Source organism: Qipengyuania psychrotolerans (genome assembly GCF_019711355.1).
GTDB lineage: Bacteria > Pseudomonadota > Alphaproteobacteria > Sphingomonadales > Sphingomonadaceae > Qipengyuania > Qipengyuania psychrotolerans.
The window spans coordinates 2519295-2630870 of record NZ_CP081297.1 but is presented as its reverse complement, the minus strand read 5'-3'; the positions used below and the strand labels follow the sequence as shown (position 1 = coordinate 2630870).

The 111576-nt window shown below is 61.2% G+C and carries 120 protein-coding genes, 2 tRNA genes and 1 pseudogene (1 of these 123 cut by a window edge); 58 read left to right on the top strand and 65 right to left on the bottom strand.

The features are described from left to right. Positions 1-101 precede the first annotated feature (101 nt). Genes K3166_RS12845 through K3166_RS12835 form a run of 3 tightly spaced genes read left to right on the top strand, consistent with a single transcriptional unit; the run spans position 102 to position 2800 of the window. Complete coding sequence (locus tag K3166_RS12845; protein WP_221422583.1) at positions 102-797, top strand: dienelactone hydrolase family protein; 696 nt, start codon at positions 102-104, stop codon at positions 795-797. Between the two features lie 15 nt (positions 798-812). After that, positions 813-2399, top strand: coding sequence for an FMN-binding glutamate synthase family protein (locus K3166_RS12840; protein ID WP_221422582.1), 1587 nt, complete (start codon positions 813-815; stop codon positions 2397-2399). Then, positions 2399-2800: a nuclear transport factor 2 family protein gene (locus K3166_RS12835; protein WP_221422581.1), complete on the top strand. Its 402-nt coding sequence runs from the start codon at positions 2399-2401 to the stop codon at positions 2798-2800. The genes K3166_RS12840 and K3166_RS12835 overlap by 1 nt, the downstream gene beginning before the upstream one ends. An 11-nt stretch (positions 2801-2811) precedes the next feature. Here the strand turns inward: K3166_RS12835 and K3166_RS12830 are convergent, their stop codons facing one another. The 4 genes from K3166_RS12830 to hemE all read right to left on the bottom strand — a co-directional run bounded on the left by K3166_RS12830 (position 2812) and on the right by hemE (position 6174). Then, positions 2812-3198 (bottom strand): BLUF domain-containing protein, encoded by a 387-nt coding sequence (locus K3166_RS12830; protein ID WP_221422580.1) that lies wholly within the window; start codon positions 3196-3198, stop codon positions 2812-2814. Positions 3199-3243: 45 nt separating this feature from the next. Continuing rightward, positions 3244-4509, bottom strand: a complete 1266-nt coding sequence (gene rho, locus K3166_RS12825; protein ID WP_221422579.1) for a transcription termination factor Rho — start codon at positions 4507-4509, stop codon at positions 3244-3246. Between the two features lie 164 nt (positions 4510-4673). Then, positions 4674-5117, bottom strand: coding sequence for a CopD family protein (locus K3166_RS12820; RefSeq protein WP_221424124.1), 444 nt, complete (start codon positions 5115-5117; stop codon positions 4674-4676). A 31-nt stretch (positions 5118-5148) separates the two neighbouring features. Further along, entirely contained in the window at positions 5149-6174 is a 1026-nt protein-coding gene (gene hemE, locus K3166_RS12815) for a uroporphyrinogen decarboxylase (protein ID WP_221422578.1), read from the bottom strand. 277 nt (positions 6175-6451) lie between these two features. Here hemE and K3166_RS12810 point away from each other — a divergent pair, with 277 nt between their 5' ends. The 9 genes from K3166_RS12810 (at position 6452) to K3166_RS12770 (ending at position 12435) form a co-directional block, all read left to right on the top strand. After that, a complete protein-coding gene (locus tag K3166_RS12810) occupies positions 6452-7342 on the top strand; it encodes a pyruvate, water dikinase regulatory protein (RefSeq protein WP_425594567.1) in 891 nt (296 codons plus the stop codon). After that, entirely contained in the window at positions 7339-7935 is a 597-nt protein-coding gene (locus K3166_RS12805) for a Maf family protein (protein ID WP_221422577.1), read from the top strand. Before K3166_RS12810 ends, K3166_RS12805 begins: the two co-directional genes overlap by 4 nt. Next, complete coding sequence (locus K3166_RS12800) at positions 7932-8798, top strand: shikimate dehydrogenase family protein (RefSeq protein WP_247714657.1); 867 nt, start codon at positions 7932-7934, stop codon at positions 8796-8798. The genes K3166_RS12805 and K3166_RS12800 overlap by 4 nt, the downstream gene beginning before the upstream one ends. Further along, complete coding sequence (gene coaE / locus K3166_RS12795) at positions 8795-9397, top strand: dephospho-CoA kinase (protein WP_221422576.1); 603 nt, start codon at positions 8795-8797, stop codon at positions 9395-9397. Before K3166_RS12800 ends, coaE begins: the two co-directional genes overlap by 4 nt. 41 nt (positions 9398-9438) lie before the next feature. Beyond that, positions 9439-10125 (top strand): DNA polymerase III subunit epsilon, encoded by a 687-nt coding sequence (gene dnaQ, locus K3166_RS12790; RefSeq protein ID WP_221422575.1) that lies wholly within the window; start codon positions 9439-9441, stop codon positions 10123-10125. 69 nt (positions 10126-10194) lie between these two features. Beyond that, positions 10195-10764: a ribosome hibernation-promoting factor, HPF/YfiA family gene (hpf, locus tag K3166_RS12785; protein ID WP_221422574.1), complete on the top strand. Its 570-nt coding sequence runs from the start codon at positions 10195-10197 to the stop codon at positions 10762-10764. 12 nt (positions 10765-10776) lie between these two features. Further along, positions 10777-11235 (top strand): PaaI family thioesterase, encoded by a 459-nt coding sequence (locus tag K3166_RS12780; RefSeq protein ID WP_221422573.1) that lies wholly within the window; start codon positions 10777-10779, stop codon positions 11233-11235. Positions 11236-11243: 8 nt separating this feature from the next. Continuing rightward, the gene (locus K3166_RS12775; RefSeq protein WP_221422572.1) at positions 11244-11582 is read left to right on the top strand and encodes a DUF1491 family protein; all 339 of its coding nucleotides are present in this window, start codon (positions 11244-11246) and stop codon (positions 11580-11582) included. 199 nt (positions 11583-11781) lie between these two features. Then, positions 11782-12435: a cell wall hydrolase gene (locus tag K3166_RS12770; RefSeq protein WP_247714656.1), complete on the top strand. Its 654-nt coding sequence runs from the start codon at positions 11782-11784 to the stop codon at positions 12433-12435. Between the two features lie 70 nt (positions 12436-12505). Here K3166_RS12770 and xth read toward each other — a convergent pair whose 3' ends face one another. Genes xth through K3166_RS12755 form a run of 3 tightly spaced genes read right to left on the bottom strand, consistent with a single transcriptional unit; the run spans position 12506 to position 14122 of the window. Further along, entirely contained in the window at positions 12506-13291 is a 786-nt protein-coding gene (gene xth / locus K3166_RS12765) for an exodeoxyribonuclease III (protein ID WP_221422571.1), read from the bottom strand. Positions 13292-13329: 38 nt separating this feature from the next. Next, positions 13330-13659 carry a HesB/IscA family protein gene (locus tag K3166_RS12760; RefSeq protein WP_221422570.1) on the bottom strand — a complete coding sequence of 110 codons (330 nt, stop codon included), beginning with the start codon at positions 13657-13659 and terminating at the stop codon, positions 13330-13332. A 31-nt stretch (positions 13660-13690) separates the two neighbouring features. Further along, on the bottom strand, positions 13691-14122 hold the full coding sequence (locus K3166_RS12755; protein ID WP_221422569.1) for a CBS domain-containing protein: 432 nt from the start codon (positions 14120-14122) through the stop codon (positions 13691-13693). A gap of 111 nt (positions 14123-14233) precedes the next feature. On the opposite strand from K3166_RS12755, the gene K3166_RS12750 reads away from it, so the two are divergent. Further along, positions 14234-14539 (top strand): hypothetical protein, encoded by a 306-nt coding sequence (locus tag K3166_RS12750; RefSeq protein ID WP_221422568.1) that lies wholly within the window; start codon positions 14234-14236, stop codon positions 14537-14539. On the opposite strand, the gene K3166_RS12745 is transcribed toward K3166_RS12750, so the two are convergent. The 5 genes from K3166_RS12745 to K3166_RS12725 are packed head-to-tail and all read right to left on the bottom strand — an operon-like array spanning position 14536 to position 19715. Further along, the gene (locus K3166_RS12745) at positions 14536-14919 is read right to left on the bottom strand and encodes a (2Fe-2S) ferredoxin domain-containing protein (protein ID WP_221422567.1); all 384 of its coding nucleotides are present in this window, start codon (positions 14917-14919) and stop codon (positions 14536-14538) included. The two genes, K3166_RS12750 and K3166_RS12745, sit on opposite strands and share 4 nt — an antisense overlap. After that, positions 14912-17032: a dipeptidyl-peptidase 5 gene (locus K3166_RS12740; protein WP_221422566.1), complete on the bottom strand. Its 2121-nt coding sequence runs from the start codon at positions 17030-17032 to the stop codon at positions 14912-14914. The genes K3166_RS12745 and K3166_RS12740 overlap by 8 nt, the downstream gene beginning before the upstream one ends. 44 nt (positions 17033-17076) lie before the next feature. Beyond that, positions 17077-17586 carry a DUF2497 domain-containing protein gene (locus tag K3166_RS12735; RefSeq protein ID WP_221422565.1) on the bottom strand — a complete coding sequence of 170 codons (510 nt, stop codon included), beginning with the start codon at positions 17584-17586 and terminating at the stop codon, positions 17077-17079. 56 nt (positions 17587-17642) lie between these two features. Beyond that, positions 17643-19061: a TolC family outer membrane protein gene (locus K3166_RS12730; RefSeq protein ID WP_247714655.1), complete on the bottom strand. Its 1419-nt coding sequence runs from the start codon at positions 19059-19061 to the stop codon at positions 17643-17645. Positions 19062-19115: 54 nt separating this feature from the next. Beyond that, a complete protein-coding gene (locus K3166_RS12725; protein ID WP_247714654.1) occupies positions 19116-19715 on the bottom strand; it encodes a protein-L-isoaspartate O-methyltransferase family protein in 600 nt (199 codons plus the stop codon). A gap of 150 nt (positions 19716-19865) precedes the next feature. Here K3166_RS12725 and K3166_RS12720 point away from each other — a divergent pair, with 150 nt between their 5' ends. From K3166_RS12720 to K3166_RS12710, 3 genes are all read left to right on the top strand, one after another. Further along, complete coding sequence (locus K3166_RS12720; RefSeq protein WP_247714653.1) at positions 19866-21392, top strand: fumarate hydratase; 1527 nt, start codon at positions 19866-19868, stop codon at positions 21390-21392. Between the two features lie 81 nt (positions 21393-21473). After that, positions 21474-22709 (top strand): sensor histidine kinase, encoded by a 1236-nt coding sequence (locus tag K3166_RS12715; protein WP_345719134.1) that lies wholly within the window; start codon positions 21474-21476, stop codon positions 22707-22709. Continuing rightward, positions 22702-23439, top strand: a complete 738-nt coding sequence (locus K3166_RS12710; protein WP_221422563.1) for a LytR/AlgR family response regulator transcription factor — start codon at positions 22702-22704, stop codon at positions 23437-23439. Before K3166_RS12715 ends, K3166_RS12710 begins: the two co-directional genes overlap by 8 nt. Positions 23440-23551: 112 nt before the next feature. On the opposite strand, the gene K3166_RS12705 is transcribed toward K3166_RS12710, so the two are convergent. Next, positions 23552-23857 (bottom strand): UrcA family protein, encoded by a 306-nt coding sequence (locus K3166_RS12705; RefSeq protein ID WP_221422562.1) that lies wholly within the window; start codon positions 23855-23857, stop codon positions 23552-23554. A gap of 197 nt (positions 23858-24054) precedes the next feature. Here K3166_RS12705 and K3166_RS12700 point away from each other — a divergent pair, with 197 nt between their 5' ends. The 3 genes from K3166_RS12700 (at position 24055) to K3166_RS12690 (ending at position 25519) form a co-directional block, all read left to right on the top strand. Beyond that, complete coding sequence (locus K3166_RS12700; RefSeq protein WP_247714652.1) at positions 24055-24324, top strand: hypothetical protein; 270 nt, start codon at positions 24055-24057, stop codon at positions 24322-24324. A gap of 62 nt (positions 24325-24386) precedes the next feature. Next, positions 24387-25247 (top strand): metallophosphoesterase family protein, encoded by an 861-nt coding sequence (locus K3166_RS12695; RefSeq protein ID WP_221422561.1) that lies wholly within the window; start codon positions 24387-24389, stop codon positions 25245-25247. 74 nt (positions 25248-25321) lie between these two features. After that, positions 25322-25519 carry a hypothetical protein gene (locus K3166_RS12690; RefSeq protein WP_221422560.1) on the top strand — a complete coding sequence of 66 codons (198 nt, stop codon included), beginning with the start codon at positions 25322-25324 and terminating at the stop codon, positions 25517-25519. Between the two features lie 90 nt (positions 25520-25609). On the opposite strand, the gene rpsI is transcribed toward K3166_RS12690, so the two are convergent. The 6 genes from rpsI to K3166_RS12660 form a co-directional block, all read right to left on the bottom strand. Beyond that, a complete protein-coding gene (rpsI, locus tag K3166_RS12685) occupies positions 25610-26134 on the bottom strand; it encodes a 30S ribosomal protein S9 (RefSeq protein ID WP_221422559.1) in 525 nt (174 codons plus the stop codon). Next, a complete protein-coding gene (rplM, locus tag K3166_RS12680; RefSeq protein ID WP_221422558.1) occupies positions 26134-26613 on the bottom strand; it encodes a 50S ribosomal protein L13 in 480 nt (159 codons plus the stop codon). Before rplM ends, rpsI begins: the two co-directional genes overlap by 1 nt. Positions 26614-26772: 159 nt before the next feature. Continuing rightward, the gene (locus K3166_RS12675; protein ID WP_221422557.1) at positions 26773-27153 is read right to left on the bottom strand and encodes a hypothetical protein; all 381 of its coding nucleotides are present in this window, start codon (positions 27151-27153) and stop codon (positions 26773-26775) included. A 108-nt stretch (positions 27154-27261) separates the two neighbouring features. Then, complete coding sequence (locus tag K3166_RS12670; RefSeq protein WP_221422556.1) at positions 27262-27504, bottom strand: hypothetical protein; 243 nt, start codon at positions 27502-27504, stop codon at positions 27262-27264. After that, positions 27497-27820 (bottom strand): divalent-cation tolerance protein CutA, encoded by a 324-nt coding sequence (cutA, locus tag K3166_RS12665; protein ID WP_221422555.1) that lies wholly within the window; start codon positions 27818-27820, stop codon positions 27497-27499. Before cutA ends, K3166_RS12670 begins: the two co-directional genes overlap by 8 nt. Then, on the bottom strand, positions 27817-28842 hold the full coding sequence (locus K3166_RS12660) for a COX15/CtaA family protein (RefSeq protein WP_221422554.1): 1026 nt from the start codon (positions 28840-28842) through the stop codon (positions 27817-27819). Before K3166_RS12660 ends, cutA begins: the two co-directional genes overlap by 4 nt. 141 nt (positions 28843-28983) lie before the next feature. Between K3166_RS12660 and K3166_RS12655 the strand changes: the two genes are divergently transcribed. The 4 genes from K3166_RS12655 (at position 28984) to K3166_RS12640 (ending at position 31285) form a co-directional block, all read left to right on the top strand. Then, positions 28984-29388, top strand: a complete 405-nt coding sequence (locus K3166_RS12655; protein ID WP_221422553.1) for a MerC domain-containing protein — start codon at positions 28984-28986, stop codon at positions 29386-29388. Between the two features lie 10 nt (positions 29389-29398). Beyond that, the gene (gene thiS / locus K3166_RS12650; RefSeq protein WP_221422552.1) at positions 29399-30370 is read left to right on the top strand and encodes a sulfur carrier protein ThiS; all 972 of its coding nucleotides are present in this window, start codon (positions 29399-29401) and stop codon (positions 30368-30370) included. A gap of 18 nt (positions 30371-30388) precedes the next feature. Continuing rightward, positions 30389-30685: a GNAT family N-acetyltransferase gene (locus tag K3166_RS12645; protein WP_221422551.1), complete on the top strand. Its 297-nt coding sequence runs from the start codon at positions 30389-30391 to the stop codon at positions 30683-30685. A 72-nt stretch (positions 30686-30757) separates the two neighbouring features. Continuing rightward, complete coding sequence (locus K3166_RS12640) at positions 30758-31285, top strand: hypothetical protein (protein WP_221422550.1); 528 nt, start codon at positions 30758-30760, stop codon at positions 31283-31285. Here the strand turns inward: K3166_RS12640 and K3166_RS12635 are convergent. The 4 genes from K3166_RS12635 to K3166_RS12620 form a co-directional block, all read right to left on the bottom strand. Next, complete coding sequence (locus tag K3166_RS12635; protein WP_247714651.1) at positions 31282-31671, bottom strand: cupin domain-containing protein; 390 nt, start codon at positions 31669-31671, stop codon at positions 31282-31284. The two genes, K3166_RS12640 and K3166_RS12635, sit on opposite strands and share 4 nt — an antisense overlap. A gap of 2 nt (positions 31672-31673) precedes the next feature. After that, entirely contained in the window at positions 31674-33482 is a 1809-nt protein-coding gene (locus tag K3166_RS12630; RefSeq protein ID WP_221424115.1) for an AMP-dependent synthetase/ligase, read from the bottom strand. A gap of 90 nt (positions 33483-33572) precedes the next feature. Next, positions 33573-35297, bottom strand: coding sequence for a gamma-glutamyltransferase (ggt, locus tag K3166_RS12625; RefSeq protein ID WP_221422549.1), 1725 nt, complete (start codon positions 35295-35297; stop codon positions 33573-33575). Positions 35298-35308: 11 nt separating this feature from the next. After that, entirely contained in the window at positions 35309-36337 is a 1029-nt protein-coding gene (locus tag K3166_RS12620; protein ID WP_221422548.1) for a quinone-dependent dihydroorotate dehydrogenase, read from the bottom strand. A gap of 394 nt (positions 36338-36731) precedes the next feature. Between K3166_RS12620 and K3166_RS12615 the strand changes: the two genes are divergently transcribed. From K3166_RS12615 to K3166_RS12575, 9 genes are all read left to right on the top strand, one after another. Further along, complete coding sequence (locus K3166_RS12615) at positions 36732-37619, top strand: helix-turn-helix domain-containing protein (RefSeq protein WP_221422547.1); 888 nt, start codon at positions 36732-36734, stop codon at positions 37617-37619. A 103-nt stretch (positions 37620-37722) separates the two neighbouring features. Then, positions 37723-38133 carry an SUF system Fe-S cluster assembly regulator gene (locus K3166_RS12610; RefSeq protein ID WP_221422546.1) on the top strand — a complete coding sequence of 137 codons (411 nt, stop codon included), beginning with the start codon at positions 37723-37725 and terminating at the stop codon, positions 38131-38133. 32 nt (positions 38134-38165) lie between these two features. Then, positions 38166-39656: a Fe-S cluster assembly protein SufB gene (gene sufB / locus K3166_RS12605; RefSeq protein ID WP_221424114.1), complete on the top strand. Its 1491-nt coding sequence runs from the start codon at positions 38166-38168 to the stop codon at positions 39654-39656. A 216-nt stretch (positions 39657-39872) separates the two neighbouring features. Further along, a complete protein-coding gene (locus K3166_RS12600; protein ID WP_221422545.1) occupies positions 39873-40412 on the top strand; it encodes an endonuclease domain-containing protein in 540 nt (179 codons plus the stop codon). A 57-nt stretch (positions 40413-40469) separates the two neighbouring features. After that, on the top strand, positions 40470-41222 hold the full coding sequence (gene sufC / locus K3166_RS12595) for a Fe-S cluster assembly ATPase SufC (RefSeq protein WP_221422544.1): 753 nt from the start codon (positions 40470-40472) through the stop codon (positions 41220-41222). Further along, a complete protein-coding gene (locus K3166_RS12590) occupies positions 41219-41989 on the top strand; it encodes a SufD family Fe-S cluster assembly protein (protein WP_221422543.1) in 771 nt (256 codons plus the stop codon). The genes sufC and K3166_RS12590 overlap by 4 nt, the downstream gene beginning before the upstream one ends. Next, positions 41986-43215, top strand: coding sequence for an aminotransferase class V-fold PLP-dependent enzyme (locus K3166_RS12585; RefSeq protein WP_221422542.1), 1230 nt, complete (start codon positions 41986-41988; stop codon positions 43213-43215). Before K3166_RS12590 ends, K3166_RS12585 begins: the two co-directional genes overlap by 4 nt. Continuing rightward, on the top strand, positions 43212-43739 hold the full coding sequence (locus K3166_RS12580) for an SUF system Fe-S cluster assembly protein (RefSeq protein WP_221422541.1): 528 nt from the start codon (positions 43212-43214) through the stop codon (positions 43737-43739). Before K3166_RS12585 ends, K3166_RS12580 begins: the two co-directional genes overlap by 4 nt. Beyond that, positions 43739-44098, top strand: coding sequence for a HesB/IscA family protein (locus K3166_RS12575; protein WP_221422540.1), 360 nt, complete (start codon positions 43739-43741; stop codon positions 44096-44098). Before K3166_RS12580 ends, K3166_RS12575 begins: the two co-directional genes overlap by 1 nt. A 194-nt stretch (positions 44099-44292) precedes the next feature. Here K3166_RS12575 and K3166_RS12570 read toward each other — a convergent pair whose 3' ends face one another. The 3 genes from K3166_RS12570 to K3166_RS12560 form a co-directional block, all read right to left on the bottom strand. Beyond that, on the bottom strand, positions 44293-45222 hold the full coding sequence (locus K3166_RS12570) for a hypothetical protein (RefSeq protein ID WP_221422539.1): 930 nt from the start codon (positions 45220-45222) through the stop codon (positions 44293-44295). 75 nt (positions 45223-45297) lie between these two features. After that, positions 45298-45723, bottom strand: a complete 426-nt coding sequence (locus K3166_RS12565; RefSeq protein ID WP_221422538.1) for a hypothetical protein — start codon at positions 45721-45723, stop codon at positions 45298-45300. Further along, on the bottom strand, positions 45716-46414 hold the full coding sequence (locus tag K3166_RS12560; RefSeq protein ID WP_221422537.1) for an EI24 domain-containing protein: 699 nt from the start codon (positions 46412-46414) through the stop codon (positions 45716-45718). Before K3166_RS12560 ends, K3166_RS12565 begins: the two co-directional genes overlap by 8 nt. Positions 46415-46526: 112 nt before the next feature. Between K3166_RS12560 and K3166_RS12555 the strand changes: the two genes are divergently transcribed. After that, the gene (locus K3166_RS12555; protein ID WP_221422536.1) at positions 46527-47522 is read left to right on the top strand and encodes an adenosine kinase; all 996 of its coding nucleotides are present in this window, start codon (positions 46527-46529) and stop codon (positions 47520-47522) included. Positions 47523-47548: 26 nt separating this feature from the next. Here K3166_RS12555 and purD read toward each other — a convergent pair whose 3' ends face one another. Further along, positions 47549-48826: a phosphoribosylamine--glycine ligase gene (gene purD, locus K3166_RS12550; RefSeq protein WP_221422535.1), complete on the bottom strand. Its 1278-nt coding sequence runs from the start codon at positions 48824-48826 to the stop codon at positions 47549-47551. Here purD and xseA point away from each other — a divergent pair. From xseA to K3166_RS12530, 4 genes are all read left to right on the top strand, one after another. Beyond that, the gene (xseA, locus tag K3166_RS12545) at positions 48825-50291 is read left to right on the top strand and encodes an exodeoxyribonuclease VII large subunit (RefSeq protein WP_221422534.1); all 1467 of its coding nucleotides are present in this window, start codon (positions 48825-48827) and stop codon (positions 50289-50291) included. The genes purD and xseA overlap by 2 nt on opposite strands. A 24-nt stretch (positions 50292-50315) precedes the next feature. Further along, positions 50316-50525, top strand: coding sequence for a DUF2093 domain-containing protein (locus tag K3166_RS12540; RefSeq protein ID WP_221424113.1), 210 nt, complete (start codon positions 50316-50318; stop codon positions 50523-50525). Positions 50526-50608: 83 nt separating this feature from the next. Next, complete coding sequence (locus K3166_RS12535) at positions 50609-51454, top strand: M23 family metallopeptidase (protein ID WP_247714650.1); 846 nt, start codon at positions 50609-50611, stop codon at positions 51452-51454. 43 nt (positions 51455-51497) lie between these two features. Beyond that, positions 51498-52484, top strand: a complete 987-nt coding sequence (locus tag K3166_RS12530) for an esterase-like activity of phytase family protein (protein WP_221422533.1) — start codon at positions 51498-51500, stop codon at positions 52482-52484. A 56-nt stretch (positions 52485-52540) separates the two neighbouring features. Here K3166_RS12530 and rpmB read toward each other — a convergent pair whose 3' ends face one another. Further along, on the bottom strand, positions 52541-52837 hold the full coding sequence (rpmB, locus tag K3166_RS12525; RefSeq protein ID WP_221422532.1) for a 50S ribosomal protein L28: 297 nt from the start codon (positions 52835-52837) through the stop codon (positions 52541-52543). Between the two features lie 178 nt (positions 52838-53015). Between rpmB and K3166_RS12520 the strand changes: the two genes are divergently transcribed. Next, positions 53016-53471 carry a nucleoside deaminase gene (locus K3166_RS12520; protein WP_221422531.1) on the top strand — a complete coding sequence of 152 codons (456 nt, stop codon included), beginning with the start codon at positions 53016-53018 and terminating at the stop codon, positions 53469-53471. A gap of 56 nt (positions 53472-53527) precedes the next feature. Here K3166_RS12520 and K3166_RS12515 read toward each other — a convergent pair whose 3' ends face one another. The 6 genes from K3166_RS12515 to K3166_RS12490 all read right to left on the bottom strand — a co-directional run bounded on the left by K3166_RS12515 (position 53528) and on the right by K3166_RS12490 (position 58211). Further along, the gene (locus K3166_RS12515) at positions 53528-54010 is read right to left on the bottom strand and encodes a hypothetical protein (protein WP_221422530.1); all 483 of its coding nucleotides are present in this window, start codon (positions 54008-54010) and stop codon (positions 53528-53530) included. A gap of 168 nt (positions 54011-54178) precedes the next feature. Then, on the bottom strand, positions 54179-54895 hold the full coding sequence (locus K3166_RS12510) for a ribonuclease T2 family protein (RefSeq protein WP_247714649.1): 717 nt from the start codon (positions 54893-54895) through the stop codon (positions 54179-54181). After that, on the bottom strand, positions 54873-55298 hold the full coding sequence (locus K3166_RS12505) for a hypothetical protein (RefSeq protein WP_221422528.1): 426 nt from the start codon (positions 55296-55298) through the stop codon (positions 54873-54875). Before K3166_RS12505 ends, K3166_RS12510 begins: the two co-directional genes overlap by 23 nt. A gap of 41 nt (positions 55299-55339) precedes the next feature. Continuing rightward, positions 55340-56200 (bottom strand): carboxylating nicotinate-nucleotide diphosphorylase, encoded by an 861-nt coding sequence (gene nadC, locus K3166_RS12500; RefSeq protein WP_221422527.1) that lies wholly within the window; start codon positions 56198-56200, stop codon positions 55340-55342. After that, entirely contained in the window at positions 56200-56997 is a 798-nt protein-coding gene (locus K3166_RS12495) for a LytR/AlgR family response regulator transcription factor (protein WP_221422526.1), read from the bottom strand. Before K3166_RS12495 ends, nadC begins: the two co-directional genes overlap by 1 nt. Continuing rightward, entirely contained in the window at positions 56994-58211 is a 1218-nt protein-coding gene (locus K3166_RS12490; protein ID WP_221422525.1) for a sensor histidine kinase, read from the bottom strand. The genes K3166_RS12495 and K3166_RS12490 overlap by 4 nt, the downstream gene beginning before the upstream one ends. A gap of 82 nt (positions 58212-58293) precedes the next feature. On the opposite strand from K3166_RS12490, the gene K3166_RS12485 reads away from it, so the two are divergent. Continuing rightward, positions 58294-58902, top strand: a complete 609-nt coding sequence (locus tag K3166_RS12485) for an HD domain-containing protein (protein ID WP_221422524.1) — start codon at positions 58294-58296, stop codon at positions 58900-58902. Positions 58903-58905: 3 nt separating this feature from the next. Here K3166_RS12485 and K3166_RS12480 read toward each other — a convergent pair whose 3' ends face one another. The 9 genes and pseudogenes from K3166_RS12480 to K3166_RS12440 all read right to left on the bottom strand — a co-directional run bounded on the left by K3166_RS12480 (position 58906) and on the right by K3166_RS12440 (position 67395). Beyond that, positions 58906-59586: a DsbA family protein gene (locus K3166_RS12480; protein ID WP_221422523.1), complete on the bottom strand. Its 681-nt coding sequence runs from the start codon at positions 59584-59586 to the stop codon at positions 58906-58908. 16 nt (positions 59587-59602) lie between these two features. After that, positions 59603-60985, bottom strand: coding sequence for a M48 family metalloprotease (locus K3166_RS12475; RefSeq protein ID WP_221422522.1), 1383 nt, complete (start codon positions 60983-60985; stop codon positions 59603-59605). 11 nt (positions 60986-60996) lie between these two features. After that, positions 60997-61908 carry an alpha/beta hydrolase gene (locus tag K3166_RS12470; RefSeq protein WP_221422521.1) on the bottom strand — a complete coding sequence of 304 codons (912 nt, stop codon included), beginning with the start codon at positions 61906-61908 and terminating at the stop codon, positions 60997-60999. An 8-nt stretch (positions 61909-61916) separates the two neighbouring features. After that, entirely contained in the window at positions 61917-63020 is a 1104-nt protein-coding gene (locus K3166_RS12465) for a phosphatase domain-containing protein (protein ID WP_221422520.1), read from the bottom strand. 1508 nt (positions 63021-64528) lie between these two features. Beyond that, positions 64529-65116: pseudogene (locus K3166_RS12460) on the bottom strand (PAS domain-containing protein); the annotation flags it as partial. Positions 65117-65224: 108 nt separating this feature from the next. Then, positions 65225-65581, bottom strand: a complete 357-nt coding sequence (locus K3166_RS12455) for a DUF2141 domain-containing protein (RefSeq protein ID WP_247714648.1) — start codon at positions 65579-65581, stop codon at positions 65225-65227. A 95-nt stretch (positions 65582-65676) separates the two neighbouring features. Next, positions 65677-66393 (bottom strand): sterol desaturase family protein, encoded by a 717-nt coding sequence (locus tag K3166_RS12450; protein ID WP_221422518.1) that lies wholly within the window; start codon positions 66391-66393, stop codon positions 65677-65679. A gap of 51 nt (positions 66394-66444) precedes the next feature. Continuing rightward, complete coding sequence (locus K3166_RS12445) at positions 66445-66948, bottom strand: MmcB family DNA repair protein (RefSeq protein WP_221422517.1); 504 nt, start codon at positions 66946-66948, stop codon at positions 66445-66447. 48 nt (positions 66949-66996) lie between these two features. Further along, complete coding sequence (locus K3166_RS12440) at positions 66997-67395, bottom strand: hypothetical protein (protein ID WP_221422516.1); 399 nt, start codon at positions 67393-67395, stop codon at positions 66997-66999. 126 nt (positions 67396-67521) lie between these two features. On the opposite strand from K3166_RS12440, the gene K3166_RS12435 reads away from it, so the two are divergent. The 3 genes from K3166_RS12435 to K3166_RS12425 all read left to right on the top strand — a co-directional run bounded on the left by K3166_RS12435 (position 67522) and on the right by K3166_RS12425 (position 69612). After that, positions 67522-67598: transfer RNA gene (locus K3166_RS12435), tRNA-Arg, on the top strand. Positions 67599-67714: 116 nt separating this feature from the next. Next, the gene (locus K3166_RS12430; protein ID WP_221422515.1) at positions 67715-68707 is read left to right on the top strand and encodes a diacylglycerol/lipid kinase family protein; all 993 of its coding nucleotides are present in this window, start codon (positions 67715-67717) and stop codon (positions 68705-68707) included. Continuing rightward, positions 68704-69612: a hypothetical protein gene (locus K3166_RS12425; protein WP_221422514.1), complete on the top strand. Its 909-nt coding sequence runs from the start codon at positions 68704-68706 to the stop codon at positions 69610-69612. Before K3166_RS12430 ends, K3166_RS12425 begins: the two co-directional genes overlap by 4 nt. On the opposite strand, the gene K3166_RS12420 is transcribed toward K3166_RS12425, so the two are convergent. The 5 genes from K3166_RS12420 to K3166_RS12405 form a co-directional block, all read right to left on the bottom strand. Further along, the gene (locus K3166_RS12420; protein WP_221422513.1) at positions 69603-70103 is read right to left on the bottom strand and encodes a DUF2141 domain-containing protein; all 501 of its coding nucleotides are present in this window, start codon (positions 70101-70103) and stop codon (positions 69603-69605) included. The genes K3166_RS12425 and K3166_RS12420 overlap by 10 nt on opposite strands. A 121-nt stretch (positions 70104-70224) precedes the next feature. Then, on the bottom strand, positions 70225-71886 hold the full coding sequence (locus K3166_RS12415; protein ID WP_221422512.1) for an ABC transporter ATP-binding protein: 1662 nt from the start codon (positions 71884-71886) through the stop codon (positions 70225-70227). A 47-nt stretch (positions 71887-71933) separates the two neighbouring features. Next, positions 71934-73823, bottom strand: a complete 1890-nt coding sequence (locus K3166_RS12410; protein WP_221422511.1) for an asparagine synthase-related protein — start codon at positions 73821-73823, stop codon at positions 71934-71936. 22 nt (positions 73824-73845) lie between these two features. After that, positions 73846-73980, bottom strand: coding sequence for a hypothetical protein (locus tag K3166_RS13530; protein WP_282098800.1), 135 nt, complete (start codon positions 73978-73980; stop codon positions 73846-73848). 61 nt (positions 73981-74041) lie between these two features. After that, complete coding sequence (locus K3166_RS12405) at positions 74042-74311, bottom strand: PqqD family protein (protein WP_221422510.1); 270 nt, start codon at positions 74309-74311, stop codon at positions 74042-74044. A gap of 136 nt (positions 74312-74447) precedes the next feature. Between K3166_RS12405 and rpe the strand changes: the two genes are divergently transcribed. The 6 genes from rpe (at position 74448) to dxs (ending at position 81991) form a co-directional block, all read left to right on the top strand. Continuing rightward, positions 74448-75110, top strand: coding sequence for a ribulose-phosphate 3-epimerase (gene rpe, locus K3166_RS12400; RefSeq protein WP_221424111.1), 663 nt, complete (start codon positions 74448-74450; stop codon positions 75108-75110). Further along, the gene (locus K3166_RS12395) at positions 75107-76969 is read left to right on the top strand and encodes a heparinase II/III family protein (RefSeq protein WP_221422509.1); all 1863 of its coding nucleotides are present in this window, start codon (positions 75107-75109) and stop codon (positions 76967-76969) included. The genes rpe and K3166_RS12395 overlap by 4 nt, the downstream gene beginning before the upstream one ends. Before the next feature lie 7 nt (positions 76970-76976). Next, positions 76977-78563: a bifunctional phosphoribosylaminoimidazolecarboxamide formyltransferase/IMP cyclohydrolase gene (purH, locus tag K3166_RS12390; protein WP_221422508.1), complete on the top strand. Its 1587-nt coding sequence runs from the start codon at positions 76977-76979 to the stop codon at positions 78561-78563. Positions 78564-78805: 242 nt separating this feature from the next. Next, positions 78806-79486, top strand: a complete 681-nt coding sequence (msrA, locus tag K3166_RS12385; protein WP_221422507.1) for a peptide-methionine (S)-S-oxide reductase MsrA — start codon at positions 78806-78808, stop codon at positions 79484-79486. A gap of 36 nt (positions 79487-79522) precedes the next feature. After that, on the top strand, positions 79523-79990 hold the full coding sequence (locus tag K3166_RS12380; protein ID WP_221422506.1) for a Fur family transcriptional regulator: 468 nt from the start codon (positions 79523-79525) through the stop codon (positions 79988-79990). 78 nt (positions 79991-80068) lie between these two features. Beyond that, positions 80069-81991, top strand: coding sequence for a 1-deoxy-D-xylulose-5-phosphate synthase (gene dxs, locus K3166_RS12375; RefSeq protein ID WP_221422505.1), 1923 nt, complete (start codon positions 80069-80071; stop codon positions 81989-81991). Positions 81992-82056: 65 nt separating this feature from the next. Here dxs and K3166_RS12370 read toward each other — a convergent pair whose 3' ends face one another. Continuing rightward, positions 82057-82410 (bottom strand): UrcA family protein, encoded by a 354-nt coding sequence (locus tag K3166_RS12370; RefSeq protein ID WP_221422504.1) that lies wholly within the window; start codon positions 82408-82410, stop codon positions 82057-82059. Positions 82411-82608: 198 nt separating this feature from the next. Here K3166_RS12370 and K3166_RS12365 point away from each other — a divergent pair, with 198 nt between their 5' ends. Beyond that, positions 82609-83406 carry a crotonase/enoyl-CoA hydratase family protein gene (locus tag K3166_RS12365; protein ID WP_221422503.1) on the top strand — a complete coding sequence of 266 codons (798 nt, stop codon included), beginning with the start codon at positions 82609-82611 and terminating at the stop codon, positions 83404-83406. Position 83407: 1 nt separating this feature from the next. Here the strand turns inward: K3166_RS12365 and K3166_RS12360 are convergent, their stop codons facing one another. From K3166_RS12360 to K3166_RS12340, 5 genes are all read right to left on the bottom strand, one after another. Continuing rightward, positions 83408-84085, bottom strand: a complete 678-nt coding sequence (locus K3166_RS12360; RefSeq protein WP_221422502.1) for an NnrU family protein — start codon at positions 84083-84085, stop codon at positions 83408-83410. Between the two features lie 56 nt (positions 84086-84141). Further along, a complete protein-coding gene (locus tag K3166_RS12355; protein ID WP_221424110.1) occupies positions 84142-84645 on the bottom strand; it encodes an FKBP-type peptidyl-prolyl cis-trans isomerase in 504 nt (167 codons plus the stop codon). A 2-nt stretch (positions 84646-84647) separates the two neighbouring features. Then, positions 84648-86027 carry an amidohydrolase family protein gene (locus K3166_RS12350; protein ID WP_221422501.1) on the bottom strand — a complete coding sequence of 460 codons (1380 nt, stop codon included), beginning with the start codon at positions 86025-86027 and terminating at the stop codon, positions 84648-84650. Further along, complete coding sequence (locus K3166_RS12345; RefSeq protein WP_221422500.1) at positions 86024-87394, bottom strand: amidohydrolase; 1371 nt, start codon at positions 87392-87394, stop codon at positions 86024-86026. Before K3166_RS12345 ends, K3166_RS12350 begins: the two co-directional genes overlap by 4 nt. A gap of 103 nt (positions 87395-87497) precedes the next feature. Beyond that, a complete protein-coding gene (locus tag K3166_RS12340; RefSeq protein WP_221422499.1) occupies positions 87498-89135 on the bottom strand; it encodes a peptide MFS transporter in 1638 nt (545 codons plus the stop codon). A gap of 203 nt (positions 89136-89338) precedes the next feature. On the opposite strand from K3166_RS12340, the gene K3166_RS12335 reads away from it, so the two are divergent. From K3166_RS12335 to K3166_RS12300, 8 genes are all read left to right on the top strand, one after another. After that, the gene (locus K3166_RS12335) at positions 89339-89680 is read left to right on the top strand and encodes a GntR family transcriptional regulator (RefSeq protein WP_221422498.1); all 342 of its coding nucleotides are present in this window, start codon (positions 89339-89341) and stop codon (positions 89678-89680) included. A gap of 159 nt (positions 89681-89839) precedes the next feature. Next, positions 89840-90121 carry an integration host factor subunit beta gene (locus K3166_RS12330; RefSeq protein ID WP_221422497.1) on the top strand — a complete coding sequence of 94 codons (282 nt, stop codon included), beginning with the start codon at positions 89840-89842 and terminating at the stop codon, positions 90119-90121. 73 nt (positions 90122-90194) lie between these two features. Further along, positions 90195-90279 (top strand) — tRNA-Leu (locus tag K3166_RS12325). 166 nt (positions 90280-90445) lie between these two features. After that, a complete protein-coding gene (locus K3166_RS12320) occupies positions 90446-91075 on the top strand; it encodes a PilZ domain-containing protein (RefSeq protein ID WP_221422496.1) in 630 nt (209 codons plus the stop codon). A 94-nt stretch (positions 91076-91169) separates the two neighbouring features. Further along, entirely contained in the window at positions 91170-92732 is a 1563-nt protein-coding gene (locus tag K3166_RS12315; protein ID WP_221422495.1) for an NAD(P)/FAD-dependent oxidoreductase, read from the top strand. 16 nt (positions 92733-92748) lie between these two features. Beyond that, positions 92749-93147 carry a GtrA family protein gene (locus tag K3166_RS12310; RefSeq protein WP_221422494.1) on the top strand — a complete coding sequence of 133 codons (399 nt, stop codon included), beginning with the start codon at positions 92749-92751 and terminating at the stop codon, positions 93145-93147. Positions 93148-93272: 125 nt separating this feature from the next. Continuing rightward, positions 93273-93689: a GtrA family protein gene (locus tag K3166_RS12305; protein WP_221422493.1), complete on the top strand. Its 417-nt coding sequence runs from the start codon at positions 93273-93275 to the stop codon at positions 93687-93689. Continuing rightward, positions 93686-95521 (top strand): hypothetical protein, encoded by a 1836-nt coding sequence (locus K3166_RS12300; protein ID WP_221422492.1) that lies wholly within the window; start codon positions 93686-93688, stop codon positions 95519-95521. The genes K3166_RS12305 and K3166_RS12300 overlap by 4 nt, the downstream gene beginning before the upstream one ends. Here K3166_RS12300 and msrB read toward each other — a convergent pair. From msrB to K3166_RS12280, 4 genes are all read right to left on the bottom strand, one after another. Beyond that, entirely contained in the window at positions 95479-95973 is a 495-nt protein-coding gene (msrB, locus tag K3166_RS12295; RefSeq protein ID WP_221422491.1) for a peptide-methionine (R)-S-oxide reductase MsrB, read from the bottom strand. The genes K3166_RS12300 and msrB overlap by 43 nt on opposite strands. 87 nt (positions 95974-96060) lie before the next feature. Then, positions 96061-97398 carry a cytochrome P450 gene (locus K3166_RS12290; protein WP_221422490.1) on the bottom strand — a complete coding sequence of 446 codons (1338 nt, stop codon included), beginning with the start codon at positions 97396-97398 and terminating at the stop codon, positions 96061-96063. A 148-nt stretch (positions 97399-97546) separates the two neighbouring features. Beyond that, positions 97547-98764 (bottom strand): ABC transporter permease, encoded by a 1218-nt coding sequence (locus tag K3166_RS12285; protein WP_221422489.1) that lies wholly within the window; start codon positions 98762-98764, stop codon positions 97547-97549. Next, the gene (locus K3166_RS12280; protein ID WP_247714647.1) at positions 98764-99762 is read right to left on the bottom strand and encodes an ABC transporter ATP-binding protein; all 999 of its coding nucleotides are present in this window, start codon (positions 99760-99762) and stop codon (positions 98764-98766) included. The genes K3166_RS12285 and K3166_RS12280 overlap by 1 nt, the downstream gene beginning before the upstream one ends. Before the next feature lie 71 nt (positions 99763-99833). Between K3166_RS12280 and queG the strand changes: the two genes are divergently transcribed. Continuing rightward, positions 99834-100868: a tRNA epoxyqueuosine(34) reductase QueG gene (queG, locus tag K3166_RS12275; RefSeq protein WP_221424108.1), complete on the top strand. Its 1035-nt coding sequence runs from the start codon at positions 99834-99836 to the stop codon at positions 100866-100868. On the opposite strand, the gene K3166_RS12270 is transcribed toward queG, so the two are convergent. The 7 genes from K3166_RS12270 to K3166_RS12240 form a co-directional block, all read right to left on the bottom strand. Continuing rightward, positions 100852-102078, bottom strand: coding sequence for an NAD(P)/FAD-dependent oxidoreductase (locus tag K3166_RS12270; RefSeq protein ID WP_221422488.1), 1227 nt, complete (start codon positions 102076-102078; stop codon positions 100852-100854). The two genes, queG and K3166_RS12270, sit on opposite strands and share 17 nt — an antisense overlap. Before the next feature lie 65 nt (positions 102079-102143). Continuing rightward, positions 102144-106832: an NAD-glutamate dehydrogenase gene (locus tag K3166_RS12265; RefSeq protein ID WP_221424107.1), complete on the bottom strand. Its 4689-nt coding sequence runs from the start codon at positions 106830-106832 to the stop codon at positions 102144-102146. A gap of 172 nt (positions 106833-107004) precedes the next feature. After that, complete coding sequence (locus K3166_RS12260) at positions 107005-107979, bottom strand: LLM class flavin-dependent oxidoreductase (protein WP_221422487.1); 975 nt, start codon at positions 107977-107979, stop codon at positions 107005-107007. Next, positions 107976-108812 (bottom strand): tetratricopeptide repeat protein, encoded by an 837-nt coding sequence (locus tag K3166_RS12255; protein WP_221422486.1) that lies wholly within the window; start codon positions 108810-108812, stop codon positions 107976-107978. Before K3166_RS12255 ends, K3166_RS12260 begins: the two co-directional genes overlap by 4 nt. Then, the gene (locus K3166_RS12250; protein ID WP_221422485.1) at positions 108809-109558 is read right to left on the bottom strand and encodes an alpha/beta fold hydrolase; all 750 of its coding nucleotides are present in this window, start codon (positions 109556-109558) and stop codon (positions 108809-108811) included. Before K3166_RS12250 ends, K3166_RS12255 begins: the two co-directional genes overlap by 4 nt. Positions 109559-109597: 39 nt before the next feature. After that, entirely contained in the window at positions 109598-110698 is a 1101-nt protein-coding gene (locus K3166_RS12245) for a M48 family metallopeptidase (RefSeq protein ID WP_221422484.1), read from the bottom strand. Position 110699: 1 nt separating this feature from the next. Next, on the bottom strand, positions 110700-111576 hold the 3' portion of the coding sequence (locus tag K3166_RS12240) for a YjgN family protein (protein WP_221422483.1). 209 nt of this gene lie beyond the right edge of the window; the window shows 877 of its 1086 coding nt (coding positions 210-1086); the start codon falls outside the window, past its right edge — the gene reads right to left on this strand; the stop codon is at positions 110700-110702.

Below are 111576 nucleotides of genomic sequence, written 5' to 3'. Positions count from 1 at the left end.
CCGTTGAGTGCTCAGAACACATCTGAGATGGGCATTATCTGGGTTTGCCAGTCCTGCACTGCAAGCGCTAGGCCCGCATTCGATAAATGGAGAGTACACGCATGAGCGAGATGGTCACGATTTCCACCCTGGACGGGGATAACAGCTTCAACACCTATGTCGCGCGCCCGGCTGGCACACCCAAGGCAGCGATCGTTGTGATTCAGGAGATTTTCGGGATTAACGCCGGCATACGCCGCAAATGCGACAAGCTGGCCGAGGACGGATATCTCGCAGTGGCACCTGACTTGTTCTGGCAATTCGAAGACGGCATCGAACTGGACCCCGACATCGAGCCGGAGATGAACAAGGCTTTGGATCTGTTTGGAAAGTTCGATCAGGACCAGGGGATCCGCGACATTGAAGCGGCGATAAAATTTGCCCGGTCCCAAGGTTGCGCCAAAGTTGGAGCAGTGGGCTACTGCCTCGGCGGAAGGCTGGCTTACATGACCGCGGCACGCACGGATAGCGATGCGACGGTCGGTTATTATGCTGTCGGCATCGACAACCTGCTCCACGAAAAGCACGCCATCGCCAACCCGCTGATGCTTCACATTCCGACCGAAGATGGATTTGTGGACAAGGCCACCCAGAAAGCCATGCACGAAGGCCTGGATGACCATCCAAAGGTGGTTCTGCACGATTATGAAGGCCTCGATCACGGATTCGCGACCGAGTTCGGCAAGCGCAGGAGCGAAGAAGCAGCCAACCTTGCAGATTCCCGCACCAGCAAATTCTTCGCAGAACATTTGGGCTAGGGGCAGGCCCAGCAGATGGAAAAACTGCCTTTCCGGTATGTCGTACCGGTCATCCTGTATGTGCTGGTGGCCATTGCGGCTGTATGGGAACCGGCGAGGTGGATGCTGTGGCTACTCGTGCCCGCCTTGCTCATTGCGACATGGGATTTCTCGCAGGAAAAGCATACACTTAGGCGTAATTACCCGCTCGTTGGACGGATCCGCTGGATCATGGAAGATTTGCGCCCGTTTGCGCAATCCTACATCGTCGAGAATGATCTTGAGGGCAGGCCATTCAGCCATCAGGCACGCTCTCTGGTCTATGCACGTGCGAAAGGCGACCTGGATTCGCACCCCATGGGGACCGAGCTCGACGTTTATTCCGACGAATACGAATGGGTCGGCCACTCCATCGCTCCATCGAAGAACGCGCCCGATGAATGGCGGGTCACCGTCGGGCAGACTACATGCCAGAAGCCATATTCGTCGGCCCTGCTAAATATTTCGGCCATGAGCTTCGGTTCGCTGTCCGCCCGGGCGATCGAGGCGCTCAATGCTGGTGCGAAACAAGGGAATTTCGCCCACAACACGGGCGAAGGCTCGATCAGCAAATACCACCGTAAACCCGGCGGCGATCTGATCTGGGAGCTGGGCAGCGGATACTTTGGCGCGAGAAAGGAAAATGGCCGGTTCGATCCGGACCAATTTCGCGAAAACGCATCGAGCGATCAGGTGAAGATGATCGAACTGAAGCTAAGCCAAGGTGCCAAGCCTGGTCACGGCGGCGTGCTCCCCGGACGCAAGGTTACCGAAGAAATTGCCGAAGCTCGCGGTGTCCCGGTTGGAGAGACGGTCACTTCGCCAGCCAATCATCCGGAATTCGACACGCCCATCGAGCTACTAGAATTCGTGACAAAACTGCGTGAGCTTTCAGGCAGTAAACCGGTCGGGATAAAGCTGTGCGTGGGCTTGCCGCACGAGATATTCGCCCTCGGGAAGGCGATGCTGGAAACTGGCCTTCACCCCGATTTCATCACTGTCGACGGCGCAGAAGGCGGCACTGGTGCGGCTCCGCTGGAGCTCAGCAACTCTGTCGGCATGCCGCTGCGCGAAGGGCAGATATTCGTGCGGAACATGCTTGTCGGCACAAATATGCGTGAGAAGGTAAAGATCGCCACTTCAGGCAAAATCCACTCAGGCGCCCAGATGGCAAAGAGCTTCGCGCTTGGTGCCGACTGGTGCAATGCTGCACGACCTTTCATGTTCTCGCTCGGCTGTGTGCAGTCGATGAATTGCCACAAGGGTACCTGCCCCACCGGGGTGGCTACCCAAGAAGAATGGCGCCAGCAGGGCCTTATCGTCGAGGACAAGGCACCGCGGGTTGCTCGCTTCCAACGACAAACCCTCAATTCGTTGCGGGAGATCACAATCGCCATGGGGCTCGATAGCCCATGGGAGATGAAACCGCTGGATATGCGCGAGCGTATCAACGGGGCGCGATCCGACGCGTTCGACAAGATCTATTATTTTGCGGAACCAGGGGTTCTGCTCGACAAACCTTCATCAACCCCGCTTGCCCGGCATTGGGAAGCCGCGCGGGCAGATAGCTTCAGGAGGCATTGATGAACGCTGCAAAGGGTTTGGCCAATTGGCACCGGGTTATGGACGGGGGCTCGAAGCCCGGGGATCTGGCTGCGATCATCCGCAAAGACGCGGTGTTCCATTCGCCAGTAGTACATACGCCGCAAACAGGTTGCGACCTCGTCGTCGCCTATTTGTCAGCAGCCGGACAAACCCTGGGCAACGACAGCTTCAGCTATGTCCGCGAATTGGTCGACGGTGAAAATGCCATGCTGGAATTCCAGACCCAGATGGACGGCATCCAGGTAAATGGCATCGACCTGATCCGTTTTGACGAGGACGGTATGATTGCGGACTTCAAGGTCATGGTCAGACCGCTCAAGGCGGTCAACAAGGTCTGGGAAATGATGGCTGCGCAGCTTGAGGCAGATAAACAACCTTAACCTTTAATTACTTAGGACAGGAATTCCCTCACGATCTGGTAAATCGGATCGCCGCCCTCTTTTAAGTTCAGCACCGCTCTGATTTCGTCCAAGGCCGGCTCTCCCGTGAAGTTGATCAAGCGTTTCATCCCCCAGTCGGGGAACCACCGCTCGTCCGCATTTCCGCGATGCAATATTTCGATCGAATGATGTCTGTCATCATCGTCTAGCGTTTCGAGAAGGGCCTGCAATGACAGGACCGGGCCCTCGACCAGCTGGAGGAACCGATCGCTGTCGTAGATCAGAAAACCTGTGATCCGACGCTCGGGATTATTCCGCGCCGAAGTTTCGATGATCTTGAACACATCGGCTGATGTAGTGCCTTTTGCGGCCACACTGCTGTAGACAACACGTTGCATGAGATCCCTCCCGGCGAGCTGGGCCGCCCGCCGGGGCGCCTCCTGTTACTGGTTCATATTGGCGAAGAAGTCTTCGTTGGTCTTGGAATCCTTCATCTTGTCGAGCAGGAATTCCATCGCGTCGATCGTACCCATCTGCATGAGGATACGGCGCAGGACCCACATCTTGGACAGCTTGTCCTTTTCGACCAGCAACTCTTCCTTGCGGGTGCCGGACTTGCCAACATCCAGAGCCGGGAAGATGCGCTTGTCGGCGACCTTGCGATCAAGGACGATTTCGCTGTTACCCGTGCCCTTGAATTCTTCGAAGATGACTTCGTCCATGCGGCTGCCGGTATCGATCAGGGCTGTTGCAATGATCGAGAGCGATCCGCCCTCCTCGATGTTACGAGCCGCACCAAAGAAGCGTTTGGGACGCTGAAGTGCGTTGGCATCAACACCGCCGGTAAGCACCTTGCCCGAGCTTGGCACCACGGTGTTGTAGGCGCGGCCGAGGCGGGTGATGGAATCGAGCAGGATCACGACGTCGCGCTTGTGCTCGACAAGGCGCTTGGCCTTTTCGATCACCATTTCGGCAACCTGGACGTGGCGATTGGCAGGTTCGTCGAAAGTGGAGGAGATGACCTCGCCCTTCACGCTGCGCTGCATGTCGGTGACTTCCTCGGGACGCTCGTCGACGAGCAGAACCAGCAGGAACACCTCAGGATGATTGTCGGTGATCGCCTTGGCAATATTCTGCAGCAGTACGGTTTTACCGGTGCGCGGCGGCGCAACGATCAGTGCGCGCTGTCCCTTGCCCTGCGGCGAGATGATATCGATCACGCGGGCCGACTTGTCCTTGACCGTGGGATCAAGAGTATCGAGCGTGAGTTTCTCTTCCGGGTAAAGCGGCGTGAGATTGTCGAAATTGGTACGCTGGCGAACCTGGTCCGGATCTTCGAAATTCACGCTAGTCAGCTTGGTCAGCGCAAAATAACGCTCGCCTTCCCGTGGTGCGCGGATTTCGCCCTCGACCGTGTCGCCTGTGCGCAGGCCGGCTTTGCGGACCTGGTTCGGCGAGACGTAGATATCGTCCGGGCCGGCAAGGTAGTTAGCTTCGGGGCTGCGCAGGAAGCCGAAGCCATCCTGCAGCACTTCGATCGTGCCGATGCCCATGATCTTTTCGTCGTATTCTTCGTCTTCCGCCAGTTCGCGCAAGATGCAGAACATCAGGTCCTGCCGGCGCATGGTGGAAGCGCCTTCGACGCCCAGTTCCTCGGCCATTGCCACGAGGTCAGCGGGCGGTTTTTCTTTGAGATCTTTGAGATGCATAAGTTTTGTACTCGAATATTTGGAATGGCCGGCGGGTCGGTATGGGCTTGGGGAAAGCGGACCCGGCACCGCCTGTATTGCAGTGCCTGTTGCCGGAGATGGAGCTGGAGATAAGCCTAGCGCGGCGCGCCGTCAATCTGCAAACGCGCCATGCTGGCAGGCTGTCAGAACGGCTTTACGATTACCAGAACGACGATAATTGCCAGCAGGATGCCCGGCACCTCGCCAAACAGCCGCAATTGCTTTTCGCTCAGTGGCCGCTCGCCGGAACTCATCTTTTTCGACTTGGCCACCATGTAACCGTGGAAGCCTGTCAGCAGCAGCACGAAGAGCAGCTTGGCGTGGAACCAGCCCTGGTCGAAAGCCGCGATGCTTGATGCAAGCGCGAGCCCGAGAACCCAGACAACGATCAGGCTTGGAGTCAAAATGATCTTGCGCAGCAAACCCATGCGCCTGGCCCATGTCGCTTCTTCGCCCGAACCGGGCGCGGCAGTATGGCAATAGATCATCTGGCGCGGCAGCATGAACAGCCCCGCCAGCCAGAAGACCATGAAGATAATGTGCCCGGCCTTGAGCCAGAGATAGGTCATCGCAAGAATATCCTGCATGCAAGTGATGTAGTGAGTGCGGCGGGCTTCGTCACCCCCGCCATCCGCGAACAGCCGCAATCAGCCGCTCAACATTTTCGATTGGCGTGCGGCGGTCGATCCCGTGGCCCAGATTGAATACATGCGGCCGGTCTGAAAAAGCCTCGAGGATTGCGTTGATGCGGGGTTCGAGGGCTGGACTACCTGAAAGCAGCAGAAGCGGGTCCAGATTGCCCTGTACGGCCATACCGGCCGGTAATTCGCGAGCTACCCAGACCGGATCAAGCGTTTCATCCACTCCGACAGCCTTCACACCCGTTTCGCGGGCATAGGCCGGCAGTTTCTCACCGGCACCCTTCGGGAAGCCGATTACGGGAGTTTCGGGATGCCGCGAAGCCAGGGCTGCGACGATCTTCGCATTGGGGGCGATGACCCAGCGTTCGAACTGATCGGGCGCCAAGCTGCCTGACCAACTGTCGAACAGCTGCACTGCTTCGGCGCCTGCTTCGATCTGGCCGCAAAGATATTCGATCGTTTCATGCGTGATTGCATCGATGATCGCCTGCAATTTACGTGGATCGCGGTAAGCCAAAGCCCGCGCATCATGCTGGTCCCGGCTACCCTCGCCTGCCACCATGTAAGTCGCCACGGTCCACGGGCTTCCCGCAAAGCCGAGCATCGTCACACCTTCCGGAAGACGGCCGCGGCACAGGCGCACGGTTTCGTAAATCGGATCGTACCGCGTGGGGTCCTTGGTCAGACTTTCGAGTGCAGCATCCACCAGGGGCGGAGACAGCTTCGGCCCCTCGCCCGCCAGGAACTCGAGATGCTGGCCGAGTGCATGCGGGACGATCAGGATATCGGAAAACAGGATAGCCCCGTCGAAACCGAACCGGTCGATGGGCTGCAAGGTAATCTCACAGGCAGCCTCGCTATCATAGGCCATCGCGAGAAATCCGCCCTTTTGCGCCCTGAGTTCGCGGTATTCCGGAAGGTATCGACCCGCTTGCCGCATGAGCCAAAGCGGCACGCTGTCAGCGCGCTTTCCGTTCAGAGTATCGAGCAGGAGACCAGGCATCGAGAGAGTCTAATCCAATATATAAGTATTATTATAAGTGATGATGGAGTCTGTTGGCCCTGTGGAAATCGGGCACAAGTGTCCCCTGCAACATTTCTCCCGCGTAGAAAAGACCGCAGGCCGGATTGCGACTCGCCAAGCTGCTTGAGTCGAGTCAAACTTATCCCGCTTGTTATCAGCCTGCGCATAAAAAGAGTTTGCTGTGCGGGAATCGCCCCTGAACATGACTCGTAGTGGGGAGGGAATTCATCCCCGAACTTGTCGGCAGACTTGTGCCGTGGTTTATCCGGTGCTTCTCCACAGGCCGAAAGTGACCATCATCGCCGACCGTATCCACCTCCACCTCCTGTCCGATTCCACTGGTGAAACGCTGGAAATGCTCGCCAAGGCAGCGCTTGCCCAGTTCGACGATGCCGATGTCGTGCGCCATTTCTGGCCCATGGTGCGTTCGCGCCAGCATCTCGACCGGATCGTGCCAGAGCTCAAAGCCAATCCCGGCCTGGTCCTGTTTACCCTGGTCAATCCTGAAGCGCGCGCCCGTCTGGAAGAAGTCTGTTCACAAAACGGTCTACCGGCTGTGCCCATTCTCGACCGCGTGACCGCGGCCTTGGAACAGGCTCTGGGACAAGAGGCGCACGGACGTCCCGGCCGCCAGCATCAGATGGACAAGGCCTATTTCGAGCGCGTTGAGGCGATCCAGTTCACGATCGCCCATGATGACGGGATCGGCTGGGACAATTGGGAAGAAGCCGACATTGTCCTGGCAGGTGTTTCCCGCAGCTCGAAAACGCCAACCAGCATCTATCTTGCAAACCGCGGGTACAAGGTTGCGAACATCCCCCTCGTGGTCGAAAGTCCGCCGCCGCAGAAGCTGTTCGAATTGAAGAAACCGCTGATTGTGGGGCTGACGACTGCACCCGAGCGGCTTGTTCAAATCAGGCGCAATCGCTTGCTGACGCTCAACGAACAATCGAAGACCGATTATATCGATAATGAGCGCGTCAAATCCGAAGTGGCTTTTGCGCGGCGCATGTTTGCCGACAATGGCTGGCCGGTAATCGACGTGACACGCCGCTCGATTGAGGAAACCGCTGCGGCAATTATTCGCCTGTGCGGTGAACGCAGCATAGGGTCCGGTGGAGATTTCGAAGGGGTGAAAGCGATATGAGCGCGATTGGCGGAACCGGGATTATCCTCGCCTCCAATTCGGCGTCTCGCAAGGCAATGCTGGAGGCCGCCGGTGTAAACTTCACTGCGCGCGCCGGAGATGTCGACGAGCGCGCCCTGGAAGCAGAAATGCAAGACGCCGAACCTGCTGAAATTGCGCAAGCCTTGGCGGCGGCTAAGGCGACATCGTTGGATGCCGATGAGCTCGTGCTCGGCAGCGATTCGCTGGTGGAAGTAGGCGGACGCCGCTTCGACAAGCCGGCATCACGGGAGCAGGCGGCGGAACACCTGCGTTTCTTTTCGGGCAAGGTCATGACGCTGCACAGTGCCGCGGCCTTGGCGCGAAGGGGCAAGATCGTCTGGATGGGGTCTGACTTTGCGCGCCTGCGAGTGCGGGAGCTTTCGAGCGAATTCATCGAGGCCTATCTCGATGCCGAATGGCCCGAGGTTTCCTATTGTGTCGGTGTTTTCCGGATCGAAGGTCCCGGCGTGCAATTGTTTGACAGCATCATGGGTGATCAGTTCACCGTGCTTGGAATGCCGTTGTTGCAGGTGCTTGACGCGCTGCGCGACGAAGGCGCCCTGCCCTTGTGACATCTGACGTGACACCTTACGCAGAAGTCATCGGCGATCCCATCAGCCAATCAAAATCTCCGGCGATCCATGGCTTCTGGATCGAGAAACTGGGATTGGATGCAAGCTACCGGGCGAAGCATGTCGAGCCAGCAGGATTGGCCGATTACCTGGCGCAGCGCCGCAGTGATGAGGCTTGGCGAGGGTGCAATGTCACCATGCCGCACAAGCAGGCCATCATGGAACATCTCGACCGGTTGGAGCCGCTTGCGCGCAAGGTGGGAGCGGTCAACACCGTTGTTCGTGCCAAGGACGGCAAGCTGGTTGGCCGCAACACCGATGTCGCCGGCTTTCTGGAGCCGCTCGCAGGGCAGCTTTCGGGGTCGCATTATTTCCGGATGGCGAGGGTTTTGGGGACCGGCGGCGCAGCGCGTGCGATCGTGGCAGGCTTGGCGAAAGAGGGTTTCACAATCGTTCTGGCAGGCCGGGATCCGGAAAAGGCCGCTCAACTTCTGGCTGAACTTGATTCAGGAGGTCAACACCACGTGGCCCCGCTCGAACATTTCGCTGAGCGAACCGATTTCGGCTTCGATGACCGTGAAGGCTGCTGCGATCTCGTCATCAACGCATCGCCGCTCGGTATGCGCGGCCAACCTCCCCTTACCTTCGACTGGAGCCATGCCCCGCCCGGATCCATCGCTTATGACATCGTTACCGACCCGATCGATACCGATTTCCTGAAGAACGCCCGCGCAGCAGGTTTTGAAACGATTGATGGGCTTTCCATGTTGATTGGCCAAGCTGCCGCAGCATTCACCCATTTCTTCGGAAACGAACCGCCCCGCAAGTTCGACGCCGAACTGCGTGAACGGCTGGCTGCATGACCCGCCCGCTCCTCATTGGCCTCACCGGATCGATCGGCATGGGCAAGAGCACAGTCGCGGACATGTTCGAACGTGCCGGAGTGCCGGTATTCGACGCGGACAAGGAAGTGCGCGCCATGCAGGGACCGGGCGGAGAACTGGTGCCGGCCATCGAAGCTGAATTTCCGGGCAGTACCGGCGATGAAGGCGTCCTTCGCGATGCGTTGGGGCAGCAAGTGTTCGGCGACCCGGAAGCTCTCGGCCGGCTCGAGGCCATTGTTCACCCTGCAGTCGCCAAGCGGCGCGGTGCATTCCTGATCGAGCATGCAGGCCAGGACATGGTGGTGTTCGACATTCCGCTACTGTTCGAAAAGGGCGGCCACGAAGCGGTCGATGTGGTCGTCGTGGTGTCGGCACCAGCACAAACCCAGCGTGAGCGCGTGCTCGCCCGTCCGGGTATGACTCCAGACAAATTCGCCCACATCCTCACGCTGCAGGTTCCCGATGCGGAAAAGCGCGAACGGGCCGATTACGTAATCGATACCGGCACTCCCCTCGCCGAGACGGAAGCATCGGTTCGTACTCTGATTGACCACCTCCGTGATCAGGGCCGCAGCTAAATCGCTTGTAATCCGCCAGCACGAGTCCGATACTCCGCTCAATGCGTGAGATCGTTTTTGATACCGAAACAACCGGACTGGACCCCAAGAAGGGTGACCGGATGGTTGAAATAGGCTGCGTCGAAATGTTCAACCTCGTCCCTACAGGAGAGGTGTTCCACGCTTACTACAATCCGGAAAGAGACATGCCTGCCGGCGCAGAAGCGGTGCACGGCCTTTCAGCAGCGTTTCTTTCTGACAAGCCACTGTTCCGTAATACAGCGCACGAACTGCTGGATTTTATCGGCGATTCGCCCCTTGTCGCGCACAACGCAGGCTTCGACTTCGGCTTTCTCAATGCCGAGCTCGCCATTTGCGAACGTGAAGCGATTTGCACCAGCAGAATGGTCGATACCGTCGCCCTTGCCAAGAAAAGGCACCCCGGCGCGAAACTGTCGCTCGATGCACTTTGCTCGCGCTACGGGATCGACCGCAGCCACCGGGTAAAGCACGGTGCCCTGCTCGACGCCGAATTGCTCGCGCAGGTATATGTCGAACTCAAGGGCGGCCGCCAGATCGGTCTCGAACTTGCGGCAGAACGCGCGAAGGCGGCGCAGGAGGACGTGGTTGCGGTGCGCCAGGCACCGGACCGCCCCCGGCGGGAGCCGCGCCATCATGCGCCGAGCGAGGACGAACTTGCGCGGCACAGGAAATTCATGACCGGGATCGAAAACCCTCTTTGGGGATAGGTCAACGTCAAGTCCGGCGGACGGGGCCGGATCAGGGATCGTCTGGGTGCGATAAAGGAGAATAAGCATATGGATATCCGCGTCTCAGGCCATCAGATCGACACCGGGGCTGCGCTGCAGTCGCATGTCGAAGACCGCATGCAGGGCATCGTCGACAAACATTTCAGTCGCGCGATCTCCTCGCATATCACTTTCGGAAAGGCGGCGGGTGGGGCGTTCTCCTCGGATATCGTGACCCATGTCATGCAGGGACTCATCCTGAAGGGACACGCCGAGGCGCATGATGTGCACCAGGCGTTCGACCAGGCAGCTGGCAAGATCGAGAAGCAGTTGCGGCGCTACAAGCGGCGGATCAAGGACCGTCACGAACAAGCCCAGCACGCCATGCGCGAAGAGGAAGCGGCCTACACCATTTTCGCCGCGCCAGAGCCGGACACCGAAGAAGAAATCACCGAAGATAGCCCGCCGGTAATCGCGGAAACCAGCGCCATGATCCCGGAATGCTCGGTCGCAGATGCGGTCATGCTGCTGGATCTGCAGAACACCACCGCCCTGCTGTTCAAGAACGGTGCGACCGAAGTGCACAATATGGTCTATCGCCGCCCTGACGGTTCGATCGGCTGGGTCGAGCCGCGCTAGGCTGGGAAGAAAATGGCAGATTCGTCGGATAGCGGCCAGCGGCGGCATTGGCACGCGCTGGAGGGGTTATATGCGAGCGCTCCGATAAACGCAGTGTTTGCATCGAAGCTTGAGATAACCGGCGAGGGGCGTTCGCGGATCACTTTCGATGTGACCGAATCGGTGTACCATGCTGCGGGGGCGGCGCACGGAACGATTTATTTCAAGATGCTCGACGATGCGGCATTTTACGCGGCGAATACGCTTGTGACCGACCGCTTCCTGCTGACCACCTCATTCAACCTCCACTTCACCAAGCCCGTACGTGAGGGCAAGGTCGTCGCCGAGGGGCGCTGGGTCAGCGGCAAGCGGCGGGTGTTCGTCGCCGAATCCCGATTGATTGACGAGGAAGGCGACGAAATCGGCCGCGGAACGGGCACCTTCATGAAGTCGCACATCCCCCTTTCAGGCCTGGACGGATATTCAGGCTGAACAGCGATATGGAAGACGCGCGGCTCCCCACCCACCTCGAAGTTTCCGGCCTGATCCGCATTGTCCAGGCCGCAGGCGGGTTCGCAACCGTGTTGCACAAGGGGGAACGCGACGCTGGAACCTTGGCCGTATTAACCACGCAAAGTGGCAAAAATACAATGCTCTGGGAGCGAATGCCCCAGTTGGACGGCAGTCGCCGCTTCGTCTGCACCAGGATGCAAGACCCTGAAAAAAAACACGAATTCGATGATTATGTGCGCCGGAGAGGCGAACAGGACCCTGATCTTTGGATTTTGGAACTGGATGGCCCCGAAATGGAACGCTTCGTCGAAATGGTTCCCCGTTAACTTGACAAGGTTTCAAATGTGACTATCTGGCCCCTCAGCTTCGATGCGTAGGCGGCTTTGGATGACAATGGGGTCAGCAAGCTAGCACGCAGACGGGGAGCAAGCGGCAGGTACGCAAACGATCCATAGTTACGGTGCAGGTAATGCACCACGGATACCGACCTGCGACAGTGAGCTCACCGCTTAGTCACTCGGAAAAATGCGAAAGACTTATATTGCCACCGCGGCAGCTGCCGTGATGCTTGTTGCAAGCTTTGCCGGTTTAGAAGAAACCGGCGCCACTGCCTTCGCTGCCGAAGCGAACGCAGAATCCATCGTCTCCGAAACCGCCCTGACCGATGAGGTCGTGCCGGTTTTCGTCGAAGGCGAAGTGGTTCAGGAAGTTCCGGCCGAGCCGGAATCCGATCAAGAAATTCTCGTCGATGCTCCGCAGGCGGAAACCCTGCACCAGCTCGTCCAATCCGTCCCTTCGTCAGGTAAACTGTCAGAGGAAATGCGCTGCCTCGCCGGTGCCATCTATTTCGAAGCCCGCGGCGAGCCGCTCGAAGGCCAGCTCGCGGTTGCGCAAGTGGTCATCAATCGCAGCGAATCGCGCCAGTTCCCCTCGAGCTACTGCGGTGTTGTTTACCAGCGTGCCCAGTTCAGCTTCGTTCGCGGCGGCTCCATGCCGCAGATCAAGCAAGGCTCGGCTGCATGGAAACGCGCGAAGTCGATCGCCCGCATTGCCCACCAGGGCATGTGGGAAAGCGAAGCTGACGATTCGCTGTACTTCCACGCCAATTACGTTCGCCCCAGCTGGGCCAAACGCAAGACTGCCCGCGCAACGATCAAGACTCACATCTTTTATCGCTGAGCGCCGGCTTCCAGAGATTTAGGGAAGGGCTGCCGCGCATCACGCGTGGCGGCCCTTTTTCATTTCCGGGTTAATCGCGAACTTGGACCCAGACCGGCGAATGGTCGCTGGCTTTCTCCCGGCCGCGATATTCCTTGTCGACCCCGGCGGCTTCCATGCGATCGGCCAATTCGGGCGACAACAGGAGGTGATCGATCCTGAAGCCGTGATCACGCTGCCACGCGCCGGCCTGGTAATCCCAATATGTCCACACTCCGCCACGCGGATTGAGCGTATCGATGGCGTCGGTCCAGCCATCACCCAGCATCCGCTTGTACGCATCACGCGATTCGGGCTGCATGAGCGCGTCCGAAGCCATGGCTTTGGGCGACCAGACATCCTTGTCTTCCGGAATGACGTTGAAATCGCCAAGAACGACCGCGGGAACCTCTTCTTCCCACACTGTGCGCATCCGGTCGCGCAGCTTCGCCATCCACGCCAGCTTGTAATCAAACTTGGGCCCGGGGTGCGGATTGCCGTTCGGCAGGTAGAGATTGCAGATCCGCACGCCGTTCACGTCTGCTTCCAGATAGCGGGACTGTTCGCCCTCGCCTTCCTTGGGGCCATCGATACCGAGGCCGCGCTGAATTTCGACAGGTTTCACCCCGTCAGCCAGGATCGCGACGCCATTGAAGCTCTTCTGCCCGTGCCAGATCGAGTGGTAGCCGATTTCCTCCAGCTCTTCGGCGGGAAAGCCTTCGTCCATCGTCTTGATTTCCTGCAGGCAGGCGACGGTTGGACGGGTTTCCTCGAGCCACTCCTTGAGGCGGGGAAGGCGGGCTTTGATACCGTTGATGTTGAAGCTGGCGATACGCATGGGCTGACTGATGCCCGAAACAGGTGCGCGGGTCTAACCTAAATGCCGAAGCTTGAACCGCATCCGCATCCAGCGGCAGCTTGCGGATTTTCCACCTTGAACGCAGCACCGCCAAGCGATTCCACGAAATCAACCTTGCTACCGGCAACCAGATCGAGGCTGATCGGATCGACCACCAGGCTCACACCATCCGTTTCGCTGACGCTGTCGTCGGCCTCGGGCCCATCTGCCAGATCGAATTTGTACTGGAAGCCAGAGCACCCGCCCCCTTCGACGGAAAGCCGTAGAACTGCTGGCTTGGCCTGCTTTGCAGCAATCGCAGCCACGCGTGCGGCAGCGGACGGGGTGAGGGTGAGCATTTCGGCCATGAGCCTTATGTAGTGAGCCCGGCCCCGAGGCTCAAGCGTGCGTGATGTATTCGCGCAGCGCTTCTGCTTCGTGCTGCACTTCGTCGAGACACGATTTGACGAGGTCACCGATGGAAACGAAGCCGCACATGGCGTCGTTCTCGACGACTGGAAGATGGCGAATGCGCCGCCGCGTCATCAGTTCGAGGGCATCATCAACCAATGTCGAGCGCTCCACCGTGATAGCAGGTGAGGTCATCACTTCGCTGATCGTGTGGTTGAGGCAACTTTGCCCCTCCTCGGCCAAGCGGTGGATCACGTCGCGCTCGGAAAAGATCCCCACGACACGGCCATGCTGCATCACGGGCATGGCACCGATCCGCTTGTCCGCAAGCAGCCTTACTGCATCGCGTACGTTCAGATCCCCATCGACCGAGATGATGTCCGAACTGGCCCGGTTTTGGATGAGTGTGCCGATATTCACGCGCGTCTCCTCGAAAAACTGACGTCAGGATGCCATTTTTCGCGCAGAAATGCGAGTCGGTGGTGAAATGGTCCGTTGAATAGCCACCGCGCAATCGCCAATGAGGGCGTCATGACCAAAAAATCGCCACTCGACGATCCAGAACAAGCCGCCTTTGCGTGGGCTCGGTTCCGGCGAATAATGCGATTTCTGTTCCTGCTTACAGTGGGCATCGTCGCGATCGCGATGGCACTGCTTTACAAGCAGGGCATTGCCGCTTCGATCCATTATTATATCGCGACCGCGCTTGGCATAGGTTTCGTCATGCTGCTGGCCGGCGCATTGATGGGCCTGGTGTTCCTGTCATCGGGAACGGGTCATGACGAATCGGTCGAAGACCCGACCGGCGACAGCTGGCGCGACAAGGACGGAAGCTAGATCGCGTCCTCTGGCGCGCTCAGCCGGTATTCTTCGACCGGAACGCCGCCAATCAGATGCCGCTGAATGATGGCCTCCAGAACTTCCTCATTGCATGAGTGATACCAGACGTTTTCGGGCCACACGACTGCGATGGGGCCCTTCGCGCAGATTTGCAGGCAATCCGCCTTGCTGCGCTGGACCTTTGCCTCGCGCCCGACGAGGCCGAGTTCCTTCATCCTCTTCTTGAGGTAATTCCAGGCCGCCTTGCCTTCGTCGCGGGAGCAACATTTCTGTTTCTCGCTGACTGCGCAAAGGAAGATCTGGCGTTCAACCGAACCGGCGCCAATCTTGGCAAACGCCTTGCGCGCCTTTTCGAGTTCCTTCTCCGGCTTACTCACCCGGCGCTTCCGGCTTGAGCCAGCGGTCGAGCCACGCAAAAACCGTGTTATGCCACTGCAGCGAGTTTTTCGGGTTGAGCACCCAGTGGTTCTCTTCGGGGAAGACGAGCAGCTGGCTGGGGATCTGACGTTCCTGCAGCGCGGTGAAGCTGGCGAGGCCTTGCGTATAGGGGACGCGGAAGTCCTTTTCACCAGTGATCACCAGCATGGGTGCCTGCCACTTGTCGACATGATTCACCGGATTCCAGCGTTCGTAAGCGGCGCTGTTCTCGGCATAGCTGCCCCCGAATTCCCACTTGGGAAACCACAGCTCCTCGGTCGTGTAATAGAAGCTGCGCATGTCGAACAGGCCGTCATGCTGCACCAGGCAATCGAAGCGGTCAGGCCACTGCCCGGCGATCCAGTTCATCATGTAGCCGCCGTAGCTTGCACCCATTGCACAAGTCCGGGTGCCATCAATCTGGCTGTCGCGTGCAAGCGCGGCTTCCAGGCCGAGTTGCAGATCGACCAGCGGCTTGCCGCCCCAGTCGTTGCGGATACTGTCGGTGAACTCTTGCCCGTATCCCGTCGATCCATGAAAATCGACCGAGATCACGGCATAGCCCTGGCTGGCGACAACACGGGGGTTCCAGCGGCTGGACCAACCATCATTAAATGAACCTTGCGGGCCGCCGTGGACATAGAGAATGGCTGGCATGGGGCCGGTCTGACCATCCAGCTTGGTGATCTGCCCCCAGACGGTATCTCCGTCCGCTCCTTCGAAGCTGAACCTCTCCACTACAACGGGCGCGAGCTTGCCCATGTGCTGCGCGGCGACTTGCGTGAGCGGTTTTGCCTGGCCCCAATCGCGTGCGAGATACATTTCCGACGGTGCGCCGATGGAATTGCGCGTGAACACCAGGCCGCCATCATGCAGCGCCGTGACGCCCCCGATATTGGCTTCGTTGCCGGCCATGAGGTCCAACCGTTCGACATTCCCGTTGCGCGGATCAATGCGAAATAGCGGGGTGTCGAGCACGTCCTGCGCGCCCGCCACCAGCCAGCGCGAATCGGGCGTCCACTGGAGGCTGCTGAAGCTGCGATCGAACTCCGATGTCAGGGCAGTCGTCACGCCGGACGTCAGATCCCTCAGCATAACCACCTGGCGGTCTGCTTCGAAAGTCGGGCGGGCCATCGCGACATAAGCGAGATACTGGCCATCGGGCGACGGGGTCGGAAGTGCATCCAGCGCTTCATTGCCTGCCGTCAGGTTGACCGGCGCTTTGCCCGAAAGGTCCGAGAACCAGATGTCGAGGTTGGTCGAGTAAGGCTCGCTCGGTCCGGCTTCGCGCGCCGTGAAATAGACCCCGCTTCCGTCGGGTGCCCAAGCGACATCCTCGCCCCCGCCGAACGGCATGGTCGGCGTATCGCCATTCGGGCCGCCAGCACTCAGCGGGCCATCGACAGGTGTTCCATTGCCGGAGGCGATGCCGTTTTCGATGGGAAAGGTGAAAACGCGGCTCAGCGTGCCGGGCGTCTCCCAAGTGTCCCAGTGGCGGTAGAGGCCTGCGTCGCCTTCGTAGAGGCGTCCGTCGCCCGGTCCCGGCAGATAGGCTTTCGCGCTGTCGTCACAATCGATGCGAATGCAACTGCGCGCAATGTCGGTCCAGATTGCGATGCTGCCGCCGCCGCGCGCTACGCTGAAACCATGGACTGCGCGGGGAAGGGCGGTAACCTGCGATTTCCCGGATACCGAACCATCACCGCCAATGCGCGCGCGCCAGACCTGGCTTTGCGCATCTTCGCCTTCACCATCAGCGAGGAAGTAGAGCCAGCCGTCACCTCCGAAGCTGGCCGATGATCCCTCCAGATCAAGCGTGATTGGAGCGCTTTCGATATCGTCGAGCGATCGCAGGTACATCTTGCTGCTGCGCTCGTAACTTTCAGGGTCCGTGAAAGTTACCGAGTAGACCGCAGCAGTGCCTTCGGGATTGACCGCCGGGCTGCCGAGGCGCGGCATGGTGACGAGATCCTGCGCGCTCATTGGCGCGCGTTCTGTCTGCGCGGCAAGCGGCGTGGAGAGTAGCGCAAATGCGCTGGCGAGCGGGAGTGCGGCCCGGATAGGTGATGTCATGGCCGCGGTATGTAGCGCGGCATTCAGGCCAAGGGTAGAGGGCTTTAGCCCTTCTTCCCGGCGATGCGCGCAATCTCTGCCTTGACCAGTTCCTCGACCATTTCCGGCAGGTTCTGATCAAGCCATTCCGCCAGCATCGGGCGCAGCATTTCGCGCACGAGACCTTCGAGTGAAGTTTCGCCCTGGCGCACGATCTGCGGCTGCTTGCCCGGCTGCGAAAGCATGGCAAGAGCGGCGAAGTTGTCGCGCATGGCCTGGTGGGTGTGGCCCTTGGTCAGCGCATGCTCGTCTTCGTCATCAGAGACCTGCTCGTCGTGATTGGCAGGGCGGCTGGTATCATCGCTGCCGACGATCAGTTCTTCGCCCAGTTCATTGCCCAGCTCGAGAACTTCTTCCGCTTCTTCGGCATCGGCAGGTTCTGCAGTGCTTGCGACAAGGCCGCTGCGCTTGCGGCGGTCGGCGATCATTTCGCTACGCTCTTCGCTGTCGCGCGCGATGACTTTCTTGATCGAGTCGAGGATTTCTTCGACCGAAGGTTCGCCTTGCTGTCCCATGATAGTCCCTGCTGACTTACACATATCCCGAATCGGGACTTTGAGTATTACCCAGCCTAGCCGCCAGTGTCAGCAGTTTCCGGAATTTCTGCTGTTGCGGCAGGCACATCGACGGTCCGCGGCGACTTTGTTGCGGGATCGGGGTCACGGTCCCAGTCCCAGATATTGCCGCGCACACGGTCGTAATTGGCGACCGGATCGTACAGCACGCCTTCGTCCGCCAAACCAAGATCGCGCGCTTCGGCGCGGCCCATTGCTGCCAGCAGGCTGAAGCCGGCCACATAGGCATTGCGGCGAGCTGTCACGAGCTGGACCCGGCTTTGCAGGAGTTCCTGCTCGGCATTCAGGACGTCGAGGATGGTGCGATTACCGATCGAATTTTCTGCCCGTACGCCCTCGAGGCTGAGTTCGGCGGCGGCCACTGCAGCCTGCGAGCTTTCGATAATGGCGAGACTGGCTTGCCAGCTCGACCACGATGCCCGTACTTGCGAGATGACGTCACGCTCGGTCGCAATCACGGTCTCCAGCGCAGCGCTCTCGCGGGCTTGCGCCTGGCGCTGACGAGCTGCCGGAAGGCCGCCCTGAAAAATCGGAATGCTCAACTGGACGCCCGCATTTGCAGTCGTCTCCGACTGAGAAACGCCGCCAGCGCCGCCAGCAAGCGTGCCGAAATAGTCGGTGTAATCGCTGCCCGCAAAGAGCGAGAGTGTCGGCAAGCGGCCGGCACCGGCCACTTCGCTGTCGTATCCCGCCGCCTTCGCACGTTCGCGCGCGGCAATCAGATCGGGATTATACTCCAGCGCTTGCTCGACGGCTGTCAGCGAATCGTCGGGAAGGCCGGGCAGGGGGGGTGGGGGCTGCAAATTGGTCGGCGCGTCGCCCACGAGAGCGATATAGTTTTCGCGCGCCTGGATCAGCGTCGCCTGCGAAGTTTGCAGGTCGCTCTGGGCCACGGCGAGGCGCGATTGAGATTGTGCAACGTCGGTGCGGGTCAGATCGCCAATTTCGAACCTGTCACTGGTCGCCTGAAGATTGACCGTAAGGACATCGACCTGATTGGCCGATAGACCCACGAGCGCCTGACCGCGCAGCACGTCCATGTACGCGGCCACGACTCGGCTGAAGATCGCGCTTTCTGTTGCGCGCAAATCGGCTCTGCCGGCCTGCACTCTTTCTTTGGCAGCGCGAATCCCGTTCTTGACCGCGCCTCCCGAGTAAATCGGGACGTTCAGATCAGGACCAATCTGCAATCGGCGCTCTGGTGCCGTGAAACTGTTTGGCGAGGTCTTGAGGAACTCGATGTAATTGCCGGTCGCCGTTACCGACGGCAGGCCCTGCGCTCGCTGGATGGGCACGCCTTCGTCGGTCGCGCGCAAATTGGCCCGCGCAGCTTCAAGCGTAGGATTGGTGAGATAGGCGTCGGTCAACGCTTCCTGCAGCGTGTCGGCATGCGCCGCACCCTGGGGAAAAGCCATTGCGGCGATGCTCGCCGAAAGTGCCAGTCCTGCGCGAACCCCTCCCAATGCCATTCAGAAACTCCAGCTTGCCGGTTTATCAAATGCGCCGAGGCGCGGGATGCCCATTTCAGCGAGCGGCAGAAGTGCCAGCGCCTTGCCGGATTTGCGTCCGGTGGCGAGGCGGGTGACGCCGCGATCGACCAGGCCGGTCACGATGCGGCCATCTTCTGCAACCTGCTTGGCAAGGTTCGCGGGTACATGTTCGATAGCGCCGTCGACGAGGACGAGAGTATAATCGCCCTTCTTCTTGGCGTTTGCCGCCTCGACCGGGCTGATCACATCGAGCGAGCCGACCAGCGGTTCGACCAGTGCGGGCAAATACCCGCTACCTGCATCGATGATCAGTACGCGGTCACCGGTTACCGGGCGAGCTTCGCCCAGCATGGCGCCGTGAAACAGCGGCGCGGGAAGGAACCCGCCATCGCCGAGACGAATCGCACGGTCCATGTAAGCTGTGCCCCTGGCGCTTTCGGGAACGAACTCCTCACGCGGGACGACACCCATGCGTTCGATGACGAATGGCTCGTTCACGCCGCTGGGGCGCAATTGGCAATCGATCATCGCCTTGCGGGCGACAGAGAATTCGGGGCGAGATTGTGTGTTGGTTGTCATGGCTATCCGCGAGCTGTATTACAGTTATAACACGCTTATGCAAGCTCCCGTTGCCTTAGGCGCAAGACCTGTTGCGGCCAAGCGCTTTGACCGATGGCCTCAATCACGCCTATCGGGGAGCGCAAATCTGCAACATGGGAACGCGCGGCGATGAGCGACATGACGACCATCAAGGAAGAAGACCTGATCGAGAGCGTGGCCGATGCGCTCCAGTATATCTCCTACTATCACCCGATGGACTATATCCGCGCCCTCGGCGAAGCCTATGAAGCCGAGAAGGGTCCGGCGGCAAAGGATGCAATCGCGCAAATCCTGACCAACAGCCGGATGTGTGCCGAAGGCCATCGGCCGATTTGCCAGGATACGGGCATCGTCAACGTATTCGTGAAGTGGGGCATGAAATGCCGCCTCGACAGCAAGCGTTCGCTGCAGGAGGTCGTCGATGAGGGCGTCCGTCAGGCTTACAATCACGCCGACAACAAGCTGCGCGCATCAATTCTCGCCGACCCGGCGTTCACGCGCCGCAATACGCGGGACAATACTCCCAGCGTGCTGTCGGTCGAAATGGTTCTGGGCGACACAGTCGAAATCGATGTTGCGGCCAAAGGCGGTGGCAGCGAGAACAAATCCAAGTTCAAGATGATGAATCCGTCGGACAATATCGTCGACTGGGTTGTCGAGCAGCTCCCGTCGATGGGGGCCGGCTGGTGCCCTCCGGGAATGCTCGGCATCGGGATCGGCGGTACGGCCGAACATTGCATGAAGCTCGCCAAGCTATCGCTGATGGACCCGATCGACATGGGCCAGCTGAAACAGCGCGGCGCGCAGACCGATATCGAGCAGCTGAGGATCGACATCTTCGATGCCGTGAACGCTCAAGGCATCGGCGCGCAGGGCCTGGGCGGCCTCTCCACCGTGCTCGACGTAAAGATCATGGACGCCCCGTGTCATGCTGCGGGCAAGCCGGTGGGCATGATCCCCAACTGCGCCGCCACCCGCCATGCGCATTTCACGCTTGATGGCTCTGGCCCTGCCTATCTCGATCCGCCCAACCTGGACGAATATCCGCAGGTCACGTGGAAACCCGATTCGGCTGCGCGCAGGGTCAATCTCGATGCGCTCACCAAGGAAGAAGTTGCGAGCTGGAAGCACGGCGACCGCATCCTGCTGTCAGGCAAGATGCTCACCGGGCGCGATGCCGCGCACAAGCGCATTCAGGACATGCTGGACCGGGGTGAGGAACTTCCCGTCGAGTTCAGGAACCGTGCGATTTATTATGTCGGGCCAGTCGATCCGGTGCTGGGCGAGGTTGTGGGCCCGGCAGGCCCGACCACGGCGACCCGCATGGACCGCTTTACCGAAATGATGCTCGACCTTGGGCTTTTGGTGATGATCGGCAAGGCGGAGCGTGGTCACGACGCTGTCGAAGTCATCAGCCGCTTCAAGGTTGCCTATCTGATGGCGACCGGCGGAGCGGCCTACCTCGTCAGCCGCGCGATCAAAGGCGCCGAAGTGGTGGCGTTCGAGGATCTCGGCATGGAGGCGATCTACGAATTCGAAGTGCAGGACATGCCTGTGACCGTTGCCGTGGATAGCGAGGGCAATAACGTCCACACGCTCGCCCCGGCCGAATGGCGTCGCCGGATCGCGGAAAACGACCTGGAACCAGCCGAATAACTTCGATCTTCGACAAACGGCATGGCCCGTTCGACCGCTGGGCTTTCCAGAACGGGGCCGAACGGGCACATAAAGCGTGCTTTGAACACTGAACGCCAGATGAATTCGGAAACCTTCCACGTCCCTCTCAGGACCGTGATCGCGTCAATCGTGGGCCTGTGGTGCGCGTATTTTCTTCTGATCACCGCTCGTGGCTGGCTCATCGGTCTCGACTTCGAATTCGACCTGGTCTGGCGGCGTGTCGCAGTTACGGTTGCGGCGATGGCAGTGACATTCGTGCTCTGGCTGATCTTGCGCCTGTTCGACAAGCGGTCGCTTACTGCACAGATCTGCGGCGCGCTCGTTTTCGCGCTTCCAGCGGCATTGCTCATTGCTCAGTCCCAGCAATGGGTCTTTGCCTCGATCCAGGAACGTTACGAGGCCAAGATTGCCGAAGAACGGGGCATTTCGCTGCGGCGGGATGATAATGGCAATCTCATCATTGAAGGCCCCTCACCGGTAGAGCCGCAAATGACCGCGCCGCTGGGCACCCCGACGCCAGCAGCCAGCACCGCGCAGGTCGTGTTGCCGGACGACCGCGATACTGATCGGCTGCTGCAGCTCGTCGAGATGGGTCTCGACCGCTACTTCCTCCTGCTGGCCTGGGCAGCGCTCTATCTTGCACTATTGGCCGGCGTCAGGGCCAAGGCTGCCGAAAGGCGCGGCGAGCGCTTCCGTAGCGCCGCGAAGGCCGCGGAACTGCGCAGCCTGCGGTATCAGGTCAATCCGCACTTCCTGTTCAACACGCTCAATTCGCTCAGCGCTCTGGTGATGACGGGCAAGGACGACCGGGCCGAACAGATGATCCAGTCGCTCTCGCGCTTTTACCGGCACTCGCTGGCTGACGATTCGACCGGTGATGTCAGCCTCGAGGACGAGATCGATCTGCAGGAACACTATCTCGAAATCGAGTCGGTGCGTTTTCCGGACCGGCTCAAGGTGAGCGTCGATCTCCCGCGTGAACTTGCAAATCTCAAGGTTCCCGGAATGATCCTCCAGCCCCTGGTCGAAAACTCGGTGAAGTACGGTGTCTCTGCCAGCAACAAGCCCGTGACGATCAGTATCGTTGCGCGCGAGGAATATGGACGCCTGGTACTCCGCGTCAGCGATAATGGGCCGGGCGTACCTGCCGGGCACAAGGGCGGCTTTGGCATAGGCCTTGCCAATGTGCGCGACCGGATCGAGGCAAGGTTCGGCCGCGAGGCATCAATCAGCTCCGGGACATCGATCGATGGTTATGAAACCGAACTCAGGTTACCGATGGTGAAGCATGGCTGAGGAAAACGGCAACACACTGCGCACCCTGATCGTCGATGACGAACCGTTGGCGGTGGAACGGATGCAGGTGATCTGCTCCAAGATCGATGACCTTAACGTGGTGGGAACTGCCAGCGACGGCGCGCAGGCGCTGCGTCTGATCGAGGCGCTGGCACCTGATCTGATACTGCTCGACATGACCATGCCCGAAGTCGATGGCCTATCGGTCGCGCGTGAGCTGGCAAGTCACGATGAGCGCCCGGCGGTCGTGTTTGTCACGGCCCACGATAATTATGCCGTCGAAGCCTTTGACCTCGACGCGGTTGATTACGTCCTGAAGCCCGTCAAGCCTGAGCGCCTAGAACGTGCGATCCAGCGCGCCCTGTCGCGTCGCTCGGACAATGAACGCAGCCAGAGCAAATGGCTCGAAGAGCTATGGATTCCGCATCGCAGCGAACTGATCCGTATCGAAACCGATGAAGTCAGCCGTATCGATGCCGAACGCGATTATGTGCGCCTGCATGTCGGTGACCGTTCATACCTGCTCTTGCAGACTATCGCCGGTCTCGAACAGCGGCTCGATCCGGCAAAGTTCATCCGCATTCACCGCTCCACGATCCTCAAGAAGGAACACATCAAGGGCCTAAGGCACGACGGTCTTGGCGTATGGTCGGTGGAAATGGATGATGGCGAGGCACTGCGGATCGGCCGCACTTACCTGCCCAAGGTAAAGGCGATGGCTGGCCGGTAAACTCGGGCCGGATAAAGCGCCGCAAGTTAAAATTCAGGATGCTGGAAAAGGAGGACCCCGACCGGGGGACTGCATTCCGGCCGGGATCCAGGAGGTAAAGCGGACTGGGGTATCAGCCGCCTTTTGCGCTCTGTTCTATGACAGCAGCGAACTGGGCATTCATGTTCTTGGTGGTTTCGGAAACGCAGCGCTCGGCGTCACGATCGCGCATCCGCGAACCGGTGAGCTGGCGGTTGTATCCGCACACCTGGCGTGCAGCGATTTCGATGCGGTCTGCGAGCACGTCCTGACCTTCGGCGGTCGCGAGATTGAGGTCGCGGTAGTTTACCGTGACCGAGCTTGTTTCAGTTGTCTTGGCGATTGCGGCAGAAGGAATTGCGAGGCCGACCGCGGCGAGGATGAGTAGGGGGGTCTTCATGGCATTTCTCCAATTTGCGGCGGACCCGAGTGTCTAGGGGGACTGGAGTAGTGGGCCCGCCGCACGAACTGTATTGCCTATTTACAACTGTAGTCGCCACCGCTGATCGACCGGCGCGAAGTTCGTTTGGACGATGTGCGTGAAATGGCCGACGAAACGCGATTGGCAATCTGCGAACGGCAACCCTATCTTTTCCAATGATGTTGTTATTGATCCTCTTCGTGCTTGGTGTTGCGAATTTCGCGGTTCACAAGGCTGTTCTGGAAAGTGGCCACCCCATGCTTGATGCCCTGCCGTCTTTTTACCGCAGCGGCCGGGGGCGCATCTCGCTTGGCTTCGAGTTCGCCGTGCTGCTTGTCGCGATGCTGCTTGCCGGAAATGGCTGGCCGGGGGCGGTTACCGCTTATGCCATTTACAGTGTGCTGAATTTCGGCACCGGATGGTTGGTGCTTACCGGCAGGATATAATCGGGCACCGATGGTGATATTCGTGGTGGCTGCAAGCAAGGTCCATCTGCTAGCGACACGCAATGACCAATGACGCGCGGCGCATATTTCATCTTTCCGACATCCATTTCGGCCTCGAAAACAATCGGGCGCTGGACTGGGTGGATCAGGAAATTTCCAAGAAGAAACCCGATGCGGTAGCGATTACCGGCGATCTCACCATGCGGGCCCGGCACCGCGAATTTGCTGCGGCGACGGCATGGATCAATTCGCTCGATGCGCCGGTGACGGTTGAAGTCGGCAATCATGACATGCCGTATTTCAACCCGATCGAGCGCTTCTTTGCTCCGTATCGCCGGTTTCGCGGAATGCGGGAAAAGGTGGAGCGCGAATTGGATCTTGGTAGCCTGGCGGTCGTTCCCCTCAAAACTGCGGTTCGCGCCCAGCCCCGGCTCAATTGGTCGAAGGGCTGGGTCACCGGCGCTGCGCTGGAAAAATGTCTCCGCGCAATCGATGCTCTTCCGCAAGGCACGAAGGCTCTCGTGGCTGTGCACCACCCATTACGCGAAGTGGGCACCCAAGGCACCGCACTGACGAAAAACGGCGAACGGGCGCTGCGTGAACTCGCGAAACGCCCGGTTGCCGCTGTCCTGTCCGGCCACGTGCACGACGCTTTCGACATTCTCGAAAATACACCGGAAGGCCCGGTCCGGATGATCGGGGCGGGCACGCTTTCCAAGCGCACCCGGTCAACGCCGCCCAGTTTCAACGAGATCGAATGGGATGGAGAAAGGCTGGCAGTGACGGTACGCAATCTGGACGATGTCGAGACGTGCGACATGCAGATTGACGATGTGCCCGAAAATGCCAAGCCGCCCCGCCATCCTGGCGAACCTGTGGCGCCCGTGCGGCAAGTCCCACGGGTCGATCCGCCGGTTCATTGATCCTGAGAGATTCTGCGTAAGCGCTTTTTAACCTCAATCGGGCAGATTGGCGGCCGACAAAAGGGAAAGTCGCAATGGAATTTTTCAAGGCGGTGCCGCTTGGCAGCATTCTCACCTTCGTGGTCGCATTGATCGTAGGATCGCAGGGTTCGCGCGGCGGATTCCTGTCGATCTTCCGTGCTGAAATCTATCAGTATGAATTCTGGTGGAGCTGGCCGCTCTTCTTTGCCGGGACCGGGCTGGCATGGGGCATCATGATGCTGCAGCGCTGAGGCTGCGCAAAGAAAAAGGGCGGCTCCATGCGGAACCGCCCCTTCTCGGTGATCGTGAAGATCGAATGGAAGCGAATTAACGCCCCAAAATCAACGCTTACTGAACTGGAAGCTACGACGTGCCTTGGCGCGGCCGTACTTCTTACGCTCGACCACGCGGCTGTCGCGGGTGAGGAAGCCAGCCGCCTTGACCGTCGAACGCAGCGCCGGCTCGTACTTGGCGAGAGCCTGGCTGATGCCGTGCTTGACCGCACCGGCCTGACCCGAAAGACCGCCACCCTTTACGGTAGCAACGATGTCGTACTGGCCCTGACGCTCGGTGATGGCGAACGGCTGATCGAGCACGAGACGCAGCGTAGGACGTGCGAAATACACCTCCTGTTCGCGGCCGTTCACGATGATCTTGCCGGTGCCTGGCTTAAGCCAAACGCGTGCCTTGGCATCCTTGCGGCGACCGGTCGCATAAGCGCGGCCCTGGCTGTCGAGTTCCTGCTCACGCAGGGGAACGTCGGCCTTGGCAGCGATTTCGGCAGAATCACCCTCAGGTGCGTCACCGGCGATGTCCTTCAGATCTGCGAGATCCGAAACGGTTTCAGTCTTGGTTTCGTCAGCCATTACGCGACAGCCTTGTTCTTGCGGTTCATCGAGGCAACGTCGAGCGTCGAGGGCTTCTGGCCGTCATGCGGATGCTCGGTGCCGTTGTAGAGGTGGAGTGCACGCATCTGGTCACGGCCCAGGGGTCCGCGCGGGATCATGCGCTGCACAGCCTTTTCGAGCACGCGCTCGGGGAAGCGACCTTCCAGTACCTTGGCCGGCGTCGTTTCCTTGATGCCGCCCGGGTGACCGGTGTGCTTGTAATAGATCTTGTCGGTCATCTTCTTGCCGGTGAACTTCACCTTGTCGGCATTGATGACAATGACATGATCGCCGCAATCGACGTGCGGAGTGTAGGTCGGCTTGTGCTTGCCGCGCAGGATGTTGGCGATGATCGCAGCGAGGCGGCCTACAACGAGACCGTCGGCGTCGATGATGTGCCATTCCTTTTCGACCTCTGCCGGCTTGATCGACCGGGTGATCTTTGTGAGAGCCTTCATGGCTATGTGTCCGTTTTCTTGAGTTCAACGCGCCGCGGAGCGACACGAAATTACCGTAGCGAATCTGGATGGCCAAACCCGCTGAGCGCGCGCCAATTGACGTGCAATGCTCGTTTCGTCAAGCAATTCCGCGGCATTCAGCGGAGGTAAAATAGTAGGTCAACTGCCCCTTGCGCCGATTTCCCAGCGCTCCAGCGTTGTTCGCCTGCTTTCGCCAATGTGAGTGACCACGCGCCTTTCGGTGTGTTCGAGCAGGCCTGAAACCGGGCTCGCAGCGCTTTCGATTGCGACTTCGTAACTGGCCGGGACACCGCCGGGCAGTGTCATCGGACGGGTTTCCGCACGCTCGCCCGGCTCGGGGAAGAACAGGTCGCGGGGCACCTGACTGACCACCGAAGCGGCAGCAGCGCCTAGGCTGCTCAGGAATTCGCGTGCACTGCTCAACTCTTCAGCCGGCGGGACCGCAGCTTCAATCGCACCGATTGCGCGGTCGATCGCGCCCTTAATGCTGTCAGGCTGCCCGTCTGTCCAACCTACCATGATGCCATACCTGTCGAGCTCGACCGGGAACAGGCCGGTGACTTCGCGTTGCTCTTCTAGTCGCGCGAATGCGGCAAGTGCAGCGGGTGCCTCGACCTTGCTGGCAATCTAACGGGCATTCACTCTAGCGCCGGCACCGAAAGATCCGAATTCGCACTCCCAGCGGCGCACGACCCGAATGGTGGCACCATCGGCAAGATCGCGTTCGAGCACACGTGTCAGATCGACCAGCCCGGTTGGAAAACGGATGGGCCGCACTGCTGCTGAGGCCGCGGTCGAAAATGAAAGCAGCGGCATCGCGGCGAGTGCCCCGAATGCCTGAATCACGCTTCGCCGGCCGCTGTCAGCCATTCTGTGCGCCCTTTCCAAGCTCGCCCAGCCATCGGTTTGTCGCTGCTCCGCCAACACATGGCCAGCCAAGGATTGCGGGCGCTTCGTAGGGATGCAAATCTTCCAGGCGTGCAATCGCCTGCTCCAGCAGCGAGGCGTCTGTTTTCAGGAGGGCAGGGACTTCATCGCCCGATCCGGCCGCGCCATTCCAGCAAAACATCGAATGAATGGCACCGCCAATGTTGATGCAGCCAATCAATTTCTCTTCAAGCAGGGCCTGGCCGGCGGAGCCTGCGGCCTCGGCATCGGGGAACGGGCAATAGATCAAAGCTGTCACTGCCGGCGGCCCAGCACATGCGCACCCCAAGCAAACACGGCAACCAGAAGGGCGCCGACAATTTGGTGAGCAACGGCGACCCACAGCGCAACGCCGGTCATGACGGTTGCAATGCCGAGAAGTATCTGGGTGCCGAATGTGGCGTGGATGGCAACCGAGGCGCGCCGCTCGAGTGGTTTCAATTTCCGCGCCATTACAATGAGTGCAGCGACGGCGACCCAGGCCCACCAACGGTGCGACCAGTGCACCAGGAAGGGATCGTGGCTCACTGCGTAAAACAGTCCGCGAGAGCCGTCGAATTCAGGCACCAGCCGCCCCTGCATCAAGGGCCAGCTGTCGCTGGCGAGACCGGCATTGAGCCCCGCCACCCACGCACCGAGCAAGAGCTGGATGAAGAGGATGGCGCAGACCCAGCTGGCAGTCGCGGTCCACAGCGCTTTTCTTTCGTGGCCTGCCGCCAGGCGCCGCAGGTCCAGCGCGACCCAGACCAGCGCGCCGAGTGTCAGCATCGCCGTCAGGAAGTGCAGCGAGAGCATGAAGTGGCTCACGTCGGTCATGGTCTCGTTTAGGCCGCTGCGAACCATGAACCAGCCGAACACGCCCTGAAGCCCGCCAAGACACAGCAGGCCCACCAGCCGGGCCTTGTATCCGTGCGGAATGGCACCGCGTACCCAGTACCATGCCAGCGGCAAGGCGAAGGCGAGACCGATCAGGCGGCCCCAAAGGCGGTGGAACCACTCCCAGAAATAGATGAACTTGAACGCGGCAAGGTCCATTCCGGCCGGGCCGGTCACGTTAATATATTCGCCAGTTGCCTTGTAGAGATCGAACTCCGCCTGCCACGCAGCCTGCGACAAGGGCGGTATCGCGCCGGTAATCGGCTGCCACCTGGTGATCGACAGGCCGCTTTCGGTGAGGCGGGTAATACCCCCGACCGCGACCATGACGATAACCATCGCAGCGACGAAGAAAAGCCAGTTCGCAAGCGCGATCGGGCGGGCATTGGCGACCTTGGAAACCATGTCCGCCTGTTTGACGTCCGGAGCGCTCAAGGCAAGTGCGAATCGTGCAATCGGCGTATTAGCCACTGCAACTGGTAAAAGTGAGTGGCGCGTAGCAACTTGGCCTTGTAACACGTGATACTATCACATATCTCCCATGTAATGTTGCAACGCGCCATCTCTCCGATTCGCCGACGCCTAGACCGCGTCGGTATCGGCATTTCCGGTCTGTGCGCGATTCACTGCCTGCTTTCGATCGTACTCGTGTCGGGACTTGGCATTGGCGGCGAATTCTTCCTTGCTCCCGAAATCCACCGTTACGGGTTAGCTGTCGCCACATTGGTAGCAGCGGTTGCGATTGGCTGGGGCGCGTTGCGTCACCGGATGGCCGCACCCTTTGTGATCGCCATGACCGGCCTGACCTTCATGGGCGGCGCCCTGGCCGTGCCGCACGGGTACAAGGAAGCGGTTCTGACCATTATCGGCGTGGCGCTGGTTTCGCTCGGTCACATCCTGAATATGCGCCATTGCCACTCTGCGGCTTGCAAGGAACGCTGCGGGGACTAAGTCGGGGCGCATGATTGCGCTCACCGTGAATGGCGAAACCCGCCGTACCTCCGCCCCCACCATCGCTGAACTCGTGCGCGAGCTTGATCTCGACCCTGCGAAAGTGGCGGTCGAGCACAACGGCACGATTGCGCCGCGCAGCGAATTGGCCAGCCACGCGATTGCCGAAGGCGACGTGCTGGAAATTGTGCATTTTGTCGGCGGAGGGCAGGATGACGACAGCTGGACCGTTGCCGGACGGACATTCAAGAGCCGCCTGATTGTCGGGACCGGCAAATACAAGGATTTCGAGCAAAACGCCGCTGCGCTGGAGGCTTCAGGAGCAGAGATCGTCACCGTCGCCGTGCGCCGCGTAAATGTCAGCGACCCAAAAGCGCCGATGCTGACGGACTATATCGACCCGAAAAAAGTCACGTATCTCCCCAACACCGCAGGGTGCTTCACCGGCGAAGATGCGATCCGCACTTTGCGCCTCGCTCGCGAAGCTGGCGGCTGGGACTTGGTCAAGCTGGAGGTGCTGGGCGAAGCGCGCACGCTCTATCCCAACATGCGCGAAACGCTGACCGCCACGGAAACGCTGGCCAAGGAAGGCTTTCTCCCCATGGTTTACTGCGTCGATGATCCCATTGCGGCAAAGCAATTGGAAGATGCTGGCGCAGTGGCCGTCATGCCGCTCGGCGCGCCGATTGGCTCAGGCCTCGGCATCCAGAACCGCGTCACGATCCGGCTCATCAAAGAAGGCGCGAATGTGCCTGTGCTGGTGGATGCAGGCGTCGGAACGGCGAGCGATGCCGCCGTCGCGATGGAGCTGGGCTGCGACGGTGTCCTCATGAATACTGCGATCGCCGAGGCAAAGGATCCCATCCGCATGGCCCGGGCGATGAAGCTGGCCGTAGAGGCGGGCCGCGATGCATATCTTTCAGGTCGCATGGCTACGCGTAAATACGCCGATCCCAGCAGTCCGCTGGCAGGATTGATCTAGTAAACATCAGGAGGCTGCATGTCCGACCTAAGCATCCAGTTCGAGGAAACCGGCAGCAAGGGACGGTATTTCACGCCGCGCGGCGTGAATGGCGAGCAGGCAGAGATTACATTCTCACGCGTTAGCCCCCAGCGCATCATCGTCGACCACACCGGCGTTCCGGACAGTATGCGCGGCCAGGGTGTCGGGGTGAAGCTGGCGGAATATGTGGTCGCCGACGCGCGCAGCAAGGGCGAGAAGATCATTCCCCTGTGTCCTTTCTTCAAGGCGCAGGCGCAGCGCCACGAAGAATGGCTGGATGTCGTCGAACTCTGAAGGGCGGCGTCCGCTTACCGAACGTTAACCATATTCGCGGACACTCTCCCTTGAAACCGGGGAGTGCCGATCATGGCCATTACCAATAGTGCCGCGATGACCATCGCTGAAATGCGCGAATTTGCCAGCTTCACTGCCGCCGAGCAGCGCTATATCCGCCGCAGCCTCGATATCGGGCTGGGACGCTGCGATGCGTTTCGTATCTGGGGCCGCAACGCGGGCGAAAATGCCGCGATTCGCAGCCAGTACGTCACCTACCAGGAATTGAAGGCACTGCGCGGTTCGATCCCGGGCGATTCGGGCTTCGACCAGATCGAAGGTTTCATCGGCAAGCTCACCCGCGTCGCCGCTTTCGACCTCGCTCAAGAGCGGATCGACAGCTTCTCTGCATTCCGGTTCCTGTATGAGCGCCTGTTGGGCGCAGATGCCCGGCCCTGGTTGCCGAGCGCCTTCTGCGCCGCCGCCGCCCTGCCGCAAATCCGCCCGGACCGCCGCAAGATGCTGCTGCAAAGCCTGAGTGAAGCCGCCGCAACCGCACCCGGCTGGAGCGAGCGCGCGCCGAGCTTCTATCCGGAATTTATCGAGGAAGTAGCGGCCTAGAGTTCTTCCACGATGAGATAAGTGACGGTCGTTGCACCGACATTTACGACTTCGTGCCATTCGGTGCCGTCACTCGAATAATCCGAACCGGTTTCCAATGTGGCCGTTCGGGTCCCTTCAGCGCTTGTTAGCTGCACGGTCCCGCCGCTCAGCGCATACCCGTAATGCTTGGGATGGAAATGCCGTTCATGGCCCACGCCCGGTGGGAAGGTGCAGCGCAACACGCGGTGCGTTTTCGCAAGATGCTGAAGGCTGCAGACACGCTCGCCCTTCCAGCCGGCTTCGAGTGCTGACGGAAGCGACCGATCCGGTAGCGAAGGTGTCGCGCAACCCGCCAGTAGCGCCGCCGCAATCGCGGGCGCTGCAATCATCAGTAATTTTCGCATGATCAGCTCCGGTACAGCCCGTCCAGCTTGTCGCCGTAGCGTTCCTTGATCTTGTGGCGGCGGATTTTCATCGAGGGGGTCATTTCCTCGTTCTCGATGCTGAAGGCCTCATCTGCGAAGGTAAACTGGCGGACCTTCTCGATAACAGACAGGTCCTTGTTCACCCGGTCGACCGCCTTGCGGACCGCCGAGCGGAATTCCGGATCATCCTGCAACGACTTCAGGTCGAATTGCTTGCCATTGGCGCGTGACCATTCGACGGCCCACTCCGCGTCAGGGACCAGCAGACCGACGATGTAGGGGCGCTTGTCGCCAGCAACCATCGCCTGACCGATCTCCGGCTGGAGAGTCAGCATGCCTTCGATTTTCTGCGGAGCGACGTTGTCGCCCTTATCGTTCACGATCATGTCCTTCTTGCGATCAGTGATCACAATCCGGTCCTTGTCGTCCAGATGGCCGATGTCGCCCGTATGCAGCCAGCCATCCTTGATGGTGCGCGTCGTCTCTGCCTCGTTCTGCCAATAGCCGTGCATGACCAGTTCGCCGCGGCACAGGATTTCACCGTCTTCGGCTATCTTTACTTCGACGCCGCGCATGGCGGGGCCGACCGAGTGCATGGCGATGCCCGCCTTCGGCCTGTTGCAAGCAATGACGGGACCGGCCTCCGTCTGGCCGTAACCCTGCAGCATGGTGAGGCCCATGGAATCGAAGAATATGCCGACTTCCGGATTGAGCGGCGCGCCTCCGGACACCATTGCTTTCATCCTCCCGCCAAAGCGTTGGCGGATCTTGGGCTTGAGCAGGCGCGACACCATCGCGTCCTTCAGGCCATCGCCGAACTGGCGCTTGCCCTCCGCCCGGCGCGCGCCAACCTCGAGTGCGGTATTCATCAGCTTTTCGGCCAGGCCACCCTGCTTCTGCACCTGCTTCATGATCCGTGCACGCAGCACTTCGAAGAGGCGCGGGACCACGACCATGATGGTCGGCCGGGTTTCTTCGATATTGCTGGCCAGCTTTTCCAGCCCTTCGGAATAGAAGATCTGCGCGCCCACGCTGATGGGCAGGAATTGGCCGCCCGTATGTTCGTATGCGTGTGAAAGCGGCAGGAACGACAGGAACCGCTCTTCATTGCCCAGCCCGAAATCCTCGATCAGGATCTCTGCAGCACCGGCCGAATTGCACAGGATCGCACCGTGATGCTGCAACACGCCCCGCGGCGCTCCGCCAGTGCCGCTGGTGTAAATGATGCAGGCGGTATCGCCGCGCCCGATCTTGGCGATCCGCTGTTCAACTGCCTGGCGGGCGGCGACTGCATCGCCCTCGATCATCGAGTTCCAGTCGTGATAGGTAAAGCTGCCCGATTGCTGGCGGTGCAGGTCTTCGATGCCGATAACGTGTTCGGCCACACCCGACGCCTGCAAGGCCCCGTGCAGGGGCTTGAGCAGCTTTTCCGTCGACACGATGACCGCGCGCGATCCCGAATTGTCGAGGATATGGATATGATCGCGTTCGGTGTTGGTGACATAGGCTGGCACCGTCACGCAGCCCGCGGCCATGACCGCCAGATCGGCAATGCACCATTCGGGGCGATTTTCGGAGACGAGGCAGACGCGGTCGCCGTCATTCAGGCCCAAACCGCGCAAGGCTTCGGCGAGGAGGCAGACACGATTGGCTGCTTCGCCCCATGTCATCGTGTGCCAGCTACCGTCGGCTTTCCAGCCGAGGAACGGCTCGTCCGCCTTGGCATCTGCGCGTTTCAGAAAAAGTTCGACCAGATTGTTCGCGGAATCGATATCCGACAGCACAGGCAGGCTCCTCGCGTAATACTTCGATGTCTGATGCAACGATAGGGGCGGGCTTAGGCTTCTCCCGCGCTTGCGGCAAGACGGCCCGGACCGCAATCACGGCATATCGAGTTGGCCTTCCAGCCGCGGATCACGGGCACTCGTCCAGGTGCCTACCTGACGCAGAACTGCCCCGGCCTTAACCGGAGCGGGCCGGGTCAGCAGTTCAGAATGACCAAGCGCGCGGAATGCGTCGGCACTGGTCTCGAGCCAGGTTCCCTCTTCGATCAGGACGCGTTCGCCAAAGGCCATGATGAACGGCAAGCCCATGGCATCATGCGCCGAAAGCCCGAAATCGATCACGCCGATGACGCTGCGTGCGGTCTGAACCGGGATGGTGCTGCCGCCTGCCGCGCCAACCGCCATGAACGGGCGGCCCTGAGGGTCGTAGATCACGACCGGTGACATGGAGCTGCGCGGCCGCTTGCCGCCTTCGACCCGGTTCGCAACCAGCCTGCCGTCCACTTGGGGCGATCGGCTGAAATCGGTCAGTTCATTGTTGAGGTAGAAGCCGCCGGCCATCAATCCGGACCCGAAAGCGCCTTCGATCGTGGATGTATAGGAAATCATCGTGTCGTCGCCGTCGACCACGGCGAAGTGGGATGTGCCATGCTCTTCCGGCTCGTCCCCGTCGGCCTGGGCCAGCGGCGCACCGCTAGGACGTCCGGCTTCCACCGAGGCCAGACTACCCTGCGCAGAAATCAGCGCGCTGCGGCTGGCGAGGTAATTTTTGTCGATCAACCCTGCGACCGGGACCGAAACAAAATCCGCATCGGCAAGGTAAAGCTCGCGGTCGGCATAGGCGAGGCGCTGCGATTCCACGAACAGGTGCCAGGCGACCGGACTGGTAGCCCCCAAGGATGCAAGATCGAAGCGTTCGAGCTGGCCGATGATCTGAAGCACTGCGACGCCGCCGGACGTTGGCGGGCCCATCGCGCAGACGCGGTAGGCCCGGTAGGTCGAGCAGATCGCATCACGCTCCCTGGCTTGGTATCCCTCGATATCGCCAACAGTCATCGCGCCGTCACGCGGAGTTGCCGCGGCCACGATGGTGGCGATTTCCGCTGCGCGCGGGCCGGAATAAAACGCCTCGGGACCAGCTGCGGCAATGGATTCGAAAGTTCGCGCCAATTCCTCGTTCTTGATCAGCGTGCCTACCGGATGCGGATTGCCTTCGGCATCGAAGAACAGCTTGCGGCCCATATCGGTCAAAGCCGCACGATCCTTGGCGAGTTCGAGTGAAGTGTTCATCCGCGGGTTCACGTAAAAGCCGCCGCGGGCCAGTTCGATGGCCGGTGCGAACAATTCTTCCCACGCCAGCTTGCCGTGTTCGGCATGGGCCTTGGCGGCGAGGGCAATATTGCCCGGTACGCCGACGCTAAGCCCGCTGATCACGGATTCCATGAAGGGCGGCGCGCTGCCGTCTTCGTTGAGAAACCATTCCGGGGTCGCGCCTGCGGGGGCGGTTTCGCGGCCATCATAGCTGGTCGTGTTGCCGCTGGCATCGCCGCGCACCAGAAACCCGCCGCCGCCAATACCCGAGCTTTGCGGCTCGACCACGGTCAGCGCGAGCATGACCGCAATCGCCGCGTCCGCCGCGCTGCCGCCTCTGGCCAGAATGGCCTCTCCGGCTTCCTGCGCGCGCGGATCGGCGGCGCTAACCGCACCACCGCGTGTCAGATCGGCAGACGCCGCGCTCTGGATCGGCGCGGCCGAGTTGGGAGTGGAGGTGCAGCCGGTCAGGGCAAGAGCTGCAAGCGAAATGGAAATCAGTCGGTTCATGGCGCGCGACGCTATTCGCTTCCGACCGCCTCCGCAATCGATGAAAACCCGTCGCGCTTCATCAGTTTTTCCAGCCCGCGCAGGATCCGGCGCGGCAGGCCCGGGCCTTCATAGACCATGGCGCTGTAAAGCTGGACCAGGCTGGCGCCCGCGCGGATGCGCGCCCAGGCGTCTTCCGCGCTAGCAATTCCGCCGACCCCGACCAGTGGCATCTCGCCTCCGGTCGCCTTGCGGAAGTCGATGATCCGTTGCTGCGCGAGGCTGCGCAGGGGCGCTCCGGAAAGGCCGCCCGCCTCGCTGGCATGGCGCGATTTCAGCGGAGGGCGGCTGATTGTCGTATTGGAGACGATCAGCGCGCCGAGCCCGGCATCCACGGCGATCCGTGCAATGGCATCGATGTCGGCCGGTTCAAGATCAGGGGCAACCTTGAGAAACACCGGCGGGCCTTCATCTCCGCGCGCTTCCAGCACTGCATCGAGCAATCCGATCAATGCCTCCTCATCCTGCAATGCACGCAGGCCCGGTGTATTGGGGCTGGAAATATTCACCGCGAGGTAGCTGGCATAAGGCGCCATCATCTGCGTCATCGCGGCATAATCGGCGACGCGGTCCGCGCTGTCCTTGTTCGCCCCGATATTGATTCCCAGCACGCCGCCGCGATGCTTCCGCGCTTCGAATCTTGCGCGCGCTTTTTCGCCGCCACCATTGTTGAACCCCATGCGATTGATGACCGCGCGATCTTCAACCAGGCGGAACAGGCGGGGCTTGGGATTGCCTTCCTGAGGGAGCGGCGTGATCGAACCGACTTCGGCGAAGCCAAATCCGAGCCCAAGCAGTTGGTCGGGCACTTCAGCATCTTTGTCGAAACCGGCGGCCATGCCCAGGGGATTGGGGAATGCGATGCCGGCAACCTGTGTCGCAAGCCGGCCTGACGAGCGGGCCGGGCTTACCGGCTTGGCCTTCAAGGCGGCGACCGTAAGTCGGTGAGCGCGTTCCGGATCAAGCGTGAAGAGGGCTGGGCGAAGCAGGTCGAAGATCATGGCCGCGAGCTATGAAGCAGGCCGCACCACCTGTCGAGCAAGGCAACAAGAGCGTTGTAAAAAACCGCCAAAATGTGCGGGAGGCAGGGGGGGTGTCGCATGTATACAATCTAATTTTGCGCGAATCATTGTATCTAACTCCTGCGACCCGAAGGGCTCGGAGCAGCTTTGCAACGAGTTCTCAACTTTTAAGGGCGGCTCTTTATTGGGCCGCCCTTTTTTTGTCAGGCTGACGCGTTTGCAGGGTGTTCGGCTGTGATCACTCCCATGCGGACAGCTCGAGATGTAACTGCGATATTTGCTTGCTTGCCATCTCGCGGCTAAGATCCTGATCAGAGACCTGTTCAGGGCTTCAGGGGGACGCTGATTGGAAAACACGAACGGCGCGGCCAGCTTGCCTTATAGCTTTGAGTTCATCGAAGCGCCGGCAGACCTCAAACCTTACTTCAATTCGCTCTATATCTTTCGCGCCGACAAGAACGGTGTCGAAGACTGGCTGCCTGCCTATTCTGGCCAACTGGCGGTCGTGACCGAAGGCTATGCCACGATCGATCATGGCAAGAACGGTACGGGCCGCACCGGCGATGTGGTGCTGCAAGGCGCCCTGCTTGAGGCGCGGCAATTCCGTATCCACGGGCCAATGCTGATGCTGGGCGTTTCGCTCAACTTTCGCGGCTGGGCTGCCTTGACGGGGCTGCCGGTCAATGAAGCGCACGACTGCTTCGTCCCGCTCGAGAAGGTGTTTGCAGGCGAGCAGCTGGACAGGCTCAAGGCGCTTCCCGCTGCCATTCGCAGCGGCGATCTCGATGAACGCGAAGCGCTGGATGCGCTGGCCGATGTGGTCCGGCAAAGCCTTCGCGAACTGTCTGTCAGGCACGTGCAGGTCATCGACACCACGCTCCAATGGCTGTCATCGTCGTTAAAGCCGGACATCGATGAATTGCAGGATAAGCTTCCGTATTCCGAACGACAGGTTCAACGGCTCGTTACGCGGTTTTTCGGACAGCCGCCGGTTCGCTTGATCCGCCGCTACCGCGCTGTCCGGGCAGCCACGCTGCTGTCCTTTCCGGAACTGTCGCCAGAGCTGGAAGCCGAAATTCACGAAGCGTTTTATGATCAGGCGCACATGATCAAGGAAATCCGCGCTTTTACCGGGCGGACCCCGCGCCGCCTTGAAAAGAACACGGAGACGCCGGTAAAAGAGATGCTTGGTCCCGATGGCTATTCATCGGTCGATCTCTTCGGTGGCAGCCAGGACCGGCAACTGGACAAGAAACCCTGATCGCCACTTTCTGCTAACGACTCGCAACAAGTGGAAATCCGTTGAAACTGCGGGTTTGCAATCATAGGTGGCTAATCGGAGCGGATTCGTCCGATTTAAGATTATGCGCCTTTCGAACCTTGCAGATTACGCTGTCGTCACGATGAGCCAGGCAGCCCGCCATTGCGGCGGGGGCAGGGTCAGTGCGTCAGAACTTGCGGCCGAAACCGGCCTACCGGTCCCGACCGTGCAAAAGCTGGTCAGCAAGCTTGTTGGCGCTGGATTGCTGCGCTCCGTGCGCGGCTCTGGCGGCGGTTTGCAGCTTGCCCGCCCGGCTGCAGCGATCAGCCTTGCCGACATAGTGGAAGCGGTTGAGGGACCGATCGCGCTGACCGCCTGTGTCGAAGGGACAGGTTGTTCGGTCGACCATGATTGCCGGGTCAAACCTCATTGGCAGCTGGTGAACCAAGCGGTTCGCGGCGCCTTGGACGATATCAAACTGACGCAATTGGCGCAGGAAAAGGAACTCGCGTGAGCGAAGAAATCGACATTCAGGACCGTAAGGAAATGGACCTTCCCGAAACCGGTGGGCCCGTGACTGACCAGGATGCGCGCGATGCCGCCGACAAGGCAGCGGAGTACGAGCATGGCTGGTCATCCGACATTGAAACGGAATTCGCGGAAAAAGGCCTTACCGAGGACACCGTCCGCTTTATCTCGGGCAAGAAGGGCGAGCCAGAATGGATGCTCGACTGGCGTCTGAAGGCGTTCCGTCTGTGGCAAACCATGGAGGAGCCCGACTGGGCCAAGGTCGGCTATCCCAAGATCGACTATCAGGATGCCTTCTACTACGCCGCGCCGAAGAAGAAGATCGAACTCGACTCGCTCGATGATCTCGATCCCGAAATCAAGCGCGTCTACGACAAGCTCGGTATCCCCATCGGCGAGCAGGAAGTGCTCGCCGGGGTGAAGGGCGCGCGCAAGGTTGCCGTCGATGCCGTGTTCGACAGCGTCAGCGTCGCCACCACATTCCGCGAAGAACTGAAGAAGGCGGGCGTCATCTTTCTGTCGATCAGCGAAGCGATCAAGGAATACCCCGAGCTGGTGAAAAAGTGGCTCGGCAAGGTTGTGCCGCAGAAGGACAATTTCTTCGCCACATTGAATTGCGCGGTCTTTTCGGATGGCACCTTTGTCTATGTGCCCGAAGGCGTACGCTGCCCGATGGAGCTTTCCACCTATTTCCGCATCAATGCGGAAAACACTGGCCAGTTCGAACGCACGCTGATCGTTGCCGAAAAGGGCAGCTATGTCAGCTATCTGGAAGGTTGCACCGCGCCGATGCGCGATGAAAACCAGCTTCACGCCGCCGTGGTCGAATTGGTCGCGATGGAGGACGCCGAGATCAAGTATTCGACCGTCCAGAACTGGTATCCGGGCAATTCCGAAGGCGTCGGCGGGATCTACAATTTCGTCACCAAGCGCGGCCTGTGCCAGGGCGCCCGCTCCAAGATTAGCTGGACGCAGGTTGAAACCGGCAGCGCGGTGACGTGGAAATACCCGTCCTGCGTGCTGAATGGCGAAGACAGCGTGGGCGAGTTCTACTCGGTCGCGGTCACGAACAATTACCAGCAGGCCGATACCGGCACCAAGATGATCCATAACGGCAAGGGCAGCCGTTCGACGATCATCTCCAAGGGTATTTCGGCGGGCAAGTCGAACAACACCTATCGCGGCCGCGTGGCCGTGGCAGCCAATGCCGACAATGTGCGCAACTTTACCCAGTGCGACAGCTTGCTACTGGGCGATAAATGCGGCGCGCATACCGTACCCTATATCGAGGTGAAGAACCCCAGCGCCCAGATCGAGCACGAGGCCACCACCAGCAAGATTTCCGATGACCAGCTGTTCTACGCGATGCAACGCGGCCTGGACGAGGAAGAGGCCGTGGCGCTGATCGTCAACGGCTTCGCCAAGGACGTGCTGAAGGAACTGCCGATGGAGTTCGCCGTCGAAGCGCAGAAACTTCTGGCGATCTCGCTTGAGGGGAGTGTCGGGTGAGGTACGCTCTGTTCGGTTTGGCCCTCGTTGGCATTACAACTACGCTCTATGTTTGGGCGGTCACCGCAATTTGGGCCGGACACATTGTTCTGATACCGCCGTATTCGTCCGAGGCGCCAAGCGAATTTTGGACATGGCTCACTGCTATTTGGGCTCCTCCACTTTTTTCCGCATTAACGATTGGGCTTCTGCTGCGCAGCCGCAAGATGAGTACAAATGACTGACCGCAAGACACTTCAACTCCCCGACCCTTCGGAAACGGCGGACGACGCCCCTTCGATCAAGAAGAAGGGCCGCGGCTGGGAAATCTCGGACAAGCGCCTCGATGCCTTGCATGAGCAGGCGCGCGAAATGCGGCGCTTCTCGTCAGACGCGCACAAGGCGCTGGCAGAGCGTTTCGCCAAGGCCGACATGGGCCGCTACAGCTTCACCCGCCATGCGGTGGTCGGCAGCGCGATCGTCGATTTCAATTGCCACCCGCTCGGCATGGCGATCTCTATTGACGAGGAAGGCCAGAACGACGCGCTGGCCAAGCGCCGCGACAAGAGCCTGGAGACCGTCGGCATCCGGGTAATGCGCATCGCTGCCAAGGACATCCTGGAAAACATGGATGCCGTGCTTGAACGCATCACACTCGGCATGCGCGCGCGCATCGCCGACAAGGGTGAAGCGCGGCGGCGTCACAACGCCGAAAACCCGCGTCAATCCAAGCCAAGATATGACCGCGACGGGAACGGCCCCTCGCGCAGGAGCTGATGGAACCGATGACAATCACCATCGCCGTGTTCGCCGAAATGCTGAAGAAAGACCACAATGCTGAAAATTGAAAACCTGACCGCCGAAATCGACGGCAAGACCATTCTCAATGGCCTGAACCTCGAAGTGGCTGCGGGCGAAATTCACGCCATCATGGGGCCGAACGGTGCGGGCAAGTCGACGCTGTCCTATGTTCTGGGCGGCCGCCCGGGCTATGAAGTGACCGGGGGTTCGGTGACCTTCCGCGGGCAGGACTTGCTTGGCCTGGAACCGCACGAACGCGCGGCTGCCGGCCTGTTTCTCGGGTTCCAGTATCCGGTTGAAATTCCCGGTGTCTCCAACGTCCAGTTCCTGCGCGAAGCGCTCAACTCGCAGCGCAAGGCGCGCGGCGAAGAAGCGCTCAGCGGCGGCGAGTTCTTGAAGCTCGCCAAGGAAAAGGCCGCTCTGCTGAAGCTCGATATGGACATGCTCAAGCGCCATGTGAACGTCGGCTTCTCCGGCGGCGAGAAGAAGCGTGCAGAGATGGTCCAGATGGGCATTCTCGATCCTGCATTCGCTGTCCTGGATGAGACCGATAGCGGCCTCGACATCGACGCGCTGCGTGTGGTTGGCGACGGAATCAATGCCATCATGCGCGATGCGCACAAGGGCGTGTTGCTGATCACTCACTATCAGCGCCTGCTCGAGGTGGTGAAGCCGGACAAGGTTTCGATCCTCAGCAAGGGTCGCATCGTGAAGACTGGCGGCGCAGAACTGGCAATTCGCCTCGAGAACGAAGGCTATGACGCAGTGATGGCGGAGCCTGCATGACCCAGGACCTTGCCTTCCCGACCCGCAAGGACGAGGCGTGGCGCTATTCGGACACCGATGCGCTGGCCGGCATGGACCTCGGGACATTCGACAAGTGGCGCGACATCGAAGTCGCTGCTGGCGAGACCGTGCGCGAAACGCTGGTCATCGCCGATGACGCTTCGGATACCGGCGGCGTCGAACTCCGCCGCCTGCGCGTAAAGATCGGCAAGGGTGCTCGGTTCGAATTGTTCGGCGTCATCGCGAGCGCGAAGCTGGGCCGTATTGAAGTGGTCGTGATGCTGGCCGAAGGCGCGCATTTCGAGATGGGTGGAATCACGGTCGGCGGGCGCGATACTACGCGCGAATTCGTAACCCGCGTCGCCCATGAAGAACCAAACGCGACAAGCAACCAGATCGTGCGCAGCGTGCACTGGGGCAGGGGCACCGGCAACTTCCTTGGCCGGATCGACGTGGTGCGCGACGCGCAGAAGACCGATGCCGCGCAAAGCTTCAAGGGCCTGCTGCTGGAAAAGGGCGCGAGCGTGAATGCCGTGCCGCAGCTCGAAATCTACGCCGACGACGTGAAGTGCGAACACGGCGCCAGCGTCGGGCAAATGGACGAAAATGCGCGCTTCTACATGGCTGCGCGCGGTCTTTCGCCCGAAGCATCACGGCGCTTGCTGGTGCAGGCGTTCATTGGCGATGCGTTGGTGGAACTGGATGACGAAGAACAGCAGGAGCGCCTGCTCCGCACTGCGCTCGACAAGTTGGACAAGCATCTGTGAGCGAGGCGGTAATTCTTTCCCCCGACGCTGATAAGAAGGCGGATTTTCCGGGTCTTTTGACCCCGGAAGGCGCCCCTTGGCATTACCTCGACACTGCAGCGACTGCACAAAAGCCGCAGGCGGTTATCGATGCCATAAGCCGCGCACTTGGCAAGGATTACGCCACGGTTCACCGCGGCGTTTACGCTCGCTCGGCCCAGATGACCCAAGGTTATGAAGCGGCCCGGGACCGGGTCGCTCGGTTCATGGGCGCCAAATCGGCCGACGAGATCGTTTTCGTGCGCGGCGCGACCGAGGCGATTAACCTGGTTGCCGCTACGTGGGGCATGACACGCCTTTCCGCAGGCGACCGGATCGTGCTTTCGGTGCTTGAGCATCATTCGAACATCGTGCCCTGGCAGATGGTGGCCGAACGGACCGGCGCTCAAATCGACGTTTGCCCGCTGACGGACGATGGCCGCATCGATCTGGGTGCACTGGAGGCCTTGATCGGCCCCCGCACGCGCCTCGTATCGCTGGCACATGTATCGAACGTGCTTGGCAGCGTACTCGACGCGCGCAAGGCTGCCGATCTCGCCCATTCGGTGGGCGCCAAGATCATGCTCGACGGCTGTCAGGCCGCCCCTCGGATGATACTCGACATGGCGGCTCTCGATTGCGACTTCTATGCCTTTTCCGGCCACAAGATCTACGGACCAACCGGCATCGGCGTATTGTGGGCGCGCGAAGAACTGCTGGAATCCATGCCGCCGTGGCAAGGCGGCGGCGCGATGATCGACAAGGTCAGTTTCCAAGGCACGACCTATGCCCCGCCGCCGCAGCGGTTCGAGGCGGGTACGCCGATGATCACCGAAGCCATCGCGCTGCATGCCGCGATCGATTACGTCGACGCACTGGGCCCTGACCGCCTGTTTGCACATGAAGCGGAACTGGCACGCAAGCTGCGCGAAGAACTGCGCCGGACAAACGCAGTGACGCTGTTCGGCCCGGAAGAAAGCGCCGGAATCGTCTCCTTTGCACTTGAAGGGGTGCATCCGCACGACCTCGGCACCATATTGGACGAAGAAAACGTCGCAATCCGTGCCGGTCACCACTGCGCACAGCCCTTGATGGAACATCTCGGCGTCCCGGCAACGGCCCGGGCCAGCTTTGGCCTCTATAGCGACGAAAACGACATTGCCGCCCTGATGCGCGGTATCGAAAGGACCCGGAGGATCTTCGGATGAACGAACACAGCACTGATATCAGCGATGGCAAGGACTTCATCGCCGCACCCTCTCCCGCCGATACGGTCGTGGGCAAGCCGCCGCGCGCGCGTGTTTCGGATGCGGTCGATCCCGACGAAGGCGCAACCGAGAGCCCGCGCGAAACGATGGAACGCAAGCGCGACTATCTCGAAGGTTTCTTGCAGAAGAAGCCTGAAGCGGTCAGCGCAACAGGCGTTGGCGGCGAGCTGCAGCAGGATGTGATCGACGCGCTCAAGGAAATCTACGATCCGGAAATTCCGGTGAACATTTACGACCTTGGCCTGATTTACGGCGTCGAAGTTTCCGACGAAGCGGACGTTGTTGTCAGCATGACGCTGACTACGCCGAATTGTCCGGTTGCCGAAACCATGCCCGGCGAAGTCGAACTGCGTGCGGCCAGCGTTCCGGGCGTCCGCGATGCTGAAGTCATCCTTGTCTGGGACCCGCCGTGGGATCCGCAAAAGATGACCGACGAAGCGCGCCTCGAATTGGGGATGCTGTGATGGCTGACACCAAGACCCGTCCTGCGCCCAAGGCCGCAGTTATCCTGACCCAAGGCGCCGAGCAGCGCATTGCCGATTTGATGGCCAAGGCACCGCAAGATGCGATCGGCGTGAAATTGTCGACCCCGCGCCGCGGATGCTCGGGCCTCGCGTATTCAGTCGACTATGTCACCGAAGAAACCAAATTCGACGAAAAGATCGAGACGCCTGGCGGTGTGTTCTACATCGACGGGGCCAGCGTGCTCTATCTGATCGGAAGCACGATGGACTGGGTGGAAGATGATTTCTCAGCCGGATTCGTTTTCGAGAACCCCAACGCCAAGGGTGCTTGTGGCTGCGGCGAGAGTTTCATGGTATAAAACGTTCATGGAAGAGCGCGAAATAGCCAGGCTGCTTGCCGCATTGCATGGGCCGGAACGCCGGCTCATGCAGCGCATCGCGAGCAGATGGCGTCGTAGGCCCCCCGAAGCGGGTTTGCCCGTTCCAGCGATCTCAACCAGAGGTCCGCTGCCGAAACAGGGTGGTGCCGAGGCTCCACTGCTTTTCGACTAATTCAACCCTCGGCGAGGAAATCCAGCAGGGCCTGTTCGTATTCGTCGACCTGCCCATCGGCATGGATCTTGCCGTCAAGCCAGGCCTGTTCAGCCGAATCGACCCGCCGAGCATCAAGAGCCCGTGCTTCCATCGCGGGAGCAGCCTCGCGCTTGCCGAAAACCTGACCGAAGACATTGGGCGAGGCCTTTGCCATGCGCCCGACAAAGCGGCCTACGCTGCGCGAAGTGTCCGCCATGAAGATGTCCAGCTCGGCGGCGCGTTCTCGGCTGATCTGGGCGTTCGGCAGATGGTATCCCTGCAAATAATTCCCCACGCCCTGAACGAACAATTGCTTCCATTCCGGAGCGTTGTCGGCACCAAGCGTTGCATCCTTGAGCCTGAACAGCAGGTCGGCCTCGTTGCGGCCTACTGCGCCCGGACGGTCGCTCGCAGGCGCGAAAATCGCGCGGCGCAGGAGGTTCGCCTCGGCCGCGTTGACGTTGCCTTTTTCAAGCTGCCCGCCATCGCGAGTGGGGCCGGTTCCTTCGAGGACGGCGTGTTCCATCCGGTCGATGACCCAATCCTTCATGCTCTGCGGGACGTTGCGCGCACGCTCGAAGATTTTCATGACCAGCTCGCACTCGGCCATCGAGCCCAGCACCCCGTCATGGTCGATCCTGCCCTTGAGCCATTCCGCGTTTTCGTCGCTGACATACCCTTTGGGTTCGAGTTGCATGACCGTGAAAACGCTGAGCGCTTCGACAAAGAAATCGGTCCACTCCGGCCCGCGCTCGGCAAGCTTGTCGTTGAGCGAAAAGATCGCTTCAGCTTCGGATTTCGAGATGATTCCGTCTGGCCAGCATTCGCGGCGCAGCTGGAGAACTTCATCTGCGGCGACTTTACCGTCAGCCGCGGCGTGTTCGGCAATTTTGTCGAATTGCGTGCTCATAATTCCTGGTCCCCCTGAATGGACCGGTATTTCTTAGAATTTCGGCGTTAATTTCGTCTTACCAGCCGATTGAACCTACCTTCGCAGGGCGGCGACGCAAGCGGCCCGGTCAACATCAAGGGAATCGCTTGAACGCCGGGCAGCGACATAGGTCGCACTGGGCTCGGCTCCCGGTCTCAGGGGGTAAAGGTAGATATCGAGGACGCAGGCCGATCCCGTGAATTGCAGCTTCATCGCGTCACCTTCCTTCACTTCGAGCCGCGGGGGACCGAAAATGTTCGCGAGAGCGGTGGCGTTCTTGCCGATAACGCCTTCGAGCCCCGGCAAGTTCATTACTTTCGGCGCACGGAAGGCGCCGGTGGACGGTGCAGCGCGTACAGGATCCTGCGGGGGCGGTGCGGTGATGACCGGGCGCGGCGGCGCGGTGGAGGTCGGCGCAGGTGCACTGACGCATGCAGACAGGCTGGTCGCTGCCAGTGTCAGGGTTACCAGCCTACGCATTCGCCGTTCTCCCGCGGTGGACCATGTGGGTTGCGCTCGCCGCGCCCAGTATCGGTGCAAGCAGATTGGCGAAAGGCACAAGCAGTATTGCCGCAACCGCTCCGCCGAGCAGGAAGCGCCTGCCGGGCGCGATCGGCGCAATTTCGTTCGCGTCCTGCCGGTGGCGCAGCCAGACCATGTCCTGAAGTTCGCGCCCCAACAGCCATGCATTGACTGCCCAGAACAACACCGCAGTGCCAATGCCGGTCACCAGCAGCAGGATCGCGAACGGCAGTGCCGCCAGATTGACCAGCAGTGCACGTGTGGTCGAGCGGACGCTGTTGGCAAGCTCCTGCCGAAACGGCAGGCCCGCGATGCTGGCGGCATGGGGGTAATGCTTTGCCTCGACCGCACGAACGATTTCGTCAGCGAAGAATTGCAGCACGAACAGCGCCACGAAGCGAAACAGGAGCCAGCCGCCGATCACGGCGACTGCGACTGCGACGACGCCAGCTACTGTGCCGCTGTAGTTGGCGGGAAGGCTATCGCTGATCCACCGATCAATTCCCAGATCCAGTGCCCACCAGAGCACTGCGCCCAGCGCGACAAATATCGCCAGCGTGACAAGCACGCTCTTCACCAGCACCTTCATGATGGCCGGATCGTACAATTGGCCAAATGCCAGGGAGAATGCGCGGGGGAGCGAGATCATCAGGCGCGAGGGATTGCGCAGGAGATGGCGCGAAGTCAACGCTACCCTTGGCCAATGCCCGACGAAACGCTAACGGCGCCCGACACAACGTTTTTCACGCTCCGGAGTATACATGACCAAGCCCCGTTACGACGTCATCGCGATTGGTAATGCCATCGTCGATGTCATGGCCCCCTGTAAGGACGAACTGATCGAGGAGTTGGGCCTTGCGAAGGGCGGAATGACGCTGGTCGATACGCCGCGCGCCCGGGAACTCTACGATGCGATGGGCCGGGCGACCGAGATTTCCGGCGGTTCTGCGGCGAACACCTTGGCGGGCATGTCCTCGCTCGGCGCGCAGTGTGCTTTTGTCGGGCAGGTCGCGCAGGACCAGCTGGGCGAGATTTTCAGCCATGATATCCGTGCGGTCGGCATCGATTTCGATACCGCGCCGCGCGCCGGTGATCCGCCGACCGCCCGCTGCCTGATCTTCGTCACGCCCGACGGAGAGCGGACGATGAACACGTTTCTTGGTGCAAGTCAGTACCTGCCGTCTGCCGCGCTCGATGACGAACTGATCGCCAGCGCCAGCATCCTGTACCTCGAAGGGTATCTGTGGGACCCCGAAGAGCCGCGCAGCGCAATGCGCCGCGCTATGGAAGTGGCCCGCGCTGCTGGCCGCAAGGTTGCCTTCACGGCCAGCGAAAGCTTCGTGATCGACCGCCATGGCGACGATTTCCGCGCCATGATCCAGGATGGCCTGATCGACATCATGTTCGTCAATGAACATGAATTGGCGACGCTGACGGGCACTGACGATTTTGATGCCGGGATCGACATGATCAAGGACAACGTCCCCGTCCTCGTCGCCACCCGAAGCGCGAACGGCGCTGTGGGTATTGCGGGCGGCGAACGCGTCGAAATCGCAGCCGAGCCGGTCGAGCGTGTGGTCGATACGACTGGCGCAGGCGACTTGTTTGCAGCTGGTTTCCTGACCGGCCACGCACGCGGCGAAAGCCTCGAGATCTGTCTGCGCATGGGCGCGATCTGCGCTGCAGAGATTATCAGCCACATCGGCGCACGCAGCGAGAAAGACCTGAAGGCGCTGGTGGCCGAAAAGCTCGGCTGAAAAAGCGGCGCTGGCCGGCGCGGAATTTATCCGTGCCGTTCGCGCCGCACCTCGCGCTGGCCGATGTCGCGCCGGCAGAATCCTTCCGCGAAATCGATCTTGTCGACGGCGGCATAGGCATTGCGCTGGGCTTCACTGGCGCTGCTTCCGCGCGCGGTGACGTTCAGCACGCGGCCGCCGCTGGCGACCAGTCTGCCGTTTTCGAGTTTCGTCCCGGCGTGAAAGACCTTGGCGCCTTCTGCCTCGGCGTCGCGAAGGTCGATCAGGCCGCCCTTCTTGGGCGTTCCGGGATAGCCATCAGCCGCCATCACGACGGTGAGGGCAAATCCGTCCGCCATGCGCGGCGCTTCGATTTCACCGAGCCGCTCCTGAGCACAAGCAAGCATGATCTCGACGAGATCGCTTTCGAGCCGCATCATCAGCACCTGGCATTCAGGATCACCAAAGCGGACATTGTATTCGATCAGCTGCGGCCCCTCGGCTGTCAGCATCAGGCCGGCATAGAGCACGCCGGAATAGGGCATGCCTTCCTTGCGCATGGTGTTGACCGTCGGTTCGAGTATCTCACGCATCACCTGCTCGCGGAGCTGCGCAGTGAGCACTGGCGCCGGCGAATATGCGCCCATGCCGCCGGTATTGGGTCCGGTATCGCCTTCGCCCACGCGCTTGTGGTCCTGTGCACTGCCGAAGGGGACGATTGTCTTGCCATCGGTCAGGGCGAAGAAACTTGCCTCCTCACCGACGAGGAACTGTTCGATCACGACTTCGCTGCCGGCGCTGCCGAACTTGCCGTCGAACATTTCCGACAAGGCGTGCTGCGCCTCTTCCCGCGTTTCCGCGATCACGACACCCTTCCCGGCAGCAAGGCCATCAGCCTTGAGCACGAAGGGCGGGTCGAATTTCTTCAGCGCACCCCAGGCCGCCTCGAGCGAAGTGCAGCGAACGAACCGCGCCGTGGGAATATCGGCGCGCTCGCACAATTCCTTGGTGAAGCTCTTGCTGCCTTCAAGCTGCGCTGCCGCTTTCGAAGGGCCGAACACCGGGAAGCCCGCAGCGCGCAAATCGTCTGCCAGGCCATCGACCAGCGGCGCCTCGGGACCGATAACGACCAGCCCAATCGAATTGTCGCGGCAGAATTGCTCTACGCCGGCATGGTCCGACGCGTCGAGCGCGACACTTTCCGCGCATTCTGCCATGCCGGGATTGCCCGGGCTCGCCCACAGCTTGTCGCACATGGGCGATTGCGCCAGTTTCCAAGCCAGCGCATGTTCGCGCCCGCCGCCGCCCAGCAAAAGGATATTCATGCCCGCCGATTTCCCGTCAAACCCAGAAGAAGACAGCTTGGTAGCGAAGGGCCGCGCCGGGGACAACGCTGCCCCGCTTTCGATCAGCGAGATTTCTTCGCTCCTGAAGCGGGCCGTGGAAGACCAGTTCGGATTTGTGCGCCTGCGCGGCGAGTTGTCCGGCGTGAAACGTGCAGCCTCGGGTCACCTGTATTGCGCCCTCAAGGACGAGAAGGCTGTCATCGATGGCGTGATGTGGCGCGGCAATACGCAGCGCTTGCCATTCCAGCCGGAAGATGGCCTGGAGGTCGTCGCATCAGGCAAGCTGACGACCTATCCAGGGCGCTCCAAGTACCAGATCGTAATCGAGCGGATGGAGTTGGCAGGCGAAGGTGCGCTGCTGGCTCTGCTCGAAAAGACCAAGGCGCGGCTGACAGCAGAAGGGCTTTTCGACGAAGGGCGCAAGCGTGCCCTGCCATTCCTGCCGCGAACGATCGGGGTGGTGACGTCCCCCACAGGCGCGGTGATTCGCGACATCTTGCACCGGTTGGCGGACCGGTTTCCGAGCCGCGTAATCGTGTGGCCCGTGCTGGTGCAGGGCAAGGGTGCAGCAGATCAGGTGGCAGCCGCAGTGCGCGGGTTCTCGGGCCTGCCAGCAGGCCATCCCGACCGTCCTGACCTGGTGATCGTGGCACGTGGCGGCGGCTCGATCGAGGATCTGTGGAGCTTCAACGAAGAAGCTGTCGTCCGCGCCATCGCCGAATGCTCGATGCCGACGATCAGCGCTGTGGGTCACGAGACCGATACGACGCTGGCCGATTTTGCCGCCGACCGCCGCGCTCCGACGCCGACGGCGGCCGCAGAAATGGCCGTCCCGGTTCGCGCCGAACTCGCGGCGACACTGGCGGACTTCGGCGCGCGCAAGGAGCGCGCGATCCTGCGGCCCGTACAGCTTGGCCGCGAGCGGCTGGAGGCGCGGGTGCAGCGGCTTCCCGGCCCTGCGGCGCTGCTTCAGCCACCGGCGCAGGCTCTCGACGACCTGTCGGACCGTCTGCGGCGTGGTTTGACCGATCGGACAGCGCGGGGCCGCGAAAAGCTGGGCAAGTTGCGATTGCCCCCGGCGATACTCGAACGCGGCCTTCGCGAGGCCACTCGTTCGCTTGAAAGCATACGCCTGATGCCCTCGATGGTGGAACGCCGCTTGGCAGAGAAACGCGCGCGCCTCGGCGCACTTGAGCGGGTCATGCGCTCGCTCGATCCGGACGCCGTCTTGCAGCGCGGCTATGCACGGGTTCTGGGTCCTGATGGACATACGCTGACGTCCCAGACGGAGGCGTCGAAAGAGGCGGCTCTGACGCTGAAGTTCCGCGACGGCGATCTCGCGGTCACCACGGACAAGTCCAGGGCAGCGCCGCCAGCGCCTCGATCAAAGCCCAAGTCGAAACCGGCGGGAGCGCCGCCAACGCAAGATGATTTGTTTGGCTAGGTTCCAGATGCTATGGAAACTTCCATGCTGATGAACAAGAATTCCGACCGCGCTTCGGGCGAGGCCAAGCTGCACTATGGACCCAATGGCTTTCGCGTATTGCGCGCTGGTCAGCATGTGTTCTGCGCCTCATCGGGCGTTCCGATTGCCCTCGATGAACTACGCTACTGGTCGGTGGAGTTCCAGGAGCCCTATGCAACCCCGCAGCTTGCGACAGAGCGCCTCAAACCGTGAATCCAGGCCGGGTCGCACCGCTCATCCTATTCCTCACTGGCGCATGTGTCGCCTCGCCGGCCGCAGAAACTGACACGTCAGTCGTGGCAGCTGAAACCGTGCAGCCGATTCGCGCTGAACCCGAACCGCCCCCTTCTGCGATGGTTGCCATACCTGATCCGCAGCCCGCACGCCCCGCGCTCTTCACGTTCGATGGCGAACTGAAACAAGGCGGCTGGATAAGAGGGACGGTTCCCGGCGGCAGCGAGACGGCAAAACTGGGCGAGACCGAACTGGCGTTCGATGAGGAAGGTCGCTTCTTTGCCGCATTCGACCGCGACGAAGGGGCGCAAGCTGTCTTGTCGGCGCAGCTGCCTGATGGGCGCGTCATCGAAAGCCCGCTCGCGATTGCGCCGCGCGACTGGAATATCGAACGGGTCAATGTCGCCATGCGCGGGGGGCGGTCTTCGGAAAGCTTCATGCAGCGCCGACGCCCCGAGCTGGAGGCGATCTGGAACGCCCGCCAGCAAGCGACACAGAGCATGGGCTGGCGGCAGACATTCGTATGGCCCGTCACCGGCCGCATTTCCGGCCGGTTCGGGTCGCAGCGGATCTATCGCGGAGAGCCGGGAAGTTATCATTCCGGGCTCGATATCGCAGGCGGTGACGGCACAACTTATGTTGCACCGGCGGACGGGACCGTTGTGCTGGCGGAACCGGACTTCAGCCTCGAGGGGCAGCTGCTCATCATCGATCACGGCCAGGGCCTGAATAGCGCCTTCCTGCATTCATCCGAGCTATTCGTGCGCGAGGGTCAGAGAGTAAAACAAGGGCAACCCATCGGGCGTATCGGATCATCGGGCAGGGCCACTGGACCTCATTTGCACTGGAGCCTGAAATGGCGCAATTCGAGGCTCGACCCGCTCCTTTTCCTGCCGCCAATGCCTTGACCCTGGCAGTTTTTGCTTGGCTTGGCTTAGGACCTGCCTGCCCATGAGAAAGAAGCGCATCTTCCTGCTGGCGGCGGTGGCGCTGGGTCTTGCACCGGGCACGTTCGTCCGCAGCGAAGTCACGTTCGACTATAACTCACCGGTCACCATCCGGGCGCTCGGCTTCGAACCCGCCGACAGCGGCCCGCTGTCCCTTGCCGGCGTGTGGCAGATTGCCAGCCTCAATGACCATGTCGGCGGATATTCCGCGCTTGTCGCGCTGGACAACGACACATTCTTGGCCGCCAGCGATGCGGGGCGCCTCCTCGAGATTCCGCGGCCGGACCGCTCCGACGCGGCCCCTCGCCTCGAAAAGTTCAGCAGATTCCGCGATGCGAAGTGGATGAAGGTCGATGTCGAAGCGCTCGCGCGGGATCCTGGCACCGGGCAACTCTGGATCGCAATCGAATCGCTCAATCGCATCGTGCGATTTGGTAAGCAGCGCAGTCGCGGTGTTGTGCGGTCGCCGAAGCAAATGGCAGACTGGCCAGAAAATGCCGGGCCCGAATCGATGGTGCGCCTTGCTGACGGGCGGTTCATTATCATAGCGGAGGCAGGAGGAGAGAACGGGCGACATTCCGCCCTGCTTTATGCCCGCGATCCGGTGCTTGGCGGAAAGGCCATCAAATTTACCGTGGAGGGAGAGGGCGGCTATAACCCTTCCGACGCCACTCAAATGCCAGACGGACGCATTCTCGTGATCCTGCGCGCTGTCGAGTTGGGCTTCCCCATCCACTTCCCGGTCAAGTTGGCGGTATTCGATCCTGGCGAGATCGCCGAGAAAGAAGTTGTCAAACTTGACCAGCTGGCGCGGATCGATACGCCTTTCCCATCCGAAAATTATGAGGGCGTGCTGGTGACGCAGGAAGCCGGAGGCGACTGGTCGGTCTGGCTCATCGCGGATGACAATTTCAGCCGCTTCCAGCGCACGCTCCTGCTTAAGCTGGACTGGAAACGCGGCCCCGGGACACGGCAAAAGGCGCGCAGGTAAGCCCCGCGCGCCTTTGCAATTTCGTCAGGATAGCCAGCGCCTGGGCGCGGCCGGAATTATGCGGCTTCGGCTTCAGCCGCAGCTTTCTTCAGCTCGCGCTTAACCTTGAGCGCGTTGGCCGACAGCTTGTCGTCCTTGGTCTTGAGCAGCCAGTTGTCGAGACCGCCATTGTGCTCAACTGAACGCAGTCCGTGCGTCGAAACGCGGAACTTGAAGCTGCGATCAAGCTTTTCGCTGATCAGCGTAACGTTCTGGAGATTCGGCAGGAAAACCCGCTTGGTCTTGTTGTTGGCGTGGCTCACATTGTGGCCGGTCTGGCGGCCCTTGCCGGTGAGTTCGCAAATGCGCGACATGATGTGTCTCTCGTTCAAATGGGCGGGCGAGTTCCCTTGACCGCAATTACGGGTCGGGGGCTCATTATTCCCGGAAAGCGGCGCGCATAGCGGTGAGGGTACGAATCGTCAAGCACCCAAAGCCGCGCGCACAGCGGAGATTGCGCTGCAACAGGGGCGCGTATAGCGAGGATGCAGTATGACCGCCTGGACCCTCCCGCAACCCATGCAGCGCGCGCTCGAGCTTGCCGCGGCATCCGCCGATTCGGGTGAGGTGCCGGTTGGGGCCGTCATCACCCGGAACGGCGAGATCATTGCCGAGGCTCACAACGCGCCGCGCGAAACGTGCGACCCGACCGCGCATGCGGAAATCCTCGCGATTCGCAAGGCGGCAGAGGCGCTTGGCCAAGAGCGGCTGGGCGAATGCGAATTATGGGTGACGCTTGAACCCTGTGCCATGTGTGCGGGCGCCATCGTCCACGCCCGTCTGGCGAAGGTGTATTACGGCGCGGGCGATCCCAAGGGCGGCGCAGTGGAGCACGGCGCGCGTGTCTTCGAGCAGAAGCAATGCCTTCACCGGCCCGAAGTCTATGCGGGAATTGGCGAGGCAAGGGCGGCGGAGATGCTGCGCGAGTTTTTCAAGGCGCGGCGGTAAGCGGTCAGTCTGCTAACGACCTGATAGTGGCCATCAGTCTTTAATTCGGTAACTATTCACCTGTGTCCGGGCGACCAAAAGTCAAACCAGTCCTTGCGCGAAATTTGCGCTACAATTGCTGCTCTTAACAAGAGCACCAACCAGGCCCACGCCAACAAATACGCTATCCAGACGAAATCGAACCACCGCTGAGCATCGGCCGCTTGAATCATAGAGACCGCACTATAGCCCAAGGCTACAACGCCAAAGACCGTGCTAGCAGCGAAGCTTCTTATAGGTCGATCGCTCCTCCATGCCCATATCGTCGCTTCTTCATTGTACCGGCGCAGACAAAGGTAGGCCAATCCCAATATTGCCGGTGCGGTAACAAAAGCGACAACAATGCTCGTACCGATTGGGATACTCAGACTGTCGCCGTTCATGCGCTCTGTTGCTGTCCATGTTTCAACTTCAGCGGTAAAATAGATTAAGCTGCACAGCGGTAGTCCCAATATTACAGCTATCACCAACAGCCAAATTGGCCATGCATGCTTTGGCATTTCGTCACTCCCAACCATTGGTTTTATGTTGGTTGCGCCCGACGTCAAAGTCATGATTAAAATATGAGTATTTTCTGACTACAGTGTTTTCTACCTTGTACGCAGTAACGCCATTCTAGAATTAGACGACGTCCGGTTCCCACCCAATTCCGGACACTCACGCAAGTCTCACAGCCCCCGCCAGATCTTGGCGCGTGTGCCGTCTTTTGCCCCGTACCGGTAGGTATCGCACGCTTTCGGCATGAAGCGGTCATCATAGCAAAGGCGCAGTTCCTCCAGCCAGCCCTTGCGGTCGAGATGAACGCCAACTGCTTCTTCGAACCAGCCCTCGTTGGCGTCGGCAAAGCGAGTGCGAATTGTGCCTGCGGTCAGCCCGTCTTCACGGCTGATGCGGATGAAGTCGGGCCACTGCAATCCATTGTAGAGGATGCGGGTCACGCGGAAATAGGTTGCCGGGTGGCGGGCCATGCAGCTGCCATGCTTGAGCCATTGGCGGGCCAGCAGCGAAGCGTCGGGGCTCATGCACAAATTGGGCTTGATCGCCTCGGCGCGGGCGGCGCTTTGCGCGCACCATTGCGGCCAGGTTCGCCCGCTGTTGGGCCACAGGCCGTGCACGGTAAAGCCGTAGCGGCCCTGCCTGCCCGAACACTGCCGCGCATGGCGGCGCTGGTCTTCGCGGAAGCGGCAGAACTCGGGCGACCAGCTTAGTGCCAGCGTATAGCCGGTGACGGGAAGCACGCGGCGTTCGCCGTCGGCGCGCACGTCGGGCGCCTCGAGGCGCGCAGGAATGTTACATTGGTAGGCCTGTGCCTGCGCCGCGCTGGCGGTAAGCGTGAGCGCGGCCCCAAGCGCAGTGGTCAGCTTACTCGGAATTATCGCCACCACGTTTTGCCGCAAACCATTCCTTCGCATCGCTCTGGAACAGGAAATAGGTGGCAGCTGCCAGCAGCACAGCCATTGCGACCTCGATCCCGATCGATGCGAGCGGGACGCTGCCCATCGCGGCGATGACCGATATGAGCAAATAGGCCGAAACGAGCGCAAGCAGCCATTTGAGCATTTCTATGCGCAAGCGCGAGATCAGGAACCAGAAGACCAGCGCCAGAAGCGTTACCAGACCAAGGCCCATAAGGACGCCCGCCGCGCCAAGCGAAGGCTGTCCCGCGAGGGCGGCTTCCGTTTCCGACAAATCAGTAATCGCATCAAGGTTGAGAACCACCGACAGGACGAGCGCAATCAGTGCTGCAAGATACAGCATGTCGAATTTCTTGATTGATGCAGGTCTCATTTCGCACTCCCCGATTGGTAAGACCGGGGAATGCCCCGAAACTACAGCGGGGTAAAGTCCAGTCCGACATCGGCAGCCGGTGCGCTCTGGGTTAACCGTCCGACTGAAACATAATTCACGCCGGTCGCGGCCTTGGCCTTGATCGTGTCCAGATTGATGCCGCCGCTTGCCTCGGTCGGGACGCGCCCTGCCACAAGTGCGACCGCTTCGCGAAGGGTTGCCGGCTCCATGTTGTCGAGCAGGAGGCGGGTCGCGCCTGCCTCCAGTGCGGGTTCAATCTGGTCGATGCGATCAACCTCGCAGATAATCTCTTTCACGCCGGCTGCGACCGCGCGGCGTACCGCTTCGCTGACGCTACCGGCGACAAGTACGTGGTTGTCCTTGATCATGGCTGCGTCCCACAAGCCCATGCGGTGGTTGGCGGCGCCGCCCATGCGCACTGCGTATTTTTCCAGGTGGCGCAGTCCGGGAATGGTCTTGCGGGTATCGAGCAGCGTGCAATCCGGATTGTCCATCGCGCGCACATATTCCGCGACCATGGTGGCGATGCCGGACAGATGCTGGACCGTGTTGAGCGCAGCGCGTTCGGCGGTCAGCATCGCGCGAGCATTGCCTTCGAGGCGCATGAGGTCGGTCCCGGGCGGGACGCTCGCGCCTTCTTCGACCAGCACTTCGATCTTCATATCGGGGTCGAGGGCGCGGAAGAAAGCTTCTGCGATCGGCAGCCCGGCGACATTTATCGCATCGCGCGTATCCATGACGCCCGCAAAGCGCGCATCGGCGGGGATGACGCTTTCGCTGGTCACGTCATGCCCGCCGCCGGAAAGTCCCTCGCCGAGATCCTCGGCAAGCGTTTCGCGGACGAACTGGGCGAGATCGAACCCGTCGAGTGTAAATGCCATCAGTGGACGAAGCGCGCTACGACGTCGCGGTAGGACCGCGAAACCTTAACTTCCGCCCCGCTGTCCAGCACGAGGAAGCATTCGCCATTCGTGTGCGGTTTAACCTGGCGCACCTGGTCGAGGTTCACGATGGTCGAACGGTGCACACGCTGGAACTTGCGCGGATCGAGACGCCGCTCGAGATCCTTCATCGTTTCGCGCAGAATGAGCGAATTATCGCCAGTGTAGATGCACATGTAGTCGCCGGCTGCTTCGATGTGCTCGATCGTGCCGACTTCGACGCGGAAGATCTGGCCGCGATCCTTTACGTTGATCAGCTTCTCGTAGCGCGCAGCTGCTTCGCCATCGTCGCTATCCATCGTTTCGACCGCTTCGGGCGCAACTTCGGAAAGAACGCCGCGCAAACGGTCGGCCTCGTCGGTGGATTTCTTCTCGGCCAGGCGCTGGCGGACGCGTTCGATCGTGTCGGCGAGCTTGTCTTCATCGACCGGCTTCATCAGGTAATTGACGGCATTGGCTTCGAACGCGCGGATGGCGTGTTCCTGGAATGCGGTGACGAACACGAACAGCGGCGGTTCGATTTCCATGACGCCCTGGACGACGGAAAAGCCGTCGAAGCCGGGCATCTGGATGTCGAGAAACACGAGGTCGGGTTTCAGCGTCTTGATTGCGCGGATGGCCTCGCGCCCGTTCTGGCAAGTCTCGATCACTTCGACATCTTCGAAGGGTTCGAGGCGCAGTTGCAGCCCCTGGATAGCGAGCTTCTCGTCGTCGACGAGGATCGTGCGGATAGTCATGGCTTGGTACTTACCTTTTGGGGGGCACTTGGGGAATTAACGGTTAACGCATTGGCTGGTTTCCCGCCGCCTGTCGCGCCCGCTGCGGCAGGCGGCTCTTCCTCGTCGGCGAGTTCGTGAGGAATCTCGATCAGCACGGTGAATCCGCCCGTTTCCGGCGAGCGTATCTCGAAGCGGTGATCGTCGCCATATGCCTGCGCGAGCCGGTCGCGAATGTTGGCCAGACCCACGCCCGTCGAATCGCGGCGCTTGTGGGTGGCCATCACAACCGGAAGGTCTTCGGCCACTCCGCCGACATCAACGCCTGGGCCAGTATCGGAAACGGTGATCCGTAACCGCGGCCCCACGATTTGAGCGAGAAGGGAAATCTCCGCGCCTTCTTCCTGCGGACTGACACCGTATTTGACTGCGTTTTCGATGAGCGGTTGCAGCAGCATCGAAGGAATTTGCGCCTTGGCGGCCAAGTCCTCGACCTTGAAATCGGTCTGCAGCCGTTCCTCGAACCGCATGCGCTCGATGCTGAGATAGAGCTGGAGCGTCTCGACTTCCTGGGCCACGCTGACCTTGCCGCCCGGCTGCGTGACCAGCGTATGCCGCAGAAAGCTGGAAAGGCGCGTCAGCATCGCGTTTGCCGGGGCGGTCTGTTTCAGCAGTACCAGCGTGCTGATCGAATTGAGCGTGTTGAACAGGAAATGGGGATTAAGCTGGTAACGCAGCATCGCCAGCTGAGCGCTCGTCGCCTGCGCTTCAAGCCGCTCGAGACGGTCCGTCTGCTCTTCCACCTGAAGGAAGAAGTTGATGGCGTAGTATAGCGCTGACCATGCACCAAGCAGCGTAAGGTCGAAGAAGTAGATGCCGACAAACAGGCTGACGAAATTGCCCGAGGCCGAGGTGCCCGCAACCTCCAGGACCCAGCTGTCGATGAATGCGTAAACCCCGGTCGCAAATGCGAGGATCGCTGCTGTCGCGCTCCAGGTGAAAAGCGGCTTCTGGGTGATCAGGTAATTGTAGACCACCGAGAGGATCAGGCTGAGCGAGAAACCGGTGATGGTCGCGATCAGGATGATGATCAGGCGGTCGGGCGGTTGGTCATTCGCCAATGCCGACATGATGCGCAGCATGGTCGCGCCGCCCCAGCCCAGCAGCTGGAGGTTCCAGAACGCCTGGTTCTTGTTCTCGAAGAACGGTGTAGGGCGGAAGGGCAATACGGCCATGCCCCTACCCTTTAGCCCATTTGCCGCGCGCAGCGCCAGCCGCTAGGATACGCGGCACAAGGCAGAGGAAGAGAGAGCACCGATGAACAAGCCGGAAAACCTGACCCATTCGATCGCGGAACGCGCAAAGTTTCGCGAGATGAAAGAAGGCACGCAGGAAGATTGGGCCCTGATCGGGTCGGAATACATGGCTTTTGCCAAGGACTTGCCCGACCGCGTGCTCGATCACCTCAAGCTTCTCGACGGCGATTTCGGCGGCTTTCCCGTGTGCCGTCTCGAGCATTCGCTCCAGACCGCGACTCGCGCGCACCGCGATGGGCGGGACGAGCAATATGTCGTCATGGCGCTGCTGCACGATATCGGCGACACGCTGGGCACCTACAACCATCCCGAAGTCGGGGCTTCGATCATCAAGCCGTTCGTGACGGAAGAGATCCACTGGATTTGTCAGAACCACGGTGCGTTTCAGGGTTACTACTACTTCCATCATCTCGGCATGGACCGCAACGTGCGGGACAATTTTCGCGACAATCCGCATTACCAGGCGTGCGCGGAATTTTGCGAAAAATATGATCAGGCCGCGTTCGATCCCGATTACGAGAGCGAAAGCCTGGAATTCTTCGAGCCGATGGTGCGCCGTGTCATGGCGAAGCCGCTTGCCTCGATGTACGCCAAGGCGCTCGAAGAATAGGCCCTAACTGCCGAGCGCGCTCGAAAGCCGATTGTAGCCGACGGCGCCCTCCATCACGTTGTCGCCTGCCACCCAGCTCGGTGTGCCGGTGAAGCCGAGCTGCTGGGCAAGGGACTGGTTTTTGGCCAGTTCGGCGGTCGCTTCTTCGGACGCACCGAATTCCCGCGCCGCGTCGAGATCTAGCCCGGCTTCCTCGGCAGCGATCAGGATGTTTTCCGCGGTTGGCGAACCCAGTTCGAACATCGCGTGATGGAAAGCGGCATATTTGCCCTGCTTTGCGGCGGCCAGCGCCATGCGGGCCGGCACGTCGCTGCCTTGGAAGATGGGCCATTCACGAATGACGACTCGAAGTTCAGGATCCTCGGAAATCAGCCGCTCCACGTCGGCCACGCTGACCCGGCAGTATCCGCAGGCATAATCGGTGAATTTGACGAGCGTGCGCGAACCTTCGGGATTGCCCAGCACGGCACCGGGAAAAGGTGCGCGGACATCGTCGGCGACCTGCGCCAGCTGGTCCTGGGATTGCTGTGACTGGTAGGCATCGGCCATTTCGGGCAGGATGTCGGGATTGGAAATCAGGTAATTGCGGGTCTGCTGATGACCAAAGCCGCTCAGCGACCAGATCCCTGCGCCTGCAAACCCAAATACGAGCGCGATGAGCGCCGTAACCAGATGCCGTGTCATATCTGTATTCCCACCCTTAACGCCGCGACTGGCAGTTTCGCTTGTCGCGCATCTCGCATTGTTGTTCGATCAGCGCACGCGCCTGAAAGCCGATATCCTGTGCCCGCAGCCAATCCGGCGAGCCTGTAGGCAGGCCCGCTTCTGCGGCAGCCGCGCTACGCAAGGCGAGGACATATTCCCGTTTCATGACCTGTTGTTCCGCCGTCGCGAGCCTTGCCCGCGGCATATCACCTCGCTGCGCATAAACGACGCCGAGCTGGTACCAGGCGAACGGATTGTAACGATCGCGTGCGACCGATGAGCGAAGCACACGCTCGGCTTCTTCGAAATTGGCCTTGTCCTCGGTGGCGATCAGCGCATGGCCGAAAAGCGAGGCGATGAGCGGTTCCGAGCGGCTCAATTCAGTCGCTTGCCGCAGTGGATCAAGAGCCTCCTCGACGCGGCCGGATTCCAGCAGGACCTGACCTTTGAGTTCCAGGAAATAGGGATCCTGAGGGTCACGTGCGATGAGTGCATCTGCGGCATCCAGCGCTTCAGCCATCTTTGCTTGCTTGTGATAGGCATAGGCGCGGGCAATCAGCGCCGGGGTCGACAGGTCGGTCTCGGGATAGTCGCGCAGGGTAAATTCAGGCTTTGCGACATAGCCCATCAGCTTGGCCTTGATGCGCTGGAAACGGGCTTCGATCGCAGGATCGCTGGGCTCGTTCCACGCGGGATCCGTTTCATAGACCGCGCGCAGATTGTTGATCCGGTCCCCCGAGAGCGGGTGAGTGCGCCAGAAACCGGCCTCGTCATCCTGGCGGAAGCCGCGGCGAGTTTCCTGATTCAGCAGCTTGCCGAAAAACTCGAGCGAACCGCGGCCGGAAATACCAGCGTTCGAAAGATATTCGGCGCCTGCCGCATCGGCGGCGGCTTCCTGGGTGCGGGAAAACGACAGGATCGAACTCAGGGCAGCGGTCTGGCCGGCCATCATGATCCCCATCGCGGCGTCGCCCGCCCCGGCCAATGCTGCACCCAGTCCGGCCAGCATGGACAGGATCGAAATGCCATTGGCCTGCGAATACCCTTCGCCGCTGCGGATCACGTGGCCGCCGGTGATGTGGCCAAGTTCATGCGCGATTACGCCTTGAACTTCGTTCGCGGTATCTGCCGCATCGATCAAGCCGCTATGGATGTAAACCGCCTGTCCGCCGGCCACGAAAGCGTTGATCGAAGGGTCGTTGATCAGCACGATCTCGACATTGCCGGGCGCAAGACCCGAAGCCTCGACCAGCGGATCGGCAATGTCGTTGAGGAATGCTTCGGTCTCAGCATCGCGCAATACCGACTGGGCGGCCGCCGGTTGCGCAGCAAGTACGGCCAGCGCCAGAGCGGCGAAAAGATGGGAGAGCAGACGCATGCCGGACCCCATTAGGGGTTTTTGGCCTGAACCGGAACTGAAAGCGATGCGTTGAGGCGAAGGAATTGCGCGATCCGGTCAAACACCAGCGGATCGCGGCGCCATGGATTGGTCAGTGCCAGCAATGGGTCGTTATGAGTCTTGCCGGGCAGGTAGAGCGTTTCGACGGATGCTCCTGCCTCCTGCAGCTGTGCGGCCAATGCCTGCGAATTGCGGATTTTCACGACCGTATCGGCTTCCCCGTGAACCAGCAGCATGGGCGGGGCATCTGCGCTGGTATGCGCAACCGGCTGGCTTTCCGCGCCCGCGCCGACACTGCCGAAGGCGGCGCGGCTGCGGTCGGTATCAAAGGGGTAGAAGTCATACGGACCCGAGAGGCCGACTACTCCGCGCACTGCGCCGGAGGGGGCGCCCGCTTCTTCGAGCCAGCGATCTTCCAACGCGACTTGAACCGCATTGTAGGCTCCAGCGGAATGCCCGGACAGGACGATCCGGCCGGGATCGCCGCCGTGCCCCGCGATGTTTTCATGAACCCAGGCGACGGTCGCGGCGGTGTCTTGCAGCATTGCGGGATAGCGGCCGGCTTCGTTGAGGCGGTATCCGCCGAGCACCACGACATAGCCTTGTGCAGCCATGTTCCGGGCCACGAAACCGTAATCGTCGGGATCGCCGTGCGCCCATGCGCCGCCATGGAAGAAAACGAACACCGGCTGCGGTTCCTGTGCAGACCCGCTCCGGTAAACGAGCAGCTTCTGGCTCGGATTGTCGCCATAACTGGCGCGGTGCACCAGTTCTACGTCATGCGAGGGGCCGGCCAGCCTGTCGACAGTGTCGAGTACGGCAGGACCGTTGCGCTTGACGGCAATCAGCATCGCTCCGGCGCCGATCAGGCCGAGGCCGAGAAGAGTTGTAAGAATAGCCATCGAAGTCCTCATACCGCCTCATCCTGTTGCTTGCCGACCGTATCGATGATGCTGGCGGCTTCGTCGTCGTCGAGCAGGCCAATCGAGCCAAGGAACTTATGGCCCTCGTCGTAGCCATCGCCCAGCCATAGCGGAATTTTGGCAGCTTCCAGCGAAGCTTTTGCAGCCAGCTCTTCCGGGCTCATTGCCTCACCCACTTTGCGGATGAAAACTGCCCGGACACGGCCGGGATTGCTGATGGCAACATCGGCAAATGCGGTAAGGTCGCCTTGCGAATCGTCGCCGATCATCGCGAATTTCATGTCGGGATATGTGGCGAGGATACCATCGATTGCCGCGCGCTTGTGCGCTCCGTGACTGGATGAACCGAAGGTCTCGCGGTTGAAACCCCAGTCACGCAGCATGATCGGGCCGAGCGGCAGGCCCCGTACCTTCATGTAGGTGACGAGGTATGAAAACAGGTTCCACGGGCTGGATGACACGTAGAAGAACGGCCTGAGCGAAGCCTTCTGATGGTCGCCAGCGTGACCCGAAGATGCCTTGAAATCTTCGCCCCCGCCAAGCGCGCTGTAAAAGACATCCGCCCCGGGGACTAGCAGTCGTTCTTCCGGCATCTCCATCAGAACCCGCCGCCAGTTGCGCATTACAGCCCTGAAATTGCCCGTAATGCCCGTTTCTATGATCGTGTCGTCGATATCGGAAATGACCCCCAGTCCGCTGGTGCGGCCCGGGGCAAGGACGTGGCCGTCCAGGCAGTGCTCGCCTTCGCCATTCGTCCAGTGAAAGCTGACGGTTTCCCATTCGGGACGCTCGGCATAGGGCCACTCGCCATCCAGCGGGATGTCGAAATGGACGAAGCCTTCCTTGTTGGTGATGGACTGATGACGGCGACTGTCCTGGCCCGGCGCGGCAAGTTCCAGTTGCACCGGCAGCCCTTCGACTTCGTGGCTGGCAAACTGGGCCATCATTGTGCGCATTGCGCGCCACTTGCCCGATTTCACGAATTTACCTTCGCGCGATCGCAGCGCGCGAGCGGTGATGAACAACCGATCCTGGTTCCGGTATCCGAAATAGGGCTGGATGCGAACGGGTGCGGTTGGCAGAAATGGCATGGGCCACGCGCTAGCGCGCATGGCCCATGTAATTCAAGCTTGTCTCAAAGACTTATTACAGGCGCTTATTTGCCGAGCAATTTGCGGGCGGCCTTCTCCAGCAGCACGCGGTCTTCTTCCAGTTCGCCGACTACGACCAGTTCGCCTTCATCGGTGCGGCGCACCATGACGAGTGCAAATTCAGGACCGTCTTCGGCGATATCGGCGACATGGGATGTTTCGACCATGCGCAATTTCTTGGCCAGTGCCGGACGAATGCCGGTGCCATCGTCTTCGACCGGCTTGCCTTGCTCTTCCTTGCGGGCGCGGCGCTCTGCCTGGACTACGCCCTTGAGGCCGCCTTCCGCTGCGCGAAGGTAGTTCACCAGTTCGCCGCGAGAGACGCCAACGCGGTGTGCATGGGTCAGTACGGCGGCATATTCTGTCAGGCGCGTCTTGTCGTAATCGGCACCAAATACCAGCTTCACGATCGGCGTCATCGGCGCGCGATCCTGGACCGTCAGTCCGTTGTCGGAAATGATTTCATGGAAGTCTTCCGGTGCTTCGACGGCTTCCAGGCTGAAATCGTAGGCCAGGCCGACAGCGGCATAGAGCGCCTTTCGGCTGCGATCTTCCGTGTTCTGCGCGGCCTGAGCGAGTTCGCGTGCAGCGGCGAGGCAGTCATAGAGGCCTTCGGGCGCCTTCTCTTCAGCAGCGGCGATAACAGCGGCGTCTTCGACGGCTTCCGCGACCAGCGGCATCTCGAGCGCGGACGCATCAGGTTCTTCATCTGCTTCGTCTGCGATTGGTGCATCCGGAACCGATTCTTCGGCAAGGTCTGCCTCTTCGTCTGCTTGCGAAACAGCTGAAGGATAGAATTCCGCAGCGGGAGCCTCATATGCGGCGCCCAGCTCGAAAGCGACGGGCTGCGCGTTATCGGGTTCGTATGCTTTGGGAACGGAGGGGCTTGGCAAAGGCGTGGAGCCCTGCATCTCGCCACTGAGGTCGACCGTCTTCTTGGAACGCTCGCCGCGGCTGACCAATGAGGTCAGGCTTCCGCCGACTTCTTCATCTGCCAGCGGATCGACGAGATCGTCGACGTCGCCATCGGAAGGTTCGTCTTCATCCCATTCGGGCAGACCGTAATCGGCAGCGGTCTTCATCGCGCTGTCGAAGTCGTCGTGGGCATCCGACGGGTCGGAGTCCGCATCGGCCAACAGGCTGCCTATCGGATTGCCCAGCGCATCGACACCGCGTTCGCGGCGAGCAGGCTTGTCGCCCGATACACTGTAGGCATTCTGCCCAAAGACGGGTGTAGGCAGTTCTCTTGGCTCTTCGTCTTCGACCATTTCGGCGTCGCCCAGTTTCAGTACATTGTCATAGGCAGCGCCCGCTACTTCAGCCTGCGCCTCGACCTCTTCATCCCAGTCACCGCTGGTTTCGGCGGAAAGATCTTCGACCGGCTGCGTCAGTTCGAGCATGTCGTCTATTTCAGCTTCCTGCGCGGGTTCTTCAGCTGCATCGCCGCCCAGTGCCTGATCGATCTGGAGCAGCAATTCGTCTGCGGTTTTCGCGTCGGCCAGTTCTTTCCAGTTGATCACGCCGAAAATGAAATCGATCGTCTCGTCATCGCTGGAATAGGGCAGCAGGATCCCGCGATACAGTACGGTCTGGCCGCGCTGGTTCACAAATTCCGCTTCGAAGCCGATCGGCGCCTGATTGGCGATGATCTGCATGTAATGGTCGGTAATCCGGCTCAGCAAGGAGCGCGCAGGAACATCATCGAGGTGGTTGATGGGCCCATTGGCATCGCATTCGCTGCGCAGTTCATCGCCGACAAAGCGCACGGCCGGATTCTCGATCCCGGTCGAAAAATCGAGCAACACGGAATACGGGCCGAAATCGTCGAGCAATTCGGGCTCGAGATCTTCGATGTGCGGGAAAGCGGCATCGCCGAGCAGGCTCGCCCAATGATTGTACGCGCGCACCTGCATGCGGCGTTCATCCTGGCCTACCGGAGACGGCGGCGGATCGAGATCCGCTTCGGCCTCATCGACGTAATCGTCGAGATGGTCCTCTGCGTCATGCGCGCCAAATGCGCCGCCAAGCCTGTCCATCGCTTAAATGCCCCCGAGTGCGAGTTGCGTAATTGAGGGTCAGCTATGGGACAGGCGTAGTAAAAATAAGGTTAAGGTTAATACGGGCTCCGGCCGCCCATGGCGCTGTCAGATCAGGTAGCGCATCTTGATGCTCATCGCTTTGTCATCACCCTTAAGGTCGAATGCGGCATCGTCGAACTTCGGCGGTCCCATGCGGACCTTGGCGTCGCGGGAGAAGCCGAAACCTTCCTTCGGGATCATGCCCAGCGCACGATCGGCCTTGCCGTTCGCGTTCTCGTCATGGAGCAAGGCGATTGCATAGCGGCCGGGGGCCACATCATCGAAGGTGAAAATGACACTGCCTTTGGCTGCGTCGACGCTGGCCGTGTGAACGCTGGCGGTTCGCTTGCATTCGGGGAAGTCGTCTTCCGCGGCTGTCATGCAGGCACGTAACAGGCCCTTGGCATTGCGCAGATCAGTCACGGTAACGGAGATGCTCGCCCCGTCTTTGGCCGACGGCAAAGGCGCCCCGGCTCCAAGCGCGAGCGCGGCCAGTGGAAGAAGGGCAAGGCGCGGTTTCATATGCGCTCGCTCAGGCCGCGGTCGGTTCCGCACAGACGGTCCCAAAAGCGAAAATATAGGCCGTAGTTGCATCTGTACTCTTCATGATGACGTTGATGATGGCTGGCGGTTATCAGCCACCCTCCCAACCTTGAATGAACGAGACGGCGCGGAAACATCTCCCAGCCCATGTGATTGGTGACGCCCATTACCGTCATAACCAGCAAGACCAGTCCGAGCGACGCGATGTGGATCGGGACAAGAAACACCAGCGCAGGGACGACAATCGCCCCGGTAAGCGCTTCCCACGGATGGAAGCTCATGGCGGCCCAGGCGGTTGGCGGGCGGCTGGCATGATGGACCGCGTGCATTGTCCGGAACAACTTTGGCCGGTGCATCAGCCGGTGGGTCCAGTAAAACCACGTGTCATGGAGGACGAGGTAGATGAGCGGCGCAGCAATCAGATACCACAGCGGCATCGCGTCCCACTGGGTATAGATCTGCGTCCAGCCGCGCTCTTGCCAGCCCCATGCGACGATCCCTGCCGGTATCCCGTAGACCGCTGCCGACGCGAGCGACCAGAGGATTTCCCGGCGTATCTGCGGCCCGAGATTCGAGTGGTAGCCGGGCTTGCGGAAATTGGTGGCGAGCGCAAACGCTCCGCTTGATGCGAAGTAGCGCAGGGCGATTATGCCGGTCATGGCAATCGCGGAAATGAAGATGGCGTACCACATGGTCCCAGCGATGCTTATGCCGCAGGATCCTTAATGATAACAGCTACGATTCTATTCGGCGGTGCCCCAGGGCGCGCAGTGTGGATCGGCTGCAACGGTCATGCGGCGCATGGCGGTACGGGCCAGTCGCTCCACCTCGACCTTGCGGCGCGCCGCGGCGAGCGGGTTGAGCGGGGCAGGACGCACGATTTCGCCGTCATATCCATCCGCCACCACGATCCCGCAGCAATCGGGACGATACCCGTCACCTTCGAGCGGTGAGCGATCAAGAGCCGGAGGTAGCCCCCAGTAGAACCGGTCGCAATAATCGAGATAATCGGGCCATTTCCCGTCACCCAGCAGATCGCCGCGCTGGACCTTGATCTCGACGATGATGACCCGGCCTTTGACATCCAGACCCATCAGGTCCGCCCTTCGGCCATTGCGCAGCGGGATTTCCGGCATCAACCAGACATCATTGCGTGCAAACAGCCGCGCGATGCCGCGCGCGACCTGGGCGGCGGTTTCTGAGCCGGAAACGGCTGGGCTTGGTTCGATAACCGGGGAATCACTCATGACCCCGAAATGGAACAAATTGGGAACGCGGTCAAGCCGCGAACCGCATCAATTGAGCGGAGCAAACCCGATGATGGCATCGCGCGATTTGTGGAATTCCTGCCACAGGGTGAGCGCGGCGCTGGTGGTGTCCTGGCCTTGAGCGCTCAGGGCAAGCAATGCGCGCAGTCCCGGCTGCATCACTGCGGCGAGGTCATCGACGCCGCGCAGGACCATCTCATATTCGAAGCCGCCAAGCTGCAGTGCGCGGTCGGGCAGGCCCTTTACCGCGTCGTCTTCATCACCTCGGCCAAGTTGTGCCAGAACGCCGATGGCGGCTGCGGCTTCGTGGACGGCATCCCACTGGCTGGCGAGCTTGGTAGTGTCGGCATCGCGCGCAGCGCCGCGTTTCACCGCCGGCAGCATGGTGGTGCGTGACAGGTCGAATTCATGGCTGAGCGCGTTCATGCAGCGATGGTAATCGGGATCGGCTTGCCAAATTACTAATGCTGAGCGCACCGGGCGGGAAATTTCTCTGGCCCGGTGCAAAAGCCCTTGCTAAGCGCGCCCATCGTCACATGCGTGATGGCCTAGGCACCCGTAGCTCAGCTGGATAGAGCGCTGCCCTCCGAAGGCAGAGGCCACAGGTTCGAATCCTGTCGGGTGCACCATTATCGCGGTTATCGAGGCCGCCCCTCACGCATTGCCGCCAGCGTGCCGCTCGACTATCGAGGTCCGGATTTTTTCGTGAACCGCAACGGAGCGTAATATTCACGACCACCGATCTGTGCGAGATAGCGCCGGTAGCGCAGGGGAGGCCGGGCACCTGCCTGCCTCTGGCGCTCCGCGCATTGCGATGGTCTACAATTCGCGCTCGCACCGGAACAAGGGCCAGTCGATGGAGCACGTCGATGGCGTCGAGATTGACGTGGTGCAGCCCTCCACGAAAGACGATCTCGCCCGGGCGCTGTCTGCGCTTCATGCCGACGGTATCGACCTGCTCATTATCAATGGCGGCGATGGAACCGTGCGCGACGTGCTCACAATGGGACAGGCCGTGTTCGGAAACGATTGGCCGGTTCTGTCGGTCCTGCCGCGGGGCAAGACAAACGCGCTGAACGTGGATCTGGGCGGACCGCCGGACTGGAGCCTGTCAGATGTGATCGCGGCTTATGAGGAAGGCAGGTGCGTCAAACGCAGGGCCTTGATGGTTACCGCGAAAGACCGTGACGAGCCTGCAATGCTCGGCTTCATCATTGGTGCTGGCGCGTTTACGCTGGGCATCGAGGCTGGACAGGATGCGCACCGGATCGGCTTTTTCGATTCCCTGGCAGTGGGCGCAACCGCGGCATGGGGTATTGCGCAGGTTCTGTTCGGCTCCAATTCCAATCAATGGCGTAGCGGGACGGAAATGAATCTCGCCTATGCGCCGTCGGGCGAACCGATGCCGCATTCCAGGCACGGCCAGCCTTCACGCCGGCACATCATGCTCGCCTCCACCCTCCAGCGCATGCCGATGGGCATCCAGTTGTTCGGCAAGGGTCAGGCGCCCATCCGGCTGGCGGTTCTCGACCGGCCCCGCCGGCGGATTTTTGCGGCACTTCCGGCAGTGCTTGCCGGCTGGCACCCCGGCTGGCTTTCCGAAGCGGGGCTGCACCATCTTTCCGCCGAAGCGTTCTCCATGAAGCTCGATGCTCCCTTCATTCTCGACGGCGAGCATTTTCCGGCGGGAAGCTACCAGATCGACCAAGGTCCCGAGCTGACCTTCGTGAGCGCGTGAGCGAGACACTCGAACAGCGGATCGCCGATGCGCTGGATCGGCCGGTGAGAGACGAGGTTGCCCGCTATGCAGCCTCGCTGGGCACGCAGGCAGGGGCCGAGGCGGTGCTGTTCTACGGATCGAACCTGAGGACCGGGTCGCTGGATGGCGTCCTCGATTTCTATATCTTGCTACCCGGTTCGCAGGCCGAACGAATCTGGCCCAAGGTCAGCTATGAGGAGTGGGAGCACCAAGGCGAAACCCTGCGCGCGAAAATCGCTACCATGTCGACAGGCAAGTTTGCCGAGGCTGCACGCGGTGAAAGCCGCGATACGACAATCTGGACGCGCTTTGTGCAGCCCTGCACGCTGGCTTGGGCATCGGGCACCGAAGCTCGCGGCAATGTGCTGACAGCCCTCCAAGATGCGGCAAAAACCGCGACCCGCTTTGCCGCCGCGCTTGGTCCTTCGGGGGGTGCCGCCGAAGATTACTGGCGTGCGCTGTTCCAAGCGACATATCGCGCCGAGTTCCGCGTCGAGAAAAGCGGCCGCGAGGATTCCATCCTGTCGGTGAACAAGGCGCATTTCGACGGGCTCTTGCCGCTGGCGTGGACGGCGCAGGGGCTGGAATATGTACTTGAGAACGAAGTGCTTGCACCGCGCCTGTCCGGGCCGCAGCGCAAAGCTATTCTGACCGAGTGGAGAGCGCGCGAACGCCTTGGCAAGCCGCTCAACATCCTTCGTCTCGCCAAGGCTACTACGACCTTTGATGGCGCAGCGCGATATGGCGCGTGGAAGCTTGAACGCCATTCCGGCATCAAGCTGGAAGTCACTCCGTTCAGGGAAAAGCACCCGCTTCTCGCGATGCCGGGAGCCGCCTGGGAGCTATGGCGTGCGCGCAGGCGGGCCGGCAGGGATCAGCGGTAGCGCATCTGGATAGAGATGGATTCCACGTTGGACCCCACCTGGAAGCCAACCTTCTTGTAGCTTGGTTTGCCAAGGTTGAAGATATTGAGACTGGGGTTGTTCGACATCGCTCCGCCGTCGGCGAAAATGTCGGTCTTGCCGTTGCCGTTGATGTCGTGGCGCACTGCAATCCCGTATGTTCCCGGTTCGGCAATCGGCATGCAGAATTTCATCGTGCCCGCTTTCGCTGGTGACTCGATGCGGGTCAGCCAGCGGCCTTTTTCGAGCCAGTCAGCATCCGTCGCCCGGTAGGACTGGATCCTGAGCTTGCCCTTGCTTTCCTTGATGCCGGAAATGGTCACCCAGACACCAGGCGTGCTCCCGTCACAGCGGGCAGGGTCATGCGCGATCTTCTGTCCGTAACGCGTTTGCGCCACTGCAGGCGCCGCAGCGGTTATCGACGCGAGTGCGATCGCTGCCGTACCGGCGATGGCCAGTGGTTTGAAGGTCATGAAAAGCCCCGTCATAATTGCATTTGTCCCGGCGGCGCACAGATGCAACTCGCCGAACTTTTGTAGGCATCTTCTACCATCAGGCTCTGAATTACGCCTGAATTGCGTGTCTTTCGCCCATTCAGACATCCACGAGCTTGCCGCCGGAAAGGTGGACGACATGGTCCGCCATGTCGCGCAAGAGCCCGCGGTGAGCCACGGCGATGATGGTCCGGCTCGGGGTCAGCGCGCGCAGAGCCTGCGCGATAGCGCGCTCGCTCTCGGCGTCGAGTGCGCTGGTCGCCTCGTCCAGCACGATGAGATCGGGGCCGCGCAAAAGGGCGCGGGCTAGCGCGATTCGTTGCCGCTCTCCGCCGGATATCGCCCGTCCGCAGTTGCCGAGGTCGCAATCGAGCCCGCCGGGCAGATCGTGCACGAATTGCGCATTGGCAGAATCCAGGGCGGAAACCAGCTGGCGTTCGTCTGCCGCCGGATTGGCGAAAAGCAGGTTGTCACGCACGCTGCCGGGAAACAGCACCGCGTCTTGCTGCACATAGGCGGTTCTCGAGCGCCAGCCGAGGCGGTTGTCTTCGCCCAGCTGCGCGCCGTCGATGAATACAGACCCGGAATCGGGAGCGGTGAGACCGGCGCAAATATCGGCAAGGGTACTCTTCCCTGCACCCGAGGGGCCGCAAATCGCCGTGAATTTGTTCGCCGGAATGGTGAGGCTCACGCCAGCAAGTGCGCTGCGCCGGGGGGCATGATCCACGGTGACATTTTCGAGCACCATCGCCTGCGTCAGCTTGGGAATTTCGCCTGACGACAGTGTCTCTGCGTGCTGCAAGGTATCTTCGATCAGGCGCAGCGTGCGGTCCAGCGCGGGGCTGTCGTGCGCCCAGCCTTGCGCACTGGCCTGCATTTCTCCGAACAGCGGCAGCGCACGCACAAACAGCGCCGCCAGGGCCAGCACGCTCGCCAGAGGCATTCCAAGCTTTTCGAGGGCGAGCCAGATTGCGGCTGCTGCGATAAGTGCGCCTATAACCTGAAGGACCGCCTGCGCGATGGCAGCAGAGCGGACATAGGCCCGCTCCGTCGTGCGCAGGGCGCGGACGTCCTTCTCAAGCTTGCGCGATTGCTCGTGCTCGCGGCCGAAGCTTTTGACGACTCTGAGGCCGCGCAAGGTTGCAGAGAGTTGCGCATGCAAATCGTCATATCGCAATGACAGAGCCTTGCCCAAATGATGGGCCTGCCGCCTGACTGGGCTGAACAGAGCGAAGGCGATTGCTCCTCCAAGTGCGCCTGAAACCGCCGCGAGCGGGGAAATCACCAGCGCGGCAGCCAACAGCCCGGCAAGCACGAGGGCCAGCCGGACGAGGCTTCCGACCATCTCCACGGCGAAGCCGCAGCGGTCGATATCGCTGATGAGCAGCGCCTCTGCCTCGCCTTCGCGCAGCCCTGCCAGCCAGCGCCAGCGCGCGCCCAGCAAACCGTCGGCTGCGCGCATCCTCAATCCGTCGACCACGGACATGCGCAAATCCTGGACCGCGAGACGGCGGAGAACTTCGGCGCCAGCGCGAAGGGTCACCAGCGCGACGAACAGGCCAAGCATCCACTCTAGCCCGATTTGCGGGAGGTCGATCCCAATCGAGAAGCCAGCGCCACCAAGCGACGCTAGTAGCGGTACGAGCAGGACGAAACCCAACCCTTCGGTCAGCGCAGCAATCAGGGACAGGAGAACCAGCCGGATGAACCGTGTCGGCCTGCCAATCGCGATCACTTCGCCCAGAGTATGACGCCACCCCATCGCCCCGGCTCTATGCGCCACGATGGCCGTCCGTCAAAATCTCCGGATCAAAGGTCATTGCGGTTTTCGACATGGCCGATGAAACGCGCAGCAAGGATCGCGCGCGGAAGTGCCAGCATCCGCGGCCAGTCATGCTCCCAATCGTAGCCGGGACGCTCGGGCCAGTCTTCGATCAGCGCGGTAAGACGCTCGATATCCAGGACCTCGCCCAGAAACGGGTGGGAGCGCGCCGTATCGAGGACCTCGAGCATGTCGTCCCGGGCTGGGCCAATGCGCGCATGCCAATCGGCATTGTGCAGGCCGTGCAGGCGATTGCCCCGGATCTCGTCAGGAACGCGCCCTTCGCCCATCATTCGGGCGAGCCTGCGCTCAACGCCCTGCCGTGCAAATGCCTCGGTCGGGAGCGAGCAACAGAATTCGATAAGCGGGCGATACGCCGCAACGTCACGCTTGCGCACTGCGTAAAGCTGCTCGAACGCGAGGTCGACATCGCGGCCCGGACCGTCGGCATCACGCCATTCGCGCTGCACCGCCTCTGCGCGGGTGCGATCATAGGTGAAATCGGACCATGCGGAGGCCGTGCCGCGCTTCGCTGCCCGGCTGGCCTGCCGGGCCAGCGCCTTGGCGGAAAGCGGTGTGACAAGCGCGGCCATCTTCCTGCGTGCAGGATGGGCAAGCCCCCGGATAAAGCCGCGCAGCGATGCCGGTAGGTTCGGCAGGACCGACAGCGCCAAGACCCTGCGCCACAAGGGGCGATCATCGTCCGCACGAGCAGCGAGCAGTCTGGCCAGTTCCTGCCATTTCCCGCGCTTCAGAAATTCGCAATAGGCGTAGCGGCCCGCTTCACTGAAAGTCGAATTGCCGAAATCTGCCGTCAGCAATGTGTCGCAGCCGAGCGCGCGCGCTTTCTCGTAGACGCCGTGATACATGCCGACATTGGCCAGGCCGGGAGCGAAAGTCTCGCTCGCACCAAATATCGCTCTTGCGTGACGGTCGGCGGGGCCGATGTCGTCGCTTGCAATGTGCCAGTCGATGCGCGGATCGCCCCGCGCGAACAGACCGGCCAGATCGCGTTCGTCGCCCATCGTACCTGGTGGGCATTCCCCCTGCCAATTGCGGTCGGGTACGAAGGTAATCGCGGAAAGTGTGCCGTCCTGACTGAGTGCTTCGAGAAGCGAGGCGGTGACCAGGGTCGAATCCAGTCCGCCCGACAGCGTGACCGCAGGCGCCTTGGCCCAATCGAGTGCTTTTCGGGCAGCTTCATCAAGCAAGCGGCGCGCTTCTGCTACGGTTGCCGCCTCGTCGTAGTCATCGCCGCGGCCCGGACTGGGAGGCTTGTACCAACGCTGCACGTCCCGCTTGCCGTGGGCGATCCCCACGCTGGCACCAAGCGGGACCATGAAGATGCCCTTGTACCAGGCCTCGTCATCGCCTGAACGCCAGTCATAGGCCAGTTCATCCACAATCCGGTCGTGATCGACTTCGCGGGGCGCGCCCGCTTCGAACAACACCCGCAGTAGCGGCGAGGCAACGGCCCTGTCGCTGCCGCAATGATAATAGAGCGGAGGGGCATCCCACGGCGAACGCGCGAGATGCAGCGATCCGTCTTTCAGCTGGGCGATCGCTGCGTAGGAGCCCACGATATGCCGATCTGCATCGCGTCCCCACAGGCTCAGCGATGCTGCGTAAATCTGCGCTGGATCAAGGGTGTCCAGATCCAGCCTCTGCTGCAGCTCTGCCGTATTGTCGATCCAGCCGGTGAAGGCTGCCACGACCCCCTGCGCACTCCCGATGTGGTCGCGAGGCGAGGCAATGAGTGTCAGCCGGTCATCGCAGCGGATTTGAGGCGCTTGCCGCGTATACCGGCCCAGCGTTTTGGCCAGCGCCGACGCATCATCGCTCGCAGCGCCGTTCCACCAGCGTCGGCCTGCAATCATTCGAATTTGGTCCGGAAGCTTTTCAGGAGCGCTTGTTGTTATTGGCCTGATTGAGAGGACTTGGGCCCTGGGCGATGTCACGGATCGTGCCGAGACGCACCAGCTCGGGACGCGTCCAGCTGCGTTTTCCGATTTCAGGAGCAGGTTTGTTGGTCATCGATACGGGGCCTTTCACGAACCCGCATACCATGCGCCGCGCCAAGGTCAAAAACTTGACGTTATTTTACAGGGGCAATCAACGCCGCTTCCCTTAGCGATGTGATAAGCGCCCGGACATCGCCAGCAATCACGGTTTCATCCGCATCATAGGCGGCCGCCAGCAATGCCGCGATGGCATCAGCATCGCGCTTCCCGTCGATGGCTTCCCACACCGCACGACCGGTCCCGGACAGTGAGAAAAGTTCGCCCCCGTCCAGATCGACAATCAGTACTTCGTCGTCGACCTGGGTAGCGACGAAATTGTCCTTGAGCTTCTTCAATACCGCCATTTGCGGCGTCTTATCGAACCTGAAGCGGTGCCGAAAGCCTCTACTGCGGTGGAAAAGCGCGCCGTGCTCCTTGTGGCCTTGCGCCTCGCGCGCGTATTTGGCGAAGCACGCTCCAGGCGACAGGCCCGATATCGATATGACTGCTCCGCTGATTTCTCCTTCCATTCTCTCCGCCGATTTTGCCCGGCTGGGTGAAGAAGTGCGCGCGGTCGACGAAGCCGGTGCCGACTGGATCCATATCGACGTCATGGATGGGCATTACGTGCCCAACATCACCATCGGCCCCGCCGTGGTGAAGGCACTGCGCCCGCACACAAGCAAGACCTTTGACGTTCACCTGATGATCGCGCCGGTCGATGCGTATCTGGAAGCTTTCGCGGATGCGGGTGCCGACATCATCACGGTTCATCCCGAAGCAGGCCCGCATATCCACCGCACCCTTCAGGCGATCAAGGGTCTCGGCAAGAAAGCGGGCGTTGTCCTGAACCCGGGCACCAGCGTGGACGCGCTCGACTACGTATTGGAAGATGTCGATCTCGTCCTGGTGATGAGCGTCAATCCCGGTTTCGGCGGACAGAGTTTTATCCATTCGCAGCTCCGCAAGGTGGAGGCCATCCGCAAACGGATCGATGCGCTGGGCAAGGATATCCGGCTACAAGTCGACGGCGGCGTCGATCCGGTGACCGCGCCGCTCTGCGTCGATGCGGGTGCCGATGTGCTGGTGGCCGGTTCGGCCACATTCCGCGGGGGTCCAGACAAATACGCCTCCAACATCGCAGCGCTCAAGGGGCTGGGATGATCGAGGGCCACTCCGACCTGCTGAGCGCCGCGCGCGAAGATGCGCCGGAAGAGGAGCAGGTCGCGTTGCCCCTCGGCGATGCTGATGAGCCGCTCGTAAAAGCGTCTGCCGAAAGCGAAGTCGAGGCCGAAATAGAACCGGCTCGCGCGCTGGTCCTGTCGGATTTTCACCCGCCGCGCAGCGGACCCATTCATTCGGCAATGCGCTGGGCCTATAAATTGGGCGTCCCGGGACCGGTGCTGTCTTCTCCCCTGCGCAAGCCGGCCAAGCCGCGCCTGCTGGGCACTGTCAAAAGCGCACTGGACGGCAATCGCCGGGCAGGGATGGCGCTGAGGACAGGGCAGATGATGGTCGGCGGCCTCAAGCTGCCGCTGGACAAGCTGGATTTCAGATCGCCGTCCAAGCTCACACCGCCGTTTATTCGTGCGGTCCACGGCTTCACCTGGATGCGCGACCTGGCGGCGAGCGCACCCCGGGCGCAGTGCGCCTCGACAGCTGGCGACATCTTCAGTTCGTGGCTCAAAGCAAACCCCAAGCCCGGTAAAGGCCCGGCATGGACGGTGGAGCTTGCGGGTCTGCGGCTGCTCAATTGGCTGGTCCATGCACCGATGGTGCTGACCGGCGACGGCGAGCGGTTCAAGCACAAGATGCTTGAAGCGATCGAGATAAATGCCCGCTGGCTCGACCGCCATGTGGGCGGTGCGGACGACCGGTTCGCACAGGCGGCCGGCTGGTGCGGGATCGTGGCTGCCGGATTGCTTTTGCCCGATGGCAAGGCGCGGCGGCTTTTCGGCGAAGCGGGCCTGCTGCGCACTTTGGGCGAGATGGTTGGTGAAGACGGCGGCGTTCTTTCGCGCTGTCCGGCGGCGCAGGCAGAGGCAATCGCGCTGCTCAGCGAATTGCGCGCCTGCTATGCCGCGGCGGGCCGCGATCAGCCGGCAGCGCTCGACACGATGCTTGCGCTGCTTGTCCCGGCTTTGCTGGGTCTGCGAATGGGCGACCGCGGACTGGGGAGCTGGCAAGGTTCGTCCGCAATGGGCGAAGCCGAGCTTGATGCCCTGATCGCAGCCAGCGGTGTGCGCACGCGGCCCTTGGTCGAGGCGGATCAATGGGGTTACCAGCGCATTCGCACCGGCGATGCCGTGCTCGTTTTCGACGCCGCCCCGCCTCCCAAGCCGCGCCATGCGCGCCACGCCTGTGCATCGACCCTGGCGTTCGAATATTCGCACGGCCCACACCGGATCATCGTGAATTGCGGCGGTTCCGCGTTGGCCGGAGCGCAGGTTCCGGCCCGGATCGAGCAAGGCTTGCGCGGCACTTCGGCGCATTCCACGCTGGTGCTCGACGATGCCAATTCCACTGCCATCCTGCTCCACGGCCAGATCGGCAAGGGTGTCGAAGAAGTCGATTTTTCGCGCGATAGCGTAACCCAGGGAAGCAAGGGCGCGGCGCGTCTCGAAGCCGCGCATAATGGCTATGCAGCACGCTTCGGTCTTGTTCACCGTCGCATCCTAATGCTGTCAGACGAAGGCACCGAACTGCGCGGAGAAGACGTGCTGGAGCCGTCGGGCCGCAAGGGTAAGCGCGGCAAGATCGGGTTCGCCATGCGCTTCCATCTCGGGCTCGGTGCCGAAGCGCAGCCCACCGAAGACGGGCGCGGCGTACACATCGCTCTGCCCGACGCCAGCTACTGGCAATTCCGGCTCGGGGGCGATATCGGCGATGCCAATTGCAGCGTCGAAGACAGCATCTGGGTCGATGGCCAGGGGCGTCCTCATGCTACTCAGCAAATCGTGGTCGACGGACTGACTGCGCGCAGCGGGGGACGGTTCCCCTGGCTGCTCAAACGAATGGGGTAATTTTCACGTGAGCGAAGTGGCGATCAAGCGGGCACTGCTGTCGGTGTCTGACAAGAGCGGATTGGTAGAACTCGGCAAGGCGCTGGGCGCCAAGGGTGTCGAGCTGGTGTCGACCGGCGGAACGGCCAAGGCGCTGCGTGATGCGGGCCTCGAGGTGCGCGACGTGTCGGACCTCACCGGTTTTCCGGAAATGATGGATGGCCGGGTGAAGACACTCCACCCGATGGTGCACGGCGGCCTTCTGGCTGTGCGCGACAATCCTGAACACGCTGCCGCGATGGATGCGCATTCAATCGGCGCAATCGATCTGGTGGTGGTCAATCTCTATCCCTTCGAAGCAACTGTCGCCAAGGGCGCGGATCGCGACGAGATCATCGAGAATATCGACATCGGCGGGCCGAGCATGGTCCGCAGTGCCGCCAAGAACCACCAGTTCGTGACGATCGTGACGGACCCGGCTGATTATGACACGCTGATTGGCGAATTGTCGGCCACCGGCGCAACCTCGCTCGATTTCCGCCGCAAATGCGCGGCCAAGGCATTCGCCGCAACCGCTGCCTATGACAGCATGATCAGCCAGTGGTTCGCGTTCGCAGACCAGGGCGAGACATTCCCCGGAATGCTCGCGGTCAATGGCAAGGCGCCGGTTGAACTGCGCTACGGCGAAAACCCGCACCAGAAAGCGGCGCTCTATACTCCGGTCGGTCCCCACGCGAAGGGTATCGCACAGGCGGAGCAGTTGCAGGGCAAGGAACTCAGCTACAACAATTACAACGACGCGGATGCAGCGCTGGAATTGTGCGCCGAATTTGCAGACGGCGATCCCGCGGTCGTCATTGTCAAGCATGCTAACCCATGCGGCGTGGCACAGGCGGCCTCGCTCATCGATGCGTGGAACGACGCTCTGGCCTGCGACAGCGTTTCGGCGTTCGGCGGCATCGTCGCGGTCAATACCGAGCTTGATGGCGAGACTGCCGCGGCGATCTGCGAGATTTTCACCGAGGTCGTGATCGCACCCTCCGTCAGCGACGAGGCACGCGAGGCTTTCGCCAAAAAGAAGAACCTGCGCCTGCTAATCACGGGCGATTTGCCCAATCCGCGGCGCGGAGGATTGCAGGTCAAGCCGATCACCGGCGGTCTGCTGGTACAAACCCGCGACAATGGTGCCATCAGCGAGGCCGATCTGAAAGTCGTGACCAAGCGCGCACCCACCGAACAGGAATTGAAAGACTGCTTCTTCGCCTGGACTGTCGCGCGTCACGTGAAATCGAACGCAATTGTCTATGCCAAGGACGGCGCGACTGCCGGCATTGGCGCAGGCCAGATGAACCGCCGCGATTCTTCGCGCATTGCGGCAATGAAAGCCGCGGAAGCGGCCGAGAAGTATGGTTGGGATGCCGCCCGCACAGTAGGCAGCGCTGTTGCGTCTGACGCATTCTTCCCCTTCGCCGATGGCCTTCTGGCTGCCGCCGAAGCGGGTGCTACGGCGATCATCCAACCGGGCGGGTCGATCCGCGACGAGGAAGTGATCGCGGCAGCAGATGAAAAGGGTTTGGCGATGGTCTTCACGGGAATGCGGCATTTCCGGCACTGACCTGAACGGGCTAATTCATTAATTCGGCGCATTGATCGGATGAACGAATTACAACCATCGCATTAACTGCGTTGCAATCGGTGTGCCTGTAACCAAGTGGTCAAGCATCCCGAAAGACCACTCATGACACTTTTTACACCAGACCTTTATCGCAACTTCGGCATCGGCTTTTTCGCCGGAGCCTTGGTCGTTGCGCTCTCGAACGGCGAGGCCCTGCTCTCCGCCATTCCGGCGCTGCTGTAATGCGGCGCTTCGCGGCCACTCTTGCTGCTGCTGCACTGTTTGCAGGTTCTGCCTGCCAGCAGCCGGCCATTGCCGCGGAGAGGATCGTCGAAGCACCCGCGGCCCAGCGCACGGCTAAGGAAGGCAGCGGCCTCAAGACAGCCATTTTCGCAGGTGGCTGCTTCTGGGGCGTGGAGGCTGTGTTCAGCCATACCAAGGGCGTGACCAGCGCCGTTTCCGGCTATCATGGCGGAACCGCGCGGCAGGCGGATTACAAGCTGGTATCGTCCGGCGTGACCGATCACGTCGAAGCCGTGAAGGTTGTCTATGACCCTTCCGTCGTGCGCTACGATCAACTGCTGCGGATCTTCTTCTCGGTCGTTGCCGATCCCACATTGAAGAACCGCCAGGGCCCTGATCGCGGGGCGCATTACAACGCCGAACTCGTGCCCCTGTCGAGCGAACAGCGCGCAGTTGCCTCGGCCTACCTCGCGCAAATGAAGAAAAGCGGACTGTGGTCTCAGCCCATCGTCACCAGCGTTGAACCGGCCCGCAAGTTCTACCCGGCTGAAACCTATCACCAGGATTTCGCGGTGAAGAACCCGCGCCATCCCTACATCCAGCGCTGGGACGCGCCCAAGGTTTCGGCGCTGAAACGCCTCTATCCCTCGCTCTATCGGGCCGAGTTCCGCCGCAACTAACTTGCACCTTGGCGGGCGGCAGCTTACCTCTCCCGCATGGCCCAGCACGCACACGCCCACAAAGAACATTCCGGCGACGACCTGGTCGATGCCGCCCGCAGCGCATTGACCGATTCCGGTGAACAGTGGACCGGCATGCGGCAGTCTGTCTTCGAAGAACTTGCCCGGCATGAAAAGCCGGCCAGCGCTTATGACATTGCGGACAATCTTTCAGCTGCGCGCGGCAAGCGTGTGGCGCCTAACAGCGTCTACCGCATCCTCGACCTGTTCGTGCGGACCAATCTGGCGAACCGGATCGAGAGCGCGAACGCCTATCTGGTCAACACTCATCCGGGCTGCCGCCACGACTGTATTTTCCTGATCTGCGATGATTGCGGGAAGGCCATCCATGTGGACGATGACCGCGTCACCGGCGCGCTGCGCGAAGCGGGTAAAGACGCCGGATTTGTCGATGTGCGGCCGGTCGTCGAACTGCGCGGCCTGTGCGATGATTGCGCCGCCTGACAGCATGCCGGTGAAGCGTTCTGGATTTGCGATGAGGCGTTCATCGACAGTTTCGGAAACCGCGTGTAAGACTCTGGCATGACGACGCGCCCCGATACGCCGCTGCTGGACACGGTCAACGTTCCGGCTGACCTTCGCAAGCTTGAGCAATCGCAGCTCCGCCAGCTCTCTGACGAGCTTCGCGCGGAAATGATCGATGCCGTGGGCACAACGGGCGGCCACCTTGGCTCTGGCCTCGGTGTGGTCGAGCTGACAGCGGCCATCCATTACGTATTCAACACGCCTGAAGACAAGCTGGTGTGGGACGTCGGGCATCAATGCTATCCACACAAGATCCTCACTGGTCGGCGCGAGCGTATCCGCACGCTCCGCCAGGGCGGCGGCTTGTCAGGCTTCACCAAGCGTGCCGAAAGCGAATACGACCCGTTCGGCGCAGCGCATTCCTCGACTTCGATCAGCGCTGCACTCGGCTTTGCGATGGCCAACAAGATGCAGGGCCGCAAGGGCCGCGGCATCGCGGTGATCGGCGACGGCGCGATGAGCGCCGGGATGGCCTACGAGGCGATGAACAACGCCGAACAGGCTGGAAATCGCCTGGTCGTGATCCTGAACGACAACGACATGTCGATTGCGCCTCCGGTCGGCGGACTTTCCGCTTACCTGGCCCGCATGGTGTCGAGCAGCGAGTATCTGGGCCTGCGGTCGATGGCGTCCAGGCTGGCAAAGAAACTGGGCCGCCGCGTCTGGGGCGGATTGGAAAAGGCCGAGGAATATACCCGCGGCATGGTCACCGGCGGCACGCTGTTCGAAGAACTCGGCTTTTATTATGTCGGCCCGATCGACGGCCACAATCTCGACCACCTGATACCAGTGCTGGAAAACGTGCGTGACAGCGAACAGGGCCCTGTCCTGATCCATGTCGTCACGCAAAAGGGCAAAGGCTACGCGCCCGCCGAAAACAGCGCCGACAAGTACCACGGTGTGGCCAAGTTCGACGTCGTCACTGGCGAACAGAAGAAAAGCTCTGGCGGTCCGCCCGCCTATCAGAACGTCTTTGGCGAAACGCTGGCCAAGCTGGCGGACAGCGATCCGCGCATTTGCGCCATCACCGCCGCCATGCCGAGCGGCACGGGCGTCGACAAATTTGCCAAGGCGCACCCTGACAAGGCATTCGATGTCGGCATCGCCGAACAGCACGGGGTTACTTTCGCTGCCGGTCTGGCCGCAGAAGGCATGCGCCCGTTCGCAGCGATTTATTCGACTTTCCTGCAGCGCGCCTATGACCAGGTCGTTCACGATGTAGCGATCCAGAACCTGCCCGTACGCTTTGCCATCGACCGTGCCGGACTGGTGGGCGCGGATGGCTGCACCCATGCCGGCAGCTTCGACATCACCTATCTCGCGACCTTGCCGAATATGGTCGTGATGGCCGCCGCCGACGAGGCGGAGCTGGCCCATATGACGTACACGGCTGCCGAATATGACGATGGCCCGATCGCGTTCCGCTATCCGCGCGGAAGCGGCACCGGCGTAGAAATTCCGGAACAGCTGGAGAAGCTCGAAATCGGCAAGGGCCGCATTGTGCGCGAAGGCTCAAAGGTTGCGATCCTGTCATTGGGCGCACGCCTCGAAGAAGCGAAGAAGGCTGCCGATCAGCTGGAAGCCAAGGGCCTTTCGACCACGGTCGCCGATATGCGTTTTGCCAAGCCGCTCGACACCGATCTGATCGAAAAGCTGATGCGTAGCCACGAAGTGGTAGTGACGGTCGAAGAGGGCGCGATTGGCGGCCTCGGCGCTCATGTCCTCACCTTCGCGAGCGACGAGGGCCTTACTGATGGCGGCTTGAAGGTTCGCACCATGCGCCTTCCCGACGTCTTCCAGGACCATGACGATCCGATGAAGCAATATGACGAAGCTGGCCTCAATGCTCCGCAGATCGTCGACAAGGTTCTCAGCGCGCTACGTCACAACAGCGCCGGCGTTGAAGAGGCGCGGGCCTGATTTTCACGCCATGAGGGGGCGGAAAACCGGCCCTCGTGCTGCAAACTTGCGCTGGGATGCTGGCGTCAGTTGCCGCGCGCCCGTTCCAGCAGGCTGTTCATCTGGGGCCGCGCACCATCCCAGGCAAATTTGCTGCAGGCCTCCCTTTGCCTGACCTGCCATCGCGCAGGTTTGGGGTGGGACCAGCAGATTTGCTTCACGGCAGCATCCACCCTTTGCTCCATTTCCTGCTCACCTTCTGGCGTGGCGAGATCAAGATCTCCAACGCTCACCTTTCTCGTGACGAGTTCCGCGCCAGCTGGTGCCTTGCCCTTGCCCGTAACGACGATGTCGCTGTCCTGCGCGCTTGCCGGATTCGCTAAAGCCAGAACAACTGCGCCGATCACCAGGGACACTAACGGGTTACGATGTTGGGTCATGTTCGGTCCTTTCCAATGTCGCCGCCATGGCCAACCATTGCGGCATTTCGCACATCCAGTTTGCGCAGCCCCGAGGCGCTCCGTCATACGTAAAAGTACCGAGTGGGAAGGGGTGAGGGCTTACCCTCTTGCGGGGGATCAAAAGCGGCGGGCGCATGGCTACTCGACGAGGGCGTCACGAACTCCTAGCGTCGCGGCATGAGCCTTCTCCAGACCGACACCTCCGACCACGTCACAACCCTCACGCTGAACCGGCCCGACAGCATGAACCCGCTGGGTGCAGCCGGTGACGGCGATGCATTCGCTGCGGCCTGCGATGCGATCAACGCGGATATGGATATTCGCTGCGTCATCCTGACCGGCGCGGGGCGCGCTTTCAGCGCCGGCGGCGATATTAAGGCGATGAAGGAGAAGACCGGCAATTTCGGCGGCACCGCTCCCGAGATCGCCGACGGATACCGCAACAACATCCACAAGATCCTGCGCGCGCTCTATGCAATCCGCGTGCCCTTGATCGCGGCGGTCAACGGACCTGCGATCGGGCTGGGCTGCGACCTTGCCTGCCTCGGCGATATTCGCATTGCGTCCAGCAAGGCCAAGTTCGGTGTGACCTTCCTCAAGCTGGGCATTATTCCGGGTGATGGCGGGACGTGGATCCTGCCGCGCATCATCGGCGAAGCCCGGGCGGCCGAGCTGTTCTACACAGGCGATGTCATCGACGCGCAGACCGCTCTCGATTGGGGACTGGTCAGCCGCGTTGTGGAGCCTGAGGCACTGATGGAAGAGGCACGCGCCCTCGCAGCAAAGGTCGCGGCCATGCCGCCTCATGCCTTACGTCAAGCCAAGAACCTGATGCGGCAGGGGCGATCCGTTTCCTATGACACGGCACTGGAAATGGCGGCCAATGCGCAGGCCTTGATGCATCTTACCGGCGACCATGAGGAGGGTGTCGACGCGCTGCTGGAAAAACGCGCGCCACGTTTCACGGGCAGCTAGCTCAGCCGATCCACCGCCAGATACCGGCCGGAACTCCGCCCGCATGAATGTGGCTCCACGTTATCAGCAGCCATGCGCCCAGGGCGGCGAGCCACAAGAAGGCCCCGGCACCGGGCAGCCTGCTCCAACGCGGCCAGAAGCTCGTTCGCGCTTCCCAGCCCTGCCAGGCGCCGCCCATCAGTGTCTCTTTCTTGCGGTCCTGCATCCGTGCACCGACGAGTGCGAGGATCAGCACCGCGAGCGCCACGACATTCGTCCGCCAACTCCACCACAAGATGATGTGGCTCACAGCCCAAAGCGCAAAGCTCCACATCATCGGATGACGGGTTACGGTGAATACGCCGGCCGGCTCATGGGCTGCGAACTCCTTGGCGCCCGGCGAAGGCAGCGCCGGATTGCTCTTGAAGGAGCCGAGAAACAGGACGAGCGCAGGCAGCGTGATCAGCGATGCGATGATCCAGCCCAGCTCGCCGCTTCCCGGGAGCCCGCCAGCCTGCGCCGCACCGAAAGCGAAATACATCCATACCATGCAGGCGGCGGCGACCACGCTGTAGAACGCCATGAACCGGCCTTCGCCCAGCATCCGGACAAGCGGACCGCGCAAGGGGTGGGACAAGGCGAAGTGCGTTCCCACGAATGCCGTTGAGGCTGCGATCAGCGAAACGAGGCCGGTTTCCATTTCATCCTCCCAAGACAGTGCAAGGTAGGTATCAATTCAAAACCTAGTTGGCAATTCTACTGCTTTTCGATTCCGAGAAGCTCGACCTTGAAGACCAGCGTCGCGCCGCCCGGGATCGGACCTTTGCCCAGCGGGCCGTAGGCCAGATCGGCAGGGGCGACGATTTCGATCGTATCGCCAACGCCCATCTCGGGGATCGCCATCTGCCATGCTTTCACCAACCGGCCGAGCGGGAACGTCACCGGTTCGCCGCGTTCGTAACTGGAATCGAAAGTCTCGCCGTCGATGAACGTGCCGGCATAGTGCACCTTCACCCGGTCGGCGAGCGTAGGCTTTTCATCGCTGCCGGCGTATTCGAGATAGCGCCAGTGCAGCCCGCCATCCATGTACCGCCACCCGTCCTCGGGCGACAGCGAGGCAATGTACGCCTGCTGCGCATTCATCCAGGCGATGTCCTGTGAATAGTCGGGCGGGCTATCCTGCGCGACGGCAGTGTAGGTCCCCACCGCAGCGAATGCTGCGGCAAGCGCAATCAATGCGCCGCGCATTTCCGCAGGCATGCTCACCAGTCGTACGCCTCGGGCAGGGCGCTTTCGTCGAGATCGCGGTAGCGTTCGCGCAGGCGGCTCTGGTGATTGTCGAGCGGCTGATCCACCCCGTCGATGAAGACCCTGGTCGGGACCGACCCCACTTCCAGCGGATCGCCGTCCCAGATCACGACATCAGCCTTTGCCCCGGGTGAAAGGATACCGGCGCGGCCCTGCATCCCGCTGATTTGGGCCGGGACCGAACTGATGGCCGCAAATGCCTGCCCCCAGCTGAGCCCATCCGCACCTGGAATGCGTGTGAGTGCGACAAGGTTGCCGGCGTATTGATTGAGATTGCGCGGGTTCTCCATCGCGGCAGCATTGATCGCGACCTTGACGCCGGCCTTGACCATGCGGCCGACGTTCGACTGCGTGCTGGCCAGCTGGTCGAAGCCTTGCGGCAGGTCATCCAGTCCATCGGCGATTACGGGCACGCCCGCCGCGGCGATCTCAGATGCGACAAGCCAGCCCTCGCTGACGCCGACCAGAACCATGTCGAGCCTCGGGAATTCATTCTTGAGCGCCAGCACGCTGCGGATGTCCGCTGCACGTTCCACTGCGATGTAGAGCGGCTGTTCGCCGCGCACTACGGGCACGAGAGCTGCTGCATCGAAGCGGGTCAGCAGGACATCGGATGCACGATCATTGCTGGTGCGTGCCATCCGGCTGTCGATGCCGATGTCATCGCCCTGCATGGTCGTCCCGCGCCCGCCTCCCGGGCTGCGGAGCGTGCCGCCCCGCTCGAATTCGGTGGCTTCGAGCAAGGCATTGCGGAACAATGCCTGCGCCGATGCGCGGCTCCCTCCGGAAAGCCGTGCACCACCTTCGCCAAGTTCCACCATCTGGAACGCGCGGGAACGGGTAACGGCCGTGGGATCGGATCCCAGGTCGATGATCGCTCCCTGTCCGGCAAAGATTGATCCGGACGCCGATCCGACCGTGGCAGCGCGGGTGATGCCCGCGGCGCGGTGGATCAGGATATGCTGAGAGGCCGGATTGACGATCGGCGAAACGTCGAGCGCGGCGCTGAAAGGCGATCCGCTGGCGCGCGTGTCATTGGATTCGCTCACCGCTCCGACATCCCAAAGGCCCAACGATGTAACGGTCGCGAAGAGGCCCGGCGTTACCCATGCACCGCCCACGTCGACGACTTCGTCCGCCTCGAAAGACGACGCACCAGAGCGGGGTCCGGCGAATGTCACTGCACCATCGTCAACGATGACAACGCCGTCTTCGATCGGCTCGCTACCGTCGCCGGTGGCGAGCGTCGCGTTGACGATCACGAAATCCTGCGCTGTTGCAGGAGCGGAAATCAGCGCCAATGCGCTGGCGGCGAGGGTCAGGGCGCGCTTCATTTCACGTCTCCTTCACCTGGCTGCCCAAGCTCGAAATCGCTAACCGGGCGGCGTTTGCGGTCAGTCGCATCGAACAACAATGCGCCATCGACCCACACCTTCTCGGGCCGCGAATAGACTGACAGCGGGTCGCCGTTCCACAACACGACATCGGCCATTTTGCCGGGTTCCAGGCTGCCTGTCATATCGTCGATGCCCATCGCCTTTGCCGGGTTGAGCGTGAACCAGCCAATGACGGTGGCATCATCGATTTCGATGCCCACGCGCCGGCCCGCGGCCTGCGCCTTGGCGGCTTCCTGATTGAGTCGCTGGATGCCGTTTGCGTCGTCCGAATGGATGACCACGCAGGCATCTTCGCGTTGAAGGAACGCGGCGTTTTCGAGAATGCCGTCATAGCTTTCCATCTTGAAGCCGTACCAATCGGCCCAGATCGCGCTGCACACGCCTTTTTCGCGCAGCAGGTCGCCGATCTTGTAAGCTTCGACCGCATGGTGGAAGGCGCTGACCTTGTACCCCATCTCGTCCGCCATATCCATCACGAGGGCCATCTCGTCGGCGCGGTAACAATGGTTGTGGACGAGGATTTCGCCGTCAAGAACGCCCTTTAGCGTTTCCTTGGCCAGATCGCGTTTCTTGCCGTCATAGGCCTTGGCATCGAGCCAGGTCTGGCGATTGACTGCGAAGTTGCCCATGCGGGTGGAAGGCATGCGATTGCGGCCGCCGTAAACGCGCTTGGGGTTCTCGCCGCAGGCCATCTTGAAGCCATAAGGCGCGCCGGGAAACTTCATCCCTTGAACTGTGCGAGCTGGCACGTTCTTGAGCGTTGCAGAGCGTCCGCCCATAAGGTTCGCGGAACCGGGAAGAATCTGGAGGCTAGTAACGCCGCCATTGGCGAGCGCGCGGGAGAAGCCCGGATCTTGCGGCCAGACGGAATGCTCGGCCCAGACTTCGGGCGTGGTCGGACTGGTCGCTTCGTTGCCGTCCGAATGCGCCTGAACCGATGGGGTCGGGTAGTCGCCAAGGTGCGAGTGGATGTCGATGACGCCTGGAGTCACGAATTTGCCCGTGCCGTCAAAGACCGCGATATCTGCCGGCACCGGAGTGTCGGGGCCGCCGATCGAGACGATCTTGCCGCCGCTGAAGAACACGGTGCCGTTATCAATCCGCCCGCCCTTGCCATCGAAAATGGTCGCGCCGACCAGTGCGGTCGGTGCGCCTGGATATGGCTTGTAGGTTGAGGGAAAGGGCGTGTCGCTCGTAGCCTGAGCTGCGCTGGCGCTCTGCTTGTCCGCGGTTCCGGTTGTCGTACAGGCGGCCAGCGTGATGGCCAGCGCGCTGGCGGCGATTGTCTTGATGGTTGTGTTCATAGCTCTCTTCATGCCGTCAACCGGCCTCAATGCAAATACGCAATCCAAAGAAAAGGGGCGCAGATTGCTCCGCGCCCCTCTTCGTTACACTTGGATTGACCGATCAGCCCTCGTTGCGGGTGGTCGGGTGGATGCCGGCGGCCTGCGGTTCGCCGGGGAATTCGCCCTGACCTTCGAGGTCGTCGCCGACATTGTCGTCAGCTAGAGTGTCGAGGTGCATATACTTTGCGACGAACCGCGCGATCAGCACCACGATGATGCCGACGACGATGGAAACGAGGCCGATGGTCCAGTAGACGTCGAGAGCAGCTTCGCGCGTCATGTCTCCATCTTCGCCGCCGGTCGCTGCACCGATGACCCCAGCGACAAACCCGCCGCCTGCGGTCGCAAAGAACCATGCGCCCATGATCAAGCTCGCAAGGTGTTTAGGCGAAAGGCGATTCATAGCCGACAGGCCGACAGGACTGAGGCAAAGTTCACCTGTGGTATGGAAAAGGTAAATGCCGAATAGGAAGATCACAGGTATCTTCGCATCAATACCTACGGTTGCCGCACCCCAGACCAGCACGAGAAAACCAAATCCGAGCTGAACGAGGCCAAGGCCAAATTTTGCAGGCGTGGACGGTTCAAGGCCCTTCCGACCGAGCCAGGTCCACAAGCCTGCAAAGAGCGGTGCGAGCAGGATGATGTAGATCGGGTTGATCGATTGAAAAATTGGGGCAGGAACGCCTTGCAGGTCGATGAACTCGTTGGTGAACAGGTTGAGCGAGCCGCCACCCTGTTCGAAAAGGCCCCAGAACAAGGGCTGCAAGGCTATCAGGAAAAGGGCAGCAAAGATGCGTTCGCGCGGGTGCTTTTCGAGTTTGAACGCCTCGATCAGCACATAACCGAGCAACAGCGCACCGGCAATTAGCATGATACCGCCAACAAGCGACTGGTACTGGATCAGCACCCACATCACCGCTACGCCAACGATACCAATGCCGTACACGAGCAATTCCGTGTTTTTCGCCAGCGGCTGTGCCGGTTCCCCCTTGCCCAGAAGTAGTGGCTTGCCGACTACGAAGACAACGAGGCCGAGCAGCATGCCTATGCCAGCTGCGCCGAAGCCGTACTCCCAACCCAGCGTAAAGCCGAGATAGCCAGCGAGGATCGCGCCAACCGCTGCCCCGACGTTAATGCCCATGTAGAAGATGGTGTAAGCGCCATCGCGGCGCACATCGGTGCGGGGATAAAGCTGGCCGACAAGCACCGAAATGTTGGCTTTCAGGAAGCCGGAACCGACAATGATAAACGCGAGCGCCAACCAGAAGACGTTGATCGTCGGATCGTTCTGACCGCCGGTGCCTTCGAACGCCATCAGGAAGTGCCCGAAGGTCAGCAGGATCGCGCCGAACAGCACCGCTTTGCGCTGGCCGATGTACCTATCCGCAAGCCACCCGCCAAGGACCGGCGTAATGTAGACGAGGCTGATATAGGCGCCGTAAATAACGTTTGATGCTGTGTTGTTGAACAACCAGTGCTGCGTCAGGTAGAAAATCAGCAGCGCGCGCATGCCGTAATAGGAAAAGCGCTCCCACATTTCGGCGAAGAAGAGCATGTAAAGACCCTTGGGGTGACCGCCAAATTCCGGCTCCTTGCGTGTGACCGCGTAGGCACCGCCGACGAGAAACAACCCGAGCACGGTAGCTGCGATAGCAGCGATCCAGTCCGCCTCTGCCCAAAGTGCGAATTCTTTCATGTGAAATCGATCCCCGTAATCAACATTTCGGCCGTTCTCTCGGGCCGTAGAAAGCGCGCACCCTAGCGGCCCGCGCGCCAATGTGAAGCCTTAGTTACAACAGTGACCAGCTTGCCATGCAATGAATGCGGGTTTTGCGGGAACCTTGCGCGCCGCGCTGTATTATGGCACTGATGCACTATTCGGAAAATCGGGACACGGCCATGAGCAACCAAAGCAAACCCGTCTATCTCAAGCTGCGCGACATGATCGCGGCGGCCATCATCGACGGACGCTACCGCGAGGAGCAGATGCTCCCCTCGGTTCGGGCGCTCGCTGCCGAACAGGGCGCAAACCCACTCACGGTTGCCAAGGCTTACCAGCAGTTTCAGGCCGATGGGCTGGTCGAGGTGCAGCGCGGAGTGGGCATGTATGTCGCGCGCGGCGCCGCAGAAACGCTGCGCAAGCGTGAACGCGCGGCTTTCCTGAAAGAAGAATGGCCCGAAATCACCTCGCGGATGAAACGTCTCGGCATCGAGCCGGAAGAGCTTCTGGCTGGCGCTTGAACCCCTATTCGCCACGTAAGTCGCGGGCGACATTAACAATTGCTATCTTAAAGAGCTTCTGGCAAAGTTAAATCTTGCCGCAGGGGGAGCTTGAGTGCGGCATGGGTCACGCCAACCAACAGGGATCGTGCGGAACAGCGCGATCGAGGGAGCCTGAATATGATCCGATCCGAACTTCTTGCCGCGATTGCGGAAGACAACCCCGATCTGCGCCCCGAAGAGGTCGAACAGGTGGTCGATATCTTCTTCGAGGAACTGGCCCAGAGGCTTTCCGATGGCGGCCGGGTTGAACTGCGCGGATTCGGTGCTTTTTCGACTCGGGAGCGTCAGGCACGCCAGGGACGCAATCCGCGCACCGGCGAAGTCGTCGATGTGCCGGCCAAGCGTGTGCCGTATTTCAAGCCTGGCAAGGATATGCGCGACAAGCTCAACCAGCACTAAGGTCGCGCGCTACTTTCCCAACGTTCAAGATTGCGGGCAGCGCCGCTTCACTCTAGGCACGCGTCCCTGACAGGCGGGTGTGGCGGAATGGTAGACGCCGGGGACTTAAAATCCCCTGAGCTTTGCTCGTGCGGGTTCGAGTCCCGCCACCCGTACCATTTTCGAGACCGGCGAATATCCCCCGATTGGGGCCGCCGTTACTGCTGGTGAAACACCTTTATACAGGTGTTAATACCTAGCTGCCTAATAGAGGCGCTCAAAGGGGCGCTAAGCCAAGACTTCAACCGGTCAGCAAAAGCCGGATTCTTGGGAGACAATTGGGACATGGATTATTCGTCAGGTATGGGGTCCGAGGCCCAGTCTGCCTACGTCAACAGCGAACAGCGCGGTGCGCCGCGGTACACCTCGCTCATCAGATCGGCCAAGCTGATATGCGGACAGGGCGAATTCCTGTGCGTCGTCAGGGACGTATCATCGACCGGAATTTCGCTCAGGACATTTCATGCCCTGCCGACAGATCCGACCTTGGCGCTCGAACTGCAAAACGCAGAGCGATACGAGATCAGGCAGACCCGCGCGGGCGACAACGAAGGAAGCTACCGGTTTGAAAAACCGGTGGCGGTCGAGCGCCTGATCCACGAGACCTGGAATTATCCCAAGCGCCAGCTCAGGCTCAACCTGACCATTCCGCTCACCCTGTCTACCCTGACCCAGAGTGCTGAAGCGGTAACGCTCAACATCTCGCAGCAGGGCGCACGCGTGGAATGCGATAGCGTGTTTGCTGTCGATCAATCGGTCACCGTCTCGGGACCGGCCTTCCCCGAAACCAGGGCAAAGGTCCGCTGGCGCCGAGATTCGAATTACGGCCTCGTCTTCGAGAACACCTTTTCGCTGCGTGAATTCGCAATCATGGCTGCCGCTGTGCAATGCCCCATGATGCTGGAAGGTAGTTAGCGTTAGGCCAAGCCGGCCCTGCGAACGCGGGCGGTTTAACCTTACGCTAACCATTTTCATTCACTCCCGGCTTTGAAGACAGCCGGGGGAATTCATGACTACGACCAATCAGCCGCTCAAAGTCGATGTTGCCATCATCGGTGCGGGCCCTGCCGGCCTCACGGCGGCCTACCTGCTAACAAAGCAAGGCAAGTCCGTGGCCATCCTCGAGAAAGACCCGACCTACGTTGGCGGGATCAGCCGCACGGTCGAACATGAAGGCTATCGTTTCGACATTGGCGGACATCGTTTCTTCTCGAAGAGCGCGCAGGTCGTCGACATGTGGAACGAGATCCTCGGCGAAGACGATTTCATCCAGCGCCCGCGCATGAGCCGCATCTACTACGAGGGCAAATTCTACAGCTACCCGCTGCGCGCTTTCGAGGCGTTGTCCAACCTCGGCATCCTGCGCTCGACGGCGTGCATGCTGTCCTATCTTCGCTACAAGCTGTTCCCGATCAAGGAAGTCAAAAGCTTCGAGGACTGGACCACGAACCAGTTCGGCAAGCGTCTCTATTCCATCTTCTTCAAAACCTATACCGAGAAGGTGTGGGGCATGCCTTGCGACGAGATGAGCGCAGATTGGGCAGCGCAGCGCATCAAAGGCCTCTCGCTGTGGAGCGCTGTGATCGACGGGCTCAAGCGTAGTCTGGGACTTAACAAGCGCCCTAACGATGGCATGGCCACCAAGACACTGCTCGAAACATTCCGCTATCCGCGACTTGGTCCCGGCATGATGTGGGATGCAGCTCGCGACAAGGTGCTCGCCAGCGGCCGCGGGCAGTTGTTCATGGGCCATGCCCTTTCGCAGCTGGCCAGCGACGGCAAGACCGGCTGGCGGATGAGCGCCAAGGGACCGCAAGGCGACATCATCATTGAGGCAGACCATGCGATCAGTTCGGCCCCGATGCGCGAGCTTGCCAGGCGCATGCATCCGCTACCTGAAAGCACCATCCAAGCGAGCGATCTCAAATACCGCGACTTCCTGACCGTGGCGCTCAAGATCCGTTCGGACGATCTTTTTCCGGACAACTGGATCTACATCCACGACAGCAAGGTGAAGGTCGGCCGCGTGCAGAATTTCCGTTCGTGGTCGCCTGAAATGGTGCCGGACGAAGATGTGGCCTGTGTCGGCCTCGAATATTTCTGTTTCGAAGGCGATGGCCTGTGGTCGATGGCTGATGACGATCTGATCGAACTCGCCAAGAAGGAAATGAACATTCTGGGCCTCTGCGATCCGCAGGATGTGTTCGGCGGCGCGGTGGTCCGGCAGGAAAAAGCCTACCCCGTGTATGATGGCGATTATGCCGCAAACGTCGAAACGATGCGCGCCGAGCTGGAAGAAAAGCATCCGACCCTGCACCTCGTCGGGCGTAACGGCATGCACCGCTATAACAATCAGGATCACGCGATGATGACCGCGATGCTGACGGTAGAGAACATCCTTGCCGGCGAGCGAATCTACGACACCTGGTGCGTAAACGAGGATGCCGAATATCACGAAGCGGGCGATGAAGGTGCCGAAAAGGTTCTGCCAAGCCGCAGCGTCACCCAAGACCAGGCTGCCGCGCTCGCATCGGTCCGCGACGTGCCCGAACGGGTGAGAAAATCCGCTTGAGCGCATCGTGTCAGGCTTGATCGGCAAACTTCTTCACTGGCGGCTCGCGCGTTACATGGTGGCCAGTGCATCGGGCACCGTGGTCGACCTTGGAAGTTTTCTGATCCTGCTGGCTGCCGGAGCGGCCCCGGTCGCCGCCGGTATCAGCGGATATCTGCTTGGCATGATCCTGCACTGGTTCATTTCGAGCCGCTTCGTTTTTGCTGACCGCCTCGCCGGTCCTGGCCTTGCGCGGGGCGGGCAGCAGGTGCTGTTTGCCGCATCTGCCGCGCTTGGCCTCGGCATTACTGCTGGCGTGATATCGACAACGCAGGCGGCAGGTATCGATCCGCGTCTGGGCAAGCTGGCGGCGATGGCACTCAGCTTCCTGTGCGTCTGGTTGGTCCGCCTGTTGGTGGTTTTCCGCCGGACATAAGCACTTTTCGTCACCCGGTGCCTCACGCCTCGATCGCTGTCCTTTGCAGTTTGTTTACCATGTTTTGCCAAGGTGCATGCTGAATTGAGCTGCGCGTGCGCGGTAAGTCTTGTGAGAGAGTAAGTTTGCGCGATTTCCTGACCCGGTTGCGAGATGTTCGCCTCGTTCGCTACATTCTGGCGAGTGTGGGTGCATTGGCCGTCGACCTGGGCAGTTTTCTGCTCCTGCTCTCGATCGGTGTTGCATCTTTCGCCGCGGCGGCAACCGGTTATTCCCTCGGCATCATCGTGCATTGGCTGCTGTCCAGCCGCACCGTCTTCCATGATAGCGTTGCCGAGCGCGGCACTGCCCGGAGCAAGCAGAAGCTTCTGTTCGTGGTATCTGCGCTGATTGGCCTCGGCCTGACCACGTTAATCGTGGGCGGCGGCGATTATGCCGGCCTGGACCCGCGCATCGCCAAAGTAGCAGCTGTCGCGGTGAGCTTTGCAGTGACCTATCTCTTGCGCAAGGTCATCGTTTTCAGTCCGGCAGAGCGCCCGTGAATACGGACCGGCGACTGCGGGATGACCCTCGGCCGGGCTTTGCAGTCCTGCTGGTGTGGGCCGGCGCGACGCTGTTTATTTCCGCGCTTGCCTGGTCGCTGATTGCAGAGCGACGCTTTCCGGATCCAGACGACGTCTTGCGCCTTATCCAGGTGCGGGATCTAATTGGGGGCCAAGGCTGGTTCGACCTCCACCAGTATCGCATCAATCCGCCCGAAGGCGTGATGATGCACTGGTCCAGACTGGTCGATATACCGCTCGCCCTGTTGATTCTGGCGCTTGAACCCTTCTTGGGCATGGAACAGGCGGAATGGGTCGCCGCGCTGATCCTGCCTCCGCTGATCCTGCTTGCCGTCATGCAGATTGTCGCGCGGCTGGCCTGGCGCCTTGCCGATCGCCAGACAGCGATTTTTTCGGCGATTGTGCTGGCGCTATGGTCCGGCTTTCTCGTCCAGATGCAGCCGCTCAGGATTGACCATCATGCCTGGCAGATCCTGAGCGTCGCCGTGGCCCTGTGGGCGATCTCGTGGCGCCAGCCTATCCGCGGCGGCGCGGTCGCAGGTACGGCAATGGGCCTGGGTACCATGATCTCCCTCGAACTCCTGCCGCTTGTCGCAGGGTTCGGCATCGTCCTGGCGATCCGCTGGGCGCTGGATCACCGCGATCGCGTGTGGCTTACCGCTTACATGCAGGCACTGGCGATGACCCTTGCGGTGGTTTTCGTCCTGACAAAAAGCGGCTCGGCGCTGTCTACATATTGTGATGCTGTCACTCTGCCGCATATCGGTTTTTTCGTGATTGCCGCTCTTGGTACCAGCGTGATCGCATCGCGGCAGCGGTTACCCCTGATTACCTTGGGCGCGCTCTTCATCCTGACGGGGGCCATTGGTGCCGGATTTATCGCACTTTCCGCGCCTCAGTGCTTCACGGCACCTTTCGGCGTGCTCGATCCCCTGGTGCACAAATTCTGGTACTCCAATGTGAAGGAAGGCATGCCGATCTGGAGGCTGGCTCCCACGGATTACATTCCCGCTGGCCTTCACATGCTGATTGCCTGCATCGGTTCTATCGCCATCATGCTGCGCCAACGCGATTGGCTGAGGCAATGGTGGGCCGAGTACACGGTACTCATCGTGATCGCGTGTCTGGCTGCCGCCGCAACTTTTCGCTCGCTCTACTTCGTAGCGGTCATCGGCGCCATTCCCACCGCCTGGTTGGCCAGTCGTGCTTTACAGCTCCTGCGCGAAGGGGAGACGCTTGCGCACAAGATCGTGGCGCCCATCCTCCTCTATGTCGTTATCATGCCGGGAAGTGTTGCAGGCGCAGCACTTGGCTTGCTGGGCGGAGGAAGTGAGCGTGTGGGACAGTCTTCGGACGGAAAGGTGCTCGTCCCGGTGCGCGATTCGTCCTGCGATCTGGCGCGAAGCACGATGGGGCTCAACTCGCTTAAGCCAGCGACCTTTTTCGCACTTCTGGATGTCGGCCCGTTCGTGCTGCTCAATACTCCGCATTCGGTCGTCGCGACAGGGCATCACCGGGCCAATCTCGCCATCCGCGACACCATCGCAGGGTTTATCGGAACACCGGCAGAGGCGCTCGCGATCATCGACCGTCACGGGGCTGGTTATGTCGCGATTTGCACTGAAATTGCCGAGCCGCATGTTCTTGCTAAAGCGGGCGGCGAGGGCAGCTTCGCTGCAAGACTCCTCGCGGATAATCCGCCCGAATGGCTCGAAGAGGTTGATCTTGGTACGCCGGAAGCTTTCAAGGTCTGGCGCGTGCGCCGGGATCAGGCGGGGCGAAAGTCCATCGCGGCACCATTGATGCAATGACGCTTGCCGGTAGGGCGCGGACCATCGTTGAAGATATGCCCCAGATGGCCGCCGCAATCGGCGCAGTGCACTTCGGTGCGAGGGTATCCGATCTTGTAGTCCGTGCTGGTGCCCACTGCGCCCTTGTCGATCGGCGCCCAGAAACTGGGCCAGCCAGTGCGCGAATCGAACTTGGTCTTGGAACTGTAGAGAGCGTTCCCGCATCCGGCGCAAACGAAGGTCCCGGCGCGCTTTTCCTTGTCGAGCGGAGAGGAATAGGGGCGTTCGGTCCCTGCCTGCCTCAGCACGTAGAACTCGCTCTTGGACAATTTCTCGCGCCACTGCGCTTCGGATAGCGATATGGGGTAGCTCTTCGCCTCTGCCGGTCCTGAGCCGCAGGCGGTCAGGGCCACGAAACTGGCGGATGCGCCTGCCCAGCCGAGAAAGCTGCGGCGCGATGGTTTGTCTATCATGTCGTCATTCCGAATCATGGCGCGGTTATGGACGGCCGCACCTGAACTTACGCTTGGAACCGCCAAAAAGTTACGGTCCGGCGTAAATCAGAACTCGGTGATTTCTACTTCCATCTTGCGGAACCCGTGGACGAAGTTTGCCCGCACACGCTCCACATCACCGGCCACGTGCACCCGCATCCGGCGCTTGTGCATTTCTTCCAGCAGTACGCGCAGCTGCAATTCGGCAAGACGGGCGCCGACACAGCGATGAATGCCGTAGCCGAAAGCGATATGGCGGCGGGCGTTCTCGCGCGTGATGTCGAGCTTGTCCGGGTCCTCAAAGACCTGCTCGTCGCGATTGGCCGAGAGATACCACAAGACGACCTTGTCGCCCTTCTTGATCTGCTGACCGAACACTTCGGTATCTTCGGTGCAGGTGCGGCGCATATGCGCCAGCGGGGTCTGCATGCGGAGGCATTCCTGCACCGCGTTCGGGATCAGCGACGGGTCCTGTTCGAACAGCTTGCGCTGGTCGGGGAACTTGTCGAACGAATGGATGATTCCGCTCATCGTATTGCGGGTCGTGTCGTTGCCGCCAACGATCAGCAGCACCAGATTGCCCATGAATTCTTCCGGGCGCATCTGGTTCATCGCTTCCGAATGGATCATCATCGAAATGAGATCGTCACCCGGTTCCTTGTCGTGCGTACGTTCCACCCAGAGCGACTGGAAATAGGCCGCCATTTCGTGGAGGAAGCCCCAGCGCTGCTCGTCTAGTGCGCGGACGGTGGCGAGTTCGGTGTCGCCGGCCCAGTCGGACCAGAATGTAAGCAGGCGGCGGTCTTCCCAGGGGAAGCCGAACAGGATTGCCAGCATGCCGGTGGTCAGTTCGATCGACACCTTATCGACCCAATCGAAGACTTCGCCGCGCGGCAGGCTATCCAGCAGCTCGCCAGTGCGCTGCCGGATTTCGACTTCCATTTCGGCCATGCCGCTTGGAGTGAACTTGGGTGCGACCGTGCGGCGCTGGCCGGTGTGCTGCGGGCGGTCCATCGCGATGAACATGGGCAGTTCGCGCCGATCCACGCCGGTTTCGGCCAGCTCTTCTTCGCTCAGCCGGTTGAGGATGGTGATGCCGCCATGTTCCCAGCTGGACGAGAAAATCTCGGGCAGCGCCTCAATGTGCTGGATCGCCTTGTGCTGGACGACCGCCCAATAGGGGCCGAACGGACTTTCGGGGATGTAGTGCAGCGGCCCTGCTTCGCGCATCTCGCGGAAGATCGGGTGCCAGGTGTTATTGGCGTAGATATCGCTACGACTGACGTCCCACTTATGAGGGTGTTCAGGCCGCTCTTCGGGATGTTCGGCAAAATGCTGCGTTAACGCCCCATAGGCGGTGGGCGAAGTCCGGCATTCCGGGCGGGTTACAGCGGCAGTTGCCATGTTTCTCTCCTTGCAGCGGGCGACTCTTGCGCGGAGCCGCCTTCCTCTCGCTCACATCCTGCCCTAACTGACACCTGTGTCAATAGTGCGTTGCAAATCCGAACCTAAGTGCTGGGCGCCTCGGCGGATTGGACCAAAGCGACTGCGTTCAGGCTTTCGCTGACTTGGAGTTGCCAACCCGGCCCTTGATCGCGCGCCCTCCGGCTCCGGATTTCATGACGAGTTTGCGGAACATGCTGGAGCCGATGCGCACAAAGATCGCGACCCACAGCAATTGCCAGGCAATCGCGGCGGCGTGGGTCCACAAGACTGGCGACTGTGCGGCACGGGCGACCATCGCATAGGGTGACGAGACCGGGAACAGCACGGCAAACAGCTCGACCCCGGAACCCGGATCGCTGAGTGCGTAGGTGGCAAGGAAGAACACGGCGAGCTGCAGGATGGTCGCAGGCATCGACAGGGTCTGCACATCGCGCACCGTCGGCGCCATCGAACCGATGGTCAGGAATACCGCCCCGATCAGCAGGTAAGCCATCGCGAAATAGGTCACGAACAGCGCCACGAACAAGGGCCAGCCAACCGCCGGTACAGGGATCGGACCCATCGCGGCACTGCCCAGCGACAGGATTATTCCTGCGATCCCGCCCCATACGGCAATACCGACAAAGCTCACTCCGAGCATGGCGAAAAGCTTGCCGTAGAACACCGCTTCCATAGGAATGGCAGCCGCAAGTATCTCGATAATCTTGTTCGCCTTTTCCTCGACCAGATTGGACAGCACCATCCCGGCCAGCAGCATGGTGAGCAGGAACAGCAATGTGATCGCGCCCGTCGCCGTCGCAGTCTGCACGCTGCGCGTAGTCGCCACGCTGGTCGCGGTCGGCTGGAGCGAGATTTCGGGTAAGTCGCTCACGTCTCCGCCAGCTGCCTGCGATGCCAGCAACGCGACTTCGCCCTGCCAGCTTTCAAGGCGTTCCTGGGTGCCGCTGAGCTTCGGCTGCGCCAGCGAACCAGAAAGTACAGCGCCGAAATTGCGCGAGGTATCTGCCAGCAACACGTCGGGTTCGCGCGGTTCGTCAGCAGTGATGATCGCGATTGCGGGAAGCCGGACGGCGTCATCGAGGCGTGAATGCGCATCGGCAAACGCAGCACTTTCCACTTCGCTCAAGGCGACCGCGAGCCTTGGCGGATCAGCACTATCGGCGGCTTTCGCACCTAATGCGCCCGCCCCGATGCTGATTGCGCCGAAGAAGATCGGGCCGAGCAGGAAGAACAGGAACGCCTTGGAAAACAGAATCGCGGTAAAATCGCGCCGTGCAATGACGAGGGCTGCACGCCAGAGCGGCAAACGGCTTGCATTGTCCATCACACGGTCTCCCCGGCAGCATCTTCGTCCAGCGCACGCGCCGCGGCCTCGCCTGCAATTTCAACAAACGCATCGTGCAAGCCTGCGCGTTCGATAGACAGCGAGAGGATGCCCGCTCCGCCATCGATAAGCCGCTTCAGCAAGACTTCGATCCCGCTATCGGGGACCGGGAATGTCCAGAAATGGCCGCCATGCGTTTTCTTGTCGTGTCCGGCATCGGCGGGCAAAGCGCTGCGCCAGTCACCGTCACCATTGGCTGTTTCGAGCCGCACCTGGGCCGGAATGCGGTCCCGCGCGACATCTACCGATCCGGCGTAGGGCACACGGCCGCCCGCAATGATCGCAACATCGTCGCACAGGCGTTCGGCGTGATGTATGACGTGGGTGGAGAAGATCACCGTGGTCCCGGCGTTAGCAAGGTCGCGGATCATGACTTCGAGTTTGCCCTGGTTGATCGCGTCCAGCCCGCTGAACGGCTCATCAAGCACGACCAGTTTCGGCTTGTGAACCAGCGTGCCGAGAAGCTGGACCGTCTGCGCCATACCCTTGGAGAGTTGGCGGATCTGCCGGTCGACCGCATGGCCAAGTCCGTGGTTCTCGAGCAATTCGCGGCCCCGCCTGCGTCCTTCGTCCATCGGCAGACCGCGCAGCGCGCCCATGAAACCAATGGCCTCATCGCACTTCATCGCCGGATAAAGTCCGCGTTCTTCGGGAAGATATCCGATCAGCCGGGCGATTTCGTGCGGACGATCGTGGCCGAAAATCCGGCGCACCCCTTCGTCGGGGTCGATAATGCCAAGCAGCATCCGCAAGGTCGTCGTCTTGCCCGCACCGTTGGGACCCAGGATCCCGTAGATCGCGCCCTCGGGCACAGAAATATCGACCCCGTCCACCGCAAGTGTATCGTCGAACCGCTTGACGAGGCCATGAGCCTCGATCGCAAGTGGGGGCGAAGTCCCTGTCAGGGGTCGCGGCATGGCGTCTGGCTCGGTAAGCATATCCCAGCGTTAACCGCGTCAAGTGAACGGGAGCAACAGTAAGTTTGGTTAAGGAATCCTCATTGGCGGCGTTGCAACGCGAATTGCGCGACGAAGCGCGGGCGCTTGGCTTTGCAGCGTGCGGCTTTACCACTGCGGCCGAGGAGCCTTCGCGCACCGCTCGCCTGGAAGAATGGCTTGGCGAGGGGCGCCATGCCTCGATGGAATGGATGGAAGCCCGAAAGCAGCAGCGCGCTTCGCCGCAAGGATTGTGGCCCGAAGCCAGGAGCGTGATTGCACTGGGCATGAGCTATGCGCCAGACGTCGATCCGCTGGCCCTGGAAGGCGATCCGGAAAAGGCCCGCGTGTCCGTCTATGCGCAAGGCCGCGATTACCATGATGTCGTGAAAAAGGCCCTGAAAGCACTGGCCCGCTGGATGATCGCGCGCGAGCCGGAAAGCCAGCTCAAGGTGTTTGTGGATACGGCGCCGGTCATGGAAAAGCCGCTTGGCGAAGCCGCTGGCATCGGCTGGCAAGGCAAGCATACCAATCTGGTCAGCCGTGAACATGGGAGCTGGCTGTTCCTCGGCGCGATCTATTCGACCCTCGAATTTGCTCCCGATGTGCCCTCACAGGATCGCTGCGGATCATGCCGGGCGTGTCAGGACGCGTGCCCGACCGATGCTTTCCCGCAGCCTTATCGCCTCGATGCGGGCCGCTGCATTTCCTATCTCACGATCGAACACAAAGGTCCGATCCCGGAGGAATTTCGCGAGGCGCTGGGCAACCGGATTTATGGCTGTGACGATTGCCTTGCGGTCTGCCCGTGGAACAAGTTTGCCGACACTGCGCACCGGCATATGAAACTGGCCCCGCGCGCAAGCCTGATCGCGCCGCAGCTGGGCGAGTTTCTTGAATTCGACGATGCCGGTTTCCGCCAGTTCTTCTCGGGATCTCCGATCAAGCGGATCGGGCGGGACCGGTTCGTTCGCAACTGCCTGTATGCGGCTGGCAATAGCGGAAACGCTGCATTGCTGGGCCAGGTCGAAGCGCTGACAGCAGACACCGATCCGGTTGTCGCCGAGGCCGCGTCGTGGGCGCTGGAGCGGCTCAGAGCATCTCTTTGAGCGGGGTTTCGGTGTCCGCCAGCAGGTCCGGAGCAATTTCTGCCCGTGCTTCCACCAGCTTGCGTCCTTGCGCGTAATCGCGGGTGTTGTTGACGCAATCCAGCGCGATCACGCAGCCTTCCTTCAGGTAGATGAGGCTGAATTTCCGGTCCGCCGGATCGCCGCGCAGGACGCAGGCATCATGACCGGCTGAAATGCCGACGGTCTGGAGGCGCAAATCGTACTGATTCGACCAGAACCACGGCACGGCGTCGTAATCCTGCTTGTCGCCCATGATCGCCTTGGCTGCGACGGTCGCCATGTCATTGGCATTCTGCACCGACTCCAGCCGGATGACTGCATTGTCGGCATAGGGGTTCGCATGCGCCGCGCAGTCGCCGATCGCATAGATATCGTCGAGCGAAGTGCGCCCGAATGTGTCGACATCGACGCCGTTGCTGCCTGCCGCACCTGCCGCGATCAGGGGGCCGACCGAAGGCACGATGCCGATGCCTGCAATGACGACGTCGCATGCGATCGTTTCGCCGCTGCTCAGCGTCACGCCGGTCACACGCTCGCCGTCGCCTTCGATGCGTTCAACACCGGTTTTGAGCCGCAGGTCGACACCGTGCGCGCGGTGTTCGGCAGCGTAGAAATCTGAAAGCTCTTCGCCCGCAACCCGCTTCAGCACACGGTCGAGCATTTCGACAACGGTAACCTGACAGTCCAACTTGCGCAGCACGGCCGCAGCTTCAAGGCCGATATAGCCTGCGCCAACGATGACCGCGCGCTTCCCGCCGGATCCGATGTCCTCCTTCAAGGCATCGGTATCGCGGCGTCCGCGTATCGTATGCACTCCGGCAAGGTCAGCGCCGGGGCAGGACAAGCGGCGCGCATCGCCCCCGGCGGCCCAGATGAGCTTGCGATAAGTGACCCTGGTGCCGTCCGACAGCGAGATAGTGTGGGTCTGCGGATCAACCTCGTTCGCATTTGCACCAAGTCGCAACGTAATGCCGCGGTCCGTCCAGAACTTCTCCGGTCGGATAAGGATCTTCTCGAACGGCTTTTCTCCCGCGAGATAATCCTTCGACAAGGGCGGGCGTTCGTAGGGCGGATTACGGTCGCGGCTGACCATGAGGATGCTGTCCTCATGCCCGGCCTGACGCAGTGCGATGGCCGCCTGCGCGCCCCCGTGGCCTGTCCCAACAATTACGATGTCGTAATGGTCCATGGGGTGCAGGGCTGGCGTTAAACGGCGGTTTGGTCAAGCAAATCGCGCAGCCATCAACGCCTTGCTCAGCGCGCCAGCAGATTGCGGGCCATGCTGGCAATCTGGGCGAGCATAGCCGGAGCAACCGGTGTCTGTGACTGGGCGCGGTCCACCATCGAACGGAATTGCCGCACGGCCGTAGCGTGATCAGCTTCCCATGCTGCCACCACTGCGGGCATATCTTCCTTCGCCCCTTTGCGCCGGGACAGCCGGCGAAGCAGTTCGAGCCGCATCTGCTGGAAATCGCGGGCGATGCCCGAAACCAGGAGGCGTTCCCACACGTCCGACGGGTTCATCACGGCGGCAGTGCCCTGAGCCCAGTCAATGCCCAGGCTAGCGCCGAGGTCCGAGAAGCCCTTGGTCAGCGGCTCCGGATCGATTTCGGTATCGGCAGCCAGCTTGGCAAGGCCGACCGAACCGTCCAGGTCGAACACATGGGTGATGCGCGATGCCATGGCATCGGGTGCCCCGGCATCGGTGAAGGTCTGATGCAGGCGGTGCGACTGCGATTTCAGTTCGTTGCCGAGCAAACGGTCGGTCGACTCGACCAGCAATTCCACGTTCGTGCCAAGCTCTTCGACCATCTTGGAGGGTTGGACCCGCCCGGCGCCGGTGCGCAGCACGTCGGACATCAGGTTGGCGCTCGCCGCCGCGAGACGGTCGAACAACAGAAGCCGGGCGGATTCTTCCATCTTGGCCGTTTCAAGCTCGGCCCAGAAGGTGCGCAAATCGAACAGGTGCGCAACGGCAACGAATGCACTGGCAACCTCGGAGAGTTGGACGCCCTCTTCTTCGGCCAATTCGAACGGATGGATAATGCCGAGCCGGTTGACCATCGCATTGGCCAGCTTTGTCGCGATAATCTCGCGCCGCAGGCGGTGGTTCTCGATCTGGCTGCGGAATTTTCCGCGCATCGGTTCGGGGAAGCTGCGGATCAGCAGGTCTTCCAGGATTGGATCATCGGGCAGGTCGCTGTTCTCGATCGCGTCCTGCAGCACCAGCTTGGTGGTCGACAACAGTACGGCGAGTTCAGGCCGGGTAAGCCCGGTCCCGTCGGCAGCGCGGCGCTGCAGGGTCTGGTTATCAGCCAGCCCTTCGGTCCGGCGATCGAGATCTCCGCTGTCTTCGAGCGTATCGATCAGGTGCAATTGCGAGGCCATTGCCCGGGCGCCGCCGATCTTCGCAATCGACAGTGCCAGCGCCTGCAGGCGATTGTCTTCCAGGACGAGGTCCGAAACCTCGTCGGTCATGGATTCCAGCAACTCGACACGCTTGGGCTCGGACAAGCGTCCTGCGCGCTTGGCAGCAGCCAGCGCGATCTTGATGTTGACTTCGTTATCTGAGCAATCGACCCCTGCCGAATTGTCGATGAAGTCGGTGTTGCAGCGCCCACCGTTCAGGGCGAACTCGATCCGGCCCGCCTGTGTCACTCCAAGATTGGCGCCTTCGCCGATGACCTTGGCGCGCAGTTCGTTTCCGTCGACGCGCAGAACATCGTTCGAAGGGTCGCCGACCTGGACGTTATTCTCGCTGCTGGCCTTGATGTAGGTACCGATGCCGCCGAACCAGATCAGGTCGACCGGCGCCTTCATGATCGCGGAGATCAGCGCTTCGGGCTCGATGTCGTCCTGATCGATGCCGAGCACGCCCTGCATCGTTTTAGACAGCTTGATCGTCTTGGCATCGCGGGCGAACACCCCGCCGCCGCGTGAGATCAGGTCTTCATCGTAGTCCGCCCAGCTTGACCGCGGCAGATCGAACAGACGCTTGCGCTCTTTCCAGCTCTTGGCCGGATCGGGGTTGGGATCGAGGAAGATGTGCCGGTGGTCGAATGCTGCGACCAGCTCGATCGCTTTCGACAGCAGCATCCCGTTGCCGAAGACATCGCCCGACATATCGCCGCAGCCGACCACCTCGATGGGATCGGTCTGGACGTCGACGCCCATCTCGAGGAAGTGGCGCTGGACACTGACCCAGCCGCCCTTGGCGGTGATCCCCATCGCCTTGTGGTCGTAGCCCTTCGAGCCGCCGGACGCGAACGCATCGTCGAGCCAGAAATCGCGGTCTTCGGCAATGGCATTGGCCACGTCGGAAAAGCGCGCCGTGCCCTTGTCGGCGGCGACCACGAAATAGGGATCGTCGCCATCTGTGATCACGACACCTTCAGGATGCACAACCTTGTCATCCACGATGTTGTCGGTGACCGAAAGCAGGGTGCGAATGAAGACTTCGTAGCTTTCCTGCCCTTCGGCAGCCCATGCATCGCGATCGATCGACGGGTCGGGCAACTGCTTGGGATAAAAGCCGCCCTTCGCACCGGCAGGAACGATCACCGCGTTCTTCACGCGCTGCGCTTTCATCAGGCCGAGGATTTCGGTGCGGAAGTCGTCTCGTCGGTCGGACCAGCGCAGGCCGCCGCGAGCGACCGGACCGGAGCGCAAATGGATGCCTTCGACGCGCCGCGAATACACGAAGATTTCGCGCCATGGCACGGGCTTCGGCAGGCCGGGCACCAGCGAACTGTCAATCTTGAACGCCAGCGCCTCGTTTGCCGCCGGAGCGAACACATTGGTGCGCAGGATGGCGTCGATCAGCGAGTTGTACAGGCGCAGCAGGCGGTCGTCGTTGATCGCCTTGACCCGCGACAATGCGCGCCGGATGGTCTCACGCGCATTGTTCACCGCCTCATCGCGGCCATTGCCGAATTCGGGGTCGTGACGAGCGGTGAACAGGTCGATCAGTGCGCGGGTAATTTCGGCCGACTTGGCCAGCGCATCGACGACGGTATAGATCGTGAAACCCATGCCAACCTGCCGCAGGTAGCGGTAGAAAGCGCGCAGCCAATCGGTTTCGCTCGCATCGAGGCCCGCTTCGACCACGAGCCGGTTGAATACGTCATTCTCGGCGTGACCATTAAGGACCGCGCTGATTGCCGTTTCGATTCCGGCAGAGCGTTCGACCAGGTCTTCTGCATCGATCCCCGGCGCAAGCTGCAGCGCAAAGTCATGGATCGTGCCGAGGCGCCCCTCTTCCAATACGGTGGGCATTTCGGAGCGGACGTGAAAGCCGAAGTTTTCGAGTGCGGGGACCGCATCGGACAGTGGCAGGCTGCCTTCTGCCTGATACAGTTTGAGGCGCAGGCATCGTTCGTTGTCGCGCTCGCACAGGTAAAGCCGCGCGCCGCGGTGCGGTGCTTCTTCTTCGTTGTCGGAATGAATGCCGAGCGCGCGCAGGCTGGCAATGTCTTCAGCGGCTTCGCGGGGGCCGAAGCGGGCGCGGTAGGCGGGGGGGAAGGCATCGGCGAAGCGCATGGCAAGCGCAGCGGCGCGGCCTTTTTCCTCAAACGACAGCAGTTCGTTCTCGACCGCCTCGCCCCAGCCGCGCAGCAGTGTCTGCAATTGCTGTTCGAGCGCTTCTTCATCAGGAGACTGCGCGCCTTCACGAATGTCGAGCACGAACCGCAACATGGCGAGATTGCCGCCTTCGACCTCGAGGCTCCAGTCGAGCAGCTTTGCCTTGGCGCTGTCTTCCAGCAGCGAAACGATTTGCATGCGGACCTGCGTGGACAGCATGTCGCGCGGAAGCCAGACGAAGGCGAACAGGTGGCGGGCCAGCGGGGCTTCGACCAATGCCAGGCGCGGGCGCGGGCGGTCGACCAGGCTCATCATCGTGGTCGAAACGCGCGCCGTGTCGGATTCCGAGAACCCGATCACGAGGTCATGGGGTAGCGCGGTCAATGCATGCACCAGCGCCTTGCCCGCATGGCCGGTTTCGTCGAATTTCAGATTGTCGCGAATACTGTCGAGACGGGTGCGCAAGATCGGAACGCTGCGCGGGGGCGAAGCAAGCGCGGCGCTGGTCCAGACGCCGGCATGAACTGACAACGCAGTGACCTTTTTACCATCGCGCAGCGGCACGATGAACAGGTCGAGCGGGACGTGGCGATGCACGCGCGAGACATGGTTGGCCTTGATGATCAGCGGTGTGCGCGCCTCGCCCTTGCCCTCGAACCAGGCGAAAGCGCGGTCGTAACTGGCGTCGACCAGCAACTCGCTCGACGAGGTCCGGCAGATACCCTGCTGATCCTGTTGCGAACCATCCTTGTTGCGAACGACATGGCCGAGCTGCGTCAGCATTCCGGAATTGAGCCATTCGAGCAGGGCCGCGCCCTCTTCGTCATCAATTCGCTTGATGTCGGCGGCCATTGCTTCTTGCAGCTTGGGCCAATCGCATACGGCGGCCCGCACATCGACAAGTGTCTCGCGCAGTGTTTCCTCGATCGCCTGGCGGCGCTTGGCATCGACGCGCGGTGCCTCGAGATAGATCATCGATTCCCAGAACGCTTCGTCCGGTTCGCCTTCGCGGATTTCCTTGAGCGCGCCATCTGCGCTGCGCTCGACCGGGACGACAGGGTGGATCAGCCGGTCGATGGCAAGCCCCATCGCTGCCACTGCTGCTGCGGTCGAATCCACGAGGAAGGGCATATCGTCATTGATGATCGCGATGCGGGTATAGCGGCGGTCGTCGCTGATCGATTCGATCGCGATCGCCGGTTCACCAAGACGGCGCTGAACAGCGGTTTCCGCAAGAAAGCTGGCGGCCTCTTCGAGATAATGCTCGTCGAAGGGAGTATCGCCCGGCAGTAGCGAATCGCGCATATGCTGCGCCAGCGCTTTTGCGTGGGTTTTGATGGACTTGCTGCTGCTCGAACCCATGAACGTCTCTCGCTTAAGGCGTGCGATCATTTCGCAGCCGAGTAATATTGCATCTTCGGGCGTTACCCGTTCGCAGCGCGATTAGGCCTGTTGAAGCGCCCCCGCAAGGCTCGCGAAAAGGAATTTTGCAAACGTATGCGCGCTTAGGTGCCGTAGCGTCCAAGAAGGGTTTTTAAGCCAGCGCGGACATCACGCTTTCGAGCGAGGCTATGCGCGCTTGCGGATCGTACGTGGGTCCCGCGAAAATGATCTCGTCGGCACCTGTCCGTTCGGTGAAAGCGCGGATCGTCGATGCGCATTGAGCAGGGGTGCCGATGGCACTGGCCTGGCCGATGTGCGCAAGCATGGCCTGCGCCGCCGGGGGCAGTTGGTCACGGTATCCCGCGATTGGTGGTTTCAACTTCGACGGGGTGCCCGTGCGCAGCGCCACGAAGGCTTGCATTTGCGATGTCGCCAGAGTTTCCGCCTCGGTTTCGCTGTCTGCACAAAATAGGTTCATCGCCGCCATCACATATGGTTTTTCCAGCGCCTCGGACGGCTGGAAATTACGGCGATAAACTTCCAGCGCGCTATCGAGATGGTCCGGTGCAAAATGGCTGGCGAAGGCGTATGCCATGCCCAGCCGGGCCGCCAGCTGCGCGCCGAACAGGCTCGAGCCCAGCATCCAGAATTCCGGCTTTGCCCCCAGCCCCGGAGTAGGGTGGATGGAGGTCCCCCCTGCCATGAAGGCCTGCAATTCGGCGACATCCTGCGGAAACATTTCCGCCGCGCGGTGGAGATCCTTGCGCAGCGCTCGCTGTAGTTCCGGCCCGGCCCCCGGCGCTCGCCCAAGGCCAAGATCCACCCTACCGGGGAACAGCGCATCGAGAGTGCCGAACTGTTCGGCGATCTGGAAGGGAGTGTGGTTGGGCAGCATGATCCCGCCCGATCCGATCCGGATCGTGCTGGTTGCGTTGCCAATATGGGCCAGCACGACCGAAACGGCGCCGCCGGCTACACCTTCCATCGCGTGATGCTCTGCGACCCAATAGCGATTGCAGCCTGCTCGTTCGGCTGCCTGGGCCAACGCGGCGGCGGCAGAGAAGGCTTCGGGCAGCGTCCCGCCTTCGCGGACAGGAACCAGATCGAGGACGGAATAAGCGGTCATTCGCTTGCGTCTAGCTGGCTGAGGTACGTGCGCGCCTGTTCGGCTTGCGGGCTGTCCGGTGCAACTTCGAGCACTGAATTGAAGCTGCCACGCGCATCGAATTCGCGGCCTGACAGTGCTGCAATCACTCCCGCTTCCAGCCCGACCTGCGCGCTTCGCGGAGACAGCAGGGCGGCACGTTCAATCTGTTCCTCCGCCTCGCCCAGACGCGACAGGCGGCGCGATAGCGTTGCGGAAAGCAGCCAGGCCTGGGGATCATCACCATCGGCCTCTCGCGCTTCGGTCAGGGCAGCGGCTGCATCTTCAGGGCGATCAAGCCGGACAAGGACGCGGGCAAGGTCGACGCGCAGGTCGGCGGCCAGCGCACCGTCACCAGCCGCCAGCGCTTTCCCGCCTGCCCGGTCGAGCAGGTCCAGCGCGCTGTCGAGATCTTGCTGCGATAACGCCGCATTGCCTGCCATTGCTGTCAGGCGCGCCGAATAGGCGAGATTATCGACAGGAGCCTCAGCGCTTGCGAGTTCAAAGATCTCGCGGGCCTCGCTCAGCCGTCCCAACTGGACCAGCGCGAGTCCGAGGCAGTGGGAGGACTGCGCCATTTCGAGATCAGTCGATGCAGTCTCGCGCCACGCCTGCGCATAATCGAGCGCAGCCTGCGGCGTGTTCGCTGCCTGCCTGAGGCATGAGCCGAGACGCGCTGGCGCGACCGGATCGGCAGCGCCTTCGCGCGGCGGGCGGTCGGCCAGTTCCTCGGGAATTCCCGGCATGGCGCCGGTACTGGGATTGGGTCCGACCTGCATCAAGAGCAGGGCAAGAGAGGCGGTGAGCAAAGTCATTGGCTATCCAGATCTTCGAGCAGGCCGCCAACTGTCCGCAGCAGCAGTGCAATATCCTGCGGCCGCGAAAGGCGGTGATCGCCATCCTTGATATAAGTGAGTTGAACGGCATCCGAACGTAGCGCTGCCGCCAGCTTCTCGCTGATTTCCCAAGGCACATCGGCATCCTTCTTGCCGTGAAGGAGGCGGACGGGTGCATCGATCGCAATTTCGCCGGCCAGCAGCCGCTGGTCCTGGCCGTCGATCCAGAAACCGGAATGCATGGGCGTAGGCTCTGGTCCATATGGATTTTCGTCTAGGACAGTTTCGCCTTCTGACAGTCTTGCCTTGTCTTCGGCCGTTCGCCCCCAGTCCGTGAAGTCAGGCGCAGACGCGATGCCGACGATGCCCGCCAGCCTGTCTCCCAGCGCAAGGCCGACCAGCAACATCAGCCAGCCGCCCATCGACGAGCCGATAACGACGATCTCGCCCTTGGTCCTGGCCTCGATCAGGGCAATCACCTCGTCACGCCAGCGGGAGAGGGTGCCGTCGGCAAAGTCGCCTTCGCTTGCGCCGCATCCGGAATAGTCGAGCAGCAGGCAGGCGCGGCCCTGACCCTCACTCCAATCGAACAGCGCGGTCGCTTTGCCGCCCTCCATGTCGGACATATAGCCCGGAAGGAATACCAGCGTCGGCCCGCTCCCTTCGGAGAAGCGGTAGGCGATCTTGCGCCCGTCGGGCATTGCGTGGAACTGCGTCTGGCTCATGGTGCAATGCTGTCGCGCCGCGCGCCCTTCAATGCAAGCCTAGAAGAATTCGAACTCTTCAACGTCCGGGTCTTCGGCGCACATCGACTTGATCGCTTCGAATTCCTCATTGGTCAGGACCGGCTTGAAGCTCTTGCCCTCAGCGGCCTTGCGATAGGCGCGGGCACGTTCACCGGGGCCCGGATGGCTGGCGATCCAGCCGACCACGCTGTCCTCGGCATCTGCGTCGTCGCCATCTTCGTCGTCATCGCTGCTGCTTTTCCCGCCGAGCCGTTCGAAGAATGCCGCCGCGCCCAACGGCGAGACGTCGCTTTCCGCCATCCGGGCGCGCGAATATATATCCGCCTCGCGCTCGGCATCGCGGGAATAGCCCATCGAGGCGAGGCCGAAGACAGTGTCGCCGACACCCGAATTCGCGCCTGACAGCAGGATCGAGAGGCCAAACTGGCGCAGCAAAGCGGTCATCACGTGACGTTCGCGGACATGGCCGACTTCATGGCCCAGGACGCCCGCGAGCTCTTCCGGTGTTTCTGCTTGCTGGACGAGCCCGTCGAACAGCATCACCCGCCCTCCCGGGACGGCGACCGCATTGACCATGTCGATATTGGCTACGTTTGCGCGGACCTGTTCTTCTGCCGGATCAACCGCGTCGAGCAATTTGGCCATCGCCGCATCTCCGGCAGGCGTGCTGCACATGCGCCCGCCGAAATCGCCGATCATGGCATCGCCCAGATTGCGCTCCCAACTGACGGGCACGCGGGGGCCGAGCCATTCGGGTGCCGTCATGAACAGGGCAACCGCGGCAATGCTGACGGCTGCAAAGGCCGCCGCCGCCTTGCCGAGGCCCAGCTTGTCCACCCAGGCGCCGTAGGTGGCCTTGGCAGGCAGGTGCGCCGCGATACCGGGCGGAATGTCGGACGGAAGGATGAGCCGGAAATCCGGTTCGCTCGTCCTGCGATAGACCTTCTCTCCGCCCCGCTCCTCGCCCCAGGTCAAGTCGCCGAAAGGCACGTCCATGACACTGGTCGGCGAGGTGAGACTGAGAGATTGCCCTCCATCCCACACGGCCACGCCCTCGTGGCGGACCGCATTGTGGCCATCGTACCACTGCGCAGCGAGTTGGAAGGCATCGTCATGCATGTCAGATGGCGCCGATATCGAATGCGTCGAGGAGACCTTCGCCGTGCTTGGCGGTCGCCGTGGTCGACTGCGTCAGATCGTCGAGCAGGATTTCGCCGCCGGCTTCCATGTGCGTCATGAAGAATTTCCAGTGACGATAGCTCAGGAAGATGAAGCCGATGCCCAGTGTGAACACTACGAGCAGGACATCGCCGATAAGCAGCTTCACCCAGTCCATCGTCGATGCTTCGAAGCTGAACCGCAAATCGCCCCAGCTCGTTGCGCCGACGACTTCGCGGTAGAATTTGGCGTAGAATGCAACGGCGATCAGTCCCAGGCCGAGGTAGAAGAACAGCACCAGGCCGACAATCATCGCAATTCCGCCAATCGCCGCGCCATCTTCTCCGCCAATTCCATAGCCCGCCAAGGCGCCGGTCGCGCCGGCGACCAGTGCGCCGATGAAGAAGATGAACGGCGACAGGTAGAACAGCAGGAAGCGCGCAAACACATTGGCGCTTTCCGCATTCGCATCGAATTCGTGCGGGCCGAAGCTCATCTTTCTCATGCGCTCGTTCCACAGGCTGGTCATCGACCACGGAAAAAGCAGGCCAATCGTCAGATAACTGACAATGGTCTTCCAGGAGTATGAAAAGCCATAACCGAAGCCCTGATCATTGCTCCCCCCGCGGATCCCGCGCCACCGGGTGCGCGAAAGGCGGTAGCGAAGCGCACGGAACCGGGCGAGGCCGGTCAGGAACAGGATGCCGATAAACAGGGCAAATGTGGAGGCAGCCGCAACGGCTTCGTAGCCGCGCGCGATCAGTGCTTGCTGGACAAAGCTGAACATCGACAGCGGCAAGACGAAGAGAACGAGGACCAGCAGGAAACCGATAAACAGC

Coding starts and splice junctions, on each gene's coding strand:
- K3166_RS12845 (WP_221422583.1), top strand. CDS start 102: ATGAGCGAGATGGTCACGATTTCCACCCTGGACGGGGATAACAGCTTC.
- K3166_RS12840 (WP_221422582.1), top strand. CDS start 813: ATGGAAAAACTGCCTTTCCGGTATGTCGTACCGGTCATCCTGTATGTG.
- K3166_RS12835 (WP_221422581.1), top strand. CDS start 2,399: ATGAACGCTGCAAAGGGTTTGGCCAATTGGCACCGGGTTATGGACGGG.
- K3166_RS12830 (WP_221422580.1), bottom strand. CDS start 3,198: ATGCAACGTGTTGTCTACAGCAGTGTGGCCGCAAAAGGCACTACATCA.
- rho (WP_221422579.1), bottom strand. CDS start 4,509: ATGCATCTCAAAGATCTCAAAGAAAAACCGCCCGCTGACCTCGTGGCA.
- K3166_RS12820 (WP_221424124.1), bottom strand. CDS start 5,117: ATGCAGGATATTCTTGCGATGACCTATCTCTGGCTCAAGGCCGGGCAC.
- hemE (WP_221422578.1), bottom strand. CDS start 6,174: ATGCCTGGTCTCCTGCTCGATACTCTGAACGGAAAGCGCGCTGACAGC.
- K3166_RS12805 (WP_221422577.1), top strand. CDS start 7,339: ATGAGCGCGATTGGCGGAACCGGGATTATCCTCGCCTCCAATTCGGCG.
- coaE (WP_221422576.1), top strand. CDS start 8,795: ATGACCCGCCCGCTCCTCATTGGCCTCACCGGATCGATCGGCATGGGC.
- dnaQ (WP_221422575.1), top strand. CDS start 9,439: ATGCGTGAGATCGTTTTTGATACCGAAACAACCGGACTGGACCCCAAG.
- hpf (WP_221422574.1), top strand. CDS start 10,195: ATGGATATCCGCGTCTCAGGCCATCAGATCGACACCGGGGCTGCGCTG.
- K3166_RS12780 (WP_221422573.1), top strand. CDS start 10,777: ATGGCAGATTCGTCGGATAGCGGCCAGCGGCGGCATTGGCACGCGCTG.
- K3166_RS12775 (WP_221422572.1), top strand. CDS start 11,244: ATGGAAGACGCGCGGCTCCCCACCCACCTCGAAGTTTCCGGCCTGATC.
- K3166_RS12770 (WP_247714656.1), top strand. CDS start 11,782: ATGCGAAAGACTTATATTGCCACCGCGGCAGCTGCCGTGATGCTTGTT.
- xth (WP_221422571.1), bottom strand. CDS start 13,291: ATGCGTATCGCCAGCTTCAACATCAACGGTATCAAAGCCCGCCTTCCC.
- K3166_RS12760 (WP_221422570.1), bottom strand. CDS start 13,659: ATGGCCGAAATGCTCACCCTCACCCCGTCCGCTGCCGCACGCGTGGCT.
- K3166_RS12750 (WP_221422568.1), top strand. CDS start 14,234: ATGACCAAAAAATCGCCACTCGACGATCCAGAACAAGCCGCCTTTGCG.
- K3166_RS12740 (WP_221422566.1), bottom strand. CDS start 17,032: ATGACATCACCTATCCGGGCCGCACTCCCGCTCGCCAGCGCATTTGCG.
- K3166_RS12735 (WP_221422565.1), bottom strand. CDS start 17,586: ATGGGACAGCAAGGCGAACCTTCGGTCGAAGAAATCCTCGACTCGATC.
- K3166_RS12730 (WP_247714655.1), bottom strand. CDS start 19,061: ATGGCTTTTCCCCAGGGTGCGGCGCATGCCGACACGCTGCAGGAAGCG.
- K3166_RS12725 (WP_247714654.1), bottom strand. CDS start 19,715: ATGACAACCAACACACAATCTCGCCCCGAATTCTCTGTCGCCCGCAAG.
- K3166_RS12720 (WP_247714653.1), top strand. CDS start 19,866: ATGAGCGACATGACGACCATCAAGGAAGAAGACCTGATCGAGAGCGTG.
- K3166_RS12710 (WP_221422563.1), top strand. CDS start 22,702: ATGGCTGAGGAAAACGGCAACACACTGCGCACCCTGATCGTCGATGAC.
- K3166_RS12705 (WP_221422562.1), bottom strand. CDS start 23,857: ATGAAGACCCCCCTACTCATCCTCGCCGCGGTCGGCCTCGCAATTCCT.
- K3166_RS12700 (WP_247714652.1), top strand. CDS start 24,055: ATGATGTTGTTATTGATCCTCTTCGTGCTTGGTGTTGCGAATTTCGCG.
- K3166_RS12695 (WP_221422561.1), top strand. CDS start 24,387: ATGACCAATGACGCGCGGCGCATATTTCATCTTTCCGACATCCATTTC.
- K3166_RS12690 (WP_221422560.1), top strand. CDS start 25,322: ATGGAATTTTTCAAGGCGGTGCCGCTTGGCAGCATTCTCACCTTCGTG.
- rpsI (WP_221422559.1), bottom strand. CDS start 26,134: ATGGCTGACGAAACCAAGACTGAAACCGTTTCGGATCTCGCAGATCTG.
- rplM (WP_221422558.1), bottom strand. CDS start 26,613: ATGAAGGCTCTCACAAAGATCACCCGGTCGATCAAGCCGGCAGAGGTC.
- K3166_RS12675 (WP_221422557.1), bottom strand. CDS start 27,153: ATGGTAGGTTGGACAGACGGGCAGCCTGACAGCATTAAGGGCGCGATC.
- K3166_RS12670 (WP_221422556.1), bottom strand. CDS start 27,504: ATGGCTGACAGCGGCCGGCGAAGCGTGATTCAGGCATTCGGGGCACTC.
- K3166_RS12660 (WP_221422554.1), bottom strand. CDS start 28,842: ATGGTTTCCAAGGTCGCCAATGCCCGCCCGATCGCGCTTGCGAACTGG.
- K3166_RS12655 (WP_221422553.1), top strand. CDS start 28,984: ATGTTGCAACGCGCCATCTCTCCGATTCGCCGACGCCTAGACCGCGTC.
- thiS (WP_221422552.1), top strand. CDS start 29,399: ATGATTGCGCTCACCGTGAATGGCGAAACCCGCCGTACCTCCGCCCCC.
- K3166_RS12645 (WP_221422551.1), top strand. CDS start 30,389: ATGTCCGACCTAAGCATCCAGTTCGAGGAAACCGGCAGCAAGGGACGG.
- K3166_RS12640 (WP_221422550.1), top strand. CDS start 30,758: ATGGCCATTACCAATAGTGCCGCGATGACCATCGCTGAAATGCGCGAA.
- K3166_RS12635 (WP_247714651.1), bottom strand. CDS start 31,671: ATGCGAAAATTACTGATGATTGCAGCGCCCGCGATTGCGGCGGCGCTA.
- ggt (WP_221422549.1), bottom strand. CDS start 35,297: ATGAACCGACTGATTTCCATTTCGCTTGCAGCTCTTGCCCTGACCGGC.
- K3166_RS12620 (WP_221422548.1), bottom strand. CDS start 36,337: ATGATCTTCGACCTGCTTCGCCCAGCCCTCTTCACGCTTGATCCGGAA.
- K3166_RS12610 (WP_221422546.1), top strand. CDS start 37,723: ATGCGCCTTTCGAACCTTGCAGATTACGCTGTCGTCACGATGAGCCAG.
- sufB (WP_221424114.1), top strand. CDS start 38,166: ATGGACCTTCCCGAAACCGGTGGGCCCGTGACTGACCAGGATGCGCGC.
- K3166_RS12600 (WP_221422545.1), top strand. CDS start 39,873: ATGACTGACCGCAAGACACTTCAACTCCCCGACCCTTCGGAAACGGCG.
- sufC (WP_221422544.1), top strand. CDS start 40,470: ATGCTGAAAATTGAAAACCTGACCGCCGAAATCGACGGCAAGACCATT.
- K3166_RS12590 (WP_221422543.1), top strand. CDS start 41,219: ATGACCCAGGACCTTGCCTTCCCGACCCGCAAGGACGAGGCGTGGCGC.
- K3166_RS12580 (WP_221422541.1), top strand. CDS start 43,212: ATGAACGAACACAGCACTGATATCAGCGATGGCAAGGACTTCATCGCC.
- K3166_RS12575 (WP_221422540.1), top strand. CDS start 43,739: ATGGCTGACACCAAGACCCGTCCTGCGCCCAAGGCCGCAGTTATCCTG.
- K3166_RS12570 (WP_221422539.1), bottom strand. CDS start 45,222: ATGAGCACGCAATTCGACAAAATTGCCGAACACGCCGCGGCTGACGGT.
- K3166_RS12565 (WP_221422538.1), bottom strand. CDS start 45,723: ATGCGTAGGCTGGTAACCCTGACACTGGCAGCGACCAGCCTGTCTGCA.
- K3166_RS12560 (WP_221422537.1), bottom strand. CDS start 46,414: ATGATCTCGCTCCCCCGCGCATTCTCCCTGGCATTTGGCCAATTGTAC.
- K3166_RS12555 (WP_221422536.1), top strand. CDS start 46,527: ATGACCAAGCCCCGTTACGACGTCATCGCGATTGGTAATGCCATCGTC.
- xseA (WP_221422534.1), top strand. CDS start 48,825: ATGCCCGCCGATTTCCCGTCAAACCCAGAAGAAGACAGCTTGGTAGCG.
- purD (WP_221422535.1), bottom strand. CDS start 48,826: ATGAATATCCTTTTGCTGGGCGGCGGCGGGCGCGAACATGCGCTGGCT.
- K3166_RS12540 (WP_221424113.1), top strand. CDS start 50,316: ATGCTGATGAACAAGAATTCCGACCGCGCTTCGGGCGAGGCCAAGCTG.
- K3166_RS12530 (WP_221422533.1), top strand. CDS start 51,498: ATGAGAAAGAAGCGCATCTTCCTGCTGGCGGCGGTGGCGCTGGGTCTT.
- rpmB (WP_221422532.1), bottom strand. CDS start 52,837: ATGTCGCGCATTTGCGAACTCACCGGCAAGGGCCGCCAGACCGGCCAC.
- K3166_RS12520 (WP_221422531.1), top strand. CDS start 53,016: ATGACCGCCTGGACCCTCCCGCAACCCATGCAGCGCGCGCTCGAGCTT.
- K3166_RS12515 (WP_221422530.1), bottom strand. CDS start 54,010: ATGCCAAAGCATGCATGGCCAATTTGGCTGTTGGTGATAGCTGTAATA.
- K3166_RS12505 (WP_221422528.1), bottom strand. CDS start 55,298: ATGAGACCTGCATCAATCAAGAAATTCGACATGCTGTATCTTGCAGCA.
- nadC (WP_221422527.1), bottom strand. CDS start 56,200: ATGGCATTTACACTCGACGGGTTCGATCTCGCCCAGTTCGTCCGCGAA.
- K3166_RS12495 (WP_221422526.1), bottom strand. CDS start 56,997: ATGACTATCCGCACGATCCTCGTCGACGACGAGAAGCTCGCTATCCAG.
- K3166_RS12490 (WP_221422525.1), bottom strand. CDS start 58,211: ATGGCCGTATTGCCCTTCCGCCCTACACCGTTCTTCGAGAACAAGAAC.
- K3166_RS12485 (WP_221422524.1), top strand. CDS start 58,294: ATGAACAAGCCGGAAAACCTGACCCATTCGATCGCGGAACGCGCAAAG.
- K3166_RS12480 (WP_221422523.1), bottom strand. CDS start 59,586: ATGACACGGCATCTGGTTACGGCGCTCATCGCGCTCGTATTTGGGTTT.
- K3166_RS12475 (WP_221422522.1), bottom strand. CDS start 60,985: ATGCGTCTGCTCTCCCATCTTTTCGCCGCTCTGGCGCTGGCCGTACTT.
- K3166_RS12470 (WP_221422521.1), bottom strand. CDS start 61,908: ATGGCTATTCTTACAACTCTTCTCGGCCTCGGCCTGATCGGCGCCGGA.
- K3166_RS12465 (WP_221422520.1), bottom strand. CDS start 63,020: ATGCCATTTCTGCCAACCGCACCCGTTCGCATCCAGCCCTATTTCGGA.
- K3166_RS12450 (WP_221422518.1), bottom strand. CDS start 66,393: ATGTGGTACGCCATCTTCATTTCCGCGATTGCCATGACCGGCATAATC.
- K3166_RS12445 (WP_221422517.1), bottom strand. CDS start 66,948: ATGAGTGATTCCCCGGTTATCGAACCAAGCCCAGCCGTTTCCGGCTCA.
- K3166_RS12440 (WP_221422516.1), bottom strand. CDS start 67,395: ATGAACGCGCTCAGCCATGAATTCGACCTGTCACGCACCACCATGCTG.
- K3166_RS12420 (WP_221422513.1), bottom strand. CDS start 70,103: ATGACCTTCAAACCACTGGCCATCGCCGGTACGGCAGCGATCGCACTC.
- K3166_RS12415 (WP_221422512.1), bottom strand. CDS start 71,886: ATGGGGTGGCGTCATACTCTGGGCGAAGTGATCGCGATTGGCAGGCCG.
- K3166_RS12410 (WP_221422511.1), bottom strand. CDS start 73,823: ATGATTGCAGGCCGACGCTGGTGGAACGGCGCTGCGAGCGATGATGCG.
- K3166_RS13530 (WP_282098800.1), bottom strand. CDS start 73,980: ATGACCAACAAACCTGCTCCTGAAATCGGAAAACGCAGCTGGACGCGT.
- K3166_RS12405 (WP_221422510.1), bottom strand. CDS start 74,311: ATGGCGGTATTGAAGAAGCTCAAGGACAATTTCGTCGCTACCCAGGTC.
- rpe (WP_221424111.1), top strand. CDS start 74,448: ATGACTGCTCCGCTGATTTCTCCTTCCATTCTCTCCGCCGATTTTGCC.
- K3166_RS12395 (WP_221422509.1), top strand. CDS start 75,107: ATGATCGAGGGCCACTCCGACCTGCTGAGCGCCGCGCGCGAAGATGCG.
- msrA (WP_221422507.1), top strand. CDS start 78,806: ATGCGGCGCTTCGCGGCCACTCTTGCTGCTGCTGCACTGTTTGCAGGT.
- K3166_RS12380 (WP_221422506.1), top strand. CDS start 79,523: ATGGCCCAGCACGCACACGCCCACAAAGAACATTCCGGCGACGACCTG.
- dxs (WP_221422505.1), top strand. CDS start 80,069: ATGACGACGCGCCCCGATACGCCGCTGCTGGACACGGTCAACGTTCCG.
- K3166_RS12370 (WP_221422504.1), bottom strand. CDS start 82,410: ATGACCCAACATCGTAACCCGTTAGTGTCCCTGGTGATCGGCGCAGTT.
- K3166_RS12365 (WP_221422503.1), top strand. CDS start 82,609: ATGAGCCTTCTCCAGACCGACACCTCCGACCACGTCACAACCCTCACG.
- K3166_RS12360 (WP_221422502.1), bottom strand. CDS start 84,085: ATGGAAACCGGCCTCGTTTCGCTGATCGCAGCCTCAACGGCATTCGTG.
- K3166_RS12355 (WP_221424110.1), bottom strand. CDS start 84,645: ATGCCTGCGGAAATGCGCGGCGCATTGATTGCGCTTGCCGCAGCATTC.
- K3166_RS12350 (WP_221422501.1), bottom strand. CDS start 86,027: ATGAAGCGCGCCCTGACCCTCGCCGCCAGCGCATTGGCGCTGATTTCC.
- K3166_RS12345 (WP_221422500.1), bottom strand. CDS start 87,394: ATGAACACAACCATCAAGACAATCGCCGCCAGCGCGCTGGCCATCACG.
- K3166_RS12340 (WP_221422499.1), bottom strand. CDS start 89,135: ATGAAAGAATTCGCACTTTGGGCAGAGGCGGACTGGATCGCTGCTATC.
- K3166_RS12335 (WP_221422498.1), top strand. CDS start 89,339: ATGAGCAACCAAAGCAAACCCGTCTATCTCAAGCTGCGCGACATGATC.
- K3166_RS12330 (WP_221422497.1), top strand. CDS start 89,840: ATGATCCGATCCGAACTTCTTGCCGCGATTGCGGAAGACAACCCCGAT.
- K3166_RS12320 (WP_221422496.1), top strand. CDS start 90,446: ATGGATTATTCGTCAGGTATGGGGTCCGAGGCCCAGTCTGCCTACGTC.
- K3166_RS12315 (WP_221422495.1), top strand. CDS start 91,170: ATGACTACGACCAATCAGCCGCTCAAAGTCGATGTTGCCATCATCGGT.
- msrB (WP_221422491.1), bottom strand. CDS start 95,973: ATGATAGACAAACCATCGCGCCGCAGCTTTCTCGGCTGGGCAGGCGCA.
- K3166_RS12290 (WP_221422490.1), bottom strand. CDS start 97,398: ATGGCAACTGCCGCTGTAACCCGCCCGGAATGCCGGACTTCGCCCACC.
- K3166_RS12285 (WP_221422489.1), bottom strand. CDS start 98,764: ATGGACAATGCAAGCCGTTTGCCGCTCTGGCGTGCAGCCCTCGTCATT.
- K3166_RS12280 (WP_247714647.1), bottom strand. CDS start 99,762: ATGCTTACCGAGCCAGACGCCATGCCGCGACCCCTGACAGGGACTTCG.
- K3166_RS12270 (WP_221422488.1), bottom strand. CDS start 102,078: ATGGACCATTACGACATCGTAATTGTTGGGACAGGCCACGGGGGCGCG.
- K3166_RS12265 (WP_221424107.1), bottom strand. CDS start 106,832: ATGGGTTCGAGCAGCAGCAAGTCCATCAAAACCCACGCAAAAGCGCTG.
- K3166_RS12260 (WP_221422487.1), bottom strand. CDS start 107,979: ATGACCGCTTATTCCGTCCTCGATCTGGTTCCTGTCCGCGAAGGCGGG.
- K3166_RS12255 (WP_221422486.1), bottom strand. CDS start 108,812: ATGACTTTGCTCACCGCCTCTCTTGCCCTGCTCTTGATGCAGGTCGGA.
- K3166_RS12250 (WP_221422485.1), bottom strand. CDS start 109,558: ATGAGCCAGACGCAGTTCCACGCAATGCCCGACGGGCGCAAGATCGCC.
- K3166_RS12245 (WP_221422484.1), bottom strand. CDS start 110,698: ATGCATGACGATGCCTTCCAACTCGCTGCGCAGTGGTACGATGGCCAC.